General features: G+C 63.4%; 110 protein-coding genes, 1 tRNA gene and 1 pseudogene (2 of these 112 cut by a window edge). 63 read left to right on the top strand and 49 right to left on the bottom strand.

The genetic code is table 11. The features are described 5' to 3' along the window. The 4 genes from JG746_RS12050 to JG746_RS12065 all read left to right on the top strand — a co-directional run. Positions 1-400, top strand: the 3' portion of a protein-coding gene (locus JG746_RS12050) for a cupin domain-containing protein (RefSeq protein WP_202358324.1). Its footprint begins 65 nt before the window's first position; the window shows 400 of its 465 coding nt (coding positions 66-465); the start codon falls outside the window, past its left edge; its stop codon occupies positions 398-400. 229 nt (positions 401-629) lie between these two features. After that, positions 630-1022: a Rid family hydrolase gene (locus JG746_RS12055; RefSeq protein ID WP_202358325.1), complete on the top strand. Its 393-nt coding sequence runs from the start codon at positions 630-632 to the stop codon at positions 1020-1022. Between the two features lie 133 nt (positions 1023-1155). Then, a complete protein-coding gene (locus JG746_RS12060; RefSeq protein WP_202358326.1) occupies positions 1156-1854 on the top strand; it encodes an exonuclease in 699 nt (232 codons plus the stop codon). Then, entirely contained in the window at positions 1835-2809 is a 975-nt protein-coding gene (locus JG746_RS12065; protein ID WP_202358327.1) for a hypothetical protein, read from the top strand. The genes JG746_RS12060 and JG746_RS12065 overlap by 20 nt, the downstream gene beginning before the upstream one ends. 29 nt (positions 2810-2838) lie before the next feature. On the opposite strand, the gene carB is transcribed toward JG746_RS12065, so the two are convergent. The 3 genes from carB to JG746_RS12080 form a co-directional block, all read right to left on the bottom strand. Then, positions 2839-6342, bottom strand: coding sequence for a carbamoyl-phosphate synthase large subunit (carB, locus tag JG746_RS12070; protein WP_202358328.1), 3504 nt, complete (start codon positions 6340-6342; stop codon positions 2839-2841). Positions 6343-6599: 257 nt separating this feature from the next. Continuing rightward, on the bottom strand, positions 6600-7505 hold the full coding sequence (locus JG746_RS12075) for an SH3 domain-containing protein (RefSeq protein WP_446721208.1): 906 nt from the start codon (positions 7503-7505) through the stop codon (positions 6600-6602). A gap of 261 nt (positions 7506-7766) precedes the next feature. Then, complete coding sequence (locus tag JG746_RS12080) at positions 7767-8525, bottom strand: metallophosphoesterase family protein (RefSeq protein WP_202358330.1); 759 nt, start codon at positions 8523-8525, stop codon at positions 7767-7769. 183 nt (positions 8526-8708) lie between these two features. Between JG746_RS12080 and JG746_RS12085 the strand changes: the two genes are divergently transcribed. Further along, a complete protein-coding gene (locus tag JG746_RS12085) occupies positions 8709-9221 on the top strand; it encodes a nucleoside deaminase (RefSeq protein ID WP_244730757.1) in 513 nt (170 codons plus the stop codon). Positions 9222-9355: 134 nt separating this feature from the next. Here JG746_RS12085 and JG746_RS12090 read toward each other — a convergent pair whose 3' ends face one another. Then, positions 9356-9712: an ArsR/SmtB family transcription factor gene (locus JG746_RS12090; RefSeq protein WP_202358331.1), complete on the bottom strand. Its 357-nt coding sequence runs from the start codon at positions 9710-9712 to the stop codon at positions 9356-9358. A gap of 204 nt (positions 9713-9916) precedes the next feature. Between JG746_RS12090 and JG746_RS12095 the strand changes: the two genes are divergently transcribed. Further along, positions 9917-11095, top strand: coding sequence for an MFS transporter (locus JG746_RS12095; protein ID WP_202358332.1), 1179 nt, complete (start codon positions 9917-9919; stop codon positions 11093-11095). 24 nt (positions 11096-11119) lie between these two features. Here the strand turns inward: JG746_RS12095 and JG746_RS12100 are convergent, their stop codons facing one another. Next, on the bottom strand, positions 11120-11575 hold the full coding sequence (locus JG746_RS12100; RefSeq protein ID WP_202358333.1) for a MarR family winged helix-turn-helix transcriptional regulator: 456 nt from the start codon (positions 11573-11575) through the stop codon (positions 11120-11122). A gap of 206 nt (positions 11576-11781) precedes the next feature. On the opposite strand from JG746_RS12100, the gene JG746_RS12105 reads away from it, so the two are divergent. Beyond that, complete coding sequence (locus JG746_RS12105) at positions 11782-12576, top strand: SDR family NAD(P)-dependent oxidoreductase (RefSeq protein ID WP_202358334.1); 795 nt, start codon at positions 11782-11784, stop codon at positions 12574-12576. A 245-nt stretch (positions 12577-12821) separates the two neighbouring features. On the opposite strand, the gene JG746_RS12110 is transcribed toward JG746_RS12105, so the two are convergent. After that, complete coding sequence (locus JG746_RS12110; protein WP_202358335.1) at positions 12822-13421, bottom strand: LysE family translocator; 600 nt, start codon at positions 13419-13421, stop codon at positions 12822-12824. 95 nt (positions 13422-13516) lie between these two features. Here JG746_RS12110 and JG746_RS12115 point away from each other — a divergent pair, with 95 nt between their 5' ends. Next, positions 13517-14386, top strand: coding sequence for a LysR family transcriptional regulator (locus JG746_RS12115; RefSeq protein ID WP_244730758.1), 870 nt, complete (start codon positions 13517-13519; stop codon positions 14384-14386). 67 nt (positions 14387-14453) lie between these two features. On the opposite strand, the gene JG746_RS12120 is transcribed toward JG746_RS12115, so the two are convergent. From JG746_RS12120 to JG746_RS12130, 3 genes are all read right to left on the bottom strand, one after another. Continuing rightward, entirely contained in the window at positions 14454-15104 is a 651-nt protein-coding gene (locus tag JG746_RS12120; protein ID WP_202358337.1) for a dihydrofolate reductase family protein, read from the bottom strand. 117 nt (positions 15105-15221) lie between these two features. Beyond that, positions 15222-16064 (bottom strand): protein-L-isoaspartate O-methyltransferase family protein, encoded by an 843-nt coding sequence (locus JG746_RS12125; RefSeq protein ID WP_202358338.1) that lies wholly within the window; start codon positions 16062-16064, stop codon positions 15222-15224. Between the two features lie 54 nt (positions 16065-16118). After that, positions 16119-17483, bottom strand: a complete 1365-nt coding sequence (locus tag JG746_RS12130; RefSeq protein ID WP_202358339.1) for an Nramp family divalent metal transporter — start codon at positions 17481-17483, stop codon at positions 16119-16121. A 231-nt stretch (positions 17484-17714) separates the two neighbouring features. Between JG746_RS12130 and mntR the strand changes: the two genes are divergently transcribed. Both mntR and JG746_RS12140 read left to right on the top strand, forming a co-directional pair. Continuing rightward, positions 17715-18167, top strand: a complete 453-nt coding sequence (gene mntR, locus JG746_RS12135) for a manganese-binding transcriptional regulator MntR (protein WP_202358340.1) — start codon at positions 17715-17717, stop codon at positions 18165-18167. Positions 18168-18260: 93 nt separating this feature from the next. Then, positions 18261-18449 (top strand): hypothetical protein, encoded by a 189-nt coding sequence (locus JG746_RS12140; RefSeq protein ID WP_202358341.1) that lies wholly within the window; start codon positions 18261-18263, stop codon positions 18447-18449. A gap of 132 nt (positions 18450-18581) precedes the next feature. Here JG746_RS12140 and JG746_RS12145 read toward each other — a convergent pair whose 3' ends face one another. Further along, complete coding sequence (locus JG746_RS12145; RefSeq protein WP_202358342.1) at positions 18582-20666, bottom strand: hypothetical protein; 2085 nt, start codon at positions 20664-20666, stop codon at positions 18582-18584. 197 nt (positions 20667-20863) lie between these two features. On the opposite strand from JG746_RS12145, the gene ypfJ reads away from it, so the two are divergent. The 3 genes from ypfJ to JG746_RS12160 all read left to right on the top strand — a co-directional run bounded on the left by ypfJ (position 20864) and on the right by JG746_RS12160 (position 24123). Beyond that, entirely contained in the window at positions 20864-21784 is a 921-nt protein-coding gene (gene ypfJ, locus JG746_RS12150; protein ID WP_202358343.1) for a KPN_02809 family neutral zinc metallopeptidase, read from the top strand. Positions 21785-21940: 156 nt separating this feature from the next. Further along, positions 21941-23206 (top strand): TCR/Tet family MFS transporter, encoded by a 1266-nt coding sequence (locus tag JG746_RS12155; protein ID WP_202358344.1) that lies wholly within the window; start codon positions 21941-21943, stop codon positions 23204-23206. Beyond that, entirely contained in the window at positions 23203-24123 is a 921-nt protein-coding gene (locus tag JG746_RS12160) for an aldo/keto reductase (protein WP_202358345.1), read from the top strand. Before JG746_RS12155 ends, JG746_RS12160 begins: the two co-directional genes overlap by 4 nt. Positions 24124-24130: 7 nt before the next feature. Here the strand turns inward: JG746_RS12160 and JG746_RS12165 are convergent, their stop codons facing one another. The 3 genes from JG746_RS12165 to carA form a co-directional block, all read right to left on the bottom strand. After that, entirely contained in the window at positions 24131-24514 is a 384-nt protein-coding gene (locus tag JG746_RS12165) for a helix-turn-helix domain-containing protein (RefSeq protein WP_202358346.1), read from the bottom strand. An 11-nt stretch (positions 24515-24525) separates the two neighbouring features. Beyond that, positions 24526-24777, bottom strand: coding sequence for a type II toxin-antitoxin system RelE family toxin (locus JG746_RS12170; RefSeq protein WP_202358347.1), 252 nt, complete (start codon positions 24775-24777; stop codon positions 24526-24528). 67 nt (positions 24778-24844) lie between these two features. Beyond that, positions 24845-26062, bottom strand: a complete 1218-nt coding sequence (gene carA, locus JG746_RS12175; RefSeq protein ID WP_202358348.1) for a glutamine-hydrolyzing carbamoyl-phosphate synthase small subunit — start codon at positions 26060-26062, stop codon at positions 24845-24847. Between the two features lie 327 nt (positions 26063-26389). On the opposite strand from carA, the gene JG746_RS12180 reads away from it, so the two are divergent. The 4 genes from JG746_RS12180 (at position 26390) to JG746_RS12195 (ending at position 28716) form a co-directional block, all read left to right on the top strand. Continuing rightward, the gene (locus JG746_RS12180; RefSeq protein ID WP_202358349.1) at positions 26390-26839 is read left to right on the top strand and encodes a GatB/YqeY domain-containing protein; all 450 of its coding nucleotides are present in this window, start codon (positions 26390-26392) and stop codon (positions 26837-26839) included. 231 nt (positions 26840-27070) lie between these two features. Further along, positions 27071-27397, top strand: a complete 327-nt coding sequence (locus JG746_RS12185; protein ID WP_123166970.1) for a PadR family transcriptional regulator — start codon at positions 27071-27073, stop codon at positions 27395-27397. Beyond that, positions 27394-27960: a DUF1700 domain-containing protein gene (locus tag JG746_RS12190; RefSeq protein ID WP_202358350.1), complete on the top strand. Its 567-nt coding sequence runs from the start codon at positions 27394-27396 to the stop codon at positions 27958-27960. Before JG746_RS12185 ends, JG746_RS12190 begins: the two co-directional genes overlap by 4 nt. Before the next feature lie 48 nt (positions 27961-28008). Continuing rightward, positions 28009-28716, top strand: coding sequence for a GIN domain-containing protein (locus tag JG746_RS12195; RefSeq protein ID WP_202358351.1), 708 nt, complete (start codon positions 28009-28011; stop codon positions 28714-28716). Here JG746_RS12195 and JG746_RS37125 read toward each other — a convergent pair. Both JG746_RS37125 and JG746_RS12205 read right to left on the bottom strand, forming a co-directional pair. Next, the gene (locus JG746_RS37125) at positions 28650-28973 is read right to left on the bottom strand and encodes a hypothetical protein (protein ID WP_244730760.1); all 324 of its coding nucleotides are present in this window, start codon (positions 28971-28973) and stop codon (positions 28650-28652) included. The genes JG746_RS12195 and JG746_RS37125 overlap by 67 nt on opposite strands. Before the next feature lie 111 nt (positions 28974-29084). Further along, positions 29085-30011, bottom strand: a complete 927-nt coding sequence (locus tag JG746_RS12205) for a LysR family transcriptional regulator (protein WP_202358352.1) — start codon at positions 30009-30011, stop codon at positions 29085-29087. A 100-nt stretch (positions 30012-30111) separates the two neighbouring features. Here JG746_RS12205 and JG746_RS12210 point away from each other — a divergent pair, with 100 nt between their 5' ends. Then, positions 30112-30903 carry an alpha/beta fold hydrolase gene (locus JG746_RS12210; protein WP_202358353.1) on the top strand — a complete coding sequence of 264 codons (792 nt, stop codon included), beginning with the start codon at positions 30112-30114 and terminating at the stop codon, positions 30901-30903. A 50-nt stretch (positions 30904-30953) separates the two neighbouring features. On the opposite strand, the gene JG746_RS12215 is transcribed toward JG746_RS12210, so the two are convergent. Beyond that, the gene (locus JG746_RS12215; protein WP_202358354.1) at positions 30954-31952 is read right to left on the bottom strand and encodes a hypothetical protein; all 999 of its coding nucleotides are present in this window, start codon (positions 31950-31952) and stop codon (positions 30954-30956) included. Between the two features lie 360 nt (positions 31953-32312). Between JG746_RS12215 and JG746_RS12220 the strand changes: the two genes are divergently transcribed. From JG746_RS12220 to JG746_RS12235, 4 genes are all read left to right on the top strand, one after another. Next, positions 32313-33137, top strand: a complete 825-nt coding sequence (locus tag JG746_RS12220; RefSeq protein ID WP_342216551.1) for an AraC family transcriptional regulator — start codon at positions 32313-32315, stop codon at positions 33135-33137. Positions 33138-33313: 176 nt separating this feature from the next. Next, positions 33314-34057, top strand: coding sequence for an SDR family oxidoreductase (locus JG746_RS12225; protein ID WP_202358355.1), 744 nt, complete (start codon positions 33314-33316; stop codon positions 34055-34057). A 302-nt stretch (positions 34058-34359) separates the two neighbouring features. Further along, complete coding sequence (locus JG746_RS12230) at positions 34360-35070, top strand: DNA helicase (RefSeq protein ID WP_202358356.1); 711 nt, start codon at positions 34360-34362, stop codon at positions 35068-35070. Positions 35071-35101: 31 nt separating this feature from the next. Further along, positions 35102-35659 carry a GNAT family N-acetyltransferase gene (locus tag JG746_RS12235; RefSeq protein WP_202359333.1) on the top strand — a complete coding sequence of 186 codons (558 nt, stop codon included), beginning with the start codon at positions 35102-35104 and terminating at the stop codon, positions 35657-35659. Positions 35660-35665: 6 nt separating this feature from the next. Here the strand turns inward: JG746_RS12235 and JG746_RS12240 are convergent, their stop codons facing one another. Then, a complete protein-coding gene (locus JG746_RS12240) occupies positions 35666-36697 on the bottom strand; it encodes a DmpA family aminopeptidase (protein WP_202358357.1) in 1032 nt (343 codons plus the stop codon). A gap of 3 nt (positions 36698-36700) precedes the next feature. Next, positions 36701-37117, bottom strand: a complete 417-nt coding sequence (locus JG746_RS12245; protein WP_143973511.1) for a MerR family transcriptional regulator — start codon at positions 37115-37117, stop codon at positions 36701-36703. A 111-nt stretch (positions 37118-37228) separates the two neighbouring features. Between JG746_RS12245 and JG746_RS12250 the strand changes: the two genes are divergently transcribed. Beyond that, the gene (locus tag JG746_RS12250; RefSeq protein WP_202358358.1) at positions 37229-39478 is read left to right on the top strand and encodes a heavy metal translocating P-type ATPase; all 2250 of its coding nucleotides are present in this window, start codon (positions 37229-37231) and stop codon (positions 39476-39478) included. Positions 39479-39494: 16 nt separating this feature from the next. Here JG746_RS12250 and JG746_RS12255 read toward each other — a convergent pair whose 3' ends face one another. From JG746_RS12255 to JG746_RS12265, 3 genes are all read right to left on the bottom strand, one after another. After that, entirely contained in the window at positions 39495-40679 is a 1185-nt protein-coding gene (locus JG746_RS12255; RefSeq protein ID WP_202358359.1) for an MFS transporter, read from the bottom strand. Positions 40680-40827: 148 nt separating this feature from the next. Continuing rightward, complete coding sequence (locus tag JG746_RS12260; protein WP_202358360.1) at positions 40828-41037, bottom strand: DUF2061 domain-containing protein; 210 nt, start codon at positions 41035-41037, stop codon at positions 40828-40830. A 130-nt stretch (positions 41038-41167) separates the two neighbouring features. Beyond that, a complete protein-coding gene (locus tag JG746_RS12265) occupies positions 41168-42832 on the bottom strand; it encodes a Na/Pi cotransporter family protein (protein ID WP_202358361.1) in 1665 nt (554 codons plus the stop codon). Positions 42833-43025: 193 nt separating this feature from the next. On the opposite strand from JG746_RS12265, the gene JG746_RS12270 reads away from it, so the two are divergent. The 4 genes from JG746_RS12270 to rpoD all read left to right on the top strand — a co-directional run bounded on the left by JG746_RS12270 (position 43026) and on the right by rpoD (position 48056). Next, on the top strand, positions 43026-43223 hold the full coding sequence (locus JG746_RS12270; RefSeq protein ID WP_202358362.1) for a hypothetical protein: 198 nt from the start codon (positions 43026-43028) through the stop codon (positions 43221-43223). Further along, positions 43220-43588: an RcnB family protein gene (locus tag JG746_RS12275; RefSeq protein WP_202358363.1), complete on the top strand. Its 369-nt coding sequence runs from the start codon at positions 43220-43222 to the stop codon at positions 43586-43588. Before JG746_RS12270 ends, JG746_RS12275 begins: the two co-directional genes overlap by 4 nt. 139 nt (positions 43589-43727) lie before the next feature. Then, on the top strand, positions 43728-45665 hold the full coding sequence (dnaG, locus tag JG746_RS12280) for a DNA primase (protein WP_202358364.1): 1938 nt from the start codon (positions 43728-43730) through the stop codon (positions 45663-45665). A gap of 366 nt (positions 45666-46031) precedes the next feature. After that, a complete protein-coding gene (rpoD, locus tag JG746_RS12285) occupies positions 46032-48056 on the top strand; it encodes an RNA polymerase sigma factor RpoD (protein WP_019860483.1) in 2025 nt (674 codons plus the stop codon). A gap of 92 nt (positions 48057-48148) precedes the next feature. Here rpoD and JG746_RS12290 read toward each other — a convergent pair whose 3' ends face one another. After that, positions 48149-49204: a TauD/TfdA family dioxygenase gene (locus JG746_RS12290; protein ID WP_202358365.1), complete on the bottom strand. Its 1056-nt coding sequence runs from the start codon at positions 49202-49204 to the stop codon at positions 48149-48151. A 238-nt stretch (positions 49205-49442) separates the two neighbouring features. Here JG746_RS12290 and JG746_RS12295 point away from each other — a divergent pair, with 238 nt between their 5' ends. The 5 genes from JG746_RS12295 (at position 49443) to JG746_RS12315 (ending at position 52422) form a co-directional block, all read left to right on the top strand. Then, complete coding sequence (locus JG746_RS12295) at positions 49443-49736, top strand: GYD domain-containing protein (protein ID WP_202358366.1); 294 nt, start codon at positions 49443-49445, stop codon at positions 49734-49736. A gap of 108 nt (positions 49737-49844) precedes the next feature. Further along, a complete protein-coding gene (locus tag JG746_RS12300) occupies positions 49845-50108 on the top strand; it encodes a putative hemolysin (protein ID WP_202358367.1) in 264 nt (87 codons plus the stop codon). Between the two features lie 26 nt (positions 50109-50134). Then, entirely contained in the window at positions 50135-51193 is a 1059-nt protein-coding gene (locus tag JG746_RS12305) for a DMT family transporter (RefSeq protein WP_202358368.1), read from the top strand. A 13-nt stretch (positions 51194-51206) separates the two neighbouring features. Next, entirely contained in the window at positions 51207-51599 is a 393-nt protein-coding gene (locus JG746_RS12310; protein ID WP_202358369.1) for a thiol-disulfide oxidoreductase DCC family protein, read from the top strand. Positions 51600-51747: 148 nt separating this feature from the next. After that, positions 51748-52422, top strand: a complete 675-nt coding sequence (locus JG746_RS12315) for a PadR family transcriptional regulator (RefSeq protein ID WP_202358370.1) — start codon at positions 51748-51750, stop codon at positions 52420-52422. A 70-nt stretch (positions 52423-52492) separates the two neighbouring features. Here JG746_RS12315 and JG746_RS12320 read toward each other — a convergent pair whose 3' ends face one another. Then, positions 52493-52753, bottom strand: coding sequence for a YiaA/YiaB family inner membrane protein (locus JG746_RS12320; protein WP_019860476.1), 261 nt, complete (start codon positions 52751-52753; stop codon positions 52493-52495). 64 nt (positions 52754-52817) lie between these two features. Further along, the gene (locus JG746_RS12325; protein ID WP_202358371.1) at positions 52818-53495 is read right to left on the bottom strand and encodes a PspA/IM30 family protein; all 678 of its coding nucleotides are present in this window, start codon (positions 53493-53495) and stop codon (positions 52818-52820) included. 173 nt (positions 53496-53668) lie between these two features. On the opposite strand from JG746_RS12325, the gene JG746_RS12330 reads away from it, so the two are divergent. Continuing rightward, positions 53669-54310 carry a TetR/AcrR family transcriptional regulator gene (locus JG746_RS12330; RefSeq protein ID WP_202358372.1) on the top strand — a complete coding sequence of 214 codons (642 nt, stop codon included), beginning with the start codon at positions 53669-53671 and terminating at the stop codon, positions 54308-54310. Between the two features lie 47 nt (positions 54311-54357). Then, positions 54358-54648 (top strand): HlyU family transcriptional regulator, encoded by a 291-nt coding sequence (locus tag JG746_RS12335; RefSeq protein ID WP_202358373.1) that lies wholly within the window; start codon positions 54358-54360, stop codon positions 54646-54648. A 44-nt stretch (positions 54649-54692) separates the two neighbouring features. Here the strand turns inward: JG746_RS12335 and JG746_RS12340 are convergent, their stop codons facing one another. Together JG746_RS12340 and JG746_RS12345 are read right to left on the bottom strand one after the other, a co-directional pair. After that, complete coding sequence (locus JG746_RS12340; protein ID WP_202358374.1) at positions 54693-55484, bottom strand: SDR family NAD(P)-dependent oxidoreductase; 792 nt, start codon at positions 55482-55484, stop codon at positions 54693-54695. A 3-nt stretch (positions 55485-55487) separates the two neighbouring features. After that, positions 55488-56651, bottom strand: a complete 1164-nt coding sequence (locus JG746_RS12345) for a serine hydrolase domain-containing protein (protein ID WP_202358375.1) — start codon at positions 56649-56651, stop codon at positions 55488-55490. Between the two features lie 118 nt (positions 56652-56769). Here JG746_RS12345 and JG746_RS12350 point away from each other — a divergent pair, with 118 nt between their 5' ends. Further along, positions 56770-57687 (top strand): LysR family transcriptional regulator, encoded by a 918-nt coding sequence (locus JG746_RS12350; protein WP_274609332.1) that lies wholly within the window; start codon positions 56770-56772, stop codon positions 57685-57687. After that, positions 57663-57821: pseudogene (locus JG746_RS12355) on the top strand (HlyU family transcriptional regulator); the annotation flags it as partial. The gene JG746_RS12350 and the pseudogene JG746_RS12355, both read left to right, overlap by 25 nt. A 58-nt stretch (positions 57822-57879) precedes the next feature. Here the strand turns inward: JG746_RS12355 and JG746_RS12360 are convergent. Beyond that, positions 57880-60855, bottom strand: coding sequence for a patatin-like phospholipase family protein (locus tag JG746_RS12360; RefSeq protein WP_202358377.1), 2976 nt, complete (start codon positions 60853-60855; stop codon positions 57880-57882). Between the two features lie 543 nt (positions 60856-61398). Here JG746_RS12360 and JG746_RS12365 point away from each other — a divergent pair. Beyond that, positions 61399-63837 (top strand): GcvT family protein, encoded by a 2439-nt coding sequence (locus JG746_RS12365; protein ID WP_202358378.1) that lies wholly within the window; start codon positions 61399-61401, stop codon positions 63835-63837. 152 nt (positions 63838-63989) lie between these two features. Next, complete coding sequence (locus JG746_RS12370) at positions 63990-65420, top strand: cryptochrome/photolyase family protein (protein WP_202358379.1); 1431 nt, start codon at positions 63990-63992, stop codon at positions 65418-65420. A 181-nt stretch (positions 65421-65601) separates the two neighbouring features. Here JG746_RS12370 and JG746_RS12375 read toward each other — a convergent pair whose 3' ends face one another. Together JG746_RS12375 and JG746_RS12380 are read right to left on the bottom strand one after the other, a co-directional pair. Continuing rightward, positions 65602-66222 (bottom strand): ChrR family anti-sigma-E factor, encoded by a 621-nt coding sequence (locus tag JG746_RS12375; RefSeq protein WP_202358380.1) that lies wholly within the window; start codon positions 66220-66222, stop codon positions 65602-65604. Next, the gene (locus JG746_RS12380; protein WP_244730761.1) at positions 66219-66770 is read right to left on the bottom strand and encodes a sigma-70 family RNA polymerase sigma factor; all 552 of its coding nucleotides are present in this window, start codon (positions 66768-66770) and stop codon (positions 66219-66221) included. Before JG746_RS12380 ends, JG746_RS12375 begins: the two co-directional genes overlap by 4 nt. Positions 66771-67027: 257 nt before the next feature. On the opposite strand from JG746_RS12380, the gene JG746_RS12385 reads away from it, so the two are divergent. Then, positions 67028-67897 (top strand): hypothetical protein, encoded by an 870-nt coding sequence (locus JG746_RS12385; protein ID WP_202358382.1) that lies wholly within the window; start codon positions 67028-67030, stop codon positions 67895-67897. Positions 67898-67941: 44 nt separating this feature from the next. Next, a complete protein-coding gene (locus tag JG746_RS12390; RefSeq protein ID WP_202359334.1) occupies positions 67942-68481 on the top strand; it encodes a sigma-70 family RNA polymerase sigma factor in 540 nt (179 codons plus the stop codon). Positions 68482-68557: 76 nt separating this feature from the next. On the opposite strand, the gene JG746_RS12395 is transcribed toward JG746_RS12390, so the two are convergent. Beyond that, positions 68558-69448, bottom strand: coding sequence for a LysR family transcriptional regulator (locus JG746_RS12395; protein ID WP_202358383.1), 891 nt, complete (start codon positions 69446-69448; stop codon positions 68558-68560). 103 nt (positions 69449-69551) lie between these two features. Here JG746_RS12395 and JG746_RS12400 point away from each other — a divergent pair, with 103 nt between their 5' ends. The 3 genes from JG746_RS12400 to JG746_RS12410 all read left to right on the top strand — a co-directional run bounded on the left by JG746_RS12400 (position 69552) and on the right by JG746_RS12410 (position 72129). Next, positions 69552-70442, top strand: coding sequence for an NmrA/HSCARG family protein (locus JG746_RS12400; protein ID WP_202358384.1), 891 nt, complete (start codon positions 69552-69554; stop codon positions 70440-70442). 310 nt (positions 70443-70752) lie between these two features. Next, the gene (locus tag JG746_RS12405) at positions 70753-71502 is read left to right on the top strand and encodes a DUF4142 domain-containing protein (RefSeq protein ID WP_202358385.1); all 750 of its coding nucleotides are present in this window, start codon (positions 70753-70755) and stop codon (positions 71500-71502) included. Positions 71503-71526: 24 nt separating this feature from the next. Then, complete coding sequence (locus tag JG746_RS12410) at positions 71527-72129, top strand: general stress protein (RefSeq protein ID WP_202358386.1); 603 nt, start codon at positions 71527-71529, stop codon at positions 72127-72129. A 56-nt stretch (positions 72130-72185) separates the two neighbouring features. On the opposite strand, the gene JG746_RS12415 is transcribed toward JG746_RS12410, so the two are convergent. Continuing rightward, a complete protein-coding gene (locus tag JG746_RS12415; RefSeq protein WP_202358387.1) occupies positions 72186-73352 on the bottom strand; it encodes an extracellular catalytic domain type 1 short-chain-length polyhydroxyalkanoate depolymerase in 1167 nt (388 codons plus the stop codon). A gap of 325 nt (positions 73353-73677) precedes the next feature. Here JG746_RS12415 and dgoD point away from each other — a divergent pair, with 325 nt between their 5' ends. From dgoD to JG746_RS12445, 6 genes are all read left to right on the top strand, one after another. After that, positions 73678-74850: a galactonate dehydratase gene (gene dgoD, locus JG746_RS12420; protein ID WP_202358388.1), complete on the top strand. Its 1173-nt coding sequence runs from the start codon at positions 73678-73680 to the stop codon at positions 74848-74850. A gap of 5 nt (positions 74851-74855) precedes the next feature. Further along, positions 74856-75632, top strand: coding sequence for an SDR family oxidoreductase (locus JG746_RS12425; protein WP_202358389.1), 777 nt, complete (start codon positions 74856-74858; stop codon positions 75630-75632). Positions 75633-75654: 22 nt separating this feature from the next. After that, positions 75655-76638 (top strand): substrate-binding domain-containing protein, encoded by a 984-nt coding sequence (locus JG746_RS12430; protein WP_202358390.1) that lies wholly within the window; start codon positions 75655-75657, stop codon positions 76636-76638. A 75-nt stretch (positions 76639-76713) separates the two neighbouring features. Continuing rightward, positions 76714-78237: a sugar ABC transporter ATP-binding protein gene (locus JG746_RS12435; RefSeq protein ID WP_202358391.1), complete on the top strand. Its 1524-nt coding sequence runs from the start codon at positions 76714-76716 to the stop codon at positions 78235-78237. Then, positions 78234-79235 carry an ABC transporter permease gene (locus JG746_RS12440; RefSeq protein ID WP_202358392.1) on the top strand — a complete coding sequence of 334 codons (1002 nt, stop codon included), beginning with the start codon at positions 78234-78236 and terminating at the stop codon, positions 79233-79235. Before JG746_RS12435 ends, JG746_RS12440 begins: the two co-directional genes overlap by 4 nt. Positions 79236-79237: 2 nt before the next feature. Then, positions 79238-80032, top strand: a complete 795-nt coding sequence (locus tag JG746_RS12445; RefSeq protein ID WP_244730762.1) for a FadR/GntR family transcriptional regulator — start codon at positions 79238-79240, stop codon at positions 80030-80032. A gap of 110 nt (positions 80033-80142) precedes the next feature. Here the strand turns inward: JG746_RS12445 and JG746_RS12450 are convergent, their stop codons facing one another. The 6 genes from JG746_RS12450 to JG746_RS12475 all read right to left on the bottom strand — a co-directional run bounded on the left by JG746_RS12450 (position 80143) and on the right by JG746_RS12475 (position 85494). After that, positions 80143-80373, bottom strand: coding sequence for a hypothetical protein (locus tag JG746_RS12450; RefSeq protein ID WP_202358394.1), 231 nt, complete (start codon positions 80371-80373; stop codon positions 80143-80145). A 114-nt stretch (positions 80374-80487) separates the two neighbouring features. Beyond that, positions 80488-81282 (bottom strand): ATP-binding cassette domain-containing protein, encoded by a 795-nt coding sequence (locus tag JG746_RS12455; RefSeq protein WP_202358395.1) that lies wholly within the window; start codon positions 81280-81282, stop codon positions 80488-80490. After that, the gene (locus JG746_RS12460) at positions 81282-82379 is read right to left on the bottom strand and encodes an ABC transporter permease (RefSeq protein WP_202358396.1); all 1098 of its coding nucleotides are present in this window, start codon (positions 82377-82379) and stop codon (positions 81282-81284) included. The genes JG746_RS12455 and JG746_RS12460 overlap by 1 nt, the downstream gene beginning before the upstream one ends. A gap of 50 nt (positions 82380-82429) precedes the next feature. Further along, positions 82430-83386 carry a rhizopine catabolism ABC transporter substrate-binding protein gene (locus JG746_RS12465; protein ID WP_202358397.1) on the bottom strand — a complete coding sequence of 319 codons (957 nt, stop codon included), beginning with the start codon at positions 83384-83386 and terminating at the stop codon, positions 82430-82432. A gap of 114 nt (positions 83387-83500) precedes the next feature. After that, complete coding sequence (gene iolE, locus JG746_RS12470; RefSeq protein ID WP_202358398.1) at positions 83501-84400, bottom strand: myo-inosose-2 dehydratase; 900 nt, start codon at positions 84398-84400, stop codon at positions 83501-83503. Next, entirely contained in the window at positions 84397-85494 is a 1098-nt protein-coding gene (locus JG746_RS12475; RefSeq protein WP_244730763.1) for a Gfo/Idh/MocA family protein, read from the bottom strand. Before JG746_RS12475 ends, iolE begins: the two co-directional genes overlap by 4 nt. Positions 85495-85612: 118 nt before the next feature. Between JG746_RS12475 and mocR the strand changes: the two genes are divergently transcribed. Then, entirely contained in the window at positions 85613-87064 is a 1452-nt protein-coding gene (gene mocR / locus JG746_RS12480; RefSeq protein ID WP_202358400.1) for a rhizopine catabolism transcriptional regulator MocR, read from the top strand. A gap of 39 nt (positions 87065-87103) precedes the next feature. Here the strand turns inward: mocR and JG746_RS12485 are convergent, their stop codons facing one another. After that, positions 87104-88831 (bottom strand): BTAD domain-containing putative transcriptional regulator, encoded by a 1728-nt coding sequence (locus tag JG746_RS12485; protein WP_446721196.1) that lies wholly within the window; start codon positions 88829-88831, stop codon positions 87104-87106. 135 nt (positions 88832-88966) lie between these two features. On the opposite strand from JG746_RS12485, the gene JG746_RS12490 reads away from it, so the two are divergent. Continuing rightward, entirely contained in the window at positions 88967-89635 is a 669-nt protein-coding gene (locus JG746_RS12490) for a peroxiredoxin (protein WP_202358402.1), read from the top strand. Between the two features lie 37 nt (positions 89636-89672). Beyond that, a complete protein-coding gene (locus JG746_RS12495; RefSeq protein WP_202358403.1) occupies positions 89673-90806 on the top strand; it encodes an NAD(P)/FAD-dependent oxidoreductase in 1134 nt (377 codons plus the stop codon). A 52-nt stretch (positions 90807-90858) separates the two neighbouring features. Here the strand turns inward: JG746_RS12495 and JG746_RS12500 are convergent, their stop codons facing one another. Next, entirely contained in the window at positions 90859-92064 is a 1206-nt protein-coding gene (locus JG746_RS12500) for an MFS transporter (RefSeq protein ID WP_202358404.1), read from the bottom strand. A 246-nt stretch (positions 92065-92310) separates the two neighbouring features. Between JG746_RS12500 and JG746_RS12505 the strand changes: the two genes are divergently transcribed. After that, on the top strand, positions 92311-93147 hold the full coding sequence (locus tag JG746_RS12505; protein ID WP_202358405.1) for a hypothetical protein: 837 nt from the start codon (positions 92311-92313) through the stop codon (positions 93145-93147). 37 nt (positions 93148-93184) lie between these two features. Here the strand turns inward: JG746_RS12505 and JG746_RS12510 are convergent, their stop codons facing one another. Beyond that, positions 93185-93643 (bottom strand): Lrp/AsnC family transcriptional regulator, encoded by a 459-nt coding sequence (locus JG746_RS12510; RefSeq protein ID WP_202358406.1) that lies wholly within the window; start codon positions 93641-93643, stop codon positions 93185-93187. 172 nt (positions 93644-93815) lie between these two features. On the opposite strand from JG746_RS12510, the gene JG746_RS12515 reads away from it, so the two are divergent. Both JG746_RS12515 and JG746_RS12520 read left to right on the top strand, forming a co-directional pair. Further along, complete coding sequence (locus JG746_RS12515; RefSeq protein ID WP_202358407.1) at positions 93816-94556, top strand: AzlC family ABC transporter permease; 741 nt, start codon at positions 93816-93818, stop codon at positions 94554-94556. Continuing rightward, positions 94553-94852, top strand: coding sequence for an AzlD family protein (locus JG746_RS12520; protein ID WP_202358408.1), 300 nt, complete (start codon positions 94553-94555; stop codon positions 94850-94852). Before JG746_RS12515 ends, JG746_RS12520 begins: the two co-directional genes overlap by 4 nt. A gap of 53 nt (positions 94853-94905) precedes the next feature. Here the strand turns inward: JG746_RS12520 and JG746_RS12525 are convergent, their stop codons facing one another. Continuing rightward, positions 94906-95538 carry an FMN-dependent NADH-azoreductase gene (locus JG746_RS12525; protein ID WP_202358409.1) on the bottom strand — a complete coding sequence of 211 codons (633 nt, stop codon included), beginning with the start codon at positions 95536-95538 and terminating at the stop codon, positions 94906-94908. A 108-nt stretch (positions 95539-95646) separates the two neighbouring features. On the opposite strand from JG746_RS12525, the gene JG746_RS12530 reads away from it, so the two are divergent. Then, positions 95647-96606, top strand: coding sequence for a LysR family transcriptional regulator (locus JG746_RS12530; RefSeq protein WP_202358410.1), 960 nt, complete (start codon positions 95647-95649; stop codon positions 96604-96606). On the opposite strand, the gene JG746_RS12535 is transcribed toward JG746_RS12530, so the two are convergent. Next, complete coding sequence (locus JG746_RS12535) at positions 96539-97165, bottom strand: TetR/AcrR family transcriptional regulator (RefSeq protein WP_202358411.1); 627 nt, start codon at positions 97163-97165, stop codon at positions 96539-96541. The two genes, JG746_RS12530 and JG746_RS12535, sit on opposite strands and share 68 nt — an antisense overlap. A gap of 66 nt (positions 97166-97231) precedes the next feature. Here JG746_RS12535 and JG746_RS12540 point away from each other — a divergent pair, with 66 nt between their 5' ends. Continuing rightward, positions 97232-97657 (top strand): VOC family protein, encoded by a 426-nt coding sequence (locus tag JG746_RS12540; RefSeq protein WP_202358412.1) that lies wholly within the window; start codon positions 97232-97234, stop codon positions 97655-97657. A gap of 3 nt (positions 97658-97660) precedes the next feature. Here JG746_RS12540 and JG746_RS12545 read toward each other — a convergent pair whose 3' ends face one another. After that, complete coding sequence (locus JG746_RS12545) at positions 97661-98611, bottom strand: S1C family serine protease (RefSeq protein ID WP_202358413.1); 951 nt, start codon at positions 98609-98611, stop codon at positions 97661-97663. A gap of 168 nt (positions 98612-98779) precedes the next feature. Between JG746_RS12545 and JG746_RS12550 the strand changes: the two genes are divergently transcribed. From JG746_RS12550 to JG746_RS12560, 3 genes are all read left to right on the top strand, one after another. Beyond that, on the top strand, positions 98780-99652 hold the full coding sequence (locus JG746_RS12550; protein ID WP_202358414.1) for a S1C family serine protease: 873 nt from the start codon (positions 98780-98782) through the stop codon (positions 99650-99652). An 8-nt stretch (positions 99653-99660) separates the two neighbouring features. Then, positions 99661-100296 (top strand): helix-turn-helix transcriptional regulator, encoded by a 636-nt coding sequence (locus JG746_RS12555; protein WP_202358415.1) that lies wholly within the window; start codon positions 99661-99663, stop codon positions 100294-100296. A 101-nt stretch (positions 100297-100397) separates the two neighbouring features. Then, positions 100398-101264, top strand: coding sequence for an SDR family oxidoreductase (locus tag JG746_RS12560; RefSeq protein ID WP_202358416.1), 867 nt, complete (start codon positions 100398-100400; stop codon positions 101262-101264). A 126-nt stretch (positions 101265-101390) separates the two neighbouring features. Here the strand turns inward: JG746_RS12560 and JG746_RS12565 are convergent, their stop codons facing one another. Next, entirely contained in the window at positions 101391-101912 is a 522-nt protein-coding gene (locus JG746_RS12565; RefSeq protein WP_202358417.1) for a TIGR00645 family protein, read from the bottom strand. 419 nt (positions 101913-102331) lie between these two features. Next, positions 102332-104458, bottom strand: coding sequence for an OmpA family protein (locus JG746_RS12570; RefSeq protein ID WP_202358418.1), 2127 nt, complete (start codon positions 104456-104458; stop codon positions 102332-102334). Positions 104459-104656: 198 nt separating this feature from the next. Between JG746_RS12570 and JG746_RS12575 the strand changes: the two genes are divergently transcribed. Together JG746_RS12575 and JG746_RS12580 are read left to right on the top strand one after the other, a co-directional pair. After that, positions 104657-105103, top strand: a complete 447-nt coding sequence (locus JG746_RS12575; protein WP_202358419.1) for a YcgN family cysteine cluster protein — start codon at positions 104657-104659, stop codon at positions 105101-105103. 206 nt (positions 105104-105309) lie between these two features. Then, positions 105310-105666 carry a hypothetical protein gene (locus JG746_RS12580; protein WP_202358420.1) on the top strand — a complete coding sequence of 119 codons (357 nt, stop codon included), beginning with the start codon at positions 105310-105312 and terminating at the stop codon, positions 105664-105666. A gap of 250 nt (positions 105667-105916) precedes the next feature. Here the strand turns inward: JG746_RS12580 and JG746_RS12585 are convergent, their stop codons facing one another. Beyond that, positions 105917-106630: an SIMPL domain-containing protein gene (locus tag JG746_RS12585; protein ID WP_202358421.1), complete on the bottom strand. Its 714-nt coding sequence runs from the start codon at positions 106628-106630 to the stop codon at positions 105917-105919. Between the two features lie 134 nt (positions 106631-106764). On the opposite strand from JG746_RS12585, the gene JG746_RS12590 reads away from it, so the two are divergent. Continuing rightward, positions 106765-106840, top strand: a tRNA-Ile gene (locus tag JG746_RS12590). Between the two features lie 389 nt (positions 106841-107229). Here the strand turns inward: JG746_RS12590 and JG746_RS12595 are convergent. From JG746_RS12595 to JG746_RS12605, 3 genes are all read right to left on the bottom strand, one after another. Next, on the bottom strand, positions 107230-109755 hold the full coding sequence (locus tag JG746_RS12595; RefSeq protein WP_202358422.1) for a sensor domain-containing protein: 2526 nt from the start codon (positions 109753-109755) through the stop codon (positions 107230-107232). Between the two features lie 367 nt (positions 109756-110122). After that, the gene (locus tag JG746_RS12600) at positions 110123-110740 is read right to left on the bottom strand and encodes a response regulator transcription factor (RefSeq protein ID WP_202358423.1); all 618 of its coding nucleotides are present in this window, start codon (positions 110738-110740) and stop codon (positions 110123-110125) included. Between the two features lie 6 nt (positions 110741-110746). Beyond that, positions 110747-111474 carry the end of a sensor histidine kinase gene (locus tag JG746_RS12605; protein ID WP_202358424.1) on the bottom strand. The gene runs 976 nt beyond the window's last position, so only the last 728 of its 1704 coding nucleotides appear in the window; its start codon lies beyond the right edge, outside the window — the gene reads right to left on this strand; it ends in the stop codon at positions 110747-110749.

The raw sequence follows: 111474 nt of genomic DNA on the forward strand, positions 1-111474 counted from the left end.
CGCCCCTTGCGCCGACCGCACGCGCCGGCGCCTCGGAGACGCCGGCGGGCTCAGCGATTTCGGCGTCAACCTGATGACGCTGCCGCCCGGCGGCTGGTCGAGCCAGCGCCACTGGCACAGCCATGAGGACGAGTTCGTCTACGTGCTGGAAGGCGAGCTGACGCTGGTCGAGGATGGCGGCGAGACGCTGCTCAAGGCGGGCGATAGTGCTGCCTTCGCCAGGAACAGCGGCAACGGCCACCACTTGATCAACCGGTCGTCGGTCACGGCGCGCTACCTCGAAGTCGGCTCGCGCAATCCGGACGATGTCATCACCTGCTCCGACATCGACATGATGAGCCCGAGTTCGGATGGACGGTTTTTGCACAAGGACGGCACGCCGTATCCGGGGCAAGGGTGACGGCTGGACGCCGCTGACTTTTCCTTCTCCCCTTGCGGGAGAAGGTGGCCTCGCGAAGCGAGGTCGGGGTGTTCCAGGGAACACCAACGTCTCACTCCGCTGGAGCACCCCTCAACCGTCTCGGCGCTGCGCGCCGATCCACCTTCTCCCACAAGGGGAGAAGGGAAGAACTGCGCTGGCGTTCCGCCAATGCCGCGCTAAGCTCCCTGCCAACCTAGGGAGCATCACCATGAAAAAACAAGTCATCGAAGTGCCCGTTATGTCGGATAAGGTGCGCTCGCTCGGGCTGCCCTGTTCGACGGCGGTGAAGGCCAATGGCTTCGTGTTCATCTCGGCGACGCCGCCGGTGGATATGGTGACCGGCGAGATGGTGCGCGGCGACATCGAAGTGCAGACCGAGGCATCGCTGAAGGCGCTGCAACATTGCCTGGAAGCGGCCGGCACGTCGCTCGACAATGTGGTGATGGTGCGCATCTACGCCGTCAATTCCGGCTTCTACACGGCCATCAACCGGGTCTATGCGCGGTACTTTTCGACGAACCCGCCAGCGCGGAGTTTTGTGCCGGTGGCGTCATGGCCGATGGAGTTCGATATCGAGATTGAGTGTGTGGCGGTGGCGTGAGCTAACTTGGTTAGGATCGAAGTCCTCAGCAGCCACATTTGCTAGAATTAGGAGCAATGCCTGCTGGCGTCTGAAGCGCAGTAGCGATAGTTTCGGCTACCGGTGCTGCTCCATAGCATCGGGTCGCTGCGAATTGCAGCAGCCTACGGTATTTGGTGAGCAATTGATTCTAAAATCGCATGGCGCCGTGCATCAGAATGCCAATCCTCGTTTGGCACCGGGCACAACCCCGGTGCGTCGCACGGATGTGTACTTCTCGGCAGACGTAGAAACAGATGGACCCATCCCTGGCCCATTTTCGATGCTGTCATTCGCGATCGTGTATGCAGGTAAGTATGATGGAAAGCATTTCGAGAGGCCGTCCGAGTATAACAAAATATTTTACAAGGAATTGTCTCCTATTTCGACCGACTTCCAAGCTGAGGCATTGAATGTCAATGGTTTAGATAGAGACAAATTGATTATAAGTGGCTCTGATCCCGCCCAGTCTATGACAGAGGCATTTGATTGGATAAAGCTTGTATCAGGAGATTCTTATCCGGTTCTGGTCGCATACCCTTTAAGTTTTGACTGGAATTGGCTTTATTGGTATTTTATGAAATTTGGCCGATACGGATCCCCGTTCGATTATTCTCGCTGCTTTGATATTAAAACTGCTTTTGCAGTGAAATCTGCTATTCCTATTGCCGAAGCGGGCAGGTCTCATTTACCTATTAATCTGGCGTCGAACAAAAAGCATACCCATCATGCGATCGATGACGCCATTGAGCAGGCAGAGATATTTGCCAACGTATTCGAGTGGGAGGGGATAAATGGGGGCGATCGACGATAGAAGGGAATATTCTATTCGGCGTATGGGGGAATTGAAGCAAGCTCTTTCAGGTGCGCAGGAGATCGCTGGCGCGAAAGCCTGTGTATTTGCTAGCGGCTCCTTCGGTAGGCTTGAAGCAAGCGAGCACAGTGACCTAGACCCATGCATCGTAGCTTTGAGTAGCAGAAAAAAAGAAAGCAAACTTTCCCTTCTCCAAGAGATAAGGCTAAAGTCTGAAATAATTTTGGCGGTGGAACGCCTTGGCCTTGAGGAAATTGATGGTGATGGAAAGTACATCGGCCAATTCACGGATCGAAGCCTGGTAGGTGAAATCGGATCTCCAATTGACGACTCTAGCAATACGTTTACCACTCGCCTCCTAATGTTGCTGGAGGCGAGGCCGTTAATTAATGAAAAAATATTCAACAACGTGAGGACGGATATTATAGAGGCTTATTGGGTCGATTTTGATCGATACCAAAGTAAGTTTGTTCCGGCATATTTCACCAACGATATAATCAGACTCTGGAGGACGTTTTGCGTCAATTATGAGGCTAGGACGAGAAAGCTTGTTGGCGAGCTTAGGATCAAAAAGAAGGTCAAAAACTACAAACTAAAACATAGCAGAATACTAACCTGCTATTCAGCTATATTATACCTTTTGTCAATGTATAGTACAAATGGAACCGTCACTCAGGCTGACGCGGTTGAGATGTGTTCTATGACCCCAATGGAACGGTTGTTGTCATTGAGAGGTAATTCTGATCTATCCCATGCGCGGGGTATTATTGATAGCTTGGTAGAAATGTATGATCGATTTTTGCATACAGCGAGCCAGGAGACTGTCAAGCTTGAGCAGCAAATTCAAGACAATGAAGGCTATACGCGTGATGACTACAAATTTGGCCAAGAAATGTTTAACGCGATAAACAGTATCGGCGGAGGGAATGAGTTTCATCGTTTGATTATCGTCTGATGCCGCTCCAGTAAGAACGCTCTGTTCTTTTAAGCAAAATACTCCTGCAGCGGCCTGACCTCCAGGCTCCCCGCCTTCAGCGCCGCGATTGCCTCGGCCACAGCCGCAGCGCCCGACAGCGTCGTGTAATACGGCACCTTCTGCATCAGCGTCGCTCGCCGCAGTGACTTCGAGTCCGACACTGCCTTCTGGCCATCCGTGGTGTTGAAGACGATCTGGACCTGGCGGTTGCGGATGGCGTCTTCGATGTGGGGGCGGCCTTCCAGGACCTTGTTGATCTTTTCGGCCACCACGCCGTTTTCGGCGAGGAAGCGTTGCGTGCCTGATGTCGCCAGCACCTTGAAGCCGAGGCCGGCGAGGCGCTTGACCGCCGGCAATATGCCTTTCTTGTCCTCGTCGCGGACCGAGACGAACAGCGTGCCGGAACGCGGCAGGTCGACGCCGGCGCCGAGCTGGCTCTTGGCGAAGGCCAGCGCGAAGTCGCGGTCGAGGCCCATGACCTCGCCGGTCGAGCGCATTTCCGGGCCGAGCAGGATATCGACACCGGGGAAGCGGGCGAAGGGGAAGACGGCTTCCTTGACGGCGATGTGGCCGGGATTCCTGGGGTCGGGCATCGCGCCATAGTGGGCGAAGGCGTCTTCCAGCGTCTCGCCGGCCATGATGCGGGCGGCAATCTTGGCAATAGGCCGGCCGATGGTCTTGGCGACGAAGGGCACGGTGCGGGATGCGCGCGGGTTGACCTCCAGCACATAGACCGTGCCGTCCTTGATCGCATACTGCACGTTCATCAAGCCGCCGACATTGAGCGCGCGGGCGAGGGCCGCCGTCTGGCGCTCCAGTTCGTCGACCAGTTCCGAGGGCAGCGAGTGCACCGGCAGCGAACAGGCTGAGTCGCCCGAATGGATGCCGGCCTCCTCGATGTGCTCCAGAATGCCGGAGACGAAGGTCGCCTTGCCGTCGCAGAGGCAGTCGACATCGACCTCAATGGCGCCGGAGAGATAGGTGTCGAACAAAAGCGGGTTCTTGCCCAGCAGCGTGTTGATCTGGCCGGTCTTGTCGTTGGGGTATTTCTGCTTGATGTCCTCCGGCACCAGGCCGGGCACGGTGTCGAGCAGGTAGCTCTGCAGCATGCTCTCGTCATGGATGATCTGCATGGCGCGGCCGCCCAGCACATAGGACGGGCGCACCACCAGCGGGAAACCGAGCTCGCCGGCGACGAGCCGGGCCTGCTCGACCGAATAGGCGATGCCGTTCTTCGGCTGGCTGAGGTTGAGCTTGTGCAGGAGCTTCTGGAAGCGGTCGCGGTCTTCGGCGAGATCGATCATGTCGGGCGAGGTGCCGAGGATCGGGATGCCGGCCTTCTCCAGCGCATCCGCCAGCTTCAGCGGCGTCTGGCCGCCGAACTGGACGATGACGCCGACCAGTTCGCCCGAGGCCTTTTCGGCGCGCAGGATCTCCAGCACGTCCTCCGCCGTCAGCGGATCGAAATAGAGCCGGTCCGACGTGTCATAGTCGGTCGAGACCGTCTCCGGGTTGCAGTTGATCATGATCGCTTCATAGCCGGCGTCGCGCAGCGCAAACGCGGCGTGGCAGCAGCAATAGTCGAACTCGATGCCCTGGCCGATGCGGTTCGGGCCGCCGCCGAGGATGACCACCTTCTTGCGCGACGAGACCTGCGCCTCGTTGGCAAGCGCGCCGGCGAACGGCACTTCATAGGTCGAGTACATGTAGGCGGTGGGCGAGGCGAATTCGGCCGCGCAGGTGTCGATGCGCTTGTAGACGGGATGGACGTCGAGCTTTTCGCGGATTTTCGCGACCACTTCGGCGTCGGTCCTGGTCAGCGACGCCAGGCGGGCGTCGGAGAAGCCCATGGCCTTCAGCATGCGCAGATTGACGGCGTCCTGAGGGATGCCGTGCTCGCGGATGCGGGCTTCCATGGCCAGGATGCCTGCGATCTGCTCGAGGAACCACGGGTCGATCTTGCACATGGCGTGCACGTCTTCCAGCGAAGTGCCCATGCGGATCGCCTGCGCCACCATGCGCAGCCGGTCGGGCGTCGGCGTGCCGAGCGCGGCGCGGATCGCGTTGCGGTCGTCGGCGTGGTTGGCAACCGTCGCCCCATGGCCGAGGCCGGGAATCTCGATCTCGTCGAGGCCGGTCAGGCCGGTTTCGAGGCCACGCAGCGCCTTCTGCAGCGATTCCTGGAAGGTGCGGCCGATGGCCATGACCTCGCCGACCGACTTCATGGCTGTCGTCAGCACCGGCTCGGCGCCAGGGAATTTCTCGAAGGCAAAACGCGGGATCTTCGTCACCACATAGTCGATCGACGGCTCGAAGGAGGCGGGCGTGGCGCCGCCGGTGATGTCGTTCTCCAGCTCGTCCAGCGTGTAGCCGACGGCGAGTTTTGCCGCGATCTTGGCGATGGGAAAGCCGGTCGCCTTCGAGGCCAGCGCCGAGGAGCGCGAGACGCGCGGGTTCATCTCGATGACGACGAGGCGGCCATCGGCCGGGTTGACGGCGAACTGCACGTTGGAGCCGCCGGTCTCGACGCCGATCTCGCGCAGCACCGCGATCGAGGCGTTGCGCATCATCTGGTATTCTTTGTCGGTGAGCGTCAGCGCCGGGGCGACGGTGATGGAGTCACCCGTATGCACGCCCATCGGGTCGATGTTCTCGATCGAGCAGACGATGATGCAATTGTCCGCCTTGTCGCGGACGACCTCCATCTCATACTCCTTCCAGCCGAGCACGCTTTCCTCGATCAGCACTTCGGTGGTCGGCGAGGCGTCGAGGCCGGACTGGACGATGTCGTAGAATTCCGCCCTGTTGTAGGCGATGCCGCCGCCGGTGCCGCCCATGGTGAAGGACGGGCGGATGATGGCGGGCAGGCCGACATGGTCGAGCGCCTGGGCGGCGATCGCCATGGCGTGGCTGATGTAGCGCTGCTTGCGGTCGCCTTCGCCGAGGTTCCAGCGGGTTTCCAGCGCATCGAGCGCCGTATCGAGATCGGCCGGCTTCTCGGCCTTGAGCGCGGCGCGCTCGGCCTCATGCGTCTTGCGGTCGGCGTTCTTGACGTCGGTGGCGTTGGCCAGCATCGACTTCGGCGTTTCCAGGCCGATCTTGCTCATCGCCTCGCGGAACAGCGCGCGGTCCTCGGCCTTGTCGATGGCCGTGGCGTCGGCGCCGATCATCTCGACATTGTAGCGCTCGAGCACGCCCATGCGGCGCAGCGACAAGGCGGTGTTTAGCGCGGTCTGGCCGCCCATGGTCGGCAGCAGCGCGTCGGGCCGTTCCTTGGCGATGATCTTGGCGACCACTTCCGGGGTGATCGGCTCGATATAGGTGGCGTCGGCCAGTTCCGGGTCGGTCATGATGGTGGCCGGGTTGGAATTGACCAGGATGACGCGGAAACCTTCCTCCTTCAGCGCCTTGCAGGCCTGGGTTCCGGAATAGTCGAACTCGCAGGCCTGGCCAATGACGATGGGGCCGGCCCCGATGATCAGGATCGACTTGATGTCAGTGCGTCTTGGCATGTCATAGGTCCGTTCGGCGGGCGGCTTGCACAAAAAACCGGGACGGGAAGACCCGGCCGGTTGTGCTCGCGATTCTGGTATCAGGCTAGGTGGGCCTTATAGGGAAGAGTTTTGGCAGATGTAACCCCGAAAATGAGGGATAGGGCAGTAGGGCAGTAGGGCAGTAGGGCAGTAGGGCAGTAGGGCAGTAGGGCAGTAGGGCAGTAGGGGGGAGGCTCGAGCGCCCTTAAAACATATTGCCCTATTGCCGTACTGCCTTACTGCCCTGCCTCCTTGTCCCCAAACGCCGTCTTGTCCGTAATCTCGAAGCGTTCGGAGACGCCGATGCGGATCATGCTGAGGCTGCCCTCGCGGGTGAAACGGAAATCGCCCTTGGCGTCCGAGCCGGCCGGCACGCCTGCGTCGAAGGAGATGAGGCGCGTGCCGCCGTCGGGCCAGGTCACGGTGATGTCGGCCTTGTCGGCGCCCTTGTGCACGATGGCTGCCGCGCAGCTCGTCATCGGCTGGCCGACATAGCGGGCGCAGGGAATCTTGACGGCACCGCCCGAGGCAAGGGAGGTCGGCTGCGGCGGCAGTTCGGCCACTGTCTGCGTGTCGAGGGCGGGGATTTCGCCGGTCGACGGGGTTTCGTTCGCCGCGAGCGCCAGGCCGTAGGCATCCAGCATGGCGATTTCGGCGGCGGATTTCATCGGGGCTGCTGATGTGGCGGGATGGGCCGCGCCGCCGAGCCGCGCCGTCAGATCGGGCTGAAGGCTCGATGCCTCGGCGGCCGTCGCAGTGCTCTCGGCGGGAGGCATTGCGGAGGCAGTGCCGCCAGCCGTGGGCGTCGCTGCATCGGCGGCCGCGCCCGCATCCGCCTGGTCGAGGGACACCGTCGCCGGATTGACGGGAACGAGGTAGCGCGCGGGAGCCCAACCGGTGGCTTTGGGGTTGTCAGACTCGATCTTGCACCAGGGGTGTCCGTCAATGTCGTTGCAGCCGAGGTTCCTGACGTTGGCGCCGGCGGCCAGACGCGCCTCGGTCTTGCCGATCGCCGACGGTTTGGCGCGGACATTGAGCAGGTCGTCGGGCGCGAGGCCGGTGACGATGGAGATGAAGGGCGTCTCTTCGGCATGGGCCGGGACAATCGCAACGAACGCCGTCAGCAGCGACGGTGCGGCCATCAGCGCCAAGAGCTTTGTCCGGAGCGAAATTCGGCGCCTCACTTGGCTGTCGGCAATCAATTGCATTCCCAAAGGCACCGCCAGAACCCGAAAACGCTGCCGCACGCGAAGCCGGTTTTATAAGCGACGGTGCGCTGCCGTGTCTACAAGCGAGATGTTCACGCCTGTTTCAGGCCGAATGTGAGGCGCACCGCGAGGTGGCAAGAAACAGGTTTGGCCCGGCAGGAACGCAAGAGCGTTCAGCCTGGACATGAGCTTCGCTCAGTCCGGCATGAACCCGGTTCTGAGCGCGTGAGCCCATTCCGGCCGTCCCGCTTGTTCGGCCTGTCGCGCCGCCGCGTCGTGGTCGTAGTCGACGGCGATCGTCTCGAAACGGTCGGGCCGGCCTTCGCCGCCCAAGGTGACGATGCCGTAGCGCGCATGCGGCGAACCCTGTTCGGACACATGCGCCGGCGGGGTGGAATCGTCATAGGCGGGGCAGCCGATGCTGCCCGGATTGAAGATCACCGGACCGTCGGGAATGCGGACCAGTTCCGGGCGGTGGCTGTGGCCGCACAGCGCAATGCGGCAGGCCGGATCGAGCGCCTTCAGCCGCCGCCGGATCGCCGCCAGCGGCGCGCGCACCAGCTGGCCATCGACAACCGCGTCGAGCAGGTATTTCTCGTCATGGTCGGGGCGGGCGTGGAAGACGACGATGCCGGGCGCGATCTCCAGCGTCAACGGCTGCGCGAAAAGCACTTCGCGCTGTGCCTGCGTCAACCGCTCCTGCGCATAGACGTCTGACGCCCACATGGTCTCGTCTGCCGGATCGACGGCGACGCGGCGGTCGTGATTGCCGCGCACCGTCGGCAGGTTCAGCGCTTCCAGGCGCTCGAACGTCTCGCGCGGCCAGAGCGGGCCGGAAACGCTGTCGCCGAGATTGACGGTGAGATCAGCGCCGCCGCGCCCCGCCAGATCCTCCAGCACGGCATCGAGTGCAAGGACGTTGCCATGGATGTCGGCGAGGACGGCGATGCGCATGCGGTGGGCTCCCTTGGTGCAGCCCATCGGGGCTCCGGTCCGCTTCGTTATCAAGCCCCCGCCTTCATGATCAACCCCTTGAGATCGTTCGGGACATTGGGAACGCCGGGAGCGCCATGCAGCTAGCCTTGGCTATCGCGGAAGCCCACCATCTGCTAGCGTCCACGCCATCCCGAAGTTCATATGGGAAATATCCGCTTAGACAGCCTCGAAAGGCACCAGGCGATGACCCGCGACCAGATGTTCGCCCACCTCCGCGCCGCCAATGACATGGCGCGCGAGACTGCCGCGCATGGGCACCATCCTTTCGGCTGTGTGCTCGTCGGCCCCGACGATCGCATCCTGATGCGGCAAGGCAACATCAACACCGTGCGCCACGCCGAAACCGAACTCAGCCGGCGCGCGGCGGACGCCTATCCGGCGGAATTCCTGTGGTCCTGCACGCTGGTCTCGACCGGCGAGCCCTGTGCAATGTGCACGGGAACGCTCTACTGGGCAAATATCGGCCGGCTGGTCTACGGCTTCGAGGAGACCAAGCTTCTCGCGCTGACCGGCGACCACGCCGAGAATCCGACGATGAACCTCTCGTCGCGCACGGTCCTTGCCTCCGGGCAGAAGCCGGTCGAGGTCCACGGCCCCTTTCCCGAGATGGAGGAGGAGCTCCTCGCCCCGCACATCGGGTTTTGGCAGCGCTAGATCAGTTCACCGTCTCACGGAAACGGCGAACTGCTCTAACTTTTTGTTTCGACGCAATTCCGGACGGAAAACCGCACACACTTTTCCTGGAATTGCTCTAGCGGCGACAGAGCTTCAGCTCGGAACCTGCGGAGCTAGGCCGGCATCTCGATATCATGGCCGCCGACCGCCGGCAGTGCGGGGTCGTCGCCAGCCGCGGCGATGACGCTGTCGAGCAGGCCGGGGAAGCGGGCGTCGAGGTCGGCGCGGCGCAGCGTGATCATGCGGTTGGTGCCGACCACTTCGGCGCGGGTGACCCCGGCCTCGCGCAGCTTGGCCAGGTGGTAGCTGAGATTGGTCTTGGAGCCGAGATCGAGGAACTGGCTGCAGTTCAGCGCCACGCCTTCCTTGCTGGCAAGGTAGCGCACGATGGCAAGCCGCGTCGGGTCGCCGAGCACGCCGAGCACGATGGGCAGGCTGATCTGGTCCGTATTGGGATGAGGTAGCGTCATGGCTGGAACCTAAGCGCAGTCCGGGCCGATTTCAACGCATCCGTCCTCGCCTGCCCGTACACCTCATCTCTCCCTTTTCGATTGGTGCCGAACCGTGCTGACACAGGGCTGTCAGGATGGTTCAGCTATTTTGCCCTGGCTTCATTGACATCATGCCCTGTTATGTCCAATTGTTCAATAACTTTTGAACTAAGGACATCTGCCATGGACAAGCGGCTCTTCTGGCTTGCGCTCGGATCGTTCACGATCTCGACCGAAGGCTTCGTCATCTCCAGCCTTCTGCCCGACATCGCCAGGGATGCCGGCATCTCCATTCCACTCGCCGGCACGCTGATCACCGCCTTCGCGCTCGCCTATGCGATCGGCACGCCGATCCTGGCGACGCTGACCGGCGAATGGGACCGGCGCCGCGTCATCCTGTGGACGCTGGTGTTCTTCGTCATCGGCAACATCGCCGCCGCCTTGAGCTCCTCCTTCGAAGTGCTTTTGATCGCGCGCATCATCATGGCGCTGTCGTCGGGCCTGTTTGCCGCGACCGCGCAGGGAACGGCGGTGGCGCTGGTCGATGACCATCACCGGGCGCGCGCCATCGCCGTCGTCGTCGGCGGCACCACGGTTGCCGTCGCCGTCGGTGCGCCGCTCGGCGCGCTGGTCGCGACGATCGCCGGCTGGCGCGGCACCTTCTATGCCATTGCCGGGCTCGGCGCGCTCGCCGGCGCCATCCTGTGGTACCGGCTGCCGCGCGGCATCGTCGGCACCAGGCTGCCGCTGAAGCGCCGGCTGGCGGCGGCCATGCGTCCCGGCGTGATGCCGATCCTGGTGACGACATTGCTGGCGCTGACCGGCGCCTTCACGGTCTTTGCCTATGTCGCGCCGCTCGCCATCGAGGGCGCAGGGCTCAGCCAGGTCGCGCTGCCTGGCATGCTGCTCGCCTTCGGCGTCGGCGCGGTCATCGGCAACATTGCCGGCGGCCAGGCGGCCGACCGGTTCGGCGCCACCCGCACCGTCGGCTGGTCGTTGACGCTGAGCGCCGCCATGCTGGTGATGCTGTCGGTCGTGCCGGCCTTCCTGCCGCAGCACATTGCCGGTCCGGCGCTGATGGCGATGATGGTGCCGTGGGGCATCGTCGGCTGGGCGTTCCCGCCGGCGCAGGCCAGCCGCATCATCAAGCTGGCGCCCGATGCCGCCCCGATCGTGCTGTCGCTCAACGGTTCGGCGCTGTATCTCGGCGTGGCGCTGGGCGCGGTGGTCGGCGGTGGCGTGCTGCGCTACGGCGCGCCGGCCGATCTCGGCCTGGTCGCCGCGGCCTTCCCGATCGTCGGGCTGGGCATCGTGCTGGCCGGCCGCTGGGCGGCACGGCCAGTGGCGATGCCGGCTGAATAGTCTCTTCCAAAGCCGTCGGTCGCCTCAGGTGGCCGGCGGCAGATCGAAATCCAGCCCGGCGATGTCATCCAGCACCGCGCGCAGGCGTTCCGCCTTTTCCTTACCCACCACATCCTCGAAGCGCTGCTGGGCGACCTGCCACAGCTTCATCGCCTCATCGAGTTTGACCAGGCCCTGCGCGGTCAGCCGCACCCGCTTGATGCGGCGGTCGTCCGGGTCGGCGAAGGTTTCGACATAACCGTCGCGGATCAGCGGCTTCAGCGTGTGGCCAAGCGCCGACAGGTCCATGACCAGGGCAGCGGCGATGGCGCCCATGGCGGGTTCGTCGCCGATGTGGATCTGGTAGAGCAGGCCTTGCTGCGTGGCCTTGAGGCCGGACGGCGCCTGCACATCGTCATAGAACTGGCCGAGCTTGCGCGTCGCGCGACGCAGCATGGCGTAGTTGCAGGCTGTCAGGCCGGGCAGGGTGTCTTTCGACATGATGGATCCTTGGCGGAGCGGACACGATGTCCGGCTGCTGCCTGACAAATAATCCTGGATGCGCTCATTGACAAGATAGTGGCATATGCCTACTTCGTTGAAAGTGGTATATGCCACTAAATCAATCAGGTGGCGTGCCGGCGAGCCGAGGCGGATGCCCGCGGCGTCGGCGGCCAGGTCGAAACAGAGACAGAAGGAACAGGACAATGACTGGACAGGAAAACAAGGGCACCGCGGTCGTCACCGGTGCGTCGTCGGGCATCGGCGCGGTCTATGCGGACCGACTGGCGGGGCAGGGCTATGACCTCGTTCTGGTGGCGCGCCGCGCCAACCGGCTCGAGGAACTGGCCGAGAAGCTGCGCTATGCCTACGATCGCAAGGTCAGCTTCATCACAGCTGATCTGTCCGATGACGACGATGTGCGCCGCGTCGAGCGGCTGATATCGGCCGACGAGAGCGTGACGCTTCTGGTCAACAATGCCGGCCTCGGCGGCCAGCAGGTGGTGGCAACGGCCGACGCCGACGCGGCCGAACGCATGATCAAGGTCAATGTCATCGCCTTGACCCGCCTGACCCGCGCCGTGCTGCCGGGTCTTCTGGCGCGCAACCGCGGCGCCATCGTCAACATCGCCTCGGTGCTTGCCTACGAAACCTCGTTCGGCGGCATCTACAGCGGCACCAAGGCCTATGTCGTCAACTTCACCGAGGCCCTGCAGCGCGAGGTCGCGGGCACCAATGTGAAGGTGCAGGTGGTGCTGCCAGGCGCGACCCGGACCGATTTCTGGGAATTGGCCGGCAGCGATATTGACCAGCTCCCGAAGGAGATCGTCATGACCGCCGACGATATGGTCGATGCCGCGCTTGTCGGCCTTGCCAGGGGCGAAGCCGTCACCGTGCCCGCGCTTGCCGATGCCGGCAAGCTGGACACGTTCCTCGGCGCCCGCCAGGCCTTCTACGGCAGCCTGCACGCCAACAAGCCGGCAGCGCGTTACGCGGCTTGAGGGCCAAGGGCTGGTTCGCCTTGCGAACCAGCACCCCCACCCCTGCCACAAGGGGGAGGGTGAGGAAGCGCCTTGTCCGCTCATTCGACAGTGCTCTTATGGAAACGCCGCAAGAAGCCGCGCTCCCTACCTCCCCCTTGTGGGGAGGTAGGACCGCAGGTCCGGGTGGGGGTACTGGCGCTGACCTTGCAGGGCTTGGGTTCCTCTCGCCTCTCTGGCGGGGGCGAGGAACCGGGTACGAGCCTCTAAGCCGATCGCCACATCGGAATGATCGACGCGGCCAGCACCAGCGCCAGCACGATGTTGAGCGCGCGCCATTGCCATTCGGTCTTGAGCAGCCGGGCCAGCACCATGCCGGCCAGGCACCACACAGATAGGGAGATGGCGGCGGTGAGGCCGAAGGTCGAGCCGAGCAGCAAGGCGAGCTGTCCCGGCCCGTCGGCCAGTGCGGCAAAAGAGGCCGCCGCGCCCAGCCCCATCGCCCAACCCTTGGGGTTCATCCATTGGATACCGGCGCCGCCAAGAAAACTGTTCGGCCTGGCCATGGTCACGTCGAGATTGGGCGGGCCGGCGCGGCCGATCTTGAGCGCCAGCCACAGGAGATAGAGCGAGCCGACCACCTTCATCGCCAGCTGCAGCGACGGCACCGCAAGCAGCAGGCCGGCGAGCCCGGCGGCCGCGGCCCCCGTCACCGTAGCAAGGCCGGCGGCGCTGCCGATCATCAGCGGCACCGACCGGCGAAAGCCGAACTGCGCGCCCGAGGCGGTCGACAAGGTCGTGGCGATGCCCGGCGTGGCGGTGGCCACGAAGGCAAACAGGATGAGCGGCAGGATTGGCTGAAGCATGGGACGTCCTTTGTCGGAAGCTCCATGGTAGGCCTGTGCTTGTATCAGTAAATGCAATGTTTGCGATATCAGGCATTAGCATTTATAATGCAGAGATGATCCGCAACCTCGATACGGCGCTGATGCGCACCTTCGTCACCGTCGCCGACAAGGCCAGCATGACGGCAGCGGCCAATGCGCTGCATCTGACGCAAGGTGCCGTCAGCCAGCAGGTCAAAAGGCTGGAGGAGGTGCTCGGCTGCAGCCTGTTCGAGCGTGACCGGCGCGGCCTGCGCCTGACGCGGTCCGGCGAGCGGCTGTTCGACAAGGCCAAACGCCTGCTCAGCCTCAATGACGAGATCTGGGCCGAGATGGCGGGCAGCGCGGTTGCTGGCCAGGTGCGGCTCGGCGTGCCCTATGATCTCGTCGGCACGCTGCTGGCGCCGGTGCTGAAGGCTTATGCCGAGACCTATCCGCAGGTCGAAATCTCGCTGGTCTGCGCTTCGTCGCCGGAACTGGCGGCAGCGCTGGCGGCCGGCACCATCGACCTTGCGGTGATCGAGGAACGCGTCGGCCCCACATCGGGCGAATGCCTGGCCATCGACCGGCTGGTCTGGGTCGGCGCCAGAGGCGGCACTGCCCGCGCCAAGCGGCCGCTGCCGGTGTCGATCGTCGCCGACACCTGCGCCTTCCGGCCGGTGGTGCTCTCGGCGCTCAACGAGCATGGGCTGGAATGGCGCACCGTGTTCGAGAACGGCAACATCGATGCGACGACGGCGACGGTGCGCTCCGACCTCGCCGTCACCACCTGGCTGGCGTCCACCGTCCCGGCTGATCTCGACATCCTGCCGTTCGATGTCGGCCTGCCGCCGCTGCCGAATTTCGCCATCAATCTGCACCTGCCGCGGCATGGCGTCGGGCCGGCGGCGCAGGAGTTCGCGCGGCATATACGAGACAGACTGGCGCGACGGCCGGTGGCGGCTTGAACGCCTCGCTCCGCTGAGCACCCCTCGGATAAGGGGTGCTCCAGCTTGGCGCCACGTATCGATGATCTTACTTCCAGTTCCTGCGCCGCTCGAGTTCGGCGTCGGACGGCTCGCCCGTGACGAACGAGCCGACCTCGATTTCGCCTGATCGTTCGTAGCTCGCGATGATGACGCCGGTGCTGGACGTCTGCGACTTCACAAGCTTGAAGGCGGCCGGCATCGCGTCTTCGCCGAACAGGCGCTTGCCCTTGCCCAGCAACAGCGGGAAGATCATCAGCCGGATCTCGTCGATCAGCCCGTTTGCGAGCAATGTCTGGATCAGGTCTCCCGATCCCTGGATGAGCAGGTCGGGTCCATCCTCCTGGCGGAGCCGGCGCAGCGCCGCGACGATATCTTCCCCGAGCCACTGCGTGTTCTGCCAGGTGAGTGTGTCAGGCCGATGCGTCGCCACATATTTGGTCGCGGGGTTGAAGGCATCGGCGATCGGATCTTTCTGATACGGCCAGTACGCGGTGAAGATATCGTAGGTTCTGCGGCCGAGCAGCAGGGCGAAGGGCTTGGCGAAGAGTTCCTCCATCGCCGCGCCGCCCACCTCGTCAAAGTAATGGAAGGTCCAGCCGCCGAACTTGAAGCCGCCGACCGGATCCTCGTCGGGTCCGCCGGGGGCCTGCATGACGCCGTCGAGGCTGACGAAGGTGGCGGCGATGATCTTTCTCATTCTACTCTCCCTTGTTCCATCCACGCCGTCGCGGCCGGATCATGGCCCAAGGACGGCTGGCTCGCACCCATTCCGACAGGGTCTGAGAAATTCTGGCCAAATCCGCGCATCGACGCGTCAGTGGCCGGGTTTGGCGCGGACGTCCTTCGTCGAGAACCAGACTTCGCCGAAGATGGCCGTGGCCGTGCGGTCCGGCGCCTTGTCGTTCGTCAGCCAGATCGAGCGGCTGCGCGCGGCTTGCTCGCGTGTCGGGATTTTTGCCGCAAGATCCGCAATCGAGGCACCGATGCAAGGGATGAACCAGGAGCGCATGAAGGGATCGCAGGCAAAGCCCTTCTCGGTGCGGATCACCATTACCGCCAGCGGCACGCGTTCGGACGGGCGCCAGGGGAAGATCATGCGGCCGCCGGGGCGCAGCGCCTTCAGCCATCCGGCCGGCGGCGCGACGACGCCGGCGTTGACATAGATGATGTCGGATGGCGGCAAAGGCGTGGTCACCGCGTCGCCATGGATGACGGTCGCATTGCGGTAGCCTTCGAGATTTTTGCGCGCCAACTCGGCCAGCCTGGCGTCGAGCTCGAAGGCAATCACGCTGCCGCCGGGTGAAACCAGCCTGGCCAGCACGGCCGAGTAATAGCCGGTGCCGGCGCCGACATGCGTGACGGCCTCGCCGGGTTTCGGCGCCAGCCTTCCGATCCACATGGCGTGCAGGAACGGCTCGCCATTGTTGATGCCCTTGTCGGCATCGAGCGCCACCAGCACGTTCTGGTAGATATGCGCCGGGTCGGCGCTCGGCGTGGTGACCTTGCCGCTGCCGGCGACGATGGTCCACGGTCCGGGGCCGAGAAAGGCTTCGCGCGGAACCTCGGCGAACACCTCCTCCAGGCGTGAATCCGATGAGGCGGCATTGGCCGCCATCAGCCGGGCGTAAAATTTCCTGATGTCTTCAATGTTGCTCATGACGCCGGGAAAGATAGCGCGATTTTGAGGTTTGTCTCCGGCTTCGCGGCGGACTCAGCCAACCCCGAACAGCGTATCGTAGAGCAGCTTGAAGTTGAGCACGAGGATGATCGCCGCGACCACCCAGGCAAGGGCCGCGACACCGCGCGGAATGGCGAGGTTGCCCATCTTCTTCTTGTCGGACACGAACTGCACCAGCGGCACCACCGCGAAGGGCAGCTGCATCGACAGGATGACCTGGCTGAACACCAGCAGCTGGCCGGTGCCCTTCTCGCCATAGAGCGCGGTGACGACCACCACCGGGATGATGGCGAGGCCGCGCGTCAAAAGCCGCCGTGCCCAGTTGGGGATGCGCAGCCGCAGGAAGCCTTCCATGACGATCTGGCCGGCAAGCGTCGCCGTCACTGTCGAGTTGAGGCCCGACGCCAGCAGCGCCACGGCGAACAGGATCGAGGCAATGCTTAGGCCCAGCAGCGGCGACAGGAGTTCGAAGGCCTGGCCGATTTCTGCGACATCCTGATGGCCGGTGTTGTGGAAGGCGACCGCCGAGACGATCAGGATGGCGGCGTTGACGAACAGCGCCAGCATCAGGGCGATGGTGGAGTCCGTCGTTGCCCATTTGATCGCGTCGCGCTTGCCCTTTTCGGTGCGCTCATAGGCGCGGGTCTGCACGATCGAGGAATGTAGGTAGAGATTGTGCGGCATGACCGTGGCGCCGATGATGCCGATGGCGATGTAGAGCATTGCCGGGTTGGTGACGATCTCGGACGACGGCACGAACATGGCGTGCAGGATCGTGCCGGCCGGCGGGGCGGCGACGAAGATCTGGATGGCAAAGCAGCCGAAGATGATGATCAAAAGCGCAATGACGAAGGCTTCGAGATAGCGGAAGCCCTTGTTCATCAACAGCAGCACGAGGAAGGCGTCGAGTGCGGTGAGCATGGCGCCGCCGATCAGCGGAATGCCGAACAGAAGCTGCAACGCGATCGCCGTGCCGATGACTTCGGCGAGGTCACAGGCGATGATGGCGAGTTCGCAGGCGACCCACAGCACGAAATTGACGGGGCGGGGATAGTAGGCGCGGCAGGCCTGCGCGAGGTCGCGGCCCGTGGCGATGCCAAGCCGGGCGGCCAGCGCCTGCAAAAGGATCGCCATCAGGTTGGAGAGCATGATGATGAACAAAAGCGTGTAGCCGAACTGGGCGCCACCGGCGAGGTCGGTGGCCCAGTTGCCGGGGTCCATATAGCCGACCGAAACCATGTAGCCCGGACCCATGAAGGCGAACAGCCGACGGAACCAGACGCCCGAGCTCGGCACGGCGATGGTGGAATTGACCTCGCGCAGGCTCGGCTGGTCGTCCTCGTCCCGTCCGGCGAACCGCCATGAGGATCGAGTGGCTGTGGCTTCTGCGTCTGACATGAAAGGCTTTCCGAGACTTCCGGGAGGATATCCGCAACCTATGCCATGGCTCAACATTATGCAATGGGCTATATTTCATTGTTTGTGCTTTTTGTCGGCGCTCGGCCAGATTTGCGTAGCGGCGATCCGAAACGCCGGTTGCGCCTGTGGGGGAATGCAAATAAACGGCCTGAAGAATCAGAGCCCGTGCTATAAAGTGCCGACGGCCAAACTCCCGAGGAGGAGCGCGCATTGGCGCTGAAGAACAGACCTGTCCCGCGGGAGCCATTGCCCGACGCCGATGTCCATTCGGAAGGCTTCCGGCAGACGCGCGAAGCGCGCCGCAGCGCGCTGATCGAGGACTATGTCGAGCTGATCGCCGATTTGATCGAGGACGGCAACGAGGCGCGCCAAGTCGACATCGCCGCACGGCTCGGCGTCGCGCAGCCGACTGTGGCCAAGATGCTGACCAGGCTCTGCGCCGACGGGCTGGTGTCGAGAAAGCCCTATCGCGGCGTGTTCCTGACCGAGGCCGGCCGCAAGGTGGCGGAGGAAAGCCGCATCCGCCACCAGACGGTGGAGGCCTTCCTGCGCTCGCTCGGCGTCAGCGCCGAGACGGCGCGCATCGATGCCGAGGGCATCGAGCACCATGTCAGCGCCGAGACGCTGGAAGCGTTCCGCAAGGCGATGACGGCGCCGCGCTGAGCATTCAGCCGTTCTGAGAGATCTCGCCGGAACCCCAACACCTTACGCACGTTGCTCCTGACATGGCGCGATGTCGCGCCAAAGGAGGAAGCAATGGGCGTCGAACAGGCACCGACCGCGAAAGGCAAGCAGGCCGCCAAGGGATTGAAGCAGGCGGCGGCGAAGGACGAGCGCAAGACCGAGGCCGAGACCGGCCACCCGCTGGAAAAGGGCGCCGCGCGTTTCGAGGAGCGTTCTAAAAGCTCCGATGGCAAGAGTGCAGGCGCCAAGCAGAAAAGCTGAGGCCGCGCAGACGTCGCCGGCGGGCGGAAGCTGTCTGTTCAGCGGCCGGTTGCCTCTGCTATGGGTCCCGGGTGTTCGAGCCCTTTGAAAGGTCTACCGGACCTTTCAATTTGCCTGCGGCAAACCGCTCTCTCACTCACGGACATCCTGGACCCAGCTCTTGGGGTGGCCGTCGACGCGGAACTGGAAGATGAAATAGGGCGGGATGCAGGTGCCCTCACCAGGCTTGGCCTGGGGTAAATCATCGTATCCCGCGGTGCAGATATAGTCCTCGCGGCAGGGATGCGCCTTGTCGCAGGCGCGCAGGCCGGCGGTCTTGGTGAATTCCCTGGTGCAGAATTTGTGGTCCTTGCCGGATGCGACGCAGTCGTTGAAGCCGGTCTTGGCGAGGCGGCCGCATGTCGCCTCCTCGGGAAGCTTGTCGCAGGTCGCCTTGCGCAGCATGCCGCCGGGAAAGCCGCCGGTCTTCTGCTCGGGGTTGTCGTAGCGCTGGCGCGCCGCGCCATAGCCGGCGATCTTGACCACCGGCTTCTTGTCGCGCGCGGGGTCGATGGCGCAAGCCTTGGCGGTGGCAGGCGACAGGCGGCAATACTGGTCGTTGCCCCATGTCGACATCTTGATCTCGCCGAACTCGACGGGGTCGCCGACCGCGGTGCCCTTCTCGCTGACGCAGGTGCCGAAGCCAGGATGGATGGCGCTTTCGTGGACGCCGGCGCAGCGCAGGCCAGAGCCGCAGGTCCAGTCCTTGAAGCTTGCGTCCTCGCCGCGATAGCAGATCGAGCCCCACCCATTGTAGAGGTCGGTGCCCTTCAGCGCTTCGGCATATTTCTGGTCCGGACGGGCGGCGAAACCTCTGGCGAAATCCGGATGGCCGCCGGCGGCGAACTGCTCGACGATGGCGCGGCGGCGCGGCAGGTCGGCGAAGAACACCGCCGAGCCCGGCACGAAGACGGCGTTGCGGCGCGGTTCGCTGGCCGGGTCGGCGCCGGTGTAGTGGAAGCCGGCGATGCCGTGTGTCTGATGGCAGCCGGTGCAGCTCATCTCGTTCAGCCGCAAATTGAAGCCGGCCACCGACTTGATGGTGGCGAGCGTATTGCCCCTGGCGACGTAATCCTTCAACGCCTTGTCGATATCGCCGTCATCGATCAGCCCATAGGCGATGTTGTTCTGCGAGCGGCTCAGGCCGCCGGGTGCTACGGAGACGGCGCTCTTGGCCAGGAACTTCTCGTCGATGACCAGCCGGCCATGGTCGAGATCGTAGATGTTGCGGTCGGTGAGCAGCCATTTGGCGAAGGACTTGACGTCGGCCAGCACCGTTGCCCGGTCAATCTGGTTCTCCATCCTCGATTCATAGAAGCTCGAGGTCGCCGGATTCCATTTGAAGATTTTCAGGAGGTATTCGGCATGGCCACCGAAATCGCGCCGCGTCGAGGCCGAGAGCCTGAGCACCTGCATGTTGAGTTCGAGCCGCATGATCTGCGAGGAATTGAGCATGGCGCCGGCGAGCGGCCCTTCGTCGGAACGCAGCCAGGCGGCCAACCGTTCGGGCGGCAGGTCTTTCTGGCCGGCGGCAAGCCAGCGCTGGGCGACGTCGGCGCAGGACACGTCGGTGGTAGCAGGCAGATCTTTTGAGGCACGCGCCCGCGCCCGCACGGGCTTGGCGTTGAACACCAGGCTCATGGTCAGCGGCAGGCGTGACGAGATGCGCTGCCCAGTCTTCCCCCCGATTGGCTTGCCCTTGGCCGGCTTTTCGGCGACCGAATAGTGGAAGCGGTAGATCAGCCTGATCTCACCGCATTCGGTGTGGCCGAGATAGCCGCGATCCATGCGGTTGACGACGCCGGTAAGGTCCAGCGTCGAGCCGTCGTCGTCGATATATTTGGGATTGAATTTCTGGCTGGTGTCGTTCGACCTGGCCATGGCGGCGACGTAGGGGTCTGGGCTGGCCTTCGGCTCGTCCGATATCTCCTGCTTGACCGTGTCGCGCACCGTGGCCAGCGCCGGCACGGAAAACAGGCCGTGATTGTCGACGTCGCGGGTGAGGCCGAGTGCCGGGCCGAGCAGGCGGCTGATCGACAGGCCGCCGCGCTCCAGCGCCTGCAAAGTTGCCGGGTCGGTGACGGCAACGCTGGAATCGAGCGTCACCGCGCCTGCCGACCCAAGGCCAAGGCAAAGCAGCGCCGCAAGCAGCGAGAGGTATTCACCGATTGTCTTCAAGTCCCGCTACCCCCCCCTCTGTTTGCGGCAATGCTACAGGCGTTCCCTGGCTGCGGCCAGAGTGGTGGAGCCGCCATGCCGGCACCGCCTTGGCCGCCGAAAAATGCTGTGACTTGACGCAACCATTGGGCTAATTGTTTGTTGGATTGGGCCGGCTTGCCGGAGCAACGGGAAAGTTTGCAGCGCGAGGAGTTGCCATGCTCTGGAGAGGCCGTCGTCAGAGTGACAATATCGAGGACGACCGCAGCGACAGCGGCGGCGGCGGGATTGGTGGCGGTGGCGGCTTCCAGATCCCTATCGGCGGCCGGACCGGTGGTGGCGGCAGCATCCTCCTCGTCATCCTGGTGGTGATCGCCGGATGGTACTTCGGCTTCGATCCCTCGGCGATCCTGGGCGGTGGCGATGGCGGCCTGCTGCCCGGCGGCGGCGGCCAGATCACCGACAGCGGCGGCGGCCAGGACAGTGGCACGGCACCCGCCAATGACGAGATGAAGCAGTTCGTCGCGACCGTGCTGGCAGAGACCGAAGACACCTGGACCGGCATCTTCAAGTCGCAAGGCCTGACCTATGAGGATCCCAAGCTGGTGCTGTTTTCCGGCCAGGTCCGTTCGGCTTGCGGCTTTGCCTCGGCGGCGGCCGGACCGTTCTATTGTCCGGGCGATCACAAGGTCTATCTCGACATGACCTTCTTCCAGCAGCTCGACCAGCAGTTCGGCGCCTCGGGCGAGTTCGCGCGGGCCTATGTCATTGCGCATGAGGTCGGCCATCACGTGCAGAACCTCACCGGCATCATGTCCAAGTTCAACCAGATGCGGCAAGGCATGGGCGAGGCCGAGGCCAACCAGATGTCGGTGCTTATCGAACTGCAGGCCGACTGTTTCGCCGGCGTGTGGGCACACTACACCGCGCAGAAGGGCATATTGGAACAGGGCGACATCGAAAGCGCGCTGAATGCCGCCAAGCAGATCGGCGACGACACGCTGCAGAAGAAGACGCAGGGCTATGTCGTGCCGGAAAGCTTCAACCACGGCACTTCACAGCAGCGGCAGACCTGGCTGGCGCGCGGCTACAAGAGCGGCAAGCTTTCGGACTGCAACACGCTGAGCGGCCCGCTTTAAGCGCTCGTCTTAGCGCAATGCCCTGATGGCGAAGACGCCGTCAGGGAGTGTCAGGATCAAGCATTCCTGCCTGTTCTCGCATTGTTCCTTTTTGCGGGCTCGCCTATAAGGTGCGTCCGCTTGCGCCTCAGCGCGGACGGAGGAGCTTGACCCATCATGATCGACCCCAAAACCGCCCGGCGGGGCCTTGCGCTGGTTTTCACCACGCTGCTGCTCGATATCATAGGCTTCGGCATCATCATGCCAGTGCTGCCGGCCTATTTGCAGGAATTGTCCGGTGTCAGCATCAGCGCCGCGGCGATCGAAGGCGGTTGGCTGTTCTTCGTCTATGCAGCCATGCAATTTTTCTTCGCGCCGATCATGGGCGGGTTGAGCGACCGCTTCGGGCGGCGGCCGATCCTGCTCGCCTCGGTGCTGACTTTCTCGATCGACAATCTGATCTGCGCGGTCGCATGGTCCTATCCGATGCTGTTCATCGGCCGCGTTCTGGCCGGCATTTCCGGCGCCAGCTATTCGACGACATCGGCCTTCATCGCCGACATCTCGAACGACGAGAACCGGGCGACGAATTTCGGCTTGCTCGGCATCGCCTTCGGCGTCGGCTTCGTCATCGGGCCGGTGCTGGGCGGATTGCTCGGCACGTTCGGACCGCGCGTGCCGTTCTATTTCGCCGCCGGGCTCGCCTTCGTGAATTTTCTGATCGCGATGGTCTTCCTGCCTGAAACACTCGATGAAAAGCATCGCCGCCGCTTCGAGTGGAAACGCGCCAACCCGGTCGGCACGCTCCTGCAGATGCGTCAGTATCAGGGCATTGGCTGGATTGGGCTGGTCTTCTTCCTGATGACGCTCGGCCATATGATGTATCCGGCGGTCTGGTCGTTCGTTTCCAACTACCGCTATGGCTGGAGCCAGCAGCAGATCGGTTTTTCGCTGGGCGCCTTCGGCCTGTGCGGCGCGATCGTCATGGCTACCGTGCTGCCGCGCGTGATCCCCAGGCTCGGCGAATGGAAGACGGCGGTCATCGGCCTGACCTTCACGGCGGTCAGCGCCTTCGGCTATGCCTTCGCCTCGCAGGGATGGATGATCTATGCGGTGATCGTCGTCGGCTGCCTGGAAGCGCTGGCCGACCCGCCGCTGAGAAGCCTCGCCGCCGCCAAGGTGCCGCCTTCCGCACAAGGCGAATTGCAGGGCGCGATGACCTCGATCTTCTCGATCACCTCGATCATCACGCCGCTGCTCTACACGGCGATCTTTTCCTGGTTCACCGGGCCAAACGCGCCAGTAACCTTCGGCGGCGCGCCCTATCTGGTCGGTGCGTGTTTCCTGCTGCTGGCGCTCATCGTCTTCGTCACCAAGGTGGCGAGACCGGCGACGGCCACAAACGCCACAACGAGCGTCGCGGAAGATGGGGCGCAGGCATGAGTCATGACAGCCGCATTGCGCTGACCAGGGACGGGGTGTCGCTGTCGCGGCTGGTCTTCGGCGCCTGGCGCCTGCTCGACGGCGGCGTCCGCCCCAATGCCGATCAGGTCGCGCGGCTGATTGGCACCGCCGTGGACCTCGGCCTGACCAGTTTCGACCATGCCGACATCTATGGGAATTACGAGGTGGAGGCGGCCTTCGGCGCCGGGCTGTCGCGCTGGCGAGGCAAGCGCGAGGAGATCGAGCTGATCTCGAAATGCGACATCATGCTAGCCTCGGCCAACCGGCCGCAGAACCGGCTGAAGCACTATGACACCAGCGCCGCCCACATAAGCGCGTCGGTCGACCGTTCGCTCGGCAATCTCGGCACCGATTATCTCGACCTGTTGCTGCTGCACCGGCCGGATCCGTTGATGGATGCCGACGAGACGGCGGCGGCACTGGCCGGACTGGTCAAGGCGGGCAAGGTGAGGGCGGTCGGCGTTTCCAATTTCACGCCGTCGCAATTTGATCTCCTGGCCTCGCGGCTGCCCTTCGCGCTCGCCACCAACCAGATCGAGATGTCAGTGCTGAAGACGTCCGCGCTGACTGACGGCAGTCTGGACCACGCGCAGCGCCTGGCCTACGCGCCGATGATCTGGTCACCGCTCGGGGGCGGCTCGCTGTTCACCGGCAAGGAAAGCCGGGAAGCACGGGTGCGGGCTGCACTCGCGGCGGTGGCCGCCGAAATCGGCGCAGGCGATCTCGCGGCCGTTGCCATTGCCTGGCTGCTGCGCCATCCGGCCCGGCTGGTGCCGGTGCTGGGGTCGATGAAGCCGGAACGGCTGGCCGCCATGGTCAAGGCGCTGGAGATCAGCCTCGACCGGCAGCAATGGTTCGCGATCCTGGAGGCGAGCGAGGGGCGGCCGGTGGCTTAGGTCAGGGTTAGGATTCGATCCACTCGCTGGGGACATCCAACGCCTTCGCCAGCATCGCGCTGGTTTGCGCAGATGGCTTGCGGCGATTGGATTCAAGGTCCGACAGGAAACCCTGGCTGACACCAATCGCCCTTGCCAATTCGGCCTGTGTCAGCTTGCGCCAGTTGCGCAGCGCCTTGAGCCGGCTGGAGCCCCGCAAAATATCCATGGTCACGTCGGCGGGCAGTTTCTTTTCCGTTTTCAACTCGGCCTTCCGTTCGTCGTAGATCGCTACATCCGCAGCGTCTTCGAGGGCTTCTTCGGCGGCATGCAGCAATGCCTCGTAATCAGCCTTCGGGATGACGACCAGTTCTTCGCCGGTTGAGGTCTTGATGATTTGCGGGGCGTTCATGATGCTCTGTCCTATGGCCGACTGTAAGTCGTCGTCTCACGCTTGCCGATGTAGATCGCAAGGATGGTGGTGCGATCTTCATCGAATATGGCGCGGTAGCGGCCGATCCGCAGCCTGTAACCGTTTCTGCCGGAAAGACGCTTTACATCCCCACGGCCGCTGATTGCGTAAGCGATCAAACCTTCGGAGATCTGCTCGCGGATATCAGCGGGCAGGTTGTCAAGATCGCGAGCCGCCGATACCGAAAGGATGATCGTCTTCACGATCACAATATCGCATATTTATCGCTTGGTGTTAAACGATATTATCGCAGATCGCCGATCTTGCTGTTCAAGCCCGTTCTGCCAGCAATTCCTCGCCGCGTTTTTCGCGGATCAGGTTGACGAAGCGGCGGAACAGATAGTGCGAATCCTGCGGGCCCGGGGAGGCCTCTGGGTGGTGCTGGACCGAGAACACCGGACGGCCAGTGAGCGCGATGCCGCAGTTCGAGCCGTCGAACAGCGAGACATGGGTTTCCTCGACGCCCTCGGGCAGCGAGTCAGCGTCGACGGCAAAGCCGTGGTTCATCGAGACGATCTCGACCTTGCCTGTCGTGTGGTCCTTGACCGGATGGTTGGCGCCGTGATGGCCCTGGTGCATCTTGGCGGTCCTGCCGCCGAGCGCCAGCGCCAGCATCTGGTGGCCGAGGCAGATGCCGAACACCGGAATGTCGGTCTTCAGCAGATCCTGGATGACCGGCACGGCATAGTCGCCGGTGGCTTCCGGGTCGCCGGGGCCGTTGGAGAGGAAAATGCCATCGGGCTGCATGGCGAGGATCTCTTCCGAACCGGTGCTGGCCGGAACCACGGTGACCTTGGCGCCGAGGCCGGCAAGCAGGCGCAAGATGTTGCGCTTGACGCCGTAGTCGATGGCCACGACATGCAGCGACGGCTCGGCCTGTTCGCCAAAGCCTTCGTTCCACACCCAGGGCGTCTCGCGCCAGACCGAGGACTGGCCCGAGGTGACTTCCTTGGCGAGGTCGAGCCCGATCAGGCCGGACCAGGCGGCGGCGCGCTGCTTCAGATCGTCGAGGTCGAAGACACCGTCGGGCGCATGCGCGATGACGGCGTTGGGCATGCCCTTTTCGCGGATCAGCGCGGTCAGCGCACGGGTGTCGATGCCCGAGAGCGCGACGATGCCGCGCTTCTTCAGCCACTCGTCGAGATGGCCGGCGGCGCGGTAGTTGGACGGGTTGGTGACATCGGCCTTGAACACGGCGCCGACAGCGCCGGCGCGGGCCGCCGGGTTCAAGTCCTCGATGTCCTCGCCATTGGTGCCGATATTGCCGATATGCGGAAAGGTGAAGGTGACGATCTGGCCGGCATAAGACGGGTCGGTGAGGATCTCCTGGTAGCCGGTGAGCGCGGTGTTGAAGCAGACTTCTGCGACGGCGGAGCCGGTGGCGCCGAGGCCACGACCCTCGATGACGGTGCCGTCGGCCAGCACCAGCAGGGCGGTCGGCTTTTCGGTGGCCCAAGGTGGGGTCAGCGCGGGCGTCATCTCGGCCATGGCGGCACTCCTATCAGGCTGCGCGCTTCGATGGCTGACCATCCGCGCAGCAAACGGCGCGGCAGCGATTTCTCGAGCCTGCGCGCAAATTTTCTGTCTTGTTCATGCTGTTGCCCCAAAGCCGCTAGGCACCTTGGGCAGCATGAACTCATTGTCTTATGCAAGGCCGAGTACATAGGGGAAGGTGCCAGAACGGTCAATGATACAGCCAGGGACCGGCATCGATTTATTTCGCCCAACAATATCAGTGGCTTGCCGGCTCATCCGAGATTTGCCTTGTGCTCACGGCAAGGTTATGGTCCGCGCCGTTCGAAGGAGACAAGCACGATGCGCGCAAAAATCGCCGAATCCCTGAAAAGCGCGATGAAGGCGCAGGACAAGCACCGGCTGCCGACATTGCGGCTGATCCAGGCCACCATCCACGACCGCGATATCGCCAATCGCGGCTCGGGCAAGGACCCTGCCAGCGACGAGGAGATCCTGCAGATCCTGGCCAAGATGGTGAAACAGCGCGAGGAATCGGCCAAGGCGTTCGACGACGGCAAGCGCCCGGAACTGGCGGCGCAGGAGCGCGGCGAGATGGAGATCATCCGCGGCTTCCTGCCGACGCAACTCGACGATGCGGCGATCGCGGCGGCAGCGCGCGAAGCGATTGCCGAGACCGGCGCGGCCAGCCAGAAGGACATGGGCAAGGTGATCGCCGCGCTGAAACAGAAATATGCGGGCCAGATGGATTTCGGCAAGGCAAGCGGTATCGTCAAGGGCCTGCTGCAGTAGGCGTCGCCGGCGCAGCCCCTTTTCATCAATGGCGGTAACCTGGCCCGGTAAGGGTCAGCAGGCCGAAATCTGCGCTGTCCGGCCATGCTGGTGGCGCGACATGGACTGTCCAAATCGTGACTTTGGATCTCGCGGCCCTATGCAGGGGTAGCAGGATCCAATGGGCGTTCACGCACTACCTTGCATAAACAGGTAGCGTGCTATATACAGGTCTGGAATTCGAGGCCTGCCATGACCGACTCCATCCTCGTCCAGTTGCGAAAAGGCGCGCTTGATCTGTGCGTCCTGGCGGTGCTTTCGCGGGGTGAAAGCTATGGCTATGAAATCGCCAGCACGCTGGTCGCCGCGGTGAACATGGGGGAGGGCACGATCTATCCCCTGATGCGCCGGATGCAGAATGACGGGCTGGTCGCCACCCGCCTCGTCGAGTCGAGCAGCGGGCCGCCGCGCAAATATTACCGGCTCACGCCGCTCGGCCAGCAGGCTTTCGAAGCTCACCGCCGCGACTGGCGATCCTTCGCCGGGGCCGTCGACAAACTTCTCGAGGATTTGCCATGACCAGAGACGCCTTCTTGCGCACGCTGAGACAGGGACTTGCCGGCCTGCCGCCGCGGGAGATCGAGGATATCGTTGGCGACTATGCCGCCCATTTCGCCGATGCCTCGGGCCGCGGCGAAGCGGAGGTCGCGGCGGCCCTGGGTGATCCAACCAGGATCGCCCGCGAGTTGCGTGCCGAGGCGGGCCTGCGCCGTTTCGAAGCGCATTGGAGCGTGTCTAACATGCTGGCGGCGACGATCGCCCTGGCCGGCCTTGCCTTCGTCGACATCGTCTTCCTGCTGCCGTTGCTCATCACCGCGCTCGTGCTTGCGCTCGGGCTTGGCATCACGCTCGTCGCCATTGGCGTGCTCGGCGTCAAGATCATTCTCAGCACGCTGCTGTTCGAGCCGGGCACAGCCTTCTCGCTCGCGCTGGGTCGTCTCTTCATCGGCGCAGGGTTGGTGAGCGGCTTCCTTGGCGGCGGCGCCTTGTTGTTGCTGGCCATGGGCGCGGGCGTCCGGGTTGTCGGGCGCTACGCCCGACTGCATTCCCGCATCGCGCAAGCCGACCGCAGCTCCGTTTGAGCGCTGCCAAGCGCTTGCAATTTGTCATCACGTTGAAGGAAACGGATCATGACTGGAAAACTGGCATTCGTCGCGACAGCCGGGTTGGTTGGCGCTGCCCTGTTTTTGGCCGTGGGCATCGGACTTGCAGGGCCGGATTGGGTCAACGCGGGAGGCTCGTGGATCGCCGGCCAATCGACCTGCGGCGCGATCACGTCCGTCAGAAAGGAAGTTACGCTGCCGTTCAGCGCCAATGGCAGCTTCACCATCGCTTTGCCGGCCTCGGTCCGCTACCAGCCGGGTGACAAGGCCGAAGCTGTCGTCAGCGGCGATTCCACGCTCATCGATCATCTGCGCATGGAGGGCAGCCAGCTCAGCCTGGATTGCGAGACGGGCTGGTTTTCGCCCCGGTTCGACGTCACCGTGTCGGGGCCGTCGATTTCGGACTGGAGACTGGTCGGCAGTGGCGAGCTGGCCCTGTCGCAGGTCAAGCAGCCCGAGCTGCGGCTGAGCATTCGCGGCAGCGGCAGCGTGGTCGCCACCGGAACCACCCAAACGGTCGATCTGGAAATCTCCGGTTCGGGTTCGGGGCGGCTCAAAGACCTGATCGCCCAATCCGCGCAGGTCGAGATCCGCGGCAGCGGCGACGCGGAGATTACCGCACAGTCGGATGCGGATGTCTCGATTACCGGCAGCGGTGACGTCGATCTCTATGGGCACCCGACCATGCGGCGGTCGCAGGTCAGAGGCAGCGGCAGCATCACGCAGGTGCCGTAGCCGGCGGCCTGCAATCGTCCAAAGGCTGGATTGCGACAGGCTTTAGAGCAATTCCAGGAAAAGTGTGAGCGGTTTTCCGTCTGGAATTGCGGCAAAAACAAAGAGTTAGAGGGCTTGTCGGTCCGGTCCAGAGCGCGCTCACCTATCCCTTCGACGACAATGCGGATGATGTGCCTGATCTCGTCGGCGCTGGAGGAGCCTACCGAGAGCGTCGAGAGCATCGCCTGGTCGTATATGCCGAGCAGCACCAGCGCCATGAAATTGGCGTCGTCATCCCTGCGGATGGCACCTTGGCTGGCCGAGCACGAGCAGGTCCAGGCGCTGGAAGGACGGGCGATCGGGCGGTGGTTGCAGGGATGGTCGGTGACCTACGAGCCAGGTTTCCGGGGCTCCAATGCACGGCGCAAGGCCGGCGCTTCCTGCTGGACATGATCCCATAACCGGTTGGCGACTGGCCCGTGCGGCCGGTCGCGGCGGCGCGCCACCACCAGTTCGTCTGTGCGGCCGGGCATGTGGCTGCCGGCGATGGAGCGCAGGCGTCCCTCATATAGTTCGTCCTCGATCAGGAAGCGGGGCAGGTGGCCCCAGCCAAGGCCCTGCAGGATGATCTCCTTCTTCATGCCCTGGTCGGGCACGAGGCATTGCGGCGCGCCTTCGATCAGCGAATAGTTTTGTTGTGGCGAATGGCGGGCGCTGTCGCGCATGACGCATTGGGTGAGTGCCTGCATCTGATCGGGTGTGATCGGTTCTTTGACACGCTCGGGCAGAAAGCCAGGCGCCACCACGGGAATGAATGGCACCTTGCACAGATCGATCCATTCCACCCGCGCGTCGCCCTTGTCGATCCAGTGCAGGATCAGGTCGGCCTCGTCATCGAAAAGCCGCTCCCACGGACCGCCGACGGCTTCGAAATGCAGATGCAGGCGCGTGCCCGGGCATTGGGCGAAGAACCGTCCGAGCATGCCCAGCACTTGCGGCCGCGGGCAGAGATCGCCGATCACGACATGGATTTCGCTTTCCTCGCCCATCGAGAGCTGGGCGGCGTGCACCCGCAGGCCCTCCAGTTCGCGCAGCAGCGACTGCGCCCGGCGGTGGAACGACAGTCCTGCCTCGGTCGCACGCACGCGATAGCCGCTGCGATCCAGCAGAACGAGGTCGATCTGCCGTTCGAGCTTGGCGACCGCGGCGAACACGGCCGGGTGCGAGCGATGCAGCAGGGTGGCCGCAGGCTGAAAGCCGCCGGTGCGGATCACCGCATCGAAGCACTGCAGGTCATGCAAGGTGAATTCGGCCATGTCAGCTCTGATTACAGAGTTTGTCCTATCTTTGTAATATCAGCAAAGGCTCGTCGCGGCTACGTTCCGCCTCATTCAACCTTCCAGAAGGAATTTCATCATGAGTGAGCTGAATTTCGTGACTGTCGGCGACGGCACGCGCATCGCCTACCGCTTCGACGGCGATGCCGCAAAGCCGGTGCTGGTGCTGTCGAACTCCATCGGCACCACGCTGCGTATGTGGGACGGGCAGGTCGGCGAACTGTCCAGGCATTTCCGCGTCCTGCGCTACGATTTTCGCGGCCATGGCGGGTCAAGCGCACCAGTCGGCGCCTATTCGCTCGACCGGCTTGGCCGTGACGTGATCGAGTTGCTCGATGCGCTCGGCCTCGGCCGCGTGCATTTCCTGGGGTTGTCGCTCGGTGGCTTCGTCGGGCAATGGCTCGGCATCCACGCGCCCGAGCGGATCGACCGGCTGGTGCTGAGCAACACCTCATCCCATCTCGGGCCGGCAAGCTATTTCGACGAGCGGATTGCTGATGTGCGGCAGGCGCCGGATATGTCGGAAACCGCCGAAATGTTCCTCAACAATTGGTTCCCCGCGACCATGGTGGCGGCCAACGGACCGGTCATTGCTGAATTTCGCACGATGCTGTTGACGATCGATCGGTTAGGTCTGGCCGGTCTGTTCGCGGCGGTGCGCGATGCCGACCTTCGGCGCACTATCGCGCTGATCAACCGGCCGACGCTGGTGATCGCCGGCGAGCACGACACGGTGACGGCGGCCAGCCACAGCGAACTGATCGCGGCGGCCGTGCCCGGCTCGAAGCTGGTTCTGCTGCCGGCAGTCCACCTGTCGAATGTGGAGTATCCGGCGGAGTTCATGGAGGCGGTGCTCGATTTCCTGCGCTGACCGCGAGTCTGTTCCCGTGTGGTCTGCTGTCTCGCGACGTAGAGCAGACCTCACGGCCCCTTGCACATCGGCACGGGCTGCGGCGGCGGTGCAGGGTGGTCCTGCTTGTATTGGGCGATGATCGGCTCGAGGGTTTTGCGCGGCCAGAATTTCGGTGCGCCGATTTCCTTCAGGCAGGATGCGTTCCAATAGGGCGCTTCACCGGACGGCGAATGACCTTTCGCCGCTTGCGCGACGGCGGCGATGTCGCGCGATTCCGGATAGATGTAGAGCGTCGTCGGGTTGCCCTTGACCATCGCGATGATCTGCTGGGCATCCGCCGGTGACCAACTGGTGCAGCCATTGCTGCGGCCGCCGGCATAGTCCACAAGCTTGCCGAACGGCACCAGGCCGTCATGGTCGGCATAGGAGCTGTTGGGGCTCTTGCGCATGCACATGCCGCGCAGCACTTGCGCCGCATGGCCGCCGATCACCCGCTGCCTGGCATTGGCGGCCTCGCCTTCGCCGTCGAACTGGATGAAGGTGCGCTGGAAAGCCACGTCCTGTTTTGCGCCGGTGCGATAAAAGCCCTTGAAGGAGGTTTTCGCCTCGCTGGTCATATAGGCGCCGCCGGCGGTCAGTTCCGAATCCATGGCATTGCCGAAGTTCTTGGAGCACCGCCTGCCGTTCGAAAAATCGACCGTGCCTTTGAGATTCCTTCCGCCGCCATGACCCGACGAGATGGCGCGAAACGACTGGCTGGCCTCGCACACGACGTAGTAACGGCGCCCGAGCACGCCGTTGCCGAGATCGCCGGGACGTGTCGCATCCATGGCGAAGTAACAGGGGTTCGTGACCGCGCCCTGCGCCACTTTTTTCAGGTAGAGCGCGCGCGCCCGCTCCAGCACCACCTGAGAGATCTGGCCGTCACTGTCGCCGACATGCGCCTGCAGCCAGGCCGGGATGGCCGAGGGGGCGGCGAAGGACCGGACCGTCGCCGTCAACGCAATGGCGATGACAAGAAGGCTGAACGTGACGACAATACCCAGAGGGACAAATCTCAACCGCACCGGTTCAATTCTCCTGCCGAAGCCATGCGAATCTTTGGCGGTGTTATATCCGCAACCGATCATAAAAGGCCGTGCGCCGATCGGCGAGACACATCTTGTTTAACGTGTCGCGTTGTTTAACGTGTCGCGGCGGGGGCGTTTTGCGATCAGTCCAGCGGAGAAGTATGTCGGGCCAGCCTTCCTGAATCCCCTCGCCGCGTCCGTGCAACAAGCTTGGATAGGGAACAAGGACGCTCTATAATCGATTCCTGCAAAATATTTATCGACCGTCTGAAAATGGATCCCCTCAGCGACGTCATCTTCCTTTTGCAACCCAGCACGGCGATCTCCAAGCCCATCAGGGGACGCGGTCGATAGGGCGTGCGTTACGCCGCCTATGATGCACCCGGCTTCACCATAATCGTGGAGGGGACGTGCTGGATCGCGTTCGAGGGCAAGGATCCAGTCAAGTTCGAGAAAGGCGACTTCCTCCTCTTGCCTTCCACACCGCCATTCTCCCTCAGCAGCCATCCGGGCATCGACTGTGAGCTCAGGGCGCCGATGGACATTGCCATCCGGCACGGCGACCCAGATGGAGAGCCCGACTTTGTCGCGCTCGGCGGTACGTTCCGGATCGAGCCGGTCAACGCCCCGCTCCTGGTCGCGCTCCTTCCGAGCGTCATCCACGTGCCGGGATCGCAGGGGCGTTCCGGCAGGCTTGGCAAGGTTATCGAGCTCATCATGGAAGAGTGCGAGAACGAAGATCCGGGCAAGGAAATGGTTTTGCAGAGATTGCTCGAGGTTCTGCTCGTGGAAGCGCTGCGATGGCATGGCATCGCCCACGGCGCGGCTGGCCTGCTCAGCGGGATGCGGGACCCGGTGCTCGCGCGCGTGCTGCGCTCGATGCACGAGGATGTCCGGGCGGGCTGGACGGTCGCGGAACTCGCCAAGGTTGCCGGGCTCTCGCGGTCGGCGTTCGCGGCTCGCTTTGTGGCCGTGCTGGGTTGCGGCCCGATCGAGTATCTGGCTCGCTGGCGCATGGCGCTGGCCAAGGATGCTCTCATCCGCGGCTCGAAAACCTTGGACAAAATAGCTGATGAGATCGGCTACGAGTCCGCCAGCGCCTTCAGCACGGCCTTCAGGAAGCGGCTTGGCTGCTCACCGGGAAGGTTCGCCCGCGGCAATGGTGGCGGCGTAACCGGCTGAGGCTCGTCCCTCGCGGCGAGGCCTCTTCAAACGCTTCCGTTGACAGCTCCGACCTGCTCTCGCTCGGCCTAAGCGATTTTTTTGGACAGTTGGAAATAAAAAACTAGGACTATCAATTATAGATCGTCTGCGTTGGCAAGCCTACGGAGGGTTTATCGAAATCAACGGAGCTTACCATGCAAACGATCCTCATCACTGGCTGTTCTTCTGGCTATGGCCTGGAGACGGCCCGCCATTTCCTCGCCAACGGGTGGAATGTCATCGCCACCATGCGGACGCCGCAGCAGGACATACTGCCGCGCTCGGAGCGCCTGCGGATACTGCCCCTGGACGTCACCAGCGAGGCCAGCATCGCGGCGGTGGTCAAAGCCGCCGGTCAGATCGATGTTCTGGTGAACAATGCAGGCATCGGCGTGGTCGGCGCCTTTGAAGCGACAACGATGTCGCACATCCGCAAGGTCTTCGACACCAACAGCTTTGGCGTAATGGCGATGGCGCAGGCCGTGATCCCGCAGATGCGCGAGCGTCGGTCCGGGGCGATCATCAACGTCACCTCCAGTGCCACCCTGGCGCCGATGCCCCTGGCGGCGGCCTACACCGCCAGCAAGCAGGCCATCGAGGGCTTCACCGGATCGCTCGCGCACGAACTCGGCTATTTCGGGATCCGCGCCAAGCTGGTCGAGCCCGGATACGCGCCAACGACGCGGTTTACGCAAAACACTTCGGTGCGCATCGAGGACATGATCCCGCAAGCCTACGCCGATTTCGCTGCCCCGATCTTCGCTGCCTTCGCCCAGCCCGCGCTGACCACCAGGGAAAGTGACGTCGCCGAAGCTGTCTGGGCCGCGGTCCACGACACTTCGGGCCAACTCCGCTTTCCGGCTGGCCCGGATGCGGTCGCGTTGGCAAACGCTGGCTGAAGTCTCCCAGTCGCGCCCCGGATGTGGCGCGGGACTGACGGTGTCCCGGCAGTTTTCTTCAGCTTTGTCGGCCTCGGCCTGCTGTTTTCGGGGGGCTGAGCCAGTTTGTGTCGGCCATCCGCGCATCCGCGATTTTCGATCCGCCGGGATTGGGCTATGATCTGATTCTGGCGTGGCCCACGCCTCCTCCCTCCGTCGGGAAAGCATTCGTTCATGCCGGGCACTCTCATCACCGAACCGACTGTTCGAGCATCAGGCATAAGGAGGGGTTGCGAAAACTGCTCGCACCAGGAGGTTTTGCTATGAGGTTACCTGCGCCCGTCTATCATCTGAAACGTCAAGCCAGGCTATTGTCGCGCGAGGCAAAAATCCCGCTCCATCAGGCGCTTGACCGTATTGCCGCGCAGCAAGGTTTTGCCGGCTGGAGCCTGCTGGCGGCCAAGGCCGCCGAGACGGCGCCCGCGGGCAAGTTGTTCGCGCAACTGGCACCTGGTGATCTGGTTCTGGTCGGCGCGCGGCCGGGCCGTGGCAAGACGCTGATGAGCCTCGAACTGGCGGTCGAAGCGATGAAGTCGGGCCATCGCAGCGTGTTCTTCACGCTGGAATATACGCAACGCGATGTGCTGGAGCGGTTTCGCGCCATCGGTGTCGAGCCGGCCCGGTTCGACGGGCTGTTCGAGTTCGACACGTCCGATGCCATCAGCGCCGACTATATCGTCAGGATCTTGCGATCGGCGCCGCGCGGCACGCTGGCGGTCATCGACTATCTGCAATTGCTCGATCAGAGGCGGGAAAATCCGAGCCTGATGGAGCAGGTGCGCACGCTGAAGGCTTTCGCGCGCGACAGCGGTGTGATCCTGGTCTTCATCTCGCAGATCGACCGGTCCTACGATCCCAGCAAAAAGCCGGTTCCCGATCTCAGCGACATCAGACTGCCCAACCCGCTCGATCTGTCGCTTTTCAACAAGACCTGTTTTTTGAACAAGGGTGAGATCCGCTTCCAGGCGGCTTGAGCGTTTTCCCGGCCATGGCTATGCATGGATCATGGTCGAGATCGTCAAACCCGCGCTTGAACATCTGCCGTCCTATAAGGCCGCGCTCGAGCGCGGCTGGTCGCCCGACAATGTGCGGCTGATGGAGGCGACGCGCGAGCAGTTGGCGGCCATAGAGGAGAACCCCGTGGCCTTCCTGGCCAGCCTCGACGATCCCGAAGCCAGGGGCGGCCCGATCACCTTGCCCGACGGCACGCAAGTGCCGCGCCTGCCGGGGTTCCGCCGCTGGATCTGGGATGGCGAGGCAGCGGGCTCGATCGGCTTCCGTTGGCAGAAGGGCACGGCGGAACTGCCGTCGCATGTGCTTGGCCATATCGGCTATGCGGTGGTGCCGTGGAAGCGCCGGCGCGGCTACGCCACGCAAGCCTTGCGGCTAATGCTGGATGAGGCGAGGGCGGTCGGCCTGCCCTATGTCGATATCACCGCCAAGCCGGGCAATCCGGCCTCGCACAAGGTAATCCTGGCCAATGGCGGCAGGCTGGTCGAGCGCTTCTTCGAGGACGCCGCCTATGGCGGGGTGGAGAGTTTGCGGTTCCGGATCGATTTGTAGGGCGCCTCATCGTTCCTGCTTGCGCAGCCAGTCGGCCAGCGATGCGCGATGCTTGCCGGCCCTGCCGGTGAAAGCCTCGGCGGACAGCATGGAGTTCAACACCGCCTCCTGCGTGGCTTCCGCCGCCGCGCGAAAAAGCATGTCGATGCGCGCTTCGTTTAGCGCGAGCAGGGGCACCAGATCGCGGCTTTCATCGTGGTCGACCAGATTGCCGGTGCTGAAGGCTATGGCGATGTCGCCACTGCCATGGCCCCAGAAGGAGCCGAGCCTGGCGATGCCGGCTCCGGCGCGGCGCGCCACCCTCTCAAGCTGGCGGTGTTCGAGGGGCACATCGGTTGCCAGCACGATCATGACCGAGCCGCGTTCGTCCGCGGCCGGTTGTCCTGGGTCCGGCCGGAGCCCATCGGGCAGAACGAGGTCTCCAGCCCTGCCGAAATTCGACAGAACGAGAACGCCGAGGTGATGGCCGCCGCCGAGCGCCATTCTTCTGGATGCCGAGCCGATGCCACCTTTGAAGCCGAAGCAAGTCATTCCCGTTCCGGCGCCGACATTGCCTTGTTCGACCTCGCCCTCATGCGCGTCCGCCAGCGCGGCGAAGGCGTGTTCCTCTGATATCGCCATGGCCTGGATGTCGTTCAGCGGACCGTCATTGCATTCGCCGACCACCGGATTGACGGTTCCTGTGGTGCGGCCGATATCCGGATTCTGGCGGATGGCGTCGCGGATCAGCGCCGTGGCGCAGGTGCCGACCGCAAGCGTATTGGTCAGGAGAACAGGCGTTTCGATGGTGCCGAGTTCCTGCACCTGCGTCAGACCGGTGGTCTTGCCGAAACCGTTGATGACATGGCTTGCCGCCGTCACCTTCTTGCGAAACAGATTTCCGCCATGCGGCAGGATCGCGGTCACGCCGGTGTTGGTGTCGCCGTTGCGGAGCGTGCAGTGGCCGACGCGTACGCCGGGCACATCGGTGATCGCATTGCGCGCGCCCGCCGGCAAGATGCCGCAGATCAAGCCGAAATCGCTGACAGTTCTGGACATGCGTCAGACGTGCTCGTCGGCACACAGTGCGTGGTCGGACAGCGCGCGGATGACGTAGCAGTCGCCGACCGTCTTGCCGTCGCAGCAGGAGGCGATGCGCTCCAGCTCGGTTTCCAGCCGCTTCAGCTGGGCGATCTTTTCGCGCACCGAGATCAATTGCTCCTGCGCGATCTTGTCGGCGTGGCCGCAAGGCTGTTCGGGATGGCCGCTGAGATCGATCAGCGCGCGGATGTCCTCGACGGCAAAGCCGAGATCGCGGGCGTGGCGGATGAAGGCCAGCCGCTCCAGCTCCTGCCTGGAATAGCGGCGCTGGTTGCCTTCCGAGCGCTCGGGCGCCGCGACCAGGCCCATTTGCTCGTAGTAGCGGATGGTCGGCACCTTGACCCCGGTGCGGCGGGAGAGATCACCGATCGAAAACATGCATTTTCCTCTTGAAGCTCTAGTGACTAGAGCAATTACAGTGCCTGGCATCAAGGTTCAAGACCCGTGCGGCGGCGCCTCGCGCGGGGAGGAAAGCAGACAGGTGATGGCATGACTTCTCCTCTCAAGCAGACGCGGTTCAAGATCGGCGGCATGGATTGCGCCTCCTGCGCGGCCAAGATTGATACGGCGGTGCGGCGCCTCGACGGTGTCGCCGACGTGTCGGTCTCAGTGACCGGCGCCAGCATGACGGTCAGCCATGGCGGTCCGCTCAATGACGACAAGGTGCTGCGGCAGGTGGCGCGGCTGGGTTATGGCATCGTCAAGGCGGAAGCCGGGACCGGTGGGCCGTCTGCCAAGGCGCATGACCATGCCGCCCATGACCACGAAACCCATGACCATGAAGGTCACGACCACGAAGGCCATGACCATGGCGGCGGCCAGAAAATAACCGACGAGGCTGCGGGGTCATCCCATCTGCACAGTCACGCCGAGCCCGGGCAGGCGTGGTGGCGCAGCCGCCGTGCGGCGCTGACGCTGGCCTGTGCGGCGGCGCTTGTTGCCGCCTACGGCATCGGCCATCTGTTCCCGTCGGCCGAGCGCTGGGTCTTCCTGGCCGCGTTGCTGGTCGGCTTGGTGCCGATCGCGCGGCGCGCGCTGATGGCGGCGCTGGCCGGCACGCCGTTCTCGATCGAGATGCTGATGACCATTGCCGTTGCTGGCGCGGTGATGATCGGCGCTACCGAAGAAGCCGCCGCCGTGGTGGTGCTGTTCCTGATCGGCGAGCTGCTGGAAGGGGTCGCGGCCGGCCGGGCGCGGGCCAGCATCCAGGGCCTGGCCGACCTCGTGCCGAAGACGGCGCTGGTCGAGCGGGGAGGCGGCACGGTTGAAGTTCCCGCTGAACAGCTTGGCGTGGGCGACGTCATCGTGGTGCGGCCGGGCGACCGCATCCCCGCCGATGGCGAAATTGTGGAAGGCTCAAGCGACATCGACGAGGCGCCCGTGACGGGCGAAAGCACGCCGAAGCGCAAGGGTGTCGCGGAACCCGTCTTCGCCGGCACGATCAACAGCGATGGCGTGCTGAAAGTGCGCGTCACGGCAGCCGCTTCCGACAACACCATCGCCCGCATCGTGCGGCTGGTGGAGGAGGCGCAGGAGGCCAAGGCGCCGACCGAGCGCTTCATCGACCGTTTTTCGCGCTACTACACGCCGGGCGTGCTGGCGGTCGGCGCGCTGGTGGCCGTGCTGCCGCCGCTGGTCGCCGGCGGTGACTGGAACGAATGGATCTACAAGGGCCTGGCGATCCTTTTGATCGGCTGCCCCTGCGCGCTGGTCATCTCGACGCCCGCCGCGATCGCCGCTGGTCTGGCGACCGGCGCACGGCGTGACCTGTTGATGAAGGGCGGTGCCGTGTTGGAAGGCTTTCGCCGGATCACGGCTGTCGCCTTCGACAAGACCGGCACGCTGACCGCGGGTAAGCCTGTCGTCACCGACATCGTCGCCTACGGCCGCGATGAGCGCAGCGTGCTGGCGCTGGCGGCGGCGCTCGAACAAGGCTCCAGCCATCCGCTGGCGGTGGCGATCCTGGATCGGGCCAGGGCCGACAAGGCGCCGGTGCCGCCGGCATTGGCTGCCAAGGCGATCTCCGGCAAGGGCGTCGAGGGCAGCGTCGGCGGCGTGGCTGCCTTCCTCGGTTCCGGCCAGGCGGCGGGCGAACGCGCCGGCATGACGCCAGCGCAGCGCCTTGCCGTCGACAGCCTGAACGGCGAGGGCAAGACCGTGTCGGTGCTGGTCGCCGATGGCGTGGTGGCCGGGCTGATCGCCATGCGCGACGAGCCGCGGCCGGATGCCGCGGCCGGCATCGCGGCGCTGAAGGCCGAGGGCATCCGCGCCGTGATGCTGACTGGCGACAACAGGCGCACGGCGCAAGCCATCGCCGCTTCGCTCGGCATCGAGGCGCGGGCGGAACTCTTGCCGCAGGACAAGCAGCGGATGATCGCCGAATTGCAGCGCGAAGGGCTGACGGTGGCCAAGGTCGGCGACGGCATCAACGACGCGCCGGCGCTCGCCGCCGCCGATATCGGCATCGCCATGGGCGGTGGCACCGACGTGGCGCTGGAGACGGCGGACGCCGCGATCCTGCATGGCCGCGTCATGGATGTCGCGCGCATGGTGCGGCTGTCGCGGGCGGTGATGGCCAATATCGGCCAGAACATCACCGTGGCGCTGGGGCTGAAGGCGGTGTTCCTGGTCACCACCGTTTTGGGCATCACCGGCCTGTGGCCGGCGATCCTGGCCGACACCGGCGCCACCGTGCTGGTCACCGCCAACGCCATGCGCCTGCTGCGCTCGCGCGGGTGAGGGCTTTTGTCGTGGGCTACTCGGCCGGGGCCGTCAGCGGCGGCGTGGCGTTGCTGCGCCCTTCCCAGACCTGCGAGACAACTGCGACCACCACCGCGACCAGCATGGCCAAAGCGCCGACCACCGGCAGGCTGCGATAGCCGTAGCCGGCATTGAGCATGGCAGCACCCAGCGACGCGGCGAGCGCGATGCCGACGTTGAAGCCGGAGGGGATCAGCGAGGAAGCGAGGTTGGAGGCGTCCGCCGTCCAGGCCAGGATGCGGGTCTGGATCGGCGTGCCGATGGCGAAGTTGAGGCCGCCCCAGATGATGATCGCGACAACCATAGGCAGGGGATAGGGGCTGACGGCATAGATGATTGCCAGAGTCACTGCCTGCAGGGCCAGCATGGTGATCAGCGAGGGCATCAGCTTCCAGTCGGACAGCTTGCCACCGAGGAAGACGCCCAACGTGGCGCCGACGCCGTTGAGCAGCAGCACCCAGGGCACCAGGCCTTCGTCGAGCCCGGTGACCTCAAGCAAGGTCGGCGTGATGTAGGTGAACAGGCAGAATTGGCCGAGCATCAGCATGAGCATCAGGATCAGCGAGGTCCAGACCTGCTGGCGCGCCAGGACGCGGACCTCACGCGCCAGGCCGGCGGGCTTGGCCTGATATCCGGCGGTGCGCGGCAGAAGGGCCGCCATGGCGCAAGTCGCCGCCACGCCAAGCGCGCACATGACCCAGAAGGTGGCACGCCAGCCCCAGATGTTGCCGATGGCGGTGCCCGCCGGCACGCCGATGACGTTGGAGACGGTGAGGCCGGACAGGATCACCGCCACCGCCATGCCGCGTTTGTCCTCGGGAACCAGGCCGACAGCGACCACCATGGCGACGCCGAAATAGGCGCCGTGCGCGACCGCAACGGCTACGCGCAGCAGCAGCATGGAGGTAAAGTCAGGCGCCAGCGCGCAGGCCGCCTGGCCGATGGTGAAGGCGACGGCCAAGCCGAGCAGCAAGGTCTTGCGCGGCAAGGTCTTTGTGGCGAGCGCCAGCAGCGGGCCGCCAATGGCGATGCCGCAGGCATAGCCCGACACGAGATAGCCGGCGGAAGGGACCGAGACGCCAAGCCCTTCCGCCACTTGCGGCAGCACGCCGGCAATGACGAATTCGGTGGTGCCGAAAGCAAAAGCGGCAATGAACAGGGCAACGAGCGGAAGCGACATGGGAAAGCCTTGGGTGGAAGGGCCTCAAACCATGGATGGACGCCAGGAGCAATCCAGAAATTTTTGCCGCCACTTTAGCTTTTCTTGACTGTTCCCCATGCCGCCGGCGCCTAGTTCCGGAAAAGGCATGCCCTGCAGTGACAAACCGCTAGACCGGGGTCCTGCGCCCGTAGGGGATCTTCAGCCACGCCCGCTCATGAAAATAATAGAGCAGCGACTTGGTGAAGACTTCCGTCACGCCGATGGCCGCCGCCAGCTTGATGCTTCCGGTTATCACAAGCGAGATGATCATCGTGTCGATGGTGCCGGTCATGCGCCAGGAAAGCGCCTTGGCGAAACTGCGCGAATGGGTATCCATCGATTTCCTCCCGGTGGCATCAGATGCTTAGCCGACGGGTGGCAAGGGGACAAAGACTAATTTTTCCGTTCGAGCGGGAATGACGCAAGCTTGTTCCCAAGTTGACGTCGCCCCGGCAAGTCCCTTCTCGCTAGCTCGCCTTGAGCCTTGACCCGGTCAACAGGCCGCGCTCTTCCAGCACCGGGTAGGCCATCGAAGCCAGCAGCGAATTGATCTGCTTCAGGTCGCGGATGGTGTCGAGATGGATAGAACTGGTCTCGACGCTTTTTGCGGTGCCTTCGCGCAGCCGCAGGAAATGGCTGGCGCTGGTCTCCTTCTCGCGGTCGCGCAACCGGTCCTTCTCCAGCACCAGCTGGCGGGCGGTCTCGGGGTCGCGCGAGACCAGCACGTTGAAGGCCAGCCGTGCATTGGCCAGCACCGAACTGTGGAAGGCGCACAATTCGCTCCAGCCCTCGTCGGTGAACTCCAGCCCGCGATCGACCTTCTTCTTTACATGCGCCAGCATGTTGCGCACGATGATGTCGCCGACCTGCTCGAGCTTGACGCAGGCGCCGATCAGTTCCTGGCAGCGCAGCGCCTCATCTTCGGTCAGCGGGTTCTTGGTGACCTTGGCGAGATAGAGTTTGATCGCCGCATGCTTGCGGTCGACGCGGTCGTCGAGGGCGGCGAGCGCCTTGATCTTGTCGGCGTCGGCGCTCTCATAGAGCTCGATGATGCGCTTCAGCATGATCTCGACCGTCTCGCAGACCCGTACCACCTCGCGCGTGGCATTGGCCAGAGCCTGGCTCGGCACATCCAGCGCGCTTTCGTTGAGGGCTGACAGCTCGATGACGTCGAGGGAAGCGGCAGGCTCTGGTTTGGTGCCGAGTGCCACGATCTTCTCCGACGCGCGGTAGACGAAGCCGGCCAGCGGCAGGCCGGCGAGCAGGATGATGACGTTGAACAGGATATGGGCGTTGACGATCTGGTCAGCGGCCGTCGCGCCGAGGAAGCCGACATGCGGCCGGACGATCATGAACAGGATCAGCATGACCAGCGAGCCCAGCCCGCGCATCAAGAGATTGCCGATCGGCACGACGCGCACGGCGGGTCCGGCCGAGCGGGTCAGCATCGGCGCGATGATGGAAGAGCCAAGATTGACGCCGAGGATGAGGACGACGCCGAGTTCAGGGCTGATCAGGCCGCGGCCGGCCAGCGTCGCCATCAAAAGCACGGCGGCGATGCTCGACTGGAACAGCCAGGTGATCAGCGCCGCCAGGAGATAGGCGGTGATGGAATCGCTGGAGAAGTAATTGATGATGACCGGCATCAGCTGGCTGTTGCGCAATGGCTCGGATGCCTGGCCGATCATCTCGAGCGACAGGATCAAGAGGCCGATGCCGACCAGGATGCGGCCGGTCTGGCGCCAGTCGCGCCGCTCGGTGGCCATGAACATCACCGTGCCGGTGATCAGGCAGAGCGGCACCAGCAGCGTGAGATCGAAGGTCAAGAGCTTGACCACCAGCGCCGAGCCGATCTCGGCGCCGCGCACGGCCAATTGGCCGGCGGCACCCGAGACGATGCCGGAACCGGCGAAGGAGCCGACCAAGAGCGTTACGGCGGTCGAGCTCTGCAGGGCGATGGCGAGGCCGGTGCCGGCCAGCACCGCCATGATCGGATTGCGCATGGTGGCCCGCAGCCTGTGGCGCAGCACGTCGCCATAGGCGCGCTCGACGCCGGTCTTGACCATGCGGGTGGCAAACAGCATCAGCGCGACGGCGCCGGCCAGATGCAGAAGGACGACGGAACCGCTCATTTCGGCGCCTGCATGCGGATAGGGCTCGCGGTGCGGACGGCGCGGCGAACAGGAGGAAAGGCAAGGCTTCGAATCATGGTCATGGCAACCGTGGATAATAGTCCGAATATTTTAGCCGGGTAATAAAATTTTGTCGATTTCAAGAGGCCGTCGCGGCGCGACAGGCCGTGTCGGGAAATGAACGGGTACGCAAATGGTTGAAGAGCCGGGCTTTGGCCGTCTGGAGAAAGGCCGCTTTTGCCGGGTGGTCGGCAATTGTCTTTGTGATGATGTTCAAATATCGGCACTAAGCAGAAGATTTCATTACACAATTGTAATGCTGGTGTTCAGTTTCAGTTCATCCGCCGGCCGCTATTCCTCGGGCATCGACAACCAAGGAGATTTCTCATGAAGCGCATAGTTCTTTCTGTCCTCGCGGTCTCGATGCTGGCCGCCACCTCACTCACCGGCCAGGCCGCGCCGATGAACGCGCCGGTCGCGCCGCAGTCGAATTACACCAAGGTCGACTGGCAGAAGCCCGGCCACCAGAAGGATGTGAGGAAGCGCGTCTTCAAGAAGAAGGTCGTCGTGAAGCGCAGCCACTGGCGCAATGGCCAGAAATATTCCGGCTGGAGGCAGCACCAGCCGATCCGCGACTACGGCCGCTACGGCCTGCATCGTCCCGGCCGCGGCCAGGAATGGATCCGCGTCGGCAACGACTATGTGCTGGTCAGCGTCTTGTCCGGCATCATCTTTGGCGCGATCGCGGCGCACTAAGCTTACAGCGCTGGCCTAAGAAGGAGGGCGGTCCGAAAGGCCGCCTTTCTTTTTGCCCTGTGGAAACCGGGTATGGCCTGTATTGGGGGTCGTCGGATTTCGCTGGGATGATTATATGGTGGGGAAACGAGTTCCCTCAATGCGCTTTCCGCCCGCCTTTCTCGACGAGATCCGCGACCGCGTGCCGATTTCACAGGTCATCGGCCAGCGCGTCGCGTGGGATCGCAAGAAGACCAATACGTCGCGAGGCGACTATTGGGCCTGTTGCCCGTTCCATGGCGAGAAGAGCCCGTCGTTCCATTGCGAGGACAAGAAGGGACGCTACCACTGTTTCGGCTGCTCGGTCTCGGGCGACCATTTCAAGTTCCTCACCGAACTTGAAGGATTGAGTTTTCCCGAGGCGGTCGAAAAGATCGCCGACATGGCCGGCGTGCCGATGCCGGTTCGCGACGAACGGGAAGAACGGCGCGAGCAGGAACGCGCCAGCCTGACCGACGTCATGGAGATGGCGACCGCCTTTTTCCAGGAGCGGCTACAGGGTCCGGAAGGGGCGAAAGCCCGCGCCTATCTCAGGGATCGTGGGCTGACGCCGGCGACGCAGCATTCGTTCCGGCTGGGCTTTGCGCCCGACAGCCGCAACGCGCTGAAGGAGCATCTTGCCGCGAAAGGCGTGCCGAAGGCCGACATCGAGGCTTGCGGGCTGGTGCGTCATGGCGACGATATCCCTGTCTCCTATGACTGGTTCCGCGACCGCATCATGTTTCCGATCCCGGATTCGCGCGGCAAGATCATCGCCTTCGGCGGTCGGGCGCTGGCGCCCGATGCGCTGGCCAAATACATGAACTCGCCCGACACGGAACTCTTCCACAAGGGCAATGTGCTCTACAATTTCGCCCGCGCGCGAAAGGCGCTGGCCAAGGGCGGCACGGTCATTGCCGTCGAAGGCTACATGGACGTGATCGCGCTGGCGCAGGCCGGCTTTGAAAATGCCGTGGCGCCGCTCGGCACCGCGCTCACCGAAAACCAGCTGGAATTGCTGTGGCGCATGGCGCCCGAACCGATGCTGTGTTTCGACGGCGACAAGGCCGGGCTGAAGGCGGCGTGGCGTGCCGCGGACCTGGCATTACCCTCGGTGCAGGCCGGCCGCTCGGCGCGCTTCGCGCTGCTGCCGGAAGGCAAGGATCCCGACGACCTGGTCAAAGCCGAGGGGCCGGACGCTTTCCGCGCGGTGCTTGCCGATGCGCGGCCGCTGGTCGACCTGTTGTGGATGCGCGAGACTGCTGGCGGTGTCTTTGACACGCCGGAACGGCGGGCGGAACTGGGAAAGACGCTGCGGGAGTTGACCAGCCGCATCCGCGACGAGAGCACGCGCTATCACTACCAGCAGGAAATGCGCGAGCGGGAAAAGAGCTTCTTCGGCTCGCAGCGCGATACGCGGCAGGGACGCCAGGACTGGAAACCGGGGCAGCAGGGCAAGGCAGCCGCACCCGGTGGACAATTCGCCAAGCCTGGTGGTGGTCGCATGGCGATCACCGAAAGCCTCGGCCAGTCGGCGCTGGTCAAGCGCGGCAGCGAAGGCATGTCGGTGCGCGAGGCGACGATCATCGTGGCGCTGGTCAACCATCCGGCGCTGATCGACGAGAATTTCGCCCATGTCGAATTTCTCGACCTCGCCAATTCCGAGTTGCAGCGGCTGCATGCCGCCATTCTCGACGCGATGGCGCATGACATGGCCAATGACCGCCATGCCGTGGTGGCGACGATCGAGCGCGCCGGCTGCGCCGAGATCTGGGAGCGCGCCGTCGGCCTGATCCGGCGGGCGCGGCAATGGCCCGCGCTGGAGACGGCGGCACTCGACGACGCCCGCGACGCTCTGAACCAGGCACTGCACTTGCAGCGCAGCGCGCGCACCTTACATAAGGAACTGAAACAGGCGGAAGCGGCGCTCGAAGCAGATCCCTCGGACGAAAACTTCCGCCATCTGATCGAAATTCAGGCGCAATTTCAGGATGTACAGGCGACGGAAGCGCTGATCGAAGGATTCGGCGTTTCGTCGGGCAGGGCTGGGCGAGCCTAAGTGCAGCTGAGTACAGGAATGAGAGCGTGGCCGGGCTTCCCAGGGGAGCAAGGCGCGCTAAGTCGGGTAATTGATTCGCTTTTTTCATGCGAATCATGCCAGAGGCGCTTGACCTTCAGACAGAATGGCGGAATCAGGACGATTCGAAACGTTAACCCGCACCCGCGCCGACGGGAAATGAGCGATGTGAGGTACTGGTCACTGGACAGGCAGGCCGCCTGCCACAGATATCAGGGTTAATCTGGACTTAACGATCAATGAAGTTAGTGGCCCGGTGAAGCGCGTTTCAAAACGAGCCTATCCGATTTGACTGGTCCGACAGCTTACGCGGCCCCGATGCCCGGCCGCTAGGAGAAGATAAAAATTATGGCGACTAAGGAAAAGGAAGAGGTCGAGACCGAACGCGAAGGCGCCACCGATGGCCCTCTGCTCGACCTTTCCGATGATGCTGTCAAGAAGATGATCAAGGCCGCCAAGAAGCGCGGCTATGTCACGATGGACGAGCTGAATTCGGTGCTGCCTTCCGAGGAAGTGACCTCCGAGCAGATCGAGGACACGATGGCGATGCTGTCCGACATGGGCATCAATGTCGTCGAGGATGACGAGCAGGGCGAAGAGGCCGAGGCCGGCGACACCGCGGCCGATGCCGAGGAAGACGCCAACGAGCTGGCCGAGCAGACCGGCACGGCGGTCGCCGCCACCACCACCAAGAAAGAGCCGACCGACCGCACCGACGATCCGGTGCGCATGTATCTGCGCGAGATGGGCTCGGTCGAGCTTCTGTCGCGCGAAGGCGAAATCGCCATTGCCAAACGCATCGAGGCCGGCCGCGAGACGATGATCGCGGGCCTGTGCGAAAGCCCGCTGACCTTCCAGGCCATCATCATCTGGCGCGACGAGCTCAACGAATCCAAGATCCTGCTGCGCGAGATCATCGACCTCGAAGCCACCTATGCCGGCCCCGAAGCCAAGCAGGCGCCGGTGGTCGAGCGCATCGAGGAAGCGCCCAAGGCCGAGGAAAAGCCGCGCCGCGGACGCGACGATGAAGACGACATCACCAATGTCGGCGCCGATACGCGCGGCATCGGCGACGACGACGAAGAAGACGAGGACGAGGCGAGCCTGTCGCTGGCGGCGATGGAAGCGGAACTGCGTCCGCAGGTGATGGAGACGCTCGACGTCATCGCCGACACCTACAAGAAGCTGCGCAAGCTGCAGGACCAGCAGGTCGAGAACCGTCTCGCCGCCGCCGGCACGCTGTCGCCCAGCCAGGACCGCCGGCTGAAGGAGCTGAAGGACCAGCTGATCAAGGCGGTGAAGTCGCTGTCGCTCAACACGGCGCGCATCGAGGCGCTGGTCGAGCAGCTTTACGACATCAACAAGCGCCTGGTGCAGAACGAGGGCAAGCTGTTGCGGCTGGCCGAAAGCTATGGCGTGCGCCGCGAGGAGTTCCTGAAGGAATATCAGGGTTCCGAGCTTGATCCCAACTGGACGCGTGCGATCGGCAATCTGACGTCGCGCGGCTGGAAGGAATTCACCAAGAACGAGAAGGATGCGATCAAGGACCTGCGCGCCGAGATCCAGCACCTGGCCACCGAAACGGCGATCTCGATCCTGGAATTCCGCAAGATCGTCAACCAGGTGCAGAAAGGCGAGCGCGAAGCCGCGATCGCCAAGAAGGAAATGGTCGAGGCCAATCTGCGTCTCGTCATCTCCATCGCCAAGAAATACACCAATCGCGGCCTGCAGTTCCTCGACCTGATCCAGGAAGGCAATATCGGCCTGATGAAGGCGGTCGATAAGTTCGAATACCGCCGCGGCTACAAGTTCTCGACCTACGCGACTTGGTGGATCCGGCAGGCGATCACCCGTTCGATCGCCGACCAGGCGCGCACCATCCGCATCCCGGTGCACATGATCGAGACGATCAACAAGATCGTGCGCACCTCGCGCCAGATGCTGCACGAGATCGGCCGCGAGCCGACGCCGGAAGAACTCGCCGAAAAGCTCGCCATGCCGCTCGAAAAAGTGCGCAAGGTGCTGAAGATCGCCAAGGAGCCGATCTCCCTCGAAACGCCTGTCGGCGACGAGGAGGATTCGCATCTGGGCGATTTCATCGAGGACAAGATGGCGATCCTGCCGATCGACGCGGCGATCCAGGCCAATCTGCGCGAGACCACCACGCGGGTTCTGGCCTCGCTGACCCCGCGCGAGGAGCGCGTGCTGCGCATGCGCTTCGGCATCGGCATGAACACCGACCACACGCTGGAAGAAGTCGGCCAGCAGTTCTCGGTCACACGCGAGCGTATCCGCCAGATCGAAGCCAAGGCGCTGCGCAAGCTCAAGCACCCGAGCCGGAGCCGCAAGCTGCGCAGCTTCCTCGACAGCTGAGTTTATCTGCCGCGAAGAATTTAGGGCGCCGACTGGCGCCCTTTTTCGTATCAAGCTCGGCGGAAGCCGTGTCGGATTTTCCGGGAATTGCCCTACAGCGGCACGTTCAGCCGTGTCCCCTTGACGATGATGCCGCCGCGATCGCCGATCTCGATCGAGCCATAACGCTGCCTGAAGCATTCTGGCAGCGGGCGGTCGCCGGGAATTGACAGCCACAGGCGCAGCATATGGCGCCGCCTGTCGGGTTCGGGCCAATCGTGAAACCCCATGCGGTCGTGTAGCAGGGAATGATTGTAGACGAACTGCATGTCGCCCGCCCGAAGCCGCATCGACAGGTTCAGCTTCGGATCATTGGCGAGGTTGTCGAAGAGATCCAGTGCTTCGACATGGGCAACACTCAGCCGCATGGCATCGGCGAAGCGCTGGGCGCTGTCGATGTACTGGCGCTGGTAGATGCCGGTGAGCAGCCCCGCATGCCAGTTGAGCACCGGGATTTCGAAATAGGGTTTTTGGCCCTCCGGGACCTCACCGCGCCGATCGGTGGCGATCGGATCAAACAGCAAACGGACCAGATCGGGCCGGCTTTTGCGCATCTCATTGTAGATCGTCACCGTGCTGACCAACAGGGATTCGCCGCCTTGCATGGCATCCCGCAGGCAGAGCAGGCCGACGACATCGGCCGAGTCTGTGTGAAACGTCTGGCGCTCCGCCGTCTGGTAGATGCGTGTCGTGGGGCTCTTGGCGTCCGCGCCGATGTCGCGGACATGGCCGAGAATATGGCCGTGGGCATTCTGGGAGCGCGCGCTTCCCAGATGCGCGCCAATCCCGCAGAAGATCGTTGCCGCCATTTCAGCGGAGTATTTTTCGACCGGCAGGCCGCGCAGCACCTCGAAGCCTATGCCTGCGATCAGTTTTTCGCGCAGGGCGGCAAGATGGCCGGCGAGCCGAGGCAAGGGGAAATCGGCCTTGGCCAGGCCGCCAATATCGCGCGAGCGGGCGAGAAAGCCGGTTGCCGCCGATTCAAGCTCGATGACGTCCTGCGGATCCAGCTCGACCAGCCATTGTTCGGGATGTTTCGCCATGTCCGCGCCGGTCCATGCGGCGGGGATTTCGATCCGGTCCGGCGGCAGGTCTTTTGTCTCGTGCATGAATTTCTCCTGCAGGCCGGATCGGCCCAGGCTGATGGCCGCGACGGAGATTGCCGCAACCAGGCAGATTTTTAAACCGGCTTTCCCTGCCGACGCCTATGGGGCACTGGCGCGGTAGCGCTTGCGGGACGTTCGCCGTGGGAGGATAATTTCGCGTCGGATGCATTTTCTGGGCGACAACCCGGATGCCCGCCCCGGCGAAGCCGCCGTGCTCCGTGGCTCCGGAAGGAGGCGTACCATGACGACCTACATCATGCTGATGAACTGGACCGAGCAGGGCGCGAAGAACGTGCGCGATTCGCCCAAGCGCCTCGACGCCGCCAGGAAGCAGCTGGGCGAGATGGGAGGATCGTTCAAGGCGTTTTACCTGACCATGGGCGAATACGACATGGTGGCGGTGGTCGAAGCGCCCGATGATGCGGTGCTGGCGCGTTTCGCGCTGATGCTGGCCGCGAACGGAAACCTCAAGTCACGGACGCTGAAAGCTTTCCCGGAATTCGCCTACCGCGAGATCATCTCCTCGCTTGGATGAAGCAAGCGACTGGGCTTCTTGAAGGCAGCGGCCAGGTGCCGGCCTGACGGCGCTTTGCCGCAGGACAGGACGCGTCGCCATGATAGACTGCGGGCAGGGGTGATCGCGATGAAGAAAGTCTCGATACTGGCTGCCAGCCTTGCGTTGATATTGTCGATGCCGTTCGCCGCCGCCGCGCAAAACCCGGTCGGCTTGGCCAATCCGGCATCCGTCCATTGCGGCGAGGTCGGCGGGCGCACGGTGATCCGCAAAGACCAGGCCGGCAATGAATACGGATTCTGCCGGCTGCCCAAGGGGCGCCTGTGTGAGGAGTGGGCGCTGTTTCGCGACAACAAATGCGTCGGGCCAAAGGCGGCCATGCGCGGCAAATGACGTGCGCGCTGTCATAGGGTGAGATGATGTCCGAAACACATTCGCATCTTTGGCCGGGCGTGCCGCTCGCCCTTGGCTCGGCCGCTCTGTTCGGCGCGACGCCGCCGCTTTCCAAGCTGCTGCTCGATGCCGTGAACCCCTTCATGCTGGCCGGATTGCTTTATCTCGGCGCCGGCGTCGGCCTTGCTTTGTATCGCCTGCTTCGCGGCAAGCAGGCGGCGGCCGGCGAAGCGCAACTGGCCGCCCGGGATATCCCCTGGCTGGCGCTGGCGATCGGCATGGGGGGCATCCTCGCGCCGGTGTTGTTGATGTTCGGCCTCACCCTCAACACGGCATCCAGTTCGGCGCTGCTGCTCAACCTGGAAGGGCTGGCGACAATGGCGATCGCCTGGCTCGTCTACCGCGAGAATGTCGACCGGCGGCTGCTTTTTGGCGCCTTCGCCATCCTGGCGGGCGCGGTCCTGTTGTCGTGGGATGGCGGCGGCGTTGCTTTCAACCCGGGCGCCTTGCTGGTGGCCGGGGCTTGCCTGGCCTGGGGGCTGGACAACAATTTCACGCGCAGGATTTCGGCCACCGACCCCGTGGTGATCGCCATGCTGAAAGGCCTGGTGGCGGGTGCGGCCAATGTCGGATTGGCGCTTGCTGCCGGGGCGTCGTTTCCCGCGACGCCCATTGTCGCGGCCACGGCCGCGGTCGGCTTCCTCGGCATCGGCGTCAGCCTGGTGATGTTCATCCTGGCGCTGCGCCATCTCGGCACCGCGCGGACAGGCGCCTATTATTCGCTGGCTCCGTTCATCGGCGCGCTGCTGGCCATCGTCATGCTGGGCGATGCCGTCACCCTCAAACTGGCGGTCGCGGGACTGCTGATGGGCGTCGGCCTGTGGCTGCATCTGTCGGAACGCCATGACCATGAACACGACCATGAGGCGCTGGAACATGAGCACAGCCATGTGCATGACGAGCACCACCAGCACGATCATGACGGGCCGGTGAGCGAGCCGCATTCGCACTGGCACCGGCATGCGCCGATGCGCCACCGGCATCCGCATTATCCGGACCTGCATCATCGGCATAGCCACGGCTGAGCATGCCAGGAACATGCTCAAGCAAACACCCAAGCCTGAACTGACGGTCTGGTACAACACGCGTTGCCCGGTCTGCGATGCCGGCATCAGTCGGCAGAAGCGGCGGCTGATCGAAGCGGTCAAGGCCGGGCGGATCGAATTTCGCGACATCAATCTGGAGCCGGCGGCACTTGGCCGTTTTGGCGCGTCGCTGGAGGATATACGCCGCCGGCTGCACGCCACCGACGCGGCCGGCCGGCTGCTGGTCGGCGCCGATGTCGCGATTGCCATATGGCAGGCGACACCCGGCGAGGGGTGGCTGGCAACGCTGTTCGGCAATCCGGTCGCCTTGCCGCTGACACGCCTTGCCTATGATCGCTTCGCCGATCTGCTCTACGCCTGGAACCGCCGCAAGGGCCGCTGGTAGCGAATTCATCCCGATGAACAGAACGTCCCGGACCAGCAGGTCGATCCGGCTGGCGCAACATTCCGATACATCGTAAGATATATCTTGACTCCGCGAGAGGTCGCGCCTAATTAAGATATATCGTAAGATAGAACTCAAGGAGAAATCAATGCACAAGCATGGTCATTTCGGCGAACGCATGTTCATGCACATGGCCGGCAAATTCGGCGGCAGGGGCGGCGGAGGCTTTGGCCCGTTCGGCCATGGCGGACGCGGCGGCGGACGCGGCGGCCCGGGCGACATGTTCCGCGCCGGCCGCATGCTGGCCGACGGCGACCTCAAGCTGATCACGCTGTCGCTGCTGGCCGAGGCCCCGCGCCACGGCTACGACATCATCAAGGCGCTGGAAGAGCGTACCAGCGGCATCTACAGCCCGAGCCCGGGCGTGGTCTACCCGACGCTGACCTTCCTGGAAGAGGCCGGCTATGCCGCTTCCGCCGCCGACGGCAACAAGAAGGTGTTTTCCATCACCGAGGCGGGGCAGGCGCATCTTGCTGACAACCGCGAGATGATCGACGGCGTGCTCGACCATCTCGAACGCTTCGGCCGCAAGATGGCCAAGGCGCGCGACTGGTTCGGCTGGAACGACGATGGCGAGGACCGGCGTGGTGGTCGCGGCGGCCGTGGCGAGCGTTCGGAAACGCGTGACGAATTCCGCGCCATCCGTCACCGCCTGCGCGCGGCGCTCGGCGAGATCGTCGATGCCCCGGCCGACAAGCAGGCCGAGGCGATCGCCATCCTCGAAGCCGCGGCGGACGCGCTGGAAGCGCTGTCGCACCGCTGATTCAGGCGCGATAAACGCATGAAAAAAGCCCGGGGCGACCCGGGCTTTTTTGCGTCAGGGCAGGCCGGCGTCATTCCTTGCCGACATACTCGCTGATCAGCTTTTCGTTGCGGGCCTTTTCGATCTTGGCGGTCATCTCGGCCGACAGGCGTTCGTCGGTGCGGTACTTGACCAAGTTCACCAGGCTGCCGGTCAAGAGCAGGATGCCCATGGCCCAGTAGCCCTTGGTCGACAGGTCGACCGGCGCCAGCCACAGCGACAGGCCGAGCATGAAATAGGCGGCACCGACCGAGGCGGTGTTGAACATGATGTAGGTCTGATTGGCGTTCATTGGAGTTCTCCGTTGGTTCGATGATGATGGATTGGATGGGAGTCAGGTCTGCAAAGTCTGGTCTTCAGTTGATGGTCTTCAGGCGCGCGAGCACATCCTTGGCGCGCACCTTGGCCGCGGGGCCGTGACCGGCATCCGCAAGGCGGTCGCGGATGGCGTCGTGACGCAGTTCGCCGTCGATCTCGTCGAGGATGCCGGCCTCCTCGAACGGGTCGCTGGCGCCCTTGATGCGGGCGAGCAGTTCCTCGGCGTCGTTGAGGCTCGCCGAATGGCCGATCGACCTGACAAGGCGTGACTGTGCCTTGCGCTCGGCATCGATGGCGCGGGCCGAGATCATGCCCTGGTTGAGGTCGATGATGCGGCGATGCGCCCGCTCCACCGAAACGCGCATCCGCAAGGTCTTTTCGCCGAGGCTTTGCACTGTGCTGCGGCGGACTTCGCGCTCATTCTCCAGTTCGGCGATGGCCGCAGCACCGCTTTCGGCCAATCCGTCGTTGCCGGCGGCCAGAGCGCTCAGCGTGCGGCTTTCGAGATCCGCGTGGCGGCGTTCGAGCTGGTCGAGGCCGGCCTGCTCGGCGCGCTGGCGGACAATCAGTGAAGCGAGCGTCTGCTTGGCGGCGGCAAGACCGGCCTCGGCGTCGCGGATGCGCTGCGCCAGAAGGTCGATGGCGAAGCGATCCTTGAGGCCGTCCTCGGCCCGTGCGCTGGCGCCGTCGAGCAGTGTTCTGATCAGGCTAAGCATGGTTCTTCTCCCTTCGAACTGTTTCGGTGAACAATGTTCACAAAGTCAATATAGCAGGAAATGAACGTTGTTCAAGACTCTTTTGAACGCTGTTCACGAAATCCCGGCTATGGTAAATGAAGGGAAGTTTCGAACAGCCCGGGCCGAAGGCACGGGCATCCATAAGGACAAGCATGGCACTGGACAGGGAAGAAACAGGCGAGCGGGTGCTGGCGATCGCCGAGGTGCTGCTCAACGAGGGCGGCATGGACAATCTGAAGGCCAGGACCATCGCCGAGCAGGCGGGCATCTCGGTCGGCTCGGTCTACAATCTTTTTTCCGATCTCGACGGGGTGCATCGCGCCGTCAACATGCGGCTGCTCGACCGGCTGGGCGCGGCAGGGGCGGCAGCGATGGCCGATCTTTCCCAGCGCGGCATCACCGATGTGCGCCAGCGCCTGCTGGCGCTGGCCGGCGCCTATGTGCGCTTCGTCGAGGCGCATCCGGGCAGCTGGCCGGCACTGCTTGCCTTCAACAGGAGCCGTCCCACATTGTCTGAACCGGACGCCTATGAGGCGCGGCTCGACCAGCTGTTCGAGATCATTGCCCGTGTGCTTGCCGGTGGCGACTTCGACCTTGACGACGACACGCGCCGGATCGCGGCGCGCACATTGTGGTCAAGCGTGCATGGCATCGTCACCAGCGGCTATGCGGCCAGGTCCGTGCGCCGGCAGGCCGACGAGATCGACCAGCAGATCGAGCTCCTGGTCGCCGTCTTCATCAGGGGACTGGAACGCGGCGGCACATTCGCGCATGCTGGGACGAAAACGTCGTGAATCGCGAACAGATCGCGGTTTGCAGGACGAGCAAGGAGATTTGAGCCATGTCTTTTCTGAAACGTCTTTTCGGTGGCGGCGGTGAAGCGGCCGAGCCCAAAAGTGCGGCACCGGCCAAGCAGGTCGAGCACAAGGGTTTCCTGATCAGCGCCACGCCCTACAAGAACGATGGCCAGTACCAGACCTGCGGCATCGTCTCCAAGGAGATCGACGGCGTGGTGAAGGAACACAAATTCATCCGCGCCGACCGCTTCGCCGGCCTCGACGACGCCGTCGACATCTCGATCAAGAAGGGCATCCAGCTCGTGGACGAACAGGGCGAGCGGATTTTCGGGTAGGGTAGGCGGCGTCATCCAGGACCGCAAGACTGATGGGCGCGGCGTCAGGTGTCGCGCCTGAAGTTCGATTTGATGACACGGCCAGAAAGCTGTCCCCCGTCCAGGGGCAGGACCGCTCCGGTCATGAACCCGGACGATGGCGATGAAAGCCATAGTACGGCGTCGGCGACATCCGTGACAGTTCCCAGCCGGTCCATCGGGACGGCCACTGCGGCCATGCGCTGCGCTTCCTGTCCGGCTGCCTCCAAATGGTGGGTCAGGATGGGGCCTGGCGCGATGACATTCACGCGGATGTTCCTGTCCGCATAATCGAGGGCTGCTACACGGCTCAATCCAATGATGCCGGCCTTGCCCGCCACATAGGCGGAAAGCCCCGAGACCCCCTCGACCCCGGCCGTCGAAGCCATGTTGACGATGGTCCCGCCGCCGTTTTCCAGCATGGCCGCGATCTGGAACTTCATGCCGTGGAACGTGCCGTGAATGTTGGTGCGGATGCCTCTGTCGAACGCTTCCGGATCGATCTGAGCCAGCGGCGCGGGTCTCGGCCCATCGGTCGCGTTGTTGAACGCTGCATCCAGGCGACCGAATGCGGCAATCGTCCTCGAGACAAGGGTTTCCATGCTGCCTGGATCGGTGACGTCGGCCTGGACGGCAAGAGCCCGGCCTCCTGCTTCCTGGATTTGCCGCGCAACCTCGTCGATTGCCGATTGGTTCCGCGCCGCGAGCACGACCGTGGCTCCGGCGCGGGCGAACGCCTTTGCGGTTCCTGCGCCAATGCCCTTGCTGGCGCCGACGACGAGCGCAACCTTGTCGGAAAGATCAATGATTGCTGTCATGTCTCACCTGCCGAGTGCCTTGGCGATTGCCTGGGGCAAAAGCCCGAGCATTCCTTCGTAGGCGGTGTTGGTAAGCAGCACGGCGACGCGGCCGCGCTGATGGTCGATGCACCACCAATGCCCGTACACCCCGCCCCACGATACGGCGCCAGGGGAGAGCGTCGAACTCGCGGCGGCTGGATCGACAAGCACCGCGCCCGTCCAGGAAAAGCCCCACCCCGGCCCTTGCGCCTCGGCTTCGGCACCGACCCGGATCCGGCTGGCGTCCTGCCTGCGTGGCGCGGACAGGAAATCTCCCTCGCGAAATGCCTCGAGCAGCCGCAACACATCGTGCGCCGTTCCCGCCATGCCCGCGCCGCCGGACGGGAAGGGACTGCCGCGCCCAATGCGTGACGGATCGAACCGCACCGCCGAGCCCAGATATTCGGGCAGCGATACCTCCGCCACGTCAGCCATGCGTATCGGTGCCGTCTCGCCGTCATGGTAGGGCGTCGCGAGTTCGTCGGGCCTGGCATGGAACGATGCGGTCAGGCCGAGTGGAGCCGTGACCAGATCGGCCATTGCCTGTGGCAGCGTTTTCCCCGTGACGGCTTCGACGATGCCGCCCAGAACGTCGGTGGCGACTGAGTAGCGCCACGCCGAGCCGGGCGTGCAACTGAGCGGGACCGAGGCGATGCGGCCGAGATTCTCGGCCAGCGAGATATCCGCGTCATCGAGCCCATCGGAGACGCCGGCCCGTGCGTAGGCGCCGCTCCTGTCCTGCTGGAAGCGGTAGTCGAGCCCCGCGGTGTGCGACATCAGCTGCGCCACCTTTATCCGCCCGGGCGTTCCCTCTGAAGTTCTGGGGGTGAAGTCGGGCAGCCATTTTTCCACTGGATCCTCGGTCGAGAGTGCCCCGGCCTCGATCAGCTTTAGCGCGGCCATGGTTGTGAAGGGCTTGGTGACGGAAGAATAGCGGAACGGCGTGCCGGTTCTCATCGGCCTGCCGGCTTCACGATCGGCCGAGCCGGCGGCACGCTCGAATACGATCTGGCCGTGGTCCGAAACCAGCAGCACACAGCCGACGATGCGTGCGTCGGATAGTGCGCTGTCGATGGCTTCATCGAGGGCGCCAGCCATTCCGCCAAAGGGCTGGATGGGCGCAGCGATGACCCGTGCCGCGGACATCAAGCTTGTTTCTGGTGACATCGTTCATCTCCGTTCGGTATCGGACGGAGAAATAGGCTCGACAACTCTGCACAAAAACAGGCACATTGCTGCAAGCATCATGAAGAGAGACTTAACGATGGAAAGCAGTATCCTGGCCGGACTGCCTGTCTTCCGCATGGTGGCACGGGTCGGCGGGTTCACGGCGGCTTCCGGTCGGCTCGGCATCTCGGTTTCGGCGGTTTCCCAGTCGATCCGACAGCTTGAACTTCGCCTGGGAATACGTCTGTTCGATCGGACAAGCCGCAACGTCAGGCTTACGGAGCGTGGGCGCCAGTTGCTGGAAACGATCGAAGGACCGATCGGTCTTCTCGCCGGAGCCATCGAAACGGCCAGGGAGGTGGATGGCGAGCCATCCGGACATCTGAGGATTACACTGTCGAGGCTTGCAGCCGAGATCTGCATCCTGCCTGCGCTGGTCGGGTTCGTCCGGCGCTATCCGGCAATCCGGCTGGAGTTGTCGACGGACGACCGCCTGACCGACATCGTCAGCGGCGGCTTCGATGCGGGCATACGCTTCAGAGGCACGCTGGAACTGGACATGATCTCCGTCCCGCTGGGGCCGCCGCTGCGTCGGTCCATGCTCGCCAGCAAGGATTATCTGGCTCGGGCCGGTGAGCCGCAAACGCCCGAAGACCTGTCGCGGCACGCAGTCATCCGCTACCGCTTTCCCGGGAGCGGCCGGCTGGAGCCGCTCACGCTGCGTCGGGGCGAAGAGACAATCCAACTGGATCCGCCGGCAGCCCTGATCCTGGACGACAACGGACATTTCTCGCTGGCTTCGCGGGCCGGACTGGGATTGGCCCAGCGCTTCCGGGTTACCGAGGAGGCGGCCATAGAATCAGGCGAATTGGTCAGCGTGCTGGACGCCTTTGAGCCGGAACCGCAACAGTTTCACATCTATTTCCCGTCGCGTGATCTCCAGCCGGCGAAACTGCGGGCATTCATCGACTGGTTCAAAACGGGTGGTGCAGGGTCGAGCACAAGGGTTTCCTGATCAGCGCCATGCCTTGCAAGAGCGATGGCCAGGCCTGCGGCATCGTCTCCAAGGACGTCGACGGCCTAGTCAAGGAGCACAAATTCGTCCGCGGCGACCGCTTCGCCGGCCTCGACGACGCCGTCGACATCACGTCAGCGCTTTTGTGCCCTCGTTTGTGGGCGGCGTGGTGGCGAGGACGACATGGGCTGCCTAGTCGGACTGTTCCACCGGAAATGATGCCCGCGCCTTGCTCTTGCCAACCTGTTGGGCACCGTTCTTGGCTGCGGATTTCTTGCGTTCAACCGATCCGCTTCGGGCGTTTTTCCGCCAGTCGTCGATGTAGTTCTTTACCGCCAGGTCGTGCCGGAACTCGCCGACACGCTCTTGTTGCATCTTGTAGGCTTCGCTTTTGTCCTTGATGTCGAGGCCGTCGAAGGCGCGCTTCACGGAATGGAACCCGAGAGCCCGATACGACTCCATCTGCTCCTCGGAAAAGAATTGATGGCCCGTCGATTCGTGCGGAAACAACGGATTGCGGCGCTCATAGTCGAGCACATAATCGGGCTCATCGCCGGTCACCGCAGCCTTGATATAGAGCAGCAGCCCCTCTTCCTCCTGACCCGCCTTGCCGGCATAGGCTATGCGTCCGATTGCGAAATGGCGCAAATGAGCCAGGTTTTCGAGTGGCTGTCTCTTCTGTCTGTCCGCCTGCCGTTGGATGACGGTTTCGCGGATCGGCTGCCAATCCAGTTCGATGCGGGTTCCTTGATCGATCCGGATAAACCGCTGCACATCGCAGAACGCGCCGAAGTTCATCCCCGGATCCGCTTCGCCATCGATGACGATGATCAGTTTGCATTTGCGCTTCAGCAATTGATAGAGGCCGAGATTGTCGAGATGCCCGCCATCGGTGATGTAGATGCGCGAACTGTCCGACCTCAAGATTCCGAAGGCCTCCTGGAACAAATAGAGGCGCATATATTCTTCCCAGCCACGCTGCTCGGTCTTCTTCGCGGCTGTTTCTGGCACAATGGTCTTGGCCTTCCGTTCGGCTTTCTCCGCGGCAACCTGTTGGCTATAGACGTCGATGCCTCTGCGAAAATGCTCCCAGTAGAGCAGCTTCTGCGGATTGGCGAGCCAAAATCCCATTCGCAGGTTCAACATTGCCAAGGTCGGGCCGAGCAGTCCGATATTTATACGACCCATGCTCGATGATACGGCAGCACCAGATATCGCTGCCGCCGTCGCCAGATCCAGCTGATTTTCGCACTCCGCCAAGCGTTTTGAAGGCGCATAGCCGGTCGCATCGCTGCCGACGTAATTCTTCGAGAATACAAAAAACTCGGCGTCCCTGCCTCGCTTTGCGGGGTCAAACTCGGCGGCCTTTGGAGTGCCCCGCTTCGACCGTTTGACGTTAAGAGTTCCGTTCACCAGCAAGTAAGGCGCCATCCTGCTGATCTCATGCAATTTCATGGCTTTCTGCTTGGTGTTGTTCAAGTCAAAAGCCGCCTGGAGCCGGTCTCGATAGAGGCGATGCAGGCCGTTTGAATTTTCCGTAAAGAACAGTGCGGCAAGCCAGACCGAAAGCGTCAGCCCCACATAGTTGAACAGCACCGACCATTGATCGTTGGCGTTCGACTGACGAACCGCTGCCGCTGCCAGGGCGGCAATAAACAGTGCGGCCACGATATAAAAAGCGATGCTGGGCATTATTGGGGGAGAGCGCAACCGGTCCGCAAGGAAAGTAAGTCGTTCCCTCCAGGTTAGATCTGTGCCGGCTTTGCCCGGCCTATAGGTGACGAACCACGAGCTGACCATCAGCCCGGCTGTGCCAAGGATGAACCACCAGAAATAGTTGTCGCCGGTCAACCAGCGCGGACCAAGCGCATACCCCACAATGACCCGGCCCGGTGGTTCGAAGGAGATGCCCAATGAAGCCATGACGTTCTGCAAAACCGGGAATAGTTGGGCAAGATGGGCGAGCAGCCCGACAAGCAGGGATGGCTCAGAGCCCAATGGCGGCTGAACTTTTATTCCCCAGGCGACAAGCATGATGAACAGGCCGTAGAGCAGCAGTGGCAGCGCCAGGCCCACGGCATAGAAGGCGGATTGCGCCAGCAGCCCTTGAAGCCACACGCTTGTCTTTTGGGAGTTCAGCGCCCGTTCGATCCAGCCGACCAGGATGCCGCGGAAGGCCGCCGTCGAAGCGATCAAGGCGGCGGCGCTGGTAGCCAGCGCCTTCAGCGTGAAGCCGACATCCGAGGCCGTCTGGAGCCAGATCGCGAAATTGATCACGTAAGGCTGCAGTTCGACGAACACCGACACGCAGAGCAGCACGAGCAACCATCTGCCCATCGCAGCGCCCCGAGATGAAGGTTCGACGAGGTCTCGTGCCTTGGCGCCGCCGACAAAGTCGACGATCGAGCGCGACAACGCCCAGCCTATGAGCCAACACCCAAGGGCTCCGGCAAAGACCTTGCTCATGATCCATGGATTGCTGATGTAGGGATACAGCCATTGCCAGCCGCCATACTTGTTCAAGCTGTAGCACCAGAACCATTGGTCGCTCGGGCAAGCGAGGAAAGGCAGCAGGTCCGAAATCAGACTGTGCTTGAGATGCTCCGTGGTCGGGTTGGCCAGGATAAGCAAAGTGGCCAAGGGCAACATCGCTGTGAGCAGCAGCAGGAAGTTCACCATCAGGCCACGCAACATGATTGCAAGCGACAGGCCGATATCTTTCAGGCCGTTGGGCGCCAGGAACTTGCTGTTGTCCCGTAGATGCTTGACTTCCCTGGAGTCGCTGCCGTTCTCTTCATCATCGGCAAAGGGGAACTCGAGCTCCTCGGCGGATGGTTCGGGGACCTTTCCATGGGGGTGTTTTGCGCTTCGGGTCAACGCCGCGACCAGGCTTGTCCCGATGTAACCGCCACCCGACACGGTCGACAGGTAGTCGATCTTCGGAATCAGGCCGTAGAGATGCAGGGCCTGCAATGCGCCGAGGGAAAATGACGCCGAGCGGATTCCACCACCCGACAAGGCGACACCGAAGAGATCGTCCGGCTTCGCGCCGGGACGTCGTTTAAGGATATCCCGATACTCGTCCGCGAGCACGCGATCGAACTTGACGGAGCCTGACCTTGATGCCGATTTTGGTGGTTCAGTTACTCCCGCCACAAGCGCCCCCATCGCTTATTACATATGCCTACTTTCTTATATAATAAAACATAGTTATGGGCAACGCCCGGATTAATATTCATTATTTCGACTATTGTTTGCAAATAATCGACTCCAGCGAAAGTCGTAGTGAAATCATGAATTGAGCGGAGAATAATAAATAGCTGTGATCACTCGAACCTTAGGAGTTTCCATAAGATTTTGGATCAGCTTTTTTGCGATGATTTTACGACCCGGCCGTATGGGTATTCACAAGATATTCGAAATCCAGCCACTGGTGGCTGGGCCATCATGGCGAAGGCCCGCTTTCACGCGCGAAAGTCTCAAAACAGGCCGTCATCGGTTCTTTGGGCCACCGAAGCAACCCGCGGCCACTGAAGAACTCGAAGACTATGCCGGCGACGCTGCGCTGAGCTCTGCAAGCCTCATGGTTCCGTAGACTGCGCTGCATAAGCCCAATTTATCGTCATCCCTCATTTTTGAAGACGTTACACCGACTTCCGCCATCTGTAGCTTCGGTGGCACATTGGGAAATGCGTGGGATTTGGTGGGTCGATGCAGACATTTGCGCGGGTGGTGGTTGTCGGGGGCGGGTGTGTCGGCGCGGGCATCCTGTACGGCCTGGCCAAGCGTGGCTGGACCGACGTGGCACTGCTCGAACGCACCCAGCTGACCGCCGGCTCGACCTGGCATGCGGCCGGCCTCGTCCCGTCCTATGCCCGCAACATCAATATCGGCCGGATGATCAACAAGACCATCGAGATCTATGAAGGGCTGGAGGCCGAGACCGGGCAGCCGGTCGGCTGGCACAAATGCGGCCAGTTGCGCATTGCCAACAGCCGCGACCGGCTCGACGAATACAAGAGCTATATGAGCGTGGCCGACGTTCAGGGCATGCGGGCGCATTTGCTGTCGCCGACGGAGGCGAGGGCGCTCTGCCCGCTTCTCGACAACAAGCACATGCTGGGCGCGCTCTATCATCCCGATGACGGCCATATCGCGCCGGCCGACGTGACCCATGCCATGGCCAAGGGCGCGCGGGATCTGGGCGCCAAGATCTATCTCAACACCGAGGTCACCGGCTTTCAGCGCACCGCCAACGGCGAATGGCGGGTGGCGACCAACAAGGGCGACATCATCTGCGAGCACGTGGTCTGCGCCACCGGCAATTACGCGCGCCAGACCGGCGCGTTGCTCGGCCTCGACATCCCCGCCATCCCGATCCTGCACCAGTACTGGATCACCGAGCCGGTGCCGGAGATCGTCGAGCGCAAGCGTGCTGGACGGCCGGAAATGCCGATCCTGCGCGACGAGGGTTTTGAAGGCTATCTGCGCGAGGAAGGCGACGGCTTCATGTTCGGGCCCTACGAGCGCACCGAACACCTCAAACTGTTCGCAGAGGACGGTGTGCCCGCCTGGTTCGGCGCCGATCTCGTGGAGGAGGATTTCGAGGCGGTGTCGTGGAACTGGGAGCAGGCGACGCAGCTCGTGCCGGCGCTGGGACGTGCCGGCATCAAGGCCAATGTCCGCGGTCCCTTTCAGATGACGGCGGACGAGCTTCCGCTGATGGGACCGGCCTGGGGCCTGCCCAATGTGTGGTTGGCCGAGGGCGTGCCGGGCGGCATATTGTGGGGCGGCACGATCGGCTATTATCTCTCGGAGCGGATCGTCGAAGGCGGCAACAGCCTCGACACCTCCGATCTCGACCCACGCCGCTTCGGCGACTACGCCAACAAGGCCTGGACGCGTGAGAAAGTCCGCGAGGCCTGGGGCACGCATGCGGAGCAGAAGTATCCGGGACAGGACATGCCCGCCGCCCGGCCGCAGAAGACAGCGCCATCCTATGCGCGGTTGACCGAACTGGGAGCGGTCTGGGGCGTGCTCAACGGCTGGGAGATGCCCAACTGGTTCGCGCCTAGGGGTGTCGAGGCCAAGGACCAGTACAGCTGGCGCTGGACCGCCAAGGGCGTCTTCGTCGGTGAGGAGGTGCAGGCCGTGCGCAACGCCGTCGGCCTGGTCGAGATGACGCCGATGACCAAGTTCGAGGTGTCGGGGCCGGGCGCGGCCGCCTGGCTCGACAGGATCCTCGCCAACCGACTGCCGGCGACCGGCCGCGCCGTGCTGGCGCATCACCTCACCGCTGCCGGCGGCGTGCAGGCCGAATACATGGTAGCACGGCTTGGCGACGACAGCTTCTATCTGATTTCGACGCCGCGCGCCGAACGCTGGAATTTCGACGATCTCTCAAGGCTGTTACCGGCCGACGGCAGCGTCAGCCTGAGGAATGTCACCAGCGAACGCGGCTGCTTCACGGTCGTCGGGCCGAAGGCGCGCGAGGCGCTGCAACCGCTGACCGAGATCGACCTGTCGAACGCCGCCTTTCCCTGGTTCGGTGTTAAGACCGGCAGCGTGGCGCTTGCCAGCGACGTGCGGCTGCTGCGCGTCAACTACGAAGGCGAGCTCGGCTGGGAACTCTATCATCCCATGGCCTATCAGCGGCAATTGCTGGACGCGATCCTCACGGAAGGCGAGAAACACGGCATGCGGCTTGTCGGGCTGCACGCGCTGGAATCGCTGCGGCTCGAAAAATCCTACCGCGCCATGTATCGAGACATGAATCCGGAGCTCAATGCGCTGGAGAGCGGGCTCGAACGCTTCATCCGCCTTGACAAGGGCGATTTCATCGGCCGAGACGCGGTCCTGAAGTACAGAGCTGGGAATGACCAGCGCCGCTCGGTGACGCTCAAAATAGAGACCGACGGCGCCAGCACGCTTGCCAGCGAGGGGCTTTATATCGGTGGCGAACTGGTCGGGCGCATCACGTCGGGCGGCTATGGCTACACGCTCGGGCATGATGTGGCGCTGGCGCTGCTGCCCGAACGTCTCGGCACGCCCGGCACGAAGCTCGACGTCGCCATACTGGGCGAATGGAAGACCGCTGAAGTCATCGCGGATTCGCCATATGACCCCAACTCGGTCAGGGCGCGGATGTAAGGCAGATCTGATATCAGGTGTTGCTGTTCCCGATGCTGCATGCCCTCTCGGACCAGGCATTGTCGCCATCGGGCGCCGTGGGCTCTCGTGTAACTTGTGGGCAAAATCAATCGCTGGGATATGATTTGAGTTCTCAGTAGCAACGGATCCCAATGACCATTACCTCGGCGCCAATCATCGTCCTCTTCCGAAACGACCTGCGGGTCTCGGATAACGGTGCGCTCGCGGCTGCGAGCGCCACGGGCAAACCCGTCGTGCCGCTGTTCATTTTTGACGAAGAGCAACAGGATGCGCGTCCCGCAGGCGCCGCCAGCCGCTGGTGGCTTCACCATTCGCTTTCAGCGCTGGGAAATTCGCTCGGGCTACTGGGAGTGCAGCTTGCCTTGCGGCAGGGGGCAACGAAAGAAATCGTCGCAGAGACAGCAAGGACTACCGGTGCTGACGCCGTCTTCTGGAACCGGCGATATACTCCCGTGAGCATCACCGCCGACACGGCGCTGAAGTCCGAGTTGCGCGCGGAGGGGTTTCAGGCAGAAAGTTTCGACGGCTTCCTGCTGCACGAGCCGTCTCGGCTCATGACGCGATCCGGCGACTTCTACAAAGTGTTCACGCCCTTCTACAACCGGCTTGCGGAAGACGAATTTCGAGATCCGTTTGACGCGCCGACCTCGATTGTCGCGTGGCAGGGCGAGCTGCGCTCAAGCAAGCTCGACGAGTTCAAGCTTCTACCCAAAAGCCCCGATTGGTCGTCCGGCCTTGCCGAACGCTGGCAGCCCGGTGAACAAGGCGCGGCAGAGAGTTTGGCGACTTTTCTCGAAGATAGGCTCGGCAATTACACCGATAGTCGGAACGTGCCCGGCGTCCAAGGGACCTCGGGGTTGTCACCGCATCTCGCGCACGGCGAAATCACACCGTTCCAGATAATGGCGGCCTTGCGGCGCAGGCGCGGTGAAGGCGTACAGACCTTCCGTAAGGAACTCGCCTGGCGCGAGTTCTCATATCATCTGCTTTTCAATAGGCCAAAGCTGCATATCGAAAATTTTCGCCCCGAATTCGATGCATTCGAATGGAGAAGCGCGCCGGCGGCTCTCAGGGCGTGGCAGTCCGGACGAACCGGCTATCCCATAGTGGACGCCGGAATGCGTGAACTCTGGCAGACCGGCTGGATGCACAATCGCGTCCGCATGATCGCGGCGTCGTTCCTTATCAAGGACCTTCTCATCGACTGGCGTGCTGGCGAGGAATGGTTCTGGGATACATTGGTGGATGCCGACTCTGCCAACAACCCGGCTAGCTGGCAGTGGGTGGCCGGATCAGGCGCCGACGCCGCGCCTTATTTCCGGATTTTCAATCCGATACTTCAGGGTGAGAAATTCGATGCGGATGGCAGTTACGTCCGGCGCTATGTGCCGGAACTGGCAAAGCTGCCCGACCGCTATGTGCACCGACCATGGGAAGCTCCGGCTTCGGTTCTGAAGGAGTGCGGCATCACCATCGGCGAGAATTACCCTTCGCCGATTGTGAACCATTCTGACGCCAGGGAGCGCGCGCTGGCCGCCTATCGCGACACACGAAGCAATTAGGATCAGTCGCGGACCATCCATTATTCGAGGCGAGGAATAGGTCGCGGCAAGTCCAGCAGAGCGGGACATGGGTAGCGCTCCTTAAAGCGTTTCACCGTTTCATGGAAACGCGAACCGCTCTAACTCTTTGTTCTGACGCAACTCCTGACGGAAAACCGCTCACACTTTTCCTGGAATTGCTCTAAAGCCTGAGCAGCGGCTGTATGATGCGGCCAAGCCGGCTTTGAAGCACGATATTACCCTTGAGTGCTACGATACAGATGCAAGGGTCGCCGTCACATACGGTCGGCTTGTGCTCCATCGTCTCGTCAGCCTCGTCGAAGTCGCCAGGGCCGTAGCGGCCGAACTGGTGTTCGAATGCGCCTTCGAGCACGCATGTCCATTCGTAGCCGGTATGTTTATGGTGGGGCAGCTTGGTTCCTGGCGCTGCCTTCAGCATGAACACCTTGATGTTCGAGACTTCAGGCACCGACACCGAACGTTGGCGAACACCCGGCCCGACCCAACGCCATGGCCCAAGCTGATACCGGCCAAGCGGTTCTTCGGGCATCTTGTCAGGGGCCGCTGAGTTCTTATCGATCAGGCGCAACACATTTCGCAGCGCGCCTGGCTCCAATGACACCGGTGTTGCCTGTTCAAGAAGCTCGCCACCGATCGCCTCGTACCCGCCCACCTTGCGGCTGCAGGCAGCGCACAAAGAAAGATGCATCGAAACGATAAGCCCACGGGCTTCATCAAGCGTGCCGGAAGCAAAGGCCGCGAGGGTCTCTTCAGTCGGATGATGGGCAATGGCATCAGTCATTTCAGCTCACCAACTCTGTCTCTCAACCTTTGCAGGGCAAGCCTGATCCGTGACTTGACGGTGCCCAGCGGGATGCCGAGGAGACTTGCGATCTCGCCATGTGCAAGGCCATCGAAGAATGAGAGGCGAATGACGCGCAACTGTTCATCGGGCAGTGCTACCATCGACGACCTGACTTGAGCCTCACGCTCGGCGACGAGAAGCAGGCTCTCAGGCTCGTCGTTGTCTTCCTCTTCCAGCATGCCATCTTCCTCGATCCATGCAGTGGCGCGGCCTTCACGGCGCATCTCGTCGACGCTGACGTTGCGAGCAATCGCATAAACCCAAGCCGACGCGGTCGCTCGCTCGGGATCATATTGTGCAGCCTTGCGCCAAAGTCTGATCAATGTTTCCTGCGCCAGATCTTCAGCACGATCGCGACTTGCACCACGCCGCATCATCATCGCCTTGATGCGCGGCGCATAATGTTCGAACAGTTGCGCGAACGCGTCGCGATCCTGGCTTGCCGCGACACGCATGATTAGCCGGGCTGCATCGAATTCCACCATCGCTCTGCTATACGCTCTATCCTGCTCCGGCTGGCAAGGCAGCGTTACTGGTTTCTGTAGGCCATTACGCATCAGGCGGTCTTTTGGATCACTGATTTGATCGACTTCTGACTTTCAGATCACTTTTGTCCGATCAGCCCATCAGTTTTTAGCGCGAGGGGTGATCCATTTCGCGCCGGCAGCCGTATCGCAACAAACATCAGTCCACAGCCGGTCGGCGCACACTGATCCAAGGTGCAAACAGGGAGGGGCCTGACATGCCAAACATTGTCTTGATCGTCGGCAGCGGCCCGGACGCGGTTCGATGCAGGGATTGGCCTCGAACGGCGTTTTCCTCGATTGTCGTCATCAACAATGCCTGGAGAGTGCGGCCCGACTGGGATTATTTGATTCACCCCGATGATTTTCCTGATGAACGCCTGCCGAGCGACCAGCGTTCCCGAGCCGCGTCGATCGTAAAATCGGATGCTTTTGTCCCTGCCCAAAACGCATTCGGTGGTTTTGTCTATGCGGGCGGCACAATGGCCTTCACCGCTGGCTATTGGGTTCTGAAGGCCCTCCGACCTGATGTCATAGCGTTCCTGGGCTGCGATATGATTTATCCCAACAACGCGCCGACGCATTTCTATGGCTTTGGAACTGCTGACCCGCTGCGCGACGATTTGACGTTGAGGGACTTGGAAGCGAAGTCTGGAAGGCTGTTCGCCAAAGCCCTGCGTTACGGAACAGTCTGCCTGAACCTTTCAAATCTTCCTGAAAGTCGCCTTGCCATACCGCGTGTGAACCTGCGGTTTATCGAGCGCCTTAGCCCGCTTCGGATCAAGGCGCTCAGAGCGATGCTTGAGGGCGCTATCGATCCGATTTCCATCGAGACCGCCGACACGCTCGAGGCTGAGCTCGGCTATTTTGTCGAACATGGGAGGTACTGGGAACACGTCTCGGATTTCGATGAAGCCGCGCTGGAGAAAATCGATCAACGCTGGCGTTCGTCGGTAGGCCAGCTGCCATTGTCGGTTCCTCCGAGCGATGCTTGCTGGGGACGCAGTCGGGCGCGCAAGGCCGATATCGTTCAACAGGAGCGTCGGGTTGGTCGCGACGTCTCCTCCCATATCGTCGAAGGCGCGTAAGTGGCTGGAGGACAGGAGCCGCTTGGGAAGAGGGCTGCGTCATGCTGACTCGAGACGACATAACAAAGCTCATCTTGCGAACAAGCATGCGTGATCGGGCGGCGTTCGATCTGCTTTACAAGCATACATGCGCGAAATTGTTCGGTGTATGCCTGCGTATTTTGGGCGACAGAGGGGAAGCTGAGGAGGCGTTGCAAGAAGTCTACGTAAAGATATGGACCAAGGCTGACCGATATGCGGCCTCGCAACTCAGCCCGATCTCCTGGCTTGTGGCGATTGCACGCAATCATTCCATCGATCTTATCAGAGCGCGCCGCCCTCCAACTGTCGACCTGGCGGCCGCGGGCGATATAGCCGACACGACGCCTTGGGCCGAGGAATTGCTGATTGAAAGCGACCAGCGAGCCAGTCTTGCCCGATGCATAGACAACCTGAGCAAGGACAAGGCCGCAGCAGTCAGGGGCGCGTATCAGGAGGGCGTCTCCTACGCAGAGCTTGCCAAGCGTCACAACGTGCCGCTCAACACAATGCGAACCTGGCTTCGGCGCAGCCTGATCCAACTACGGGCGAGCGTTGAGCAATGACTTTCAGAATGGAGCCAGCGCCAGCTTTCGTTGTTTTTTGCCTAGGCTTCTCTGCGCCCGGAAGCCGCTTCGGTCATCACCTGCCAATATAGGCGGCCAGTTCGTCCGGCGTGCCATTCGGGAAGGCCTGTTTTAAAAAGTCCAAGAACGCCGACACGCGCGCGCTGAGCAGCCGCCGCGATGGGTAGAGCGTCCATAAAGAGATTTCGGGACCGTCAATATCCCCCCAATTCACCAGTGTGCCGTCAGCCAGGTCGTGGCTCACCAACGAAATGGGAAGACGTCCTGCGCCGACGCCGGCGCGCACGGCATCCCGGACCATGATGAGCGTCGACAAAACGAGGACCGGCTCGATTGTAATTGTTGACCGGCCGCCTTGTGTCTTCACGTGCCATGTTTGCGGTTCGCCTGTCCCGCGCGCGACGCCAGGAGCGGCACGCTCACCGGTCGTGCGAGGAAGGTCGGGGCTCGCCACAACAACCAGACGGTCGCGGAGAAATGCCCGTCCCACCAGGCTTTCGTCGGGGTCTGGATTGACCCGGATTACCAGATCGTAGCCTTCCTCGATCATGTCGACAGGCCGGTCCTCAGTCGTCACTTCAAGCTTCACCTCAGGGTACTTAAGGGCAAAGCCCGCGGCGATCCTTCCCATCGCGGTCTGCGAAAAATGTAAAGGTGCGCTGATCCGTAATCTCCCCTTGGGTCTCTGGGCGCCCGAGGCAATCTCCGAAGTCGTCTCGTCCAATTCGGCAAGCAACGCTCCCGTCCGCTCGAACAACGCCCGTCCTTCTTCGGTGAGCTTGAGGTTGCGCGCACCGCGTTCAAACAGGCGCAGATCAAGACTGCTTTCCAACTCTCCAACGCGCCGGGACAGCGTTGCCTTGGGCCGGCCGGTGGCCCTTGCCGCTTTGCCGAAGCCACCATGGCGGGCAACGAGATTGAAATCGGCGAGCGCAAGAAGATCCATGGGTGTTCCACCAGTGAGACGGAGCGTCTAGAATTTCCGTCTATTAGGCTCTCAGTGAGCCACACATATTGGAGGTGTCAAGCAACCCAACAGGAGAAATTTCATGACCATTCTCGTTACCGGCGCCACCGGCAATATTGGCCGCCAAGTCGTCGAACACCTCGTCAAGCGCGGCGCCGATGTCCGTGCTCTCGTCCGCGATCCGTCGAAAGCCAGCTTCCCGGCGGGCGTATCCGTCGTGCAAGGCGACTTTCTCGATGTCGATTCGCTGCGCAAAGCCATGTCAGGCGTTTCCACCCTGTTCCTCCTGAACGCCGTGGTACCGGACGAATTCACCCAGGCATTGATCGCGCTTAACGTCGCCCGGTCGGCCGGCATCGAGCGCATCGTCTATCTGTCGGTGATCCACGCCGACGTCTATGTGAACGTGCCGCATTTCGCGGGCAAGTTCGGCGTTGAGCGAATGATCGAGCAGATGGACTTCAAGGCTACGATCTTGCGCCCGGCCTACTTCATGCAGAACGATCTGATGATCGAAGACGCCATCACCGGCTACGGCACCTACCCAATGCCGATCGGCGCCAAGGGTCTCGCCATGATCGACGCCCGTGATATCGCCGAGATCGCCGCCCTGGAGCTGCTGCGCCGCGAACAGTCCGCAGAGCCGCTTGCGCTCGACCGGATCAACCTCGTCGGTCCGCAGACACTGACTGGGACGGATATCGCCGCCATCTGGTCGGACGTGCTCGCCCGCCCGATCCATTACGGCGGCGATAATGCAGAGGGCTTTGAGCAAAATCTGAAGCAGTTCTTGCCCGCCTGGATGGCCTACGACATGCGCCTGATGGGCGAGCGCTTCTTCACCGACGGGATGCTGCCTGAGGACGGCGACGTCGAGCGACTGACCGCGCTTCTGGGCCGCCCACTGCGCCCGTACCGCAACTTCGCCTCAGCAATCGCTGGTTCGCAGGCGATAGAGGCGGCAGCGAGCTGAGGAGTAAGGCCGGCTGGCTCCACAATGCCTTGATCAATTCCTCAAACCGCCAGCGAATATCCCAGATCGCGCGGTGCAGCCGGCGCACCCGCTCTCCGGTGGCGGGCGTTGCCGAGTGCCGGCGTGGGGCATTGACCCTTGTTGGTGATAGCCGCTGCCTCGCAGGCAGTCTTTGACCAGCCGCCGCCCGAAATCACCGCCGACGCGGTTCGCGGCCGGTCTCGCCGGATTATCTCCGACCCTCCGGAACAAAGCTGACTGGCGCAGGTTAGATCCCCAGCACATGTGTGCATGAAAAGGATCTGCCTAAATGAAAACCCGCCTATTCCTGGCCTCACTGGCCACAGCCACAGCCATGGCTTTTGCCCTGCCTGCATTCGCCGCCGACAGCGCTCAGGACTTCGTCAACAAGGCCGCCGCAGGCGGCATGTTCGAGGTCGATTCCAGCAAGATTGCCGAAGGCAAGGCGCAGGATCAGAGCGTCAAGGATTTTGCCCGCAAGATGATCGAGGACCACGGTGCCGCCAATGCAAAGCTGGAGACGATCGCCGGCGAGCAGAAGCTGACGGTTCCGAAGGAATTGGACGCCAAGCACAAGGGCGACGTCGATACCCTGCAGAACGGCAAGGATCCGATCGACGGCCCCTACGTCCAGCTGCAGCGCGACGCGCACGCCGATGCCGTGAAGCTGTTCGAAAGCTACGCCAAGGACGGCGACAATGCCGAGCTGAAGACGTTCGCCCAGCAGACGGTGCCGACGCTCAAGATGCACCAGGAGATGATCGAAAAGATCGCGGCGACCGCGGGCACCCAGTCCTCAACTTCGCAGACGCCCAAGGTCACGGTCGGTGACAAGCCCGAACAGCTCCCGCCGCTTCCCGGTGCAAACAGCTTTACCGAGGATCAGGCGAAGGGCCGCATCCAGGATGCCGGCTTCGCCGACGTGTCGAAGCTGACCAAGGACGACCAGGGCATCTGGCGCGGCCAGGCCAACAAGGACGGCAAGAACACCACCGTAGCGCTCGACTACAAGGGCAACGTCGTTGCCGGCACCAACTGAAACTGAGATCCAGGAGATCAAATCATGAAGACCGTAACCGGACTTTTCGACAATTACGATGACGCTTCCGATGCCGTTGGTGAATTGGAAGCCAGCGGTGTTGCGCATGACGATATCAGCATCGTTTCCAGCAATTCGGACAATCAGCACGACAATGACGGCTCCAAGGCCGCCGATGACGCGGCCGGCGGCGCCGGACTGGGTGCGGCGATCGGCGGAGCGGGGGGACTGCTTGCCGGACTTGGCCTGATGGCCATTCCGGGCGTTGGTCCGGTGGTGGCTGCCGGATGGCTGGCCGCAACTGCCGTCGGTGCCGTTGGCGGCGCGGTGGTTGGCGGCGCGGCCGGCGGCATCGTCGGCGCGCTCACCGATTCCGGTGTCCCGGAAAATGATGCCCACGTCTACGCCGAGGGCGTGCGCCGCGGCGGCACCCTGGTCACAGCCAAGGTCGACGAGCAGCTGGTGCCGGAGGCCGAAAGGATCCTGGGACAGGCTACATCTGTCAACCTGCAGGAGCGGCGTGGCGAATACCAGGCCGACGGTTGGACCGGTTTCGATCCAAAAGCGGAGAACTACCGCTCGAACGAAATCGGCCGCGACGGCGCCCGGGATGTAAACCGGGTCTAATCGACAAGGCCTCGCTGCCGAAAGGCGGCGGGGCCATTTTGCCGAACAGCCCTTGGCTAACGCATCAAGCCGGCTGCACGAAGCGCATCCTCAATAGTCTTGCCAATGCCTACAGGAGAAGCGCGTGAGCCGTCTGGAGGCGGCTGTCCGGCAGGTTCGACCCTGGCTGGTCTTGATTTTTCAGTCGCAATGTATGTGTCCAAAGCTGTGCCTGCGGCAGGATTGGCCGCGCCAGCAGCAGGCTGGGGCTCCCCTCGAGCACCTCGGCCTGCGATATTCCAGAAGGCCGCTATCCTGCGCGTCGAAGATATTCCGACATCCAGCATGAACGGAGCGGCGTGGCCCAGGCCGTCCTCACCCGCCGTCTTCAAGGGGGCGCCATGGCCCATACCGGCAATGGTGTATTTTTCGATCACCTCATTGCCATCGACGTCGCACCAGACCTGCCGCGTTTGCCCATCGACAGCCTCCGTTCGACCATGGCCCGCACCGGCGCGGTGAACACCTTGCCATTGGGCGACAAGGGCGTCCGCGTTGGATGGCGCCACCGTGCGATCGGCCGTGCCCTGCCAGATCGAAATCTTCGGCCAATTCCCCTTGTGCGATGATGCCTGCGCCAGGCGCCGCTGGAGTTCCGACTTAGACGGGCCGCCATGGCCACGCATGCGATCGAACGCTTCCGGGATCGTCGATGCGCTGCCATAGGCAAGTCCCGCAAGGATTGCGCCGCCGGCGAACACGTCCGGATAAGTCGCCAGCATTGCCGCCGCCATGGCACCGCCGGCGGAAAGGCCGGTGATGAAAATGCGCCGGCGGTCGAGGCCATGCGTCGTCACCATGGCCTCGATCATCTGGCGGATGGAGAGCGCCTCGCCGCGATCGCGGGTGACATCTTCGGGCACGAACCAGTTGAAGCAGAGGTTGGCATTGTTGGCGCGCTGCTGCTCCGGGAACAACACCGCGAACCCTTCTTCCGCCGCCAGGCGCGACCAGCCGGATCCGTGATCATAGGAGGCGGCCGTTTGCGTGCAGCCGTGCAGGACAACGACCAGCGCGGCCCCGCGCGGCAAGTTCTCAGGAACGTAGAAGCGTGCCCGCAAGGCGCCGGGATTGGATCCGAACTCGGCGAGATCGGACAGACTGTCGAGGTGGCCTTGTGGGTAGAATGCCGTCCCGCCTCGCATGGCCGAAAGGCGCGCGATCGTATCTGAGATGTTCCGCAAATCGAGATCCTAGACCGCCGGAATGGCGGAAGCCCGAGCACAATGCACAGACAGCAACATCGTTGCTGCACTGCACAATAACAAGCTTACGCTGGGGTAGACGAGATGCGAATGCTCCGTTCCAGGCCGCCCCGGCTTCTTTCGCTGCTGAAAAAGCCAATGGCGGACCCTGACCATTCCGGATCTATCTAACGGTAGCCGCCGGCATCGGCAGCGGAACACGACGCGAAGCCGGTGCAGCCCGATGCGCGCTTGACTTGCTCATATGTTTGATAATAAATCATACATAATAGCTTTTAAAAAGACGACGCTTCCGGGAGCACCCATGAAAATTACGGCCATCAAGGCGCTCGTCTGCAATGCGGAAATGCGCAACTGGGTTTTCGTTCGGGTCGAAACCGATGAGCCCGGTCTGTTCGGCTGGGGTGAGGCGACGCTGGAGTGGAAGACGCGTGCGGTCGTCGGCGCGCTTCAGGATCTTGAGGCGCTGCTCATCGGACAGGATCCGCGCAATGTGGAGCAGTGCTACCAGATCCTGACGCGCCATGGTTTCTGGCGTCTCGGCGTCGAGGGCATGTCGGCCGTCAGCGGCATCGAAATCGCGCTCTGGGACATTCTGGGCAAGTCGCTGGGCGTCCCGGTCTGGCGGCTTCTCGGCGGCCAGGTCCGCGACTATCTGCGCACCTATACGCATCTCGGCCTTGGCGACATGAAGGCGGTCTATGAGAGCGGGTCGGCGGACACGATCGTCGAGCGCGGACGCATCGTCACCCAGGCCGGCTACGACGCGGTCAAGGTCGTCTGCATTCCCTACACCCACTATGTCTCGCCGGCGAAGGCGGTCGACTCCGTCGCCAACATGGTTGGCGCGCTGCGCGAGGCTGTCGGTCCCGATATCGACATCATGGTCGACTTTCACGGACGCCCGGCCTCCGTCAATGCGGCGATGGACTATCTCAAGGCGATCGAACCGGCCCGCATCATGTTCGCCGAAGAGCCGGTGCCGCCCGAAGATGTCGCCGGCCTGGCGCATATCACCGCGCGATCGGCGATCCCCATCGCGTCCGGCGAGCGGCTGATCGGGCGCCGCGAGTTCACGCAATCGATCGGGGCGCGCGCGTTCAACATTGCCCAGCCCGATATCTGCCACACCGGCGGCCTGCTCGAGACCAAGAAGATCGCGGCTCTGGCGGAAACCGCCGGCATCGGCCTTGCGCCGCACAACCCGCTCGGCCCGATCGCCGGCGTCGCGGCGCTTCACTTCGGCATATCGACGCCAAACGTCATCATCCAGGAGGAGATGTCGGGCGCGGTCGCCTGGTACGATGACGTCGTCACCTGGCCGATCGATCGCAAACCCGGCCGCTGGGACGTGCCCGACCTGCCGGGCCTTGGCGTCACCGTGAATGAAGATGTCATCGCGCGCCACCCTTTCAAGCAGGAAGTGCTGCATGCCCGCAACGCCGTCATGCCCGACGGCACCGTGGTCGATTGGTGAGCGCCATGACAGGCCGGCTTCAGGGAAAGATCGCAATCGTCACCGGCGCCGGCCAGGGCATCGGCGCCGCCACCGCCCGGGCCTTTGCGATGCAGGGGGCAAAGACCGTGATTGCCGAGCGCAACGCGGCAACCGGCAAGGCGATCGCCGACGAATTGCGCGCCAAGGGCACCGATGCCCTTTTCATCGAAACCGATGTCACGGACACGGCGGCAGTGGCCGACATGGTGGCGAAGACGATCGCGGCCCATGGCGGCGTCGACGTTCTCGTCAACAATGCCGGCGCCAACGTCTTTTACGAACCTTTGCTGATGCCGGACGAGGAATGGGACCGCTGCCTCAGGCTCGACCTTGAGGCCGCGTGGTTCTGCGCCAGGGCGGTGTTGCCGACGATGCTGGCGAAGGGTTCGGGGTCAATCGTCAACATAGCCAGCTGCCACGCCTTCAAGATCATTCCCCACACATTTCCCTATCCGGTCGCCAAGCATGCGCTTGTCGGCCTGACCCGCTCGCTCGGCATCGAATATGCGGCGCGCGGCATCCGCGTGAACGCGATCGCCCCCGGCTACATCGAGACGCCGATCGCACAAGCCTATTGGAACACGTTTCCAGACCCTGCCGAGGAGAAGCGGCGGGCCTACGACCTTCATCCGCCCAAGCGCATTGGCCGGCCGGACGAAGTTGCAATGACGGCGGTTTTCCTCGCTTCGGACGAAGCGCCGTTCATCAATGCCGAGACGATCACCATCGATGGCGGACGCTCGGTTCTCTACCACGACTGACAACCAAGCAGGGAGGATCCACATGAAAACGACGACAAAGGCTCTGGCAACATTGGCGATACTGGCTGCCGGACTGATGGCTGGCGCGGCAAGCGCCGACGACATCAAGATCGGCTACATCAACAAGATGGGCGAGCACCCATGGTTCGTCGCCGAAGTCGGCGGCGCCAAGAAAGCGGCCGAGGCGGCCGGCGCCACCTTCGTGTCGCAAGACGTCCAGTTCGACTCCAATCTGACCATTACCACCTTCGACACGATGGTCGGCGACGGCGTCAAGGGCATCGCCATCGTCGTTCCCGACAAGGCGCTGGGACCGGTCATCGCCGAGAAGGCCAAGGCGGCGAAAATCCCCCTCGTGGCGGTCGATGACGATATCTACTACCAGGACGGCACCCAGGTTCCCTATGTCGGCATGAATGCCTACAATATCGGTGCGCGGGTGGGCGAAGAGCTGGCCAAGCTCTACAAGGCCGACGGCTGGGCCGGCAAGGAGGTGCGTATCGCCTCGATCGAGGACCGCAAGGCCGACACCTGCATGCAGCGCAACAAGGGTGCCGAGGAAGCGTTCCTGAAGGCGGTGCCCGACTTCAAGCCGGCAAACATCCTTCGCGTCCCCTATGACAACACGATGGTCAACTCCATCGACGTCATGACCACCACATTGACGGCCAATCCCGGCGTCACCAACTGGATCTTCTATTCCTGCAACGATGACGGCGTGCTGGGTGCGGCGCGAGCGCTGGAAAACGCCGGTTATGGCGCGGACCAGGGCATGGGCATCGGCATTGACGGCAGCCGCGCCTGCGAGGCCTTCGGATCAGGAAAGCCTTCGGCATTCCGTGGTACGATGTGGCTCAATTCGGCAAACCATGGCGCGCTGGCGGTGAAAATCCTGCTGGCCTCGATCAAGGACGGAACGAAGCTGCCCGTTCAGTCCTTCACCGACCCGGAATACATCACCGCCGGCAATTTTGCATCGGACTACAAGGCCAAGCTCTGCCACTGAGCCGGACCCGCGTCATGCGCCTCCAGGGGTGCATGACGCTCTTCAGCTGCTCGGATCGATCCTTGGGAGTGAGCCTTGACGCAATCGGACTTCTTCTCGCTCGACGGCATATCGAAACGCTTCGGCGTCGTGCAGGCGCTCGACAACGTCTCGATCGCTTTCCGGCCAGGCGAGGTGCTCGCTCTGGTTGGCGAGAACGGGGCCGGCAAATCGACGATGATGCGCATTCTCGAGGGTGTGTTCGGCCCGGACACCGGTACCGTGCGGCACGGTTCCACGCCGATCGTTTTCGGCGAACCGCGCGACAGCCACCGGGCCGGAATTCGCGTCATCCATCAGGAGCCGGAGATCGTGCCGAACCTGACGGTGGCCGAGAACATCTTCGTCGGCGAATTGCCGCGCCTGGCAGGCGTCCTGCTCGACTGGCGCAAGCTGGAGGAGCAGACAGACCGGGTACTTGCGACCTTCGGCATGCAGCAGGACATGCGGCCACGCCAACTCTGCGGCACGCTCGGCCCGGCGCAACGCCAGATGATCGAGATCATGCGCGCCATCCGCGCCGGTGGCCGGCTGATCGCCTTCGACGAACCGACCTCGTCGCTGACCGACGATGAAGCGCGTCGCCTGTTTTCCGTCATCCGCCGGCTGCGCGAGAAGGGCACGTCGATCATCTACATCTCGCACCGGCTGAACGAGGTCATCGACCTCGCCGACCGCATTGTCGTTTTGCGCGACGGCAGGCTGGTCGACGATTCGCCGGCCGCCGGCGCCAGCGAGCAGACCATCGCCAAGCTCATGGTCGGCCGCGACATCGCCGATCTGTTCACCCGCGAGACCTGGCGGTCCGGCGAACAATTGCTTGATGTGACGGGATTGACCACCGACCGCGTCAGCGATGTCAGCCTCAGGGTTCGTCGCGGCGAAGTGCTCGGCATCGCCGGGCTCATGGGTGCGGGCCGCTCCGAACTGGCAAAGGCGATTGTCGGCTACGACCGGCGCATCGCCGGCACAATAGCCATGAATGGCGTGCCCGTTCTGCCCAACAGTCCGCATGCGGCAATCGTCGCGGGCATCGGCTTTGCTCCCGAAGACCGCAAGCACGAGGCGCTGCTGCTGTTTCGAAGCATTCTCGACAACGCCGCACTTTGCGTGCCCGACAAGACGTCGAGCTTCGGCTTCTTCAACCGGCGCAAGGCGCTGGAGATCGTCTCGCCGCTGGCAGCCAAGATGTCGATCAAGGCACCCAACCTCGACGAGCAGGTTTCGAAACTGTCGGGCGGCAATCAACAGAAGGTCGTCCTGGCGCGCTGGCTTGCCCGACAGCCGATGCTGCTCATCCTCGACGAACCGACGCGCGGCATCGATATCGGCGCCAAGGCGGAAATCTATCGGCTGATCGATGAACTCGCGGCAAGCGGCATCGGTATCATCCTGATTTCCTCGGAAATGCCGGAACTAATCGGTCTGGCCGACAGGGTTCTTGTCATGGCGGGAGGCCGCATCACGGCGGAACTTGCCCGCCCCGACATAGACGAAGCGACGATCCTCAAACACGCCATGCCGCAATCCGCACCATCGCCCGGAGACCACATTCAATGAACAGCCTCGAGCTTCGCGCATCGAAAGCGCAGACCGACGCCAGGGGCGTTTCCACGCGCCTTGTGGAGCGCCTTGGCGTCCACAACATCAGCCTTCTGGTGGCTCTCGCCATTCTCGTCGTCATCTTCGGTTCGCTGCGCGGCGATGTGTTCTTCTCCAGCCGAAACCTGCTCAACATCGGCCTTGGCGTCACCATTCTCGGTGTGCTGGCGATGAGCCAGACCGTGGTCATCGTCGCCGGCGGTCTGGATATCGCTGTCGGCGCCACTGTCGGCCTGACCACGGTCTCGACGGCAATGGCCATCCAGGCGACCGGGTCGCCGGCGGCCGGCATCGTCGCCGGCCTGGTGCTTGGTGGTCTTGCCGGTCTCGTCAACGGCATCATCATCACCTATGGGCGGGTCAACGCGGTCATTGCCACGCTCGGCACCATGGCGATCTTTCGCGGCATCGCCTTCATCATGTCGGACGGCCAGTCGATCGCCATCTTCAGCGACACCTTCCGGTTCATCGGCATTGGACGCATCCTCGGCCTGCCGTTGCTGGTCTGGATTCTGGTGCTGACCGCGATCGCATTCCACCTCTTCCTGGCGCGTTCGATTGTCGGCCGCAACATCTATGCGCTCGGCGGCAATCCCGTTGTCGCCCGCTTCTCCGGCATCAACATCAACCGCTACCGCGTCGGCATCTACATCATGAGTGGCGTTGCCGCCGGACTGGCCGGGATCCTGCTGGCTGCCCGTACCGGTTCGGGCCAGCCCGTATCCGGGTCCCAGGGCCTGGAACTCGAGGCTATCACCGCGGCCGTTCTGGGTGGCTGTGCCTTGCAGGGCGGCAAGGGCACGATTGTCGGCGCGCTGCTCGGTGTCGCCATCATTGGCGTGCTCAACAACGGAATGATACTGACGTCCGTGCCAACCTTCTATCAATTGCTGGCAAAAGGCTCACTGCTGATCCTTGCTGTGGTCATTGCCGAGTACCACTTGAACAGGAGATGACGATGGACGCGGCGACCGCTGCAATCGATCAAGGCAAGCAGGACCTTCCTGCCGGGGATGGTACGTCGTCCCTGAAGGATCGCATCGCACGCGATCTCGGACAGCGCATTCTCGCCGGCACCTACGCGCAGCACGCGGTCCTGCCGACAGAGGCTGAACTGTGCGTCATCTACGGCGCCAGCCGCACGGCGCTTCGCGATGCGCTGCTGACGCTTTCGGCCAAGGGACTGATCGAGGCGCGCAAGCGGGCTGGCACGCGTGTGCGCGCGTCAAGCGAATGGAACAGGCTCGATGCGCAGGTCCTCGAATGGATGCGCGATATCGAGCCCGATCTCGATTTCGTCCGCGGCTTGATCGAGGCGCGGCTGGTCATCGAGCCGGCCGCCGCCCAGCTTGCGGCCAGGATGGCGACCTCGGGCGATCTCGCGGTGATCGAAGCCGCCTATGAGGCCATGCGCATTGCGCCGCAGGACGACCTCGCGGCCTGTCTCGATGCCGATGTCCGCTTTCATACGGCCATCCTGCGCGCCAGCCGCAATCCGGTTTTCGCCAATCTCGGCAACATGCTGGCGGCCGCGCTCAGCTTCTCGTTCCGACTGACCACATCGGCTACCGCCAATTATCAGCAGACGCTCAGCGCCCATGGCGATGTGCTGGAGGCCATCCGCATGCGCAGGGCCGACGAGGCTCACGACCAGATGAAAGCGCTGATCGGCATCGCCTCGAACGACCTTCTCGCCGTCGCCCGCAAGGGCCATCACCAACAAATCCCAAAGCAGGCGCCTCGGAAGGCGTAGCCGCGATCAGCTGGCACGACCGTCGCGCACTATGCTCGGCCGCGCGCATCCCTTAAGGCGCAGTCCCGATTCCCAAGGGCGCGCTTGAAGATCGCCCGCGCGTGGTTCTCCTAATCCGAGAACTTCACGCTTACGCCGCGCTGGCGAAAATAGGCCTGCATCAACTTGCGGCCCGAGCGGTTGCCCTGCGCCAATTTGGCAGGATCGAACACCGCCTCTTTCATCCCCTCTCGTGTCAGCGCGGCCTTGAGCGCCGCGATATGGGCGTCGATCTCGGCATTGTCCGCTCGAAGCGATGCATAGATATTCTCGGTCGCCTCGGCCACGGTCAGTTCGCTCACAGCTGTCGTCCTCTGGTTGATTGGGCGGCGGCTTAGCACAGATTCGCGGCTCCGCCGATACCGATGCGCACCCGCCAGGCTGGTCAGCTACAGGGATCCGATCAGCCTCGCGCCTTAGACCGGGCCGTTCTTGGCCGATTTGGCCAATTCCTGCTCCAGATCCACCAGCTCCTTGCCGCCGGCCATCAGGTTGAGCAACTGGTCGCGGGTGATTTCGCCCTTGGCGTAGGTGCCGGTGCTTCTGCCGCGCTTCAACAGCGTGAAGCGGTCGCCGACGACGTAGGCGTGATGGACGTTGTGGGAAATGAAGATGACGCCGATGCCGCGCGCCTTGGACTGGACGATGAGCTTCAGCACCACGGATGCCTGGTGGACACCCAGCGCCGATGTCGGCTCGTCGAGGATCAGCACCTTGGCGCCGAAATAGACGGCGCGCGCTATGGCCAGGCATTGGCGTTCGCCGCCTGACAGCGTGCCTACCGGCTGTTCGGGGTCGCGCAGCTGGATGCCCATCGCCTGCATCTCGTCATAGGCGGTGCGGTTGGCGAAGTCGGCGTCGAACTGGCTGATCGGCCCGAACTTGCGCATCGGCTCGCGCCCGAGGAAGAAGTTGCGCGCCACGCTCATCAGCGGCACCAGCGCCAGGTCCTGGTAGACGGTCGCGATGCCGCTGTCGCGCGTATCGGCGGGCGAGGCAAACCGTGTCGGCTTGCCCTGGACGCGGATTTCGCCTTCGTCAGGCGTGTAGACACCCGACAGCGTCTTGATCAGCGTCGATTTGCCGGCGCCATTGTCGCCGAGCAGGCAATGCACCTCGCCGGGGCAGACATCGAAGGACACGTCCTTCAGCGCCACGACCGAGCCGAAATATTTGCTGACCGACTTCAGTTCGACATAGGGCTCGGCCATCACCGGCTCCTCATGGCGCGGTTGCGCACATAGCTGTTGAACAGCACCGCGATGACCATCATGGCGCCCATGAACAGCTTGAACCAGTCGGTGTCGATGCCGGTGTAGAAGATGCCCATCTGCACGACGCCGAAGATCAGGGCGCCGAACATGGCGCCGATGGCCGAGCCATAGCCGCCGGTGAGCAGCGTGCCGCCGATGACGACGGCGATGATGGCCTCGAACTCCTTCTGCGTGCCGCGCAGCGTGTCGGCCGAGCCGGTGACCAGCACCTGGATCGCCGCGAACAGGGCGGCGGCGAGCGCCGTCATGACGAACAGCGTGATCTTGGTGCGTGCCACCGGCACGCCGAGATTGCGTGCGGCATTGGCTTCGCCGCCGGCGGCAAAAATCCAGTTCCCGAAGCGGCTGCGCGTCAACAGCCATGTGCAGGCCAGTGTCAGCACGATCCACCAGACGATCGACACCGGAATGCCTGAGATCGACGGCAGACCATCCGCTCGCTTGCCGATCAGGCCGATGTCGGCAAGCCGGGCGATCAGGCCGGGGAACACCTGGCCAGAGAACAGGCTGTTGAGGGGATCATTCTGCGCCAGTTCGTGCACGCCCGACACTTGGGTGCGCCCCGATATGCCGCGCGTGAGGCCAAGGGTGAGGCCGCGCAGCATGAACAGGCTGCCGAGCGTCACGATGAAGGAGGGCAGGCCGGTCCTGACGACGGCAAGCCCGTTCAGCGCGCCGATGCCGCCGCAAACGGCGAAGGTGAACAGCAGTGAAAGCCAGATCGGCCAGCCCCAGAACACCGCGGGGATGGCGATGAGGATGCCGGCAAAGCCGATCATCGAGCCGACCGACAGATCGAACTCGCCGGCGATCATCAGCAGGGCCACGGGTGCGGCGAGAATGCCAAGCTGGGCCGAGACTTCGAGGAAGTTGACGATGCCCTTGGCGCTGAACAGTCCCGTGCTTCCCGCCGTGATGGCAAAGAACACGAAGACCAGAACGGTGCCGGCGGCCGCGCCAAGTTCCGGCCTGCTCAACAGACGGCTCAGGCGTGAGACGGACCGGACCCGCTCGTCGCGAATCTCTGAAACCATGGCGTGACCCCACAAATGGTGCGGCCGGGGCCGGGCCCCGACCGCCAGTGCTAGCGCTTGCCTTGTTTCGACAGCTCGATAACCGAGGCGGCGGTGTCCTTGGTGACGAAGCCGGGGCCGGTCGGATAGTCGGCGATCGGCATGATCTTGTACTTCTTCCAGAGGTCGAACATCGCGACCGGTATGTAGCCCATGGCATATTGCTGGGCGTCGATGCCCCATTCCATCTTGCCGGCGACGACGGCCTGCAGGATCGTGGGCGAAAGATCGAACGTGCCGGTCTTGACCTTGCCCGACAGGCCCATTTCATCAAGCGCGGCCAGCGTCGGCTCGGCGCCGCTGGCGCCGACGGCGAGGATGAACTGAGTATCGGCATGAGCGGTCATGTAGGCGATCACGCGGTTCTTCATTTCGGTCGGGTCGATGACGCCGTTCATCACCGGAACGTCGACGCCCAGACCCTTGGCGAAGCCGGCACAGCGGTCGTCGAGGCTGGAATTGCCGACCTCATGGTTGGCGCAGACCGCCTTGGTGAGGCCGAGCGCCTTGATGCGCTCGCCGGCCATGACGCCCGCCTGGAATTCATCCTGCCCCATGAACAGCAGGCCGCCAAGATCATGGGTGAGCTTCGAGCCGCCGGAATCGATGACGATCACCGGGATGCCTGCGGCGATGGCGTTCTTGACCGGGGCCGAGAGGGCGGCCGCGTCGGGGATCGAAACGACCATGCCGTCGGGCTTCGAGGCGGCGATGGCGTCGATCATCTGCCCCATCTTGGCCATGTCGAAGGTTTCCGGCGCCAGATATTCGGCCTTGACGCCGAGCGTCTTGGCGGCATCGTCCATGCCGTTCTTGACGACCGACCAGTAGGGGTCGCCGCTCTGGCCGTGGGTGACGAACACCACGCGCGTTTCGTCGGCGGCCGCAAGGCTCGTGGCCGCCGCCATCATCGTGAAGCCGGCCATCAGACCGAGTGCAGGCTTTATCAATTTCGCAAGCGAAAACATAACAACCTCCTGTTTGTTTTCCGCCGCCGCAATTACGGTCGGCAGTCCAGTTGCCCCTTCATTCCAGTTTCATTCCTCAGCACTGGTTCCCTGGAGGCCGAATAGTGGCCTCGATCATTCCATGACGGTAAATCCGGCTTGCCTCGCCATGCGTGACAGGTTCTGGAATCCCATCGTCGCATAGGTCAGCGGATTAGCCTTGTTCGGATCCTGCTCGGCCTCGACCACCAGCCAGCCGCTGTAGCCATTGTCGGCCAGCACGCGCAAAATGGCGGGGTAGTCGATGAAGCCGTCGCCGGGCACGGTGAAGATCCCGTCCATGACCGCGCCCATGAAACTCCTGTCCTCGGCGCGCGCGTGGTCAAGCACGGTTTTGCGCGCGTCCTTGCAGTGCACATGCACGACGCGTTTGAACTGCGCCTTGATCAGGGTCAGCGGGTCGCCGCCCGAGAAGACCGAATGGCCGGTGTCGTAGAGCAGGCCGACCGCTTCGCCGGTGTGCCGCATCAACAGGCCGACCTCGGCATCGGTCTCGACGATGGTTCCCATATGATGATGAAAGGCCATACGCACGCCGAAATCCGCCATTCTTTCAGCGAGTGCAGTCAGCTTGCGGCCATAGGCCGGCCATTCTTCCGCGCTCAGGGCAGGGCGCTGCGAGATCGGTCTCCAGATGGCATTGTGACGTCCGCGCGAGGTGTCGGCATAGACGACATGGGTGGAGCCCATATCCTTCAGAAGCTGGAGATGCGGCGTGATCGCATCCATTTCCGCGCCGAGGTCGTTCTCGTCGCAGCGGCCGTCATACCAGCCGGAAATCACCGCGAGGCCATAGCGGTCCATTATCGGCTTCAGTTCGGCCGAGCGGCGCGGAAACTTGCCGCCAAGTTCGGTGCCGGCATAGCCGGCCTGCCTGGTTTCGCTGAGGCAGACTTCAAGCGGCGTGTCGCCGCCGAGTTCCGGCACGTCATCATTGGTCCAGGTGATCGGATTGATGCCGATGCGAACCGTCACGGGCGAACTCCTGATTGTTTCGATTGGGCAAGGTGATGGCGGGTCAGCCCGGCCAGCAGCGTCATGTCGCGGCGGGCATGCTCGGCGGTGTTGCGCACGGCTGCGCCTTCGACGATCGCCGACCAGAAACCTTTCAGCTCCTCGACGAATGCCTCTTCATAGCCGCAGCGGATGTCGCTGCTTGAAAGCGTGTGGCCGTCGCCAGTGCGGATGGTCAGCCGCGTCGGCTGGTGGTTGAGATAGGGCGACGGGAATTCCAGCTCGAGCGAGGCGTCGTCGAAATGGAGCGTGATGCGCTCGCGATAATCGGGCAGCCTGGGAACGGCGACATGGACCATGTTCCACAATGCCTGACCGCCGAGCAGCCGGACAGTGCCCTGGCCGCCTTCGCCTTTGGCGAAGAGCGAGGCGCCGACGATTTCACCATCGGCGACGCCGAGTGCGTCAAGCAAGCCATGGACAGCGTTCACGTCATGCACGATCGAGGAACAATAGGCGCCGACGAAGCCGCGAAAGGCGTCGGGATCGTGGAGCCCCGGCACCGCGCGGTCGACCTGCTCGCGCTGCCTGGCTTCGGTCGAGGCAATCAATTCCGCCGCGACGTCATCACCCCGGCAAGTGGAGGCGTGCCGGACGAAGGGCCAAGCGTCGGGATCGTTGACCTCGACCGAAATGTAGCGAAGCGTCCGCGCCGTGCCCGGCAGCATTTTCAGCGCCGCCTCGTAGCTCGGATCGAAACGCTTCATGTAGCCGACCTGGAGCACCTTTCCGGCGCGATCCCTGGCCGCGATCAATTCGTCGATGTCCTGCGCACCATAACAAAGCGGCTTTTCGCAGAAGACATGCAGGCCCCTGGCGAAGGCGGCGAGGCTTTGTTCGTGGTGCAGCGCATCCGGCGAGGCGATGACCACGGCATCAAGCGGCATGGCGAGAAGTGTGTCGAGATCGGAGAATGTTTCGAGGCCGAATTCCTCGCCGACGAAGGCGCGCACTTTTCGCGACGGATCGTAAACGCCGACGATCTTGAACTGCCGGTGCAGCTTGAGCAGGTTCGGAATGTGCTCGACCTGGGCGACGCCGCCCGCCCCGATCACTCCCACCCTTATGCACTGCATCGGCCAGCCCCATCTGAACCCGAACGCTTTTTTCTTGAGGGTAGGCCGCCTTTGGTTCCATTGTTAGAACCAGATTCCATTGATTTTTGGGAACCAGATGAAGACCAGCTTTCCCGTCGACGGCATCGCGCTCGATCGCGGCAGCCCCGCCAATCTGCACCGGCAGCTCTATGTCCAGCTGCGCGGCCTGATCGAACGGCGCGTGCTGCCGAGCGGCCATGCGCTGCCGTCGACACGGGTCATGGCGCGGGATTTGAATGTCGGGCGCAACACGGTGATTGCCGCCTGCGACCAGCTGGCGCTGGAGGGCTATCTGGCGATAAGGCCGCGCAGGCCCTCGGTCGTCATGGACCTGCCGACCCGCTCGGTGGCGGCGGAAGATGTGTCAGTCGAGGACGCCAATCCACTGTCGCGGCGCGGACAGACCATGCTTGCGCAACCCTATCACCATGGCCGGCCGGGCATGCTTGCCTTCCATCCCGGCATGCCGGACCCGGACAATTTTCCGTTCAATACCTGGTCGAAACTGCTCAGCCGCCGCGCCAAATTCGCTCATATCGATCTTTTCGGCACCTATCACGTCAAAGGCTATCCGCCGCTTTGCGAGGCGATTGCGCGCTACCTCACCGCCTCGCGCGGCGTGAAGTGCACCGCCGAGCAGATCGTCGTGACCAACGGCGCGCAGTCGGCTTTCGATCTCCTGGCCCGGCTGCTGATCGATGACGGCGACACGGTGTGGATGGAGGAGCCAGGCTATTACGGCGCCGGTTCGGCCTTCGTCTCGGCCGGCGCGAAACTGGCGCCGCTGCGCGTCAGCAAGGCCGGCTGGGACCTCGATCCCCCTGATGTCGTGCCCCGCATGATCTTCGTGACGCCCTCCTGCCATCACCCGCTCGGCATAACCATGCCGATGGAGCAGCGGCTCAATCTCCTGCACATGGCCGAGAGCTGGCGCGCCTGGATCATCGAGGACGACTATGACGGCGAATACCGTTTTCAGGGGCAGCCCATTCCGGCGCTGCAAGGCATCGGCGCGTCGAACCGCGTGGTCTATGTCGGCACCTTCGCCAAGATCCTTTTCCCGGCCATGCGGCTGGGCTTCCTGGTGGCGCCCAAGGCGATCGATCATACGATCGTCTCGGCGCTGAGCGTGAGCGGCCAGTTCGCCCCCTTGCTGACCCAGGCCGCGCTGGCGGACTTCATGAATGAGGGGCATTTCACCCGCCATCTCAGGCGCATGCGGCGCCTCTACGCGGAGCGACGGCAGTTCTTCCTGGAAAGCGCGCAAAGGCATCTGGGAGAATGGCTGGATTTCCACACCACCGAATCCGGCATTCAAGTCGTCGGCATTTTCCGCGACGGATGCAGCGACAGGGCGGTTGCCGAGGCGGCCCTCCAGCAGGGCATCAACGTCTCGGCCCTGTCGATCCAGTACCGTCACGGCACGGAGCAGAACGGTCTTGTCATGGGCTTTGCGGCGGCCGACGCGCAGACGACCGAAAAGACGATGCAGAAGTTCCGCACCGTGCTGCAAAGCCATTTTTTGTAAGCGAACAAACCCAGGTAAGAAGCTGGGGCTATTTGTTTTTTAAGCTGTTGCCAGCCCGGAATCCGCCATCCGTGCCCGACAGCGCACCTCGTCGATCGGCCTACCGAGCGCGGCGAAGCGCGAGGCTGCTTCCTCGAACGCCGCAACGGCCCGGGTTTCGTTACGCTCGGCCCGGCGCTGCACGCCGCGCGCTTCCCACACGGCCGCCACCCAGGGGCCGCCGTTCCACATGCCGGCGACCCGCTCAGCCTCGTCGAGCCGGCGGTTGACCTGCTCGATCTCGCCCGCCTCGGCCTGTGCGACGGCAGCCGCGGTACGGAAGGTCATTGAGCAAGGCTGGCAATTGCAGCCCGATGACAGCATGCGGTCACCTTCGCGAATGGTCTCGGCGATCCTCTCGGGGGTGGTGGCGGCGCGCACCTCGAGCCCTTTCAGGCTGATCAGCAAATGCGGCGCCAGCCAGGAAGAATGGGCAAGGGTGGTGGCGCGGTGGATCAGCCGTCCCGCCTGCCATTTCTGGCGGCGGGCAAGCGCGAGTTCCGTCAGGCGCTGGAGCGCCAGTACGCGGCCGGCCACGGCTCCTACCTGCGCGTAGAGTCTTTCGGCCTCGGTCAACATGCGTTCGGCCTCGGCCAACTGGCCCGAGAAGAGCGCTGCTTCGCCGAGCACGAGCGAGGCCAGGCCACGCCCGGCGACCGAGCCGGCGCCCTCGGCCACCGACAGCAGCTCTCGGGCCGAGGCGGCGATGTCGTGGTGGCCCTTGGCGCTGCAGAGGCAGAATTCGGCCAGGCACAGATGCCCGTCAAAAACGTTGGAGACGAAGGCTGGCTTGGAGCGGACCCATTCGATAAACTCCGCGCGGAACAGTTCGCGCCATTGGCCCTGCATGTGGGCCACCAGGCCGATCAGGGCGCTGGCCTCGCCAACCTCGCGGGCCAAGCCCGCGCCCATCGCCAGTTCGCGGGTTTCCCGGCCAACCTGGCCGGCCCTGGCGAAGTCGCCGCTTTGCAGGTGCAGCAGGCCCCAGGCCAGCGAGGCACGGATGCGGTCGCTCAAGCCGACAGGGTCGATAGAGGGCACGGCCAGCGCCTTTTCGTAGAGCTTCACGGTTTCGGCGCCCGGGCCGACACCAAGATCGATGCGCAGGCTTTGGCTGAGCTGATTGAACAGCCTGATTGCTTCGGCCCTGTTGCCGGCGTCGAGTGCTGCCTGCATCAGGGCGCACTGCGCCTGCTCGTCGGCCGGGTCCAGCGCGATCAGGCGCTGCCAGAGCTTGCCGGCCCGCAGCACGTCGGCATAGCGCTGCCGCAGAGCCTGGCGGGGCGTTTCGAACCAGTCGACATAGGGATCGTCCGGCAGCAGGTCTCCCGTGTAGAGATCGGCGGCCGCTTCGCAGGCGGCAGGGTCGGAGCCTCGCAAGGCAAGTTTGGCGGCGGCCTCGAAAGCGTCAGCGTCGATTTCAAGATCGGCCGCCGGGGCAAGGGCGATGACATCGGCCGTCTGCTCGATCAGGTCATGCGCACCCAAGGCACGGCGGGCGAAGTGGATGGCCTTGCGCAGGTTCGCTCCGGCCGCCTCCGGATCGAGATCGGGCCAAAAGGCCTCCATCACCTGTTCGCGGTGAATGCGATGCGAGCGGGTGACGGCCAGCAGCTTCACCAGTGCCGCGCCACGGTCCCGCCGCCACGCCGCGGCCGGAATGACTTGACCTTCAACACCGACACTGAACCCGCCGAGCAATTGAACCTGAACGCGCACTCGAAGCATCCTTCAGCATGCGATCCGCCGTTGCCGCCCAAAACGGCCGTCACAAGCGCCTGTGGGGCAGGGAACGCTGGCGGAACATAGGTTGCCTAGTCTGCACCCGTAGTCAATTCCAACCATCTCTCGCAGGAGGATCAAATGTCTCTTCGTATCGCCGACATGGCCCCCGACTTCACCGCCGAAACCACCCATGGCCCAATCAGCTTCCACGACTGGCTGGGCAGTTCATGGGGCATCCTGTTTTCCCATCCCAAGGATTTTACCCCCGTCTGCACGACCGAGCTTGGCTACATGGCCAGGCTGAAGCCCGAGTTCGACAAGCGCGGCGTCAAGATCATCGGGCTCTCCGTCGACCCGGTCGAGCGTCATGCCGGATGGGCTGACGACATCGCCGAGACCCAGGGACACGCGCCGAATTTCCCGATGATCGGTGACCCGATGCTGGCCATTGCCAAGCTCTACGACATGCTGCCCGCCACGGCCGGCGACAACGCCGAGGGGCGTACGGCGGCCGACAACCAGACGGTGCGCCATGTCTACGTCATCGGGCCCGACAAGAAGATCAAGCTGATGATCGCCTATCCGATGACCACCGGGCGGAACTTCGACGAGATCCTGCGCGTGGTGGACTCCATGCAACTGACCGCCAAGCATCGCGTCGCCACGCCGGTGAACTGGCGGCAGGGCGACGACGTGATCATCGCGGGCTCGGTTTCGAACGATGAGGCCAAGGTGCTCTATCCCGAGGGCTGGAAGCAGCCCAAGCCCTATATCCGCATCGTCCCGCAGCCGCACGGCAACGCCTGAGCCTTCTTCCAGGCATCCGGCAACAAGAGGTGACAGTATGAAAACCCGTATCCTTATCCTTGGCGCCGGTTTCGGCGGGCTCGAACTCAGCACGTCCTTGTCCGAAGCTTTGGGTGACAGCATTGCTGTCACCCTGATCGACAAGTCGGATGCCTTCGTGTTCGGCTTTGCCAAGCTCGATGTGATGTTCGGCCGCGCGACCGAAGCGGCTGTGCGGCTGCCCTACGCCGACTACGCCAAGGCCGGCGTCACGATGAAGCGCGAGACCGTCACCGCCATCGACCCGGAACGGCGGCGCGTGACGACGGACAAAGGGGTGCACGAGGCGGACATATTGGTGATCGCTCTCGGCGCTGACTATGACGTCTCGGCCACACCCGGCATCACGCTCGGCCGCAACGAATTCTACTCGGTTCCGGGCGCCGCCCACATGGCCAAGGTGCTGCCCGGTTTCACCCGCGGTCATGCCGTGATCGGTGTCTGCTGCGCGCCATACAAATGCCCGCCCGCGCCCAGCGAATGCGCCTTGATGCTGCATGACTACCTGACCGAGAGGGGTGTGCGAGGCGACTGCCAGATCACCTATGTGAACCCGATGTCGAGCCCGGTGCCGCCTTCTCCCGAAACGTCGAGGGCGCTCCTGGCCGCCTTCGCCGAGCGCGGCATCACCTTCATCCCCAGCACCCGCGTGGTTTCCGTGGACGAGGGCCGCAAGGTTGTGACGCTCGACAATGGCGGCGAACTGCCCTGCGATCTGTTCCTGGGCGTGCCCCGGAACCGCGCGCCCGATGTCGTCGTCGAGGCCGGCATCACCGAGGGCGGCTGGGTCACCATCGATCCGCGCACACTCGAAACCCGCTTTCCCGGCGTCTACGCGCTGGGGGACCTGGCCAATACGGGCGCGCCGAAGGCGGGCGTCTTTGCCGAGGGCGCCGCGCGCACCGTTGCGGCGAACCTGATCGCCAGGCTGCGCCATGAGGAGCAAACGGCCAGGAACCCGGGCGCGGGATCCTGCTACATCGAGTTCGGCGCCAACAGGATCGCCAGAGTGGACGTGGATTTCTTCTCCGGCCCAAAACCCACCGGCGCCTTCTATGAACCGTCGGAGGCCTTACGGGTCGACAAGGTGAATTTCGGCTCCAGCCGCAAGGCCCGCTGGTTCGGGCATTGAGCTTCGAAAAAGGCGGGCGCTGAGGGATTATCACCAGCGCCCGCCATCGGCTTCAGGCCGCCTGCAATTCTTCCCGTCGCGGCAGCGGCGGGAAGGCGATCGCTATGCCCGCGGCACCCAGGCCGATCAGGGCCGAGCCGATGAACAGCCAGTGGTAGCTGGCATAGGCATCGAACACCATGCCGCCGGCGAGCGGGCCGAGCGCCATGCCGAGACTTGACAGCATGGTGGCGGCGCCGAACACGGCGCCGAGGATGCGCTGGCCGAAATATTCGCGCGCCAGCACCGCATAGAGCGGCATGACGCCGCCATAGGTGGCGCCGAAGATGACGGCCAGCACATAGAACTGGTCGAGCTGGCTGACCGAGAGATAGGCGGCAATGACGACCGCCTGGATCGCCAGGCCCGCGATCAGCACCGGCTTGACGCCGAGCCGGTCGGCCAGCACGCCGTAGAGAAGCCTGCCGCCCAAGCCGGCGAGACCCTCGACGCTGTAGATCGTGACCGCCGCCATGGGGGCGACGCCGCACAGCATGGCGTAGCTGACCATATGGAAGATCGGCCCGGAATGGGCAGCACAGCAGGCGAAAAAGGTCAGCCCCAGCACGATGAACTGCGGCGAACGCAGCGCCTGGGCCACACTCATGTTGTCACCCTCGGCGACCGGCGCGGAAGCCCCGCCCGCCACGGCGGGCTTTGGCGGCTGGCGCACCAGAAGCACCGCCGGCAGCAACAGCACCCAGGCCATGATGCCGATGTCGAACATGGCGGTACGCCATTCATAGGCCGAGATCAGCCAGCGGGCGAAAGGCGAGATCGTCATCGGGGCGACGCCCATCCCGGCCGAGACCAGCGAAACCGCAAGGCTGCGGTTGGTGTCGAACCAGGCCGTCGTCAGCGCGATCATCGGCGCGAAGAAGGCGCTGGCGGCAAGTCCGACAAGCACGCCATAGCTGATCTGGAACGTCAGCAGCGAGCCGGCGCGGCTCGCCACCACCAGCGCCAGGCCGAGCAGCGCCGCACCGATCGCCACGACGATGCGGGCGCCGAAACGGTCGGACAGGGCGCCCCAGGCGAAGCCGCCGAGGCCCATAACCAGGAAATTGAGCGTCATGGCGCTCGAAATGCCGGCGCGCGACCACTGCGTGTCGATCGCCATCGGTTCGAGAAAGATCGCCAGCGAAAACATCGTGCCGATGGCGACACAGGACATCAGCGCGCCTGCCGCGACGATGACCCAACGATAGGAAAGGTTCATGCAAATCTCCCATGCCAAAGGGCAGCGCTTGGCGCTGCTTGCGTCCGAAGGACGCCGGCACCGAAGCCGATCCTACAATCTGGTTGCATTTTTTATCCAGTCTGGACTGGCGTCCTTTTCCTGGCCGCGCCACGCGGCTTTCCGCCGCCATTTGTCACGATCGGTGTGGCATCGGTCGACTTGCTACGGTATTCGACGGGGCGATCCCTCTACAAGGCGGCCGGACAAGGCCAAGACATCCGTTTCATGATCCTGGTCTTCAAGCTTCTCAGCACGCCGCTCCTTATCCTCTGTCTCACCTTGCTCAGCCGGCGTTTCGGGCCGGCGGTGGGCGGGCTGCTGATGGGGATACCCTTGGTGACCGGCCCTGTGTCGGTCTTCACCGCATTGGAAAACGGTGCGGCGTTCGCCCGGCACGCGGCGGTGGGCAATCTGGTGGGCCAGGTTTCGACCTGCATTTTCTGCTTCGTCTACGCCCGCGCGGCAAGGCGCCTCAACTGCTGGGTCAGCATGATCGCAGGGGTCTGCGCCTTCTTTCTCGCTACCTTTGTATGGAACCTCGCCAGCTGGACATTCGCGCAGGCCATCGGGCTGCTTCTGGTGACGTTGTTGCTTCTGTCCTTCCTCACCAAACCGGTGAACATGGAAGCGCTTGCCGGGATAGCGCCGAGATGGGACCTTCCCGCCCGGATGGTCGTTTCGACGGGCTTCGTCTTCCTGATCACCATGTCGACCAGGTACCTTGGGCCGCAGCTCAGTGGGCTCGTGGCGCCGTTTCCCGTGTTCGTCCTTGTCCTGGCGATGTTCACGCATCATCAGCGGGGCGCGCCGGCAGCCGCCAATCTGTTGCGCGGCGTTATCGTCGGGTCGTTTTCTTTCGCGGCTTTTTTCACCGTCGTGGCTTGGGCGTTGTCCGACCGCTGGCTGGCGTTTGCCTATGGATTCGCGACGCTGGCGAGCATGGCAACCACCTCTGCGATTTACCTCCGCACACGCGCCGCTCCCCTTGCCGGGGCTACTCCATTGATTGGTCCAGTCGCCCAGCTTAACCCGAGCATCTCGCGGGAGAATGGTTCGCCCTGAAAGCGGAAGGCCGACGCCAAGGCGCCTGTGACAGGCCTCAGATCGGCAGTTCCGATGTGTATTTGATCGTCCAGCTCGGCACGTCGGTCTTGACGTTCTGGACGCCCTTGATGCGGCTCAGATGCTCAGACTGGAAGCGGCGATAGTCGTTGAGGTCGGCCGCCACCACGCGCACCAGGGCATCGCAGTCGCCGAGCATCAGGTAGCATTCCATGACCTGCGGCAGCTTGGCCACTTCGGTGGCGAAGTGCTGGACCGTGTCCTCGTCCTGCGTTTTCAGCCAGATGCGGGTGAAGAAGGTGAGGCCCTTGCCGATGCTGGCCGGGTTGAGCACGGCGACATAGTGGTCGATGACGCCGGCCTCTTCCAAGAGCTTGACGCGCCGCAGGCAAGGCGAGGGCGACAGGCCGACCTCGTTGGCGAGATCATTGTTGGCCATGCGGCCGTCACGCTGCAGCGCCCGCAGGATGCGCCTGTCGATGTCGTCGAGTTTCATGGCTGTGAATTCCATATGTTTGGTGAATGGCGGCATTGAATGCCAAAATAATGGCAAAGACAACAATCTTCGCAACCAAATTGCGAGGCCAACTTTATATGGTTGCGTCGACACCATCACCATCGGAAGCCTAACCGGAAGCGGTGGCCGCGAGGTCAGCCTGTGGAAAATCATGAGCGTTTCTGAAGCAACATTGCCCGAGGCGATTGACGGCGGATCGAGTTCGGAGTTCCGGCGCGGGGTCATCTCGTGCCTTCCCGTCCTGCTCGGCACCATTCCCTATGCGCTGGTGCTGGGCGCGCAGGCGACGCAGAAAGGTCTCAGCGCTGTCGAACTGCCTCTGATGACCGGATTGAATTTCGCCGGCGGCTCGGAATTCGCGGCGATCCAGCTTTGGACCTCGCCGCCGCACATCGCGCTCATCGTCGCCATTACCTTCCTGGTCAACAGCCGTCACTTCCTGATGGGGGCAGCCCTGGCGCCATTCCTGGGGCATTTGCCGCAGCGCAAGGTGTTTCCGGCCCTGTTCTTCCTGTGCGACGAAAGCTGGGCGCTCGGCCTGGCCGACGCCAAACAGCGTGCCGCGGCGGGCATCACCCCTGCCTTCAGCCCGCGCTACTATATGGGCGCGGCCCTGGCGATGTATCTGGCCTGGGTGGGCTTCACTGCGGCGGGCGCGCTGCTTGGCCCGATGCTCGGCCATGTCGAGACCTATGGTTTCGACATGGCGTTTCCGGCTGTCTTTCTGGTGCTGATGCGCGGCATGTGGAAAGGCGTGGCGGCGGCGCGGCCCTGGCTGGTCAGCCTGGTTGTCGCGGCCCTTGTCTATCTCTTCATTCCCGGCGCCTGGTATGTCGCGGCGGGCGCGATGTCGGGGCTGCTTGCCGCCTGGCTGATGGCAGGTGAGGCATGATCGACATGGCAACCCTTCTCACCATCGTGCTGATGGCCGGCGTCACCTATCTCACGCGGATCGGCGGCTATGTCGTGCTGCGCAACCGCGTGCTCGGCGCGCGTGCCACGGCGGTGATGGAGGCCGCACCCGGCTGCGTGCTGATCTCGGTCATCGCGCCGGCCTTCGTGTCGCGCAATCCAGCCGACCTTCTGGCGCTGGCCATCACCTTCATCGCCGCGACACGGCTTTCGATGCTGCCGACCGTGCTGATCGGCGTCGCTTCGGCCGGCCTGCTCAGGCATTTCATGGGCTAAATGAAAAAGGCAGGCGCGAACGCCTGCCTTTCAAGTTCGGATGATGGAAAGCCTTACGCGGCCGCAGCGACCTGCTGGCTGGCCACCACGGCGTCGACCTTGGCGGTCGCCTTGGCAAGTGCGGCGGTCACCGCGTCAGGGCCCATGCCGACGCCTTCGATGCGGATGACGTCGACATCGGTCATGCCGAGGAAGCCGAGCACGCCGCGCAGATACGGGATGGCGTGATCGAACTGCACGGCCGCACCTTCCGAATAGATGCCGCCCGAAGCCAGCACGATGTAGACCTTCTTGCCGGTGACGAGGCCCTTGGGGCCGCCTTCGCCATAGGCAAAGCTTCTGCCGGAGCGGGCGATGTGGTCGACCCAGGACTTCAGCGTCGAGGAGATGTTGAAGTTGATGAAGCCGGTGGCGAGGATCACCGTGTCGGCGGCGAACAACTCGTCGAGCACGACGTCGGAGACGCCGACGACTTCAGCCTGGCGCGGGGTGCGCGCTTCAACCGGTGTGTAGATGCCGGTCGAATAGTCGGCATCGATATGCGGCAGCGGGTTGGCGACGAGGTCGCGCACGACAAGCGTGTTCGACGGATCGGCAGCAACGAGCTTTTCGGCGAATTCGGTAGCGATGCGGGTTGAGTGCGAGGCAGCGCCGCGCGGGCTCGAGGTAACGAGAAGAATGGACATAGCGGGTCTCTCCAGTGGAATGATTTGTCCCGCCACATATGGGGCTATCGATCCATCAGATAAACTGGTATATTTTCTATACGATCCATCTATAAAATAGATACGGTGATGCAGCCCAATCCGACCCTCGACCAGCTTCAGATCCTTGTCGCCGTCGCCGATACCGGCAGTTTCTCGGCCGCTGGCCGCAAGCTCAACCGGGCGCAATCCGTCATCAGCTACGGCATCGCCAATCTTGAGGCGCAGCTTGGGCTGAAGCTTTTCGAACGCGAGGGCACGCGCGAGCCGCAACTCACCGAGATCGGCCGGGCGATGCTGGAGGATGCAAGGCGCATGATTGGCGTGCTACAGCGCATGCGCTCGCGTGTCGATGGCCACCATCACGGGCTGGAGGCCGAAGTGGCGCTGTCGGTCGATGCGTCGTTGCCTTCGGCCGTGCTGGTGCGGGTGCTGAAGGGATTCGAGGCGCAGTTTCCGACCGTGATGCTGCGCCTGCATATAGGCTCGCTCGGATTGATCCCGGATCACGTCGTCAACGGACAGGCCGATCTCGGCATAGGCGGGCTGCTGGGCGAGGTCCACGACGTTCACCTTGTGCGCATCGGCTTCATGTCGATCGTGCTGGCTGCCGCGCCCAGCCACCCGCTGGCGCTGCTGCCAAAGCCATTGGCGCTCGAGGATGTGCGCGAACACACCCAGCTTGTCGTCACCGACCAGTCCGAACGCACCAAGGGACGCGACTTCGGTGTCTTTGCCTACCGGACCTGGCGCCTCACGGACATGCGCACCAAGCATATTCTGATGCGCGAGGGGTTGGGCTGGGGTGGTCTGCCGCGTTGGCTGATCGCTGACGATCTGGCAACCGGCCGGCTGGTGGAACTCGACCTCGAACCCTTCAGCGAGGCGCGCTCGCCGCTGTTTGCCATGCACCGCAACGACAGCAGCCCGAAGCCGGCGGCGGCCTGGCTGATCGAACGGTTCAAAAGCGGGCTCGGCTGCTTCAACGAGTTCGAGCCGGGCGAGGTGCCTGACGAGGAGTTGGAGACAATCCGTCAATCAGCGCCATGAGCACGGCGCTGTAATCCTGCGCCGAGGCGCCGGCCTCGATGGCGAGTGCTGCGCGGTCGAAGGCGGAGGCAAGCAGCGCCGTCAGGGCATCCACCGGCAATCTCGTCATCGTGTTGGCCCGCATCGCCGCGACCAGGCCCTCGCGCAGCGACCGATTGCCGTGGCGGTTGTCGATCGCATCCATGGCGGCGCGGCCAAGCACGGCGGGGCCATCAAGCAGCAACAGCCGCGTGCGGCCGGGCGCGCGCATGGCGGCGAGATAGGCGTCGGAGCCGGCGATCAGCGCATCGCGGGCTTCGAGCGAGGGCGGCGAAGCGCGGTCGATCTCCTGCGCCACCGCCTGCGCCTCCTGTTCGACCACGGCGGCAAACAGGGCCTGCTTGTCGGCAAAATGGTGGTAGAGGGCGCCGCGCGTCACGCCGGCCGCGGTGACGATCTCCGGCGTGCCGGTCTCGGCATAGGATTTCTCGGTGAACAGTTTTCGCGCCGCCGCGATCAAATCGGCGCGTGTCGCCTCGGTGCGGTCGCGGTTGGAACGGCGCGCGGATTCCTGTTGCATACATGCAGCCTGTATGTTAATTCGATTTACATACAGACTGTATGTTATGTCCAGGGAGAAAGAAAGATGAAGATATCAAGCTATTATCCGGTGCTGATGACCGGCGACGTCGCCGGCACGGCGGCCTTCTATGTCGAGCATTTCGACTTCCAGCCGCTGTTTGAAAGCGACTGGTATGTGCACCTGCAATCGGTGGACAGCAAACGCGTCAATCTCGGCATCGTCCAGGGCGACCATGAGACGATCCCTGAGGAGGGACGGGGGCGCACGTCAGGCCTGCTGATCAATTTCGAGGTTCGCGATCCCGACACGGTCTATGAGCGGATCCTTGCCGCCGGCCTGCCGGTGCTGCGAACGCTGCGCGACGAGCCCTTCGGCCAGCGCCATTTCATCACCAGGGATCCCAACGGCGTGCTGATCGATGTCATCAAGCCGATCCCGCCGAGCGAGGAATTCTTGGCGCAGTATGCGGAGGGCGCGGCGGGGGCTTGAGCCTCAGCCAGCCCTTGCCACCGGCGTCACCGTCACCTGGCTGACGCCGGTGCGGCGCACCACCGTGCACAGCGTCTCGCGGCCGATACGCTCGGCGTCGAGCATGCGCACGAGGTCGTCGACGCCGGTCACCGGGCGCCCGTCGATGGCCGCGATGATGTCGCCTTCCTTGAGGCCGGCCTTGGCCGCCGGGCCGTTCTTTTCGATGCTGCGCAACCGCACGGCGGTGCTGGTCGACACTTGCGACAAGAGTGCCGCGCGGCGCGGCAGGTTGGTGGTATCGGCGGATATGCCGATGAAGGCGCGGCGCACGCGGCCGAAGCGGATGATCTCCGAGATGACGAAATTGGCGGTGTTGGAGGCGACCGCGAAGGCAATGCCTTGCGCGCCGTGGATCATCGCGGTGTTGACGCCGATGACCTCGCCGGCCGACGACACCAGCGGCCCGCCGGAATTGCCGGGGTTGAGCGCGGCATCGGTCTGGATGACGTCATCGATCAGCCGGCCGGTCGAAGCGCGCATCGAGCGGCCGAGTGCGGAGACGACGCCTGACGTGACCGTCCATTCGAAGCCGAGCGGATTGCCGATGGCGATGGCGATCTGGCCGCGCCGCAGCCGCTTGGAATCGCCGAGCGGCGCGACGTCAGTGAAGCTGCCGTCGGCGCGCACCAGGGCGATATCGGTGTCGGGATCGCGGCCGAGCACGCGGCCTTCGCTGGAGGCGCCGTCGGGCATCGACACGCGCACCGTTTTGGCGTCGCCCACGACATGGAAATTGGTGACGACCAGCCCGTCCGGCGCGATGATGAAGCCGGAGCCATGGCCACCCTGGCCGCCAATGCGCTCGATGCGGCAGACGGCCGGACCGATGCGGTCGACCGCATCCGCCACCGTCATGGAATAGGCGTCGAGCAGAGTATCATCGGTTTCGAATTTGTGCGCGGCGAGGGCCATGGCTGGGCTCCGTGTTTTCAGGCTAATCCGTCACTATATGTGCGGAGCGGCCGGAACCGCCGCGACCTGACCAGATGGCCAGTCAAACCGCCAACTAGCCGTCAGGCGAGTACCTCCAGGGGCGCCGTCGGGCGATATCTGGGACATGACGAACCCCAGGAGACCATCATGAGTGATTTCAATCTGAATGCGTTTTCGCAAGCCGTTGCCGACCTTGCCGCCGCGGCGGCACCCGCGACCGCCAGCTTCGCCACGCATCACCACCGCACGGCAAGCGCCTTCCACTGGAGCGATGGCTATTTCGTCACCGCCGAAGAGGCTGTCGAGGCCGGCGAGGAGATCGAGCTGACGCTGGCTTCGGGCGACACGGTGAAAGCGGAGCTTATCGGCCGCGATCCGTCGACGGGCGTGGCCCTGCTGAAGCCCGCGGATGCGGCCGGCGCGCCTGTCCTTGCCAGGGCCGATGCCGTTCGGCCTGGCAATATCGCCATCGCCATCGGCAACAGCCAGGGCTCGGCGCTGGCCGTGTCGGGCTCGGTCGGCGAAGTCGGGTCGGCCTGGCGCTCGATGCGCGGCGGCACGATCGACCGGCGTATTCATCTGGCCGTCGGCGCCGGCGGCCGTTTCGAGGGCGGCCCGGTGCTCGACGCCAAGGGCGCGCTGATCGGCATGCTGTTGTTCGGGCCGCGCGGCCGTGCGCTGGTCATGCCCTATGAGACGATCGAGCGGGCGGTGGCGACATTGCGCGAAAAAGGCCATGTGGCGCGCGGCTATCTCGGCGCCGGCCTGCATCCGGTGCGTGACCGCGACGCCCATGGCGCGATGGTGATGAGCCTCGACGACGCCGGTCCGGCCAAGGCCGCCGGCCTGTCGCTGGGCGACATCATCGTGGCGTGGAACGGCGAGGCCGTGCATGGGCCGCGCGACCTGATCCGCAGGCTCGGGCCCGACAGCGCCGGCGCTTCCGTGGCGCTTGGCGTGGTGCGTGGCGGCGAACAGCGCGACGTGGCATTGACCATCGGCGAAAAGCCGCTGAGCTGAGAGGATTGATGGAAACGCTCGCCGGCGACCGGATCGTGAGCAACAGTGCCGCTTTGCGGCGGCTGGTGGTGCTGATTGCGCTTGGCGATGCCGCGCGCGCCGAGCGCCTGGCTGCCACTTTTGCCGCCAGCGACGACCTGCTGCCGGTGGTGGCCGGCGGCGGCAGGGCCGATGTCGCTGTCGTCGACGGCAGGAGCGGGGGTGCCGTGCCGGCCTCCATGCCGCGCGTGCTGCTGTCGGGACGCGCCGGCGGCGAGCGGCCCGCCGGTGAGGTGTTTGCGGTCATGCCCACGGGTGCGGACGATCTGCTGATCGCCGCGGCGGCGCGGCTGGCGGCGGCCGGCTATCGCGTCACGGGCGAGGGCGACCGTGGACGCCATGAGGATTTCCATACGGGCGAAAGCGAGCCGTTCGAGGATGACGTCCTGGACGAGCACGCCGCCCGGCCGGCGCTGTCGCCGCGCGAGGCGGAAGTGCTGGCGCTGCTGGCCGAAGGCGCGCCCAACAAGGTGATCGCGCGGCGGCTCAACATCTCCGTGCACACAGCGAAATTCCACGTCGCCGCGATCCTGATCAAGCTCGGGGCCGCCAACCGCACGGATGCCATCGCCATTGCGATGAGGCAGGGGCTGGTGCTGGTTTAGCGTCCGCTGCGTAACCCACACCGATGCGTCTCGGGCCTTGCGCTATGGTCGCCCGCCGCGCAAAGGTTCGCGCCTGCCATGTTGCAAGGGAGGCGCAAGGAATGTCGCTCAAGGGAAAGACGCTGTTCATCTCCGGCGGGTCGCGCGGCATCGGGCTGGCGATCGCGCTGCGCGCGGCGCGCGACGGCGCCAATGTGACGATCGCCGCCAAGACCGCCGAGCCGCATCCCAAGCTGCCGGGCACGATCTACAGCGCGGCTCAGGAGATCGAGCAGGCTGGCGGCAAGGCGCTGCCCGTGCTGTGCGACATCCGGGAGGAGGCGCAGGTGGCCGAGGCTGTCGCAAGGACGGTGGAGAAATTCGGCGGCATCGATATCTGCGTCAACAATGCCAGCGCCATCCAGCTCACCGGCACGCTGGAGACCGACATGAAGCGCTACGATCTGATGCATCAGATCAACACGCGCGGCACCTTCCTGGTGTCCAAAATGTGCATTCCGCACCTCAAGTTAGCCGACAATCCTCACATCCTGAATCTGGCGCCGCCGCTCGACATGAAGGCCAAGTGGTTCAAGAACCATGTCGCCTACACCATGGCCAAGTTCGGCATGTCGATGTGCACGCTGGGCATGAGCGCGGAGTTCGCCAAGGACGGCATCGCGGTCAATTCGCTGTGGCCGATCTCGACCATCGACACGGCGGCGGTGCGCAATCTTCTGGGCGGCGCGACGGTGGCAGCGATGAGCCGGTCGCCCGACATCATGGCCGATGCCGCGCATGCCATTTTCATGCGGCCGTCGCGCGAGGCATCGGGCAATTTCTACATCGACGAGGAGGTGCTGCGCGCCGAGGGCGTCAGCGACTTTTCGGTCTATTCACCCGGCGCGACCGGACCGCTGGCCGGCGACTTCTTCGTGCCGGACGAGGTGTTTGCGCGCACGGACAGCAAGATCAAGAGCATCTACTAGCTCTTCGACGCAGGGCACATCACTTCGAGATTGGCTCCAACAGGCATCGCTTCGCGACGCCGCTGCGCGGCTGCTCCGCCCCAGGATGACGAAGTCTGGGAGGCTTCGGCTCGTCTTTGTCGAGTCTCAGCCTATCTCGTCCTTCTTGCCTTTGCTCAGACCCATCAGCCTGTCGATATAGGCCAGCATCAGCGCCGAGACGACGAAGGCGAGGTGGATGATGGTCAGCCACATCAACTGGTCGGTCGAATAGGAGGACGAGTTGAGGAACACCTGCAAGAGGTGGATGGAGGAGATGGCGACGATGGTCGAGGCGACCTTGACCTTGAGCGAACCGACATCGATCGTGCCCAGCCAGTGCACGCCGCCGCCATCCTGGTCGTCGAAGCGGCTGACGAAGTTCTCGTAGCCCGAGATGATGACCATCACCACCAGCGAGGCGACCAGGGCGGCATCGATCAGGCCGAGCATCTTCAGGATGGTGTCGGTGTCGCCGAGCAGGAACACCGTGGTGATGAACTCGTAGAGCTTCTTGCCGAAGGACAGGGCATAGACGGCCAATGCCAGACCCAGCCCGATATAGAAGGCGACCAGCAGCCAGCGCGAGGCAAGGATGATCGATTCGATGGCGAGTTCGAGACGCTTCATGAATGGTTCCGGTTGTTGCCTAGATCATTTCACCGTTTCACGGAAACGGCGAACTGCTCTACCTCTTTGTCTTGACGCAATTCCGGACGGAAAACCGCACACACTTTCCTGGAATTTGCTCTGGTCGATGTCAGGCCGTATTTCGGCCAGGCTGGCGCTTTTTGCAAGATAGCAAAAAGCCCCGCCGGAGAGGGCCGGCGGGGCTCAATGCGTCCCGCTGGAGTCGGGACGGGGCAGGGAACGCCCAGCCCTGAATCTGGGGTGTGTGTGCTTGCGATTCAATGAACCGGTTCTGATGCCGGTACAAATCTTCTTGAGCCGGGACCCCGGATCTGAGGCTTTCCCATCCCCGATCGAGCCGGGGATGGGTGCTTCTTGCCTTGAATCCGCAAACCGGGTCATGGTTTTGAAATCATGACCTATTTGTTGCTGGCGACCGGTGCCACCAGCGAGGTGATGCGGCGGATGGCGACACGCCGGTTCTCGCGGTTGGGCGCCGGGGTGTTGACCTTCAGATACTCCTCGCCATAGCCCTGCGTCGTCAGGTTCTCCGGCGGGATGCCGAAGGCATTGGTCAGCGCTTCGGCGACCGCTTCGGCGCGGCGGTCCGACAGAGCAAGGTTCGCTTCCGGCGTGCCGACGGCGTCGGTGTGGCCTTCGATCAGGAAGGTCTCTGCCGGGTTCTTCTTCAGCAGTTTCTCAATGGCGCTGGCGACGCCCTCGAGCTTCTGCACCTCGGTGTCGGAGATCGAGGAGGAGCCGAATTCGAAGTTCAGCGTGTCGAGGTCGACGCGGCGTGCGATGTCGCGCACGCGGGCCGAACGCTTGACCTCGTCGATCGAATACAGACGCTGGACCCTCTCCACCGGCGGCTGGTCGAGGAAGGTGTAGTAGTCGTCATCGCTTTCGACGTCCTCGGAATCGAGGATGTACTGCCGGCGCGGAATGTTGAGCCGCATCGGCGGCAGGTCGTCGCCGGGATCGCGCCAGTCGCCCTCATCCTGATAGTCCCGCTCGTCGACATAGCTCAGCACATATTCGCGCCCGTCCGGCGTGATGCGCGAACGCTGGATGACATCGCCGTAACGGTTGCGGATGGTGACGATCTGGACGCCGTTGTCGCGCTGGACCGTCTCACGGGTACGGCCTTGCGACAGATCCTCGTAATAGACATCCTTGGCGCCGCGGTTCATGCGCGGACCGTCATTGCTCTGCACGATCGTCTGGCCGCCGAGCTGAATGATCACGCGGTCGCCGATCTCCTTGAGAACGTCGACGCCCTTGGGACGACGGCGGTCGCGGATGTTCTCGTCAGGCGCCCGGTCGAGGCGCTTGCCCTTTTCCTCCGTCACCGGAACGAGCTTTTCGGTCTTGATCTCCTGCTGGGCTGCCTTGTCGTCGGCTGGAGGCGGACCCTGGTCGACGGGAGCGACCACCGGCTTCTGGCTCTGGTCGCCGCCTTGCTGGGCGTTCTGGCCACCATTCTGCTGCTGGTCGTTCTGGCCGGCCTTGTCGCCAGGTTTGCGGCCGCCGGCCTTGCGTGCGGCATCCTTCTGGCTGTCGAGGATGGGGGCAGCGTTCTTGTCGGCAGGCGCTTCGCCCTGCACGGGGGTTTCGCCCTGGACAGGCGCGGCCGTGTTGCCATTGGCGGGCTGTTCACCGGTTGCGGGCTTCTGGCCGTTGGCCGGTTGCTCGCCCGTCGCGGGCTGTTTGCCGGTCTGCTGTTCGCCTGTCGCCGGCTTCTCGCCAATGGCAGGCTGTTCGCCGGTCGCCGGCTGCTCGCCATTGGCAGGCTGTTCGCCCGCCGGCTTCTTGCCGTGCTTCTTTGTCTGGGGCTGCTCGCCCTGGGCCGGTTGTTCGCCGGCCGGAGCCGGTTCAACCTTGGGCGTCGTTGCTTCGCCGGCAGGAGCTTCCTTCGGCGTCGGCGCGGCTTCCGGCGTCACTGCCGGGACCTGCTCGGCGGGCTTCTGCTGGTCCTGCTTGTGTTTCCTGCCGGGCTTGGTCGGCTGGTTGTCGTTGGCGGGCTCTGCCTGGCCAGCTGGAGCTTGTTCGGCAGGCGCCTGTTCGGTCTGTTGCTGCTGGTCACGCTTCTTCTTGCGCGGCTGCTGCTCTTCGGCGGGTGCCGCCTGTTCGGCCGGCGCCTGTTCGGTCTGTTGCTGCTGGTCACGCTTCTTCTTGCGCGGCTGCTGCTCTTCGGCGGGTGCCGCCTGTTCGGCCGGTGCCTGCTCGGTCTGCTGCTGTTGCTCGTGCTTCTTCTTGCGCGGCTGCTGCTCCTCGGCTGCCGGGGCGGGTTGCTCGGCTGCCGGGGCTGCCTGCTCCGCTGGTGCCTGTTCGGCCTGCTGCTCGTGCTTCTTCTTGCGCGGCTGCTCCTGGTCGGTTGGCTGTGCCGCGTCGGCAGGGGCGTCCTGCGCCAGGATCAGCGGCGTTCCACCGCCTTGCATGGGGCCGAACGCGGCACCTCCCTGAAGCGGGAACGCGCCCAATGGCGCGGACGCCATCAGCAGGCCAAGTGCGGTGCCTGCCAGAATCCATGGTTGGCGTTTCATCGAAAACTCTCCTTGTGGGGTCCCATCCTTGCCGAAACCGATCTTGGCCCGATTGGTTCCAGTTTGGCTGGGATAGAAGCCGTACGAGGCGATTGGCCGGCCTTTTGAAGGCAACTTCGTGTCATTCGGCCGGGTTGCAGCCGCATTTCAACCTTTGCCACGCTTGACCTCGGCGGCCTACGGGGCCACATCCCCAAAATGGAAACGCCGTTCTGGAAAACGAAGACGCTGGAGCAGATGAGCCCAGCCGAGTGGGAATCGCTGTGCGATGGCTGCGGCAAATGCTGCCTGTCGAAGCTCGAGGACGAGGACACCGGCGAGATTTACTGGACCAGTGTCGGCTGCCGACTGTTCGACGCGCAGACCTGCCGCTGCGCCGACTATGCCAACCGGCTGGCGCGCGTTCCCGATTGCGTCGGGCTGACGCCGCAGAATGTGCGCACCATCAGCTGGCTGCCAAGCACCTGCGCCTACCGGCTGGTGGCCGAGGGCCGCGACCTCTATTGGTGGCACCGGCTGGTGTCGGGCAGTGCCGAAACCGTGCACGAGGCCGGCATCTCGATGCGCGGCCGGGTCAAGGCCAGTGAGACCGATCTGGCCGAGCCTGAAGATTATTTTGACTATATGCTCGACGACGAGCCTTGAGGTCCGTGTCCGCACGGCTCCGAACAAGGAACCCGGGCAAGAATATTTTGGGCGCGCATTGTTCGAAACCTGGCGAGGATTTCCTTTTTCCGCCACATGAACCGCAGATGAACGGCGGGTTCGTAAACAGTTCAGGCAGGCTGGCGCATTCTCCCATCATCGCTTTCAAGAGGACGGGTGCAAGCCCGCAACAAGGAGAAAAGACCATGTTCAACACGGTGAAAACGGCAGCCCTCTCGGCCCTGGTAGGCCTCGGCGCGCTGACGGCCATTCCTGCCCATGCCGACAGCCTCTATCTCGGATTCGGCAACAACCAGGATCCGCGCTTCGGCGTCTACGCCGGCGACGACGGCTATCGGCATCGCCGCGATGAGCGCCGTGACGGCTGGCGCCGCGGCTGTTCGCCGGATCGCGCCTTGGACAAGGCCGAGCGCATGGGCCTCTATCGCGCCCGCATCGTCGACGCCAACCGCCGCGTGATCAAGGTCGTGGGCCGTCAGGATGGCGACCGCGTCGTTATCGTATTCGCCAACGAGCGCGGTTGCCCGGTCATCTATCGCTGAGGCTGCGGGCTGACCCTCCGCGAGGGTTAGCGTGGCATAACCCTCTGCGAGGGTTAGCGTGGCATAACCCTCTGCGAGGGTTAGCCTGGGGACATGACCCCTGCGGGGTCCGTCCGGACTAGCGGAGCCCCTGTCCCATCGGACGGGTGCGGCTCGAAAAAACCCCGCGGGAGCGATCCCGCGGGGTTTTTCATGCGCGGCATTTGCCGTTGGCGTGGCCGGGGAGAGCCCGGCCACGCATCCGAATTGCCTATTTCAGTTCGAACGTGACGGTGACTTGAACATTGTAGGCGTTCTCGCCGGCCTGCGTCGGCACCGCCGCGCCCGCGGCGGCATCGAAGGCCTTGGCATTGATCGCCATTGGCGGCGGGGCGATGTTCTGGTCGGAGATTTCAAGCACCCGACCGATGCTGACGCCGGCGGCTTCGGCAAGCGTCTTGGCCTTGGCGATCGCGTTGGCCACCGCTTTCTTGCGGGCTGCGTCGATGGTTGCCGCCGGATTGTCGTTGGTGAAGGAGATGCCGCCACCCTGGTTGACGCCGAGCGACACGGCCTTGTCGAGAATCTCGCCCGTCTTGTCGATGTCGCGCACCCGCACCGCAAGCGTGTTGGTCACCTGGTAGGCGACCAACTCGGCCTCCTGGCTGCCGTCGGGCTTGTTGGTGTAGTTGTAGCGCGGGTTGATCTGGATGCCCGCCGTCTGCAGGTCGCGGTCCTTGATGCCGGCGGCTTTCATCGCCGCGATCACGGCGGCCATGGCGTCGTTGTTGGCGTCGAGCGCGGCGCGCGCCGTCTTGGCTTCGCGCATCACGCTGAGCGACAACAACGCCAGATCGGGAGGGGTGGTCGCTTCGCCTTCACCCGAAACAACAATGCGGGCGGGCGTCGGCGAATCGGCGGCTCCAGCCATCGCCGGAAAGGCGATTGCAGCGGCGAGCGCGAGGGGCAAAAGATGTCTGGTCATGAAAATCTCCTTGGTCTGCGATCCAGTCGCAGAGGTCGCGTAGAGCGCGATTATGGGTTGATTTGGGCGATCGGCGAAAGCCGGTCGGGAAAGCCTTGTGCCGGAAAGCGAAAAACATTAATCCAGCCGGCGTGGGGCCTGTAGCTCAATGGTTAGAGCCGGCGGCTCATAACCGCTTGGTTGGGGGTTCGAGTCCCTCCGGGCCCACCATTATCGTTATTTATCAATGAGTTACGAGGCGGTTCGCCAGAATTGATTCAAGAAGCTGATCCAGCCATCTTCTCCCGAATGGCAGCAATGCGCCTCATATGGCCATAGCGATCAGCCTTCCCCACATACCAGAAGCGGACGTCGTCGGCCGGGCGCAGGTCAGGGTTGCGCCAATACCGGACCGAGTTGCCGCCGGCCATTGGGCAGGAATTCCTGTGTCGGGCGGGCTTCTTGTTTTTGTACGCCTTCGCGTTGGCTTTCAGCCTCCTGAGCCGAGGGAACAAGAAGCAACAGGATCCCGCCATGCTACCCGGCGAGCGCGATCCGTTGGACGGTCGTTCCGGCCGCCGATAATGCCCTCTGGCGTGGCCGTTGCGCAGCAACCGTTCCTATGCCGCCGGTACAAACCCCGGTGATGGGGTGCAGCCCGCCGCCCGCTCAACCGCCATCAGCAGTTCGTTGATGGGCATAGCCCGGCCAAACAGGTAGCCTTGGCCTTCGTGACAGCCGAGAAGACGAAGGGTCGCTGCCTGCTCTTCGCACTCAATTCCCTCGGCGACAAGTTTGAGCCCAAAGCCCAGAGCCAGGCCAACGATTGCCTTGACGATGGCTGCGTCGCCGACGCTGGTCGCCATTCGGTCGACAAAGGCGCGGTCGATCTTCAGGCGCGTAAGGGGGTACTCGGTGAGCATGCTAAGCGAGGCATAGCCGGTGCCATAGTCGTCGAAGGCCAAGCCGACGCCAAGTTCACGAATCTTAGTTAGCGTCACGAGCGTCGCCGGGTCTTGGTTAAGGATTATCTTCTCGGTGATCTCGATCTCCAGCAGTTCTGGAGGCAGCTCGTTTTCCTGGAGCTGCCTCGCGATCGTCTTTGTCAAACCTCCGGCCTTCATCTGGGCCGAGAATAGATTGACGCCGATACGCAGGGGGCGACCGGCGCGATGGAGCCGCGCCGCAACTGCTGACGCGGTGGCGATCGTCCAGTCACCGACCGCCGCCGCCACCGGACTCGGCTCCAGGACGGAGAGAAATTCCGCCGGCTGCAGAAGTCCCCTTTCTGGATGCCGCCAGCGCAGGAGTGCCTCGGCACCGACCAAGGAGCCGGTGGCGAGGTCGACCTGTGGCTGGTAGTGCAGCTCGAACTCGGCATTGGCGAAGGCTCGGCGTAGCTCGGCCTCGAGGTCGATTTCCCGCTGAACTTCTTCTTTCATTCCGGGGGTGAAGAATCTCTCCGTTCCCGGCAGCTCCGCCTTCGCCCGATACATTGCGAGATCGGCGTGGGCCATTAGTTCCGCAGCCGAACTTCCGTGGTCCGGGGACCGTGCGATACCGATGCTTGCCGTCAGGAACACCTTTCGCCTCGGCAGGAAAAAAGGCTCGGCGCACACTTCCCGGATCCGGCCGATGAATTCAGCGAGCGAACCCGTCGTGGATCCCTCAGGTACGAAGACAGCGAACTCGTCACCACCCCAACGAGAGACGGTCGCGTCCGGAGGGGTCACCTCTGCCAGCCTTTTCGCCGTCGCGCGGAGCAGCAGGTCGCCGACAGCGTGGCCGGCGGAGTCATTGACCTTCTTAAACCCGTCAAGGTCAAGGAGGATCACCGCTCCAGCCGCCTTCCGTCTAATTGCCGCATCGACGATCTGGCCGAAATACAGCCGATTAGTAATGCCGGTGAGCTGGTCGAAATGGGCGAGTTCGAAAAGGCGGTTCTCGGCAGCTTTGCGCTCCGTGATGTCCTCGGCGACGCCGATCAGTCGGTAGACGCAGTCTGCTTCGTCCCTGATCGCAACGCTTCGGTCGTGAATCCAGCGAGTCGCGCCATCAGGCCGTGTGATCCTGTATTCGACATCGTAGCCGACCTCGGCCTGCTGCTTAACCCGCCTTTCCGTTGCCTCGCGGTCCTCGGGCACGATCGCTTCGAGGTACGCGACTGGCCGCTCGTAGACCTCCTCAACGGTCCGCCCCCAAACGGTCTCATAGGCGGGGCTGATATATTCGACCTTCGTCTTGTCCGCATTCGTGATCCAGAAGACCTCGCTAAGGTTCTCTGCGATCTGGCGGAAGCGCAACTCGCTGCTTCGAAGTGACTCCTCGGACCGGCACCGTTCGGTGATGTCTTCGCCGGAGCTGAGGATGCCAGTGGCCTTACCGCTGTCATCGAAAAGGCGCTGATTGTGCCAGCTGATGATCCGCTCTTCCCCGCTCTTGGTAACGATCTCATTCTGGAAATGCTCGACAGCCGGCGTGGTGCCATCGAGAAACGAATGGAATGCGGCTCGCATCTCTAATCGCTTCGGCGCGGGGATGAACACGTCGATCCAGTTCCGGCCGAGGAGTTCGTCGGCGGCTCGATAGCCGAGCACCTCGCACCCCTGCCGGTTGACGAGCGAAATCGTCTCGTCGGCCGCGAAGACCATCATCATTACGCCAGCTACATCGAGATATCGCTGGGCGGTGTCCCGTTCGCGGGCGATGTGGGCGGCCATCGTCCGCTGGTGTTCACGCTCCTGGATCGCCCGGCGTGTGTCGGTCATCTCGACAAAAGAGGTGGCGAGGGCCGGCCGGCCGTCGATGGCGATTGTCGTTCCCCGCACCTCCAGATCGATGATCGAGCCGTCTTTCCGAACGCCGCGAAACGAATATTCCGAGGTAGTTGTCTCGCGGCAGAGGCGCTCGTTCATCCGGTTCCGAACCATCTCCCTATCGGTATCGACGACGAGGTCGAAGGGGGAGAGCTGGATGAATTCTTCTTCTAAGTAGCCGAACAGCTCGCAGCATTTCTGGTTGGCGTAGAGAAACCGGGCGTCGAGCACGATCGTCATGCCGACCAACGCGTGGTCGGCCAAGTCTTCAAAGACAGCCGAAAGCTGATTGTGAGAAACGGCCCGGAGGTGATCCATCGTGATACTCATCGCTGCTCGCAGACAGAGTGGACAGTGAGCGCCATGGCTTAACGAAAGGTTCGACATTCCGTGCAAGTTGCATCAATGCTCGATGGAAGCGACGCAATTGGGCCATCGCCGAAGCAACGCGCCGCCAGGTACTCGCCGAGCTTAGGTCACCCGCATGCGCCGAGACCTTGGCTCGGGGAGGTGCGTGGCAAATATGGCCGGGCGGGCCGGCACGCCCAAACGCCAACTCTCTCGTATTTATTGCCTTTCGCTTTGCGGACCATCTGGCCGTCTCGGTTGAAGTCGTGAGCGCCGGTTTCCCAGAACTTACGTCATCCAAATCGAGCGTGACGATGTACTGGAGCAGACACCTCCAGCAAGAACCCGCTCACCTAGCCTCTGCGAGGCTCGCGAGAACAGAAAGCCTGACCGCTTGGCCCAGCTGGTGCACGCCTAGGCGGTCCATCATACGCGAGCGATGAACCTCGACAGTGCGCACACTGATACCGAGATCGAAGGCAATGATCTTGTTTGGCTGCCCGGCTACCAGCGCCTCGAGAACCTGGCGCTCGCGTGGACTGAGCGTATCGATCAGCGCTTTCGCACCAGCAATTTCATCGGTTCGACCCTTCGCCGTGCCGGTCTTCAGCGCGGACTCAATCGCCGCTACCAAGGCGTCGTGGCTATATGGCTTTTCAATGAAGTCCACAGCTCCTGCCTTCATCGCTCGGACCGCGGTCTGTACGTCGCCTTGAGCCGTTATCACAATAACCGGCAAGTCCGGGTTTTTCAGCTGAAGGCGAGCCTGAACCTCAAAGCCGTCCATCTCCGGCATGCGAAGATCCAGCAGAACGCAGCCCGCGGCCAAGTCGCCCGCGACGCCGAGGAATGCCTTCGGCGAGGCATACGACACCACATTGAAACCGATCGCGTCCAGTAGCCGCTCCAACGACCGGCGGATCGCTTGGTCGTCATCAACAATATAAATGCATCGGTCGGCGCCCATCTTCGCTCATCGCTCCAACGGGACAGGCAGCGTCACGCGAAAGATTGCTCCACCGCCGCAATTTGGCTCATATCGCAGCTTGCCGCCGTGGGCCTCCACAATCGAGCGGCAGATCGAGAGGCCTAATCCCATGCCATTGCTTTTTGTGGTGTGAAATGGCTCGAAGAGGTGGTCGGCAATATAGTCCGGCAGGCCCGAACCACGATCGGCTACAGCGATCTCAATCAACCCGTCATCGAGCCGCGCGGTGGCCACGTCCAATTCGCGCCGCTCAGTCTCTGCCATCGCCTCATGCGCATTGCGTATCAGGTTGAGCAAGACCTGCTGCAGTTGAATTCGGTTCCCAAACACCGCTTCGGCGCGCGGATCGAAGCTCAGCCGGACCCGCACGCCGTGCGCTCCGGTTCCCGCGGAGGCAAGAGCACTGGCCTCGCGGATCAAGTCGGGCAGTTTTTCGATCCGCATTTCCGTCTCGCCACGCAAAACGAACTGTCGCAGACGCCGAATGATCTCGCCGGCGCGGAGCGCCTGGTCGGCGGCTTCGTCGAGAACATCGCGTACGGTGTCGACGCTATGCGCGCCGCTTGCGATCATCAGGCGCCCAGCGTTGACCGAATTCGTGAACGCGGTCAGCGGTTGGTTCAATTCATGCGCCAACGCGCCAGCCATCTGACCCGCTGCGCTCAGCCGCGACGCATGAAGCAGCTCGAGTTGCAGCTCTTGCGATCGGACAT

Origin of the sequence: Mesorhizobium sp. 113-3-3 (assembly GCF_016756495.1) — a bacterium.
Classification (GTDB): Bacteria; Pseudomonadota; Alphaproteobacteria; order Rhizobiales; family Rhizobiaceae; genus Mesorhizobium.

What these genes read in the sequence shown, in the direction of transcription:
- JG746_RS12055 (WP_202358325.1), top strand. Translation starts at nt 630, where the DNA reads ATGAAAAAACAAGTCATCGAAGTGCCCGTTATGTCGGATAAGGTGCGC.
- JG746_RS12065 (WP_202358327.1), top strand. Translation starts at nt 1,835, where the DNA reads ATGGGGGCGATCGACGATAGAAGGGAATATTCTATTCGGCGTATGGGG.
- carB (WP_202358328.1), bottom strand. Translation starts at nt 6,342, where the DNA reads ATGCCAAGACGCACTGACATCAAGTCGATCCTGATCATCGGGGCCGGC.
- JG746_RS12075 (WP_446721208.1), bottom strand. Translation starts at nt 7,505, where the DNA reads ATGGCCGCACCGTCGCTGCTGACGGCGTTCGTTGCGATTGTCCCGGCC.
- JG746_RS12080 (WP_202358330.1), bottom strand. Translation starts at nt 8,525, where the DNA reads ATGCGCATCGCCGTCCTCGCCGACATCCATGGCAACGTCCTTGCACTC.
- JG746_RS12085 (WP_244730757.1), top strand. Translation starts at nt 8,709, where the DNA reads ATGGGAAATATCCGCTTAGACAGCCTCGAAAGGCACCAGGCGATGACC.
- JG746_RS12090 (WP_202358331.1), bottom strand. Translation starts at nt 9,712, where the DNA reads ATGACGCTACCTCATCCCAATACGGACCAGATCAGCCTGCCCATCGTG.
- JG746_RS12095 (WP_202358332.1), top strand. Translation starts at nt 9,917, where the DNA reads ATGGACAAGCGGCTCTTCTGGCTTGCGCTCGGATCGTTCACGATCTCG.
- JG746_RS12100 (WP_202358333.1), bottom strand. Translation starts at nt 11,575, where the DNA reads ATGTCGAAAGACACCCTGCCCGGCCTGACAGCCTGCAACTACGCCATG.
- JG746_RS12105 (WP_202358334.1), top strand. Translation starts at nt 11,782, where the DNA reads ATGACTGGACAGGAAAACAAGGGCACCGCGGTCGTCACCGGTGCGTCG.
- JG746_RS12110 (WP_202358335.1), bottom strand. Translation starts at nt 13,421, where the DNA reads ATGCTTCAGCCAATCCTGCCGCTCATCCTGTTTGCCTTCGTGGCCACC.
- JG746_RS12115 (WP_244730758.1), top strand. Translation starts at nt 13,517, where the DNA reads ATGATCCGCAACCTCGATACGGCGCTGATGCGCACCTTCGTCACCGTC.
- JG746_RS12120 (WP_202358337.1), bottom strand. Translation starts at nt 15,104, where the DNA reads ATGAGAAAGATCATCGCCGCCACCTTCGTCAGCCTCGACGGCGTCATG.
- JG746_RS12125 (WP_202358338.1), bottom strand. Translation starts at nt 16,064, where the DNA reads ATGAGCAACATTGAAGACATCAGGAAATTTTACGCCCGGCTGATGGCG.
- JG746_RS12130 (WP_202358339.1), bottom strand. Translation starts at nt 17,483, where the DNA reads ATGTCAGACGCAGAAGCCACAGCCACTCGATCCTCATGGCGGTTCGCC.
- JG746_RS12140 (WP_202358341.1), top strand. Translation starts at nt 18,261, where the DNA reads ATGGGCGTCGAACAGGCACCGACCGCGAAAGGCAAGCAGGCCGCCAAG.
- ypfJ (WP_202358343.1), top strand. Translation starts at nt 20,864, where the DNA reads ATGCTCTGGAGAGGCCGTCGTCAGAGTGACAATATCGAGGACGACCGC.
- JG746_RS12155 (WP_202358344.1), top strand. Translation starts at nt 21,941, where the DNA reads ATGATCGACCCCAAAACCGCCCGGCGGGGCCTTGCGCTGGTTTTCACC.
- JG746_RS12160 (WP_202358345.1), top strand. Translation starts at nt 23,203, where the DNA reads ATGAGTCATGACAGCCGCATTGCGCTGACCAGGGACGGGGTGTCGCTG.
- JG746_RS12165 (WP_202358346.1), bottom strand. Translation starts at nt 24,514, where the DNA reads ATGAACGCCCCGCAAATCATCAAGACCTCAACCGGCGAAGAACTGGTC.
- carA (WP_202358348.1), bottom strand. Translation starts at nt 26,062, where the DNA reads ATGGCCGAGATGACGCCCGCGCTGACCCCACCTTGGGCCACCGAAAAG.
- JG746_RS12180 (WP_202358349.1), top strand. Translation starts at nt 26,390, where the DNA reads ATGCGCGCAAAAATCGCCGAATCCCTGAAAAGCGCGATGAAGGCGCAG.
- JG746_RS12185 (WP_123166970.1), top strand. Translation starts at nt 27,071, where the DNA reads ATGACCGACTCCATCCTCGTCCAGTTGCGAAAAGGCGCGCTTGATCTG.
- JG746_RS12190 (WP_202358350.1), top strand. Translation starts at nt 27,394, where the DNA reads ATGACCAGAGACGCCTTCTTGCGCACGCTGAGACAGGGACTTGCCGGC.
- JG746_RS12195 (WP_202358351.1), top strand. Translation starts at nt 28,009, where the DNA reads ATGACTGGAAAACTGGCATTCGTCGCGACAGCCGGGTTGGTTGGCGCT.
- JG746_RS37125 (WP_244730760.1), bottom strand. Translation starts at nt 28,973, where the DNA reads ATGGCGCTGGTGCTGCTCGGCATATACGACCAGGCGATGCTCTCGACG.
- JG746_RS12205 (WP_202358352.1), bottom strand. Translation starts at nt 30,011, where the DNA reads ATGGCCGAATTCACCTTGCATGACCTGCAGTGCTTCGATGCGGTGATC.
- JG746_RS12210 (WP_202358353.1), top strand. Translation starts at nt 30,112, where the DNA reads ATGAGTGAGCTGAATTTCGTGACTGTCGGCGACGGCACGCGCATCGCC.
- JG746_RS12225 (WP_202358355.1), top strand. Translation starts at nt 33,314, where the DNA reads ATGCAAACGATCCTCATCACTGGCTGTTCTTCTGGCTATGGCCTGGAG.
- JG746_RS12230 (WP_202358356.1), top strand. Translation starts at nt 34,360, where the DNA reads ATGAGGTTACCTGCGCCCGTCTATCATCTGAAACGTCAAGCCAGGCTA.
- JG746_RS12235 (WP_202359333.1), top strand. Translation starts at nt 35,102, where the DNA reads ATGGTCGAGATCGTCAAACCCGCGCTTGAACATCTGCCGTCCTATAAG.
- JG746_RS12240 (WP_202358357.1), bottom strand. Translation starts at nt 36,697, where the DNA reads ATGTCCAGAACTGTCAGCGATTTCGGCTTGATCTGCGGCATCTTGCCG.
- JG746_RS12245 (WP_143973511.1), bottom strand. Translation starts at nt 37,117, where the DNA reads ATGTTTTCGATCGGTGATCTCTCCCGCCGCACCGGGGTCAAGGTGCCG.
- JG746_RS12250 (WP_202358358.1), top strand. Translation starts at nt 37,229, where the DNA reads ATGACTTCTCCTCTCAAGCAGACGCGGTTCAAGATCGGCGGCATGGAT.
- JG746_RS12255 (WP_202358359.1), bottom strand. Translation starts at nt 40,679, where the DNA reads ATGTCGCTTCCGCTCGTTGCCCTGTTCATTGCCGCTTTTGCTTTCGGC.
- JG746_RS12260 (WP_202358360.1), bottom strand. Translation starts at nt 41,037, where the DNA reads ATGGATACCCATTCGCGCAGTTTCGCCAAGGCGCTTTCCTGGCGCATG.
- JG746_RS12265 (WP_202358361.1), bottom strand. Translation starts at nt 42,832, where the DNA reads ATGAGCGGTTCCGTCGTCCTTCTGCATCTGGCCGGCGCCGTCGCGCTG.
- JG746_RS12270 (WP_202358362.1), top strand. Translation starts at nt 43,026, where the DNA reads ATGGTTGAAGAGCCGGGCTTTGGCCGTCTGGAGAAAGGCCGCTTTTGC.
- JG746_RS12275 (WP_202358363.1), top strand. Translation starts at nt 43,220, where the DNA reads ATGAAGCGCATAGTTCTTTCTGTCCTCGCGGTCTCGATGCTGGCCGCC.
- dnaG (WP_202358364.1), top strand. Translation starts at nt 43,728, where the DNA reads ATGCGCTTTCCGCCCGCCTTTCTCGACGAGATCCGCGACCGCGTGCCG.
- rpoD (WP_019860483.1), top strand. Translation starts at nt 46,032, where the DNA reads ATGGCGACTAAGGAAAAGGAAGAGGTCGAGACCGAACGCGAAGGCGCC.
- JG746_RS12290 (WP_202358365.1), bottom strand. Translation starts at nt 49,204, where the DNA reads ATGCACGAGACAAAAGACCTGCCGCCGGACCGGATCGAAATCCCCGCC.
- JG746_RS12295 (WP_202358366.1), top strand. Translation starts at nt 49,443, where the DNA reads ATGACGACCTACATCATGCTGATGAACTGGACCGAGCAGGGCGCGAAG.
- JG746_RS12300 (WP_202358367.1), top strand. Translation starts at nt 49,845, where the DNA reads ATGAAGAAAGTCTCGATACTGGCTGCCAGCCTTGCGTTGATATTGTCG.
- JG746_RS12305 (WP_202358368.1), top strand. Translation starts at nt 50,135, where the DNA reads ATGTCCGAAACACATTCGCATCTTTGGCCGGGCGTGCCGCTCGCCCTT.
- JG746_RS12310 (WP_202358369.1), top strand. Translation starts at nt 51,207, where the DNA reads ATGCTCAAGCAAACACCCAAGCCTGAACTGACGGTCTGGTACAACACG.
- JG746_RS12315 (WP_202358370.1), top strand. Translation starts at nt 51,748, where the DNA reads ATGCACAAGCATGGTCATTTCGGCGAACGCATGTTCATGCACATGGCC.
- JG746_RS12320 (WP_019860476.1), bottom strand. Translation starts at nt 52,753, where the DNA reads ATGAACGCCAATCAGACCTACATCATGTTCAACACCGCCTCGGTCGGT.
- JG746_RS12325 (WP_202358371.1), bottom strand. Translation starts at nt 53,495, where the DNA reads ATGCTTAGCCTGATCAGAACACTGCTCGACGGCGCCAGCGCACGGGCC.
- JG746_RS12330 (WP_202358372.1), top strand. Translation starts at nt 53,669, where the DNA reads ATGGCACTGGACAGGGAAGAAACAGGCGAGCGGGTGCTGGCGATCGCC.
- JG746_RS12335 (WP_202358373.1), top strand. Translation starts at nt 54,358, where the DNA reads ATGTCTTTTCTGAAACGTCTTTTCGGTGGCGGCGGTGAAGCGGCCGAG.
- JG746_RS12340 (WP_202358374.1), bottom strand. Translation starts at nt 55,484, where the DNA reads ATGACAGCAATCATTGATCTTTCCGACAAGGTTGCGCTCGTCGTCGGC.
- JG746_RS12345 (WP_202358375.1), bottom strand. Translation starts at nt 56,651, where the DNA reads ATGTCCGCGGCACGGGTCATCGCTGCGCCCATCCAGCCCTTTGGCGGA.
- JG746_RS12350 (WP_274609332.1), top strand. Translation starts at nt 56,770, where the DNA reads ATGGAAAGCAGTATCCTGGCCGGACTGCCTGTCTTCCGCATGGTGGCA.
- JG746_RS12360 (WP_202358377.1), bottom strand. Translation starts at nt 60,855, where the DNA reads ATGGGGGCGCTTGTGGCGGGAGTAACTGAACCACCAAAATCGGCATCA.
- JG746_RS12365 (WP_202358378.1), top strand. Translation starts at nt 61,399, where the DNA reads ATGCAGACATTTGCGCGGGTGGTGGTTGTCGGGGGCGGGTGTGTCGGC.
- JG746_RS12370 (WP_202358379.1), top strand. Translation starts at nt 63,990, where the DNA reads ATGACCATTACCTCGGCGCCAATCATCGTCCTCTTCCGAAACGACCTG.
- JG746_RS12375 (WP_202358380.1), bottom strand. Translation starts at nt 66,222, where the DNA reads ATGACTGATGCCATTGCCCATCATCCGACTGAAGAGACCCTCGCGGCC.
- JG746_RS12380 (WP_244730761.1), bottom strand. Translation starts at nt 66,770, where the DNA reads ATGGTGGAATTCGATGCAGCCCGGCTAATCATGCGTGTCGCGGCAAGC.
- JG746_RS12385 (WP_202358382.1), top strand. Translation starts at nt 67,028, where the DNA reads ATGCCAAACATTGTCTTGATCGTCGGCAGCGGCCCGGACGCGGTTCGA.
- JG746_RS12395 (WP_202358383.1), bottom strand. Translation starts at nt 69,448, where the DNA reads ATGGATCTTCTTGCGCTCGCCGATTTCAATCTCGTTGCCCGCCATGGT.
- JG746_RS12400 (WP_202358384.1), top strand. Translation starts at nt 69,552, where the DNA reads ATGACCATTCTCGTTACCGGCGCCACCGGCAATATTGGCCGCCAAGTC.
- JG746_RS12405 (WP_202358385.1), top strand. Translation starts at nt 70,753, where the DNA reads ATGAAAACCCGCCTATTCCTGGCCTCACTGGCCACAGCCACAGCCATG.
- JG746_RS12410 (WP_202358386.1), top strand. Translation starts at nt 71,527, where the DNA reads ATGAAGACCGTAACCGGACTTTTCGACAATTACGATGACGCTTCCGAT.
- dgoD (WP_202358388.1), top strand. Translation starts at nt 73,678, where the DNA reads ATGAAAATTACGGCCATCAAGGCGCTCGTCTGCAATGCGGAAATGCGC.
- JG746_RS12425 (WP_202358389.1), top strand. Translation starts at nt 74,856, where the DNA reads ATGACAGGCCGGCTTCAGGGAAAGATCGCAATCGTCACCGGCGCCGGC.
- JG746_RS12430 (WP_202358390.1), top strand. Translation starts at nt 75,655, where the DNA reads ATGAAAACGACGACAAAGGCTCTGGCAACATTGGCGATACTGGCTGCC.
- JG746_RS12440 (WP_202358392.1), top strand. Translation starts at nt 78,234, where the DNA reads ATGAACAGCCTCGAGCTTCGCGCATCGAAAGCGCAGACCGACGCCAGG.
- JG746_RS12445 (WP_244730762.1), top strand. Translation starts at nt 79,238, where the DNA reads ATGGACGCGGCGACCGCTGCAATCGATCAAGGCAAGCAGGACCTTCCT.
- JG746_RS12455 (WP_202358395.1), bottom strand. Translation starts at nt 81,282, where the DNA reads ATGGCCGAGCCCTATGTCGAACTGAAGTCGGTCAGCAAATATTTCGGC.
- JG746_RS12460 (WP_202358396.1), bottom strand. Translation starts at nt 82,379, where the DNA reads ATGGTTTCAGAGATTCGCGACGAGCGGGTCCGGTCCGTCTCACGCCTG.
- JG746_RS12465 (WP_202358397.1), bottom strand. Translation starts at nt 83,386, where the DNA reads ATGTTTTCGCTTGCGAAATTGATAAAGCCTGCACTCGGTCTGATGGCC.
- mocR (WP_202358400.1), top strand. Translation starts at nt 85,613, where the DNA reads ATGAAGACCAGCTTTCCCGTCGACGGCATCGCGCTCGATCGCGGCAGC.
- JG746_RS12485 (WP_446721196.1), bottom strand. Translation starts at nt 88,831, where the DNA reads ATGCTTCGAGTGCGCGTTCAGGTTCAATTGCTCGGCGGGTTCAGTGTC.
- JG746_RS12490 (WP_202358402.1), top strand. Translation starts at nt 88,967, where the DNA reads ATGTCTCTTCGTATCGCCGACATGGCCCCCGACTTCACCGCCGAAACC.
- JG746_RS12495 (WP_202358403.1), top strand. Translation starts at nt 89,673, where the DNA reads ATGAAAACCCGTATCCTTATCCTTGGCGCCGGTTTCGGCGGGCTCGAA.
- JG746_RS12500 (WP_202358404.1), bottom strand. Translation starts at nt 92,064, where the DNA reads ATGAACCTTTCCTATCGTTGGGTCATCGTCGCGGCAGGCGCGCTGATG.
- JG746_RS12505 (WP_202358405.1), top strand. Translation starts at nt 92,311, where the DNA reads ATGATCCTGGTCTTCAAGCTTCTCAGCACGCCGCTCCTTATCCTCTGT.
- JG746_RS12510 (WP_202358406.1), bottom strand. Translation starts at nt 93,643, where the DNA reads ATGAAACTCGACGACATCGACAGGCGCATCCTGCGGGCGCTGCAGCGT.
- JG746_RS12515 (WP_202358407.1), top strand. Translation starts at nt 93,816, where the DNA reads ATGAGCGTTTCTGAAGCAACATTGCCCGAGGCGATTGACGGCGGATCG.
- JG746_RS12520 (WP_202358408.1), top strand. Translation starts at nt 94,553, where the DNA reads ATGATCGACATGGCAACCCTTCTCACCATCGTGCTGATGGCCGGCGTC.
- JG746_RS12525 (WP_202358409.1), bottom strand. Translation starts at nt 95,538, where the DNA reads ATGTCCATTCTTCTCGTTACCTCGAGCCCGCGCGGCGCTGCCTCGCAC.
- JG746_RS12530 (WP_202358410.1), top strand. Translation starts at nt 95,647, where the DNA reads ATGCAGCCCAATCCGACCCTCGACCAGCTTCAGATCCTTGTCGCCGTC.
- JG746_RS12535 (WP_202358411.1), bottom strand. Translation starts at nt 97,165, where the DNA reads ATGCAACAGGAATCCGCGCGCCGTTCCAACCGCGACCGCACCGAGGCG.
- JG746_RS12540 (WP_202358412.1), top strand. Translation starts at nt 97,232, where the DNA reads ATGAAGATATCAAGCTATTATCCGGTGCTGATGACCGGCGACGTCGCC.
- JG746_RS12545 (WP_202358413.1), bottom strand. Translation starts at nt 98,611, where the DNA reads ATGGCCCTCGCCGCGCACAAATTCGAAACCGATGATACTCTGCTCGAC.
- JG746_RS12550 (WP_202358414.1), top strand. Translation starts at nt 98,780, where the DNA reads ATGAGTGATTTCAATCTGAATGCGTTTTCGCAAGCCGTTGCCGACCTT.
- JG746_RS12555 (WP_202358415.1), top strand. Translation starts at nt 99,661, where the DNA reads ATGGAAACGCTCGCCGGCGACCGGATCGTGAGCAACAGTGCCGCTTTG.
- JG746_RS12560 (WP_202358416.1), top strand. Translation starts at nt 100,398, where the DNA reads ATGTCGCTCAAGGGAAAGACGCTGTTCATCTCCGGCGGGTCGCGCGGC.
- JG746_RS12565 (WP_202358417.1), bottom strand. Translation starts at nt 101,912, where the DNA reads ATGAAGCGTCTCGAACTCGCCATCGAATCGATCATCCTTGCCTCGCGC.
- JG746_RS12570 (WP_202358418.1), bottom strand. Translation starts at nt 104,458, where the DNA reads ATGAAACGCCAACCATGGATTCTGGCAGGCACCGCACTTGGCCTGCTG.
- JG746_RS12575 (WP_202358419.1), top strand. Translation starts at nt 104,657, where the DNA reads ATGGAAACGCCGTTCTGGAAAACGAAGACGCTGGAGCAGATGAGCCCA.
- JG746_RS12580 (WP_202358420.1), top strand. Translation starts at nt 105,310, where the DNA reads ATGTTCAACACGGTGAAAACGGCAGCCCTCTCGGCCCTGGTAGGCCTC.
- JG746_RS12585 (WP_202358421.1), bottom strand. Translation starts at nt 106,630, where the DNA reads ATGACCAGACATCTTTTGCCCCTCGCGCTCGCCGCTGCAATCGCCTTT.
- JG746_RS12595 (WP_202358422.1), bottom strand. Translation starts at nt 109,755, where the DNA reads ATGAGTATCACGATGGATCACCTCCGGGCCGTTTCTCACAATCAGCTT.
- JG746_RS12600 (WP_202358423.1), bottom strand. Translation starts at nt 110,740, where the DNA reads ATGGGCGCCGACCGATGCATTTATATTGTTGATGACGACCAAGCGATC.